107 protein-coding genes and 1 tRNA gene (2 of these 108 only partly in view) are annotated in these 115,343 nt (G+C 54.3%); 71 read left to right on the plus strand and 37 right to left on the minus strand.

Translation table 11 applies throughout. The annotated features are described in order from the left end of the window. The 5 genes from arcC to ygeW form a co-directional block, all read right to left on the minus strand. A protein-coding gene (gene arcC / locus N1249_RS04285) for a carbamate kinase (RefSeq protein WP_259834843.1) crosses the window boundary here: on the minus strand, positions 1–18 show its start. The gene continues 915 nt to the left of window position 1, outside the view; 18 of the gene's 933 nt are visible here — the first part of the coding sequence; it begins with the start codon at positions 16–18; the stop codon falls past the left edge of the window. 12 nt (positions 19–30) lie between these two features. After that, positions 31–1,437 carry a dihydropyrimidinase gene (gene hydA, locus N1249_RS04290; RefSeq protein WP_259834845.1) on the minus strand — a complete coding sequence of 469 codons (1,407 nt, stop codon included), beginning with the start codon at positions 1,435–1,437 and terminating at the stop codon, positions 31–33. Between the two features lie 50 nt (positions 1,438–1,487). Continuing rightward, positions 1,488–2,699: a YgeY family selenium metabolism-linked hydrolase gene (locus N1249_RS04295; protein ID WP_259834848.1), complete on the minus strand. Its 1,212-nt coding sequence runs from the start codon at positions 2,697–2,699 to the stop codon at positions 1,488–1,490. Between the two features lie 62 nt (positions 2,700–2,761). Beyond that, entirely contained in the window at positions 2,762–3,961 is a 1,200-nt protein-coding gene (dpaL, locus tag N1249_RS04300; protein ID WP_259834850.1) for a diaminopropionate ammonia-lyase, read from the minus strand. A gap of 62 nt (positions 3,962–4,023) precedes the next feature. Further along, the gene (ygeW, locus tag N1249_RS04305) at positions 4,024–5,211 is read right to left on the minus strand and encodes a knotted carbamoyltransferase YgeW (RefSeq protein WP_259834852.1); all 1,188 of its coding nucleotides are present in this window, start codon (positions 5,209–5,211) and stop codon (positions 4,024–4,026) included. Positions 5,212–5,703: 492 nt separating this feature from the next. On the opposite strand from ygeW, the gene N1249_RS04310 reads away from it, so the two are divergent. The 8 genes from N1249_RS04310 to N1249_RS04345 all read left to right on the plus strand — a co-directional run bounded on the left by N1249_RS04310 (position 5,704) and on the right by N1249_RS04345 (position 15,755). Continuing rightward, positions 5,704–7,485, plus strand: coding sequence for a sigma 54-interacting transcriptional regulator (locus N1249_RS04310; RefSeq protein ID WP_259834853.1), 1,782 nt, complete (start codon positions 5,704–5,706; stop codon positions 7,483–7,485). Positions 7,486–7,977: 492 nt separating this feature from the next. After that, entirely contained in the window at positions 7,978–8,697 is a 720-nt protein-coding gene (locus N1249_RS04315; protein ID WP_166717170.1) for a FadR/GntR family transcriptional regulator, read from the plus strand. Beyond that, positions 8,694–9,707, plus strand: coding sequence for an ABC transporter ATP-binding protein (locus N1249_RS04320; RefSeq protein WP_259834856.1), 1,014 nt, complete (start codon positions 8,694–8,696; stop codon positions 9,705–9,707). Before N1249_RS04315 ends, N1249_RS04320 begins: the two co-directional genes overlap by 4 nt. Continuing rightward, complete coding sequence (locus tag N1249_RS04325; protein ID WP_217186385.1) at positions 9,704–10,786, plus strand: ABC transporter ATP-binding protein; 1,083 nt, start codon at positions 9,704–9,706, stop codon at positions 10,784–10,786. The genes N1249_RS04320 and N1249_RS04325 overlap by 4 nt, the downstream gene beginning before the upstream one ends. Before the next feature lie 2 nt (positions 10,787–10,788). Next, entirely contained in the window at positions 10,789–12,303 is a 1,515-nt protein-coding gene (locus N1249_RS04330; protein ID WP_259834859.1) for an ABC transporter substrate-binding protein, read from the plus strand. 20 nt (positions 12,304–12,323) lie between these two features. Beyond that, on the plus strand, positions 12,324–13,265 hold the full coding sequence (locus N1249_RS04335; RefSeq protein WP_166717172.1) for an ABC transporter permease: 942 nt from the start codon (positions 12,324–12,326) through the stop codon (positions 13,263–13,265). Positions 13,266–13,268: 3 nt separating this feature from the next. Continuing rightward, entirely contained in the window at positions 13,269–14,144 is an 876-nt protein-coding gene (locus N1249_RS04340; protein WP_259834861.1) for an ABC transporter permease, read from the plus strand. Between the two features lie 9 nt (positions 14,145–14,153). Then, entirely contained in the window at positions 14,154–15,755 is a 1,602-nt protein-coding gene (locus tag N1249_RS04345; protein ID WP_259837988.1) for a gamma-glutamyltransferase family protein, read from the plus strand. An 84-nt stretch (positions 15,756–15,839) separates the two neighbouring features. Here N1249_RS04345 and N1249_RS04350 read toward each other — a convergent pair whose 3' ends face one another. Both N1249_RS04350 and fadE read right to left on the minus strand, forming a co-directional pair. Further along, positions 15,840–16,610 carry an amidohydrolase gene (locus tag N1249_RS04350; protein WP_259834862.1) on the minus strand — a complete coding sequence of 257 codons (771 nt, stop codon included), beginning with the start codon at positions 16,608–16,610 and terminating at the stop codon, positions 15,840–15,842. A 108-nt stretch (positions 16,611–16,718) separates the two neighbouring features. Then, entirely contained in the window at positions 16,719–19,163 is a 2,445-nt protein-coding gene (fadE, locus tag N1249_RS04355) for an acyl-CoA dehydrogenase FadE (RefSeq protein WP_259834863.1), read from the minus strand. Between the two features lie 239 nt (positions 19,164–19,402). Between fadE and lpcA the strand changes: the two genes are divergently transcribed. Then, positions 19,403–19,981, plus strand: a complete 579-nt coding sequence (gene lpcA / locus N1249_RS04360; RefSeq protein ID WP_047347358.1) for a D-sedoheptulose 7-phosphate isomerase — start codon at positions 19,403–19,405, stop codon at positions 19,979–19,981. A gap of 53 nt (positions 19,982–20,034) precedes the next feature. After that, positions 20,035–20,802, plus strand: coding sequence for a class II glutamine amidotransferase (locus tag N1249_RS04365; RefSeq protein WP_259834864.1), 768 nt, complete (start codon positions 20,035–20,037; stop codon positions 20,800–20,802). Here the strand turns inward: N1249_RS04365 and dpaA are convergent. Next, on the minus strand, positions 20,773–21,513 hold the full coding sequence (gene dpaA / locus N1249_RS04370) for a peptidoglycan meso-diaminopimelic acid protein amidase (RefSeq protein WP_259834865.1): 741 nt from the start codon (positions 21,511–21,513) through the stop codon (positions 20,773–20,775). The genes N1249_RS04365 and dpaA overlap by 30 nt on opposite strands. A gap of 300 nt (positions 21,514–21,813) precedes the next feature. Between dpaA and N1249_RS04375 the strand changes: the two genes are divergently transcribed. From N1249_RS04375 to dinB, 8 genes are all read left to right on the plus strand, one after another. After that, on the plus strand, positions 21,814–23,157 hold the full coding sequence (locus N1249_RS04375) for a Na(+)-translocating NADH-quinone reductase subunit A (RefSeq protein ID WP_259834866.1): 1,344 nt from the start codon (positions 21,814–21,816) through the stop codon (positions 23,155–23,157). A 3-nt stretch (positions 23,158–23,160) separates the two neighbouring features. Continuing rightward, a complete protein-coding gene (locus N1249_RS04380; protein ID WP_257272852.1) occupies positions 23,161–24,399 on the plus strand; it encodes an NADH:ubiquinone reductase (Na(+)-transporting) subunit B in 1,239 nt (412 codons plus the stop codon). Continuing rightward, complete coding sequence (locus N1249_RS04385; RefSeq protein ID WP_259834869.1) at positions 24,392–25,186, plus strand: Na(+)-translocating NADH-quinone reductase subunit C; 795 nt, start codon at positions 24,392–24,394, stop codon at positions 25,184–25,186. Before N1249_RS04380 ends, N1249_RS04385 begins: the two co-directional genes overlap by 8 nt. After that, positions 25,179–25,817 carry an NADH:ubiquinone reductase (Na(+)-transporting) subunit D gene (locus tag N1249_RS04390; protein WP_014069019.1) on the plus strand — a complete coding sequence of 213 codons (639 nt, stop codon included), beginning with the start codon at positions 25,179–25,181 and terminating at the stop codon, positions 25,815–25,817. Before N1249_RS04385 ends, N1249_RS04390 begins: the two co-directional genes overlap by 8 nt. Positions 25,818–25,823: 6 nt before the next feature. Then, positions 25,824–26,420 carry an NADH:ubiquinone reductase (Na(+)-transporting) subunit E gene (nqrE, locus tag N1249_RS04395; protein WP_014069020.1) on the plus strand — a complete coding sequence of 199 codons (597 nt, stop codon included), beginning with the start codon at positions 25,824–25,826 and terminating at the stop codon, positions 26,418–26,420. Positions 26,421–26,430: 10 nt separating this feature from the next. Then, positions 26,431–27,654: an NADH:ubiquinone reductase (Na(+)-transporting) subunit F gene (gene nqrF / locus N1249_RS04400; RefSeq protein WP_259834871.1), complete on the plus strand. Its 1,224-nt coding sequence runs from the start codon at positions 26,431–26,433 to the stop codon at positions 27,652–27,654. Positions 27,655–27,656: 2 nt separating this feature from the next. Further along, a complete protein-coding gene (nqrM, locus tag N1249_RS04405) occupies positions 27,657–27,857 on the plus strand; it encodes a (Na+)-NQR maturation NqrM (RefSeq protein WP_259837990.1) in 201 nt (66 codons plus the stop codon). 108 nt (positions 27,858–27,965) lie between these two features. Continuing rightward, a complete protein-coding gene (dinB, locus tag N1249_RS04410; RefSeq protein ID WP_259834873.1) occupies positions 27,966–29,024 on the plus strand; it encodes a DNA polymerase IV in 1,059 nt (352 codons plus the stop codon). A 76-nt stretch (positions 29,025–29,100) separates the two neighbouring features. Here the strand turns inward: dinB and pepD are convergent, their stop codons facing one another. Beyond that, entirely contained in the window at positions 29,101–30,558 is a 1,458-nt protein-coding gene (gene pepD, locus N1249_RS04415) for a cytosol nonspecific dipeptidase (RefSeq protein ID WP_259834875.1), read from the minus strand. Positions 30,559–30,818: 260 nt separating this feature from the next. Here pepD and gpt point away from each other — a divergent pair, with 260 nt between their 5' ends. From gpt to crl, 3 genes are all read left to right on the plus strand, one after another. After that, the gene (gpt, locus tag N1249_RS04420) at positions 30,819–31,277 is read left to right on the plus strand and encodes a xanthine phosphoribosyltransferase (protein WP_010427903.1); all 459 of its coding nucleotides are present in this window, start codon (positions 30,819–30,821) and stop codon (positions 31,275–31,277) included. A 106-nt stretch (positions 31,278–31,383) separates the two neighbouring features. After that, positions 31,384–32,628, plus strand: coding sequence for an esterase FrsA (frsA, locus tag N1249_RS04425; RefSeq protein ID WP_259834877.1), 1,245 nt, complete (start codon positions 31,384–31,386; stop codon positions 32,626–32,628). 57 nt (positions 32,629–32,685) lie between these two features. Continuing rightward, positions 32,686–33,087, plus strand: coding sequence for a sigma factor-binding protein Crl (gene crl / locus N1249_RS04430; protein WP_166717180.1), 402 nt, complete (start codon positions 32,686–32,688; stop codon positions 33,085–33,087). A 116-nt stretch (positions 33,088–33,203) separates the two neighbouring features. On the opposite strand, the gene phoE is transcribed toward crl, so the two are convergent. Further along, positions 33,204–34,256 carry a phosphoporin PhoE gene (phoE, locus tag N1249_RS04435; RefSeq protein ID WP_259834879.1) on the minus strand — a complete coding sequence of 351 codons (1,053 nt, stop codon included), beginning with the start codon at positions 34,254–34,256 and terminating at the stop codon, positions 33,204–33,206. A gap of 303 nt (positions 34,257–34,559) precedes the next feature. On the opposite strand from phoE, the gene proB reads away from it, so the two are divergent. The 3 genes from proB to N1249_RS04450 all read left to right on the plus strand — a co-directional run bounded on the left by proB (position 34,560) and on the right by N1249_RS04450 (position 37,115). Next, positions 34,560–35,663, plus strand: a complete 1,104-nt coding sequence (gene proB, locus N1249_RS04440) for a glutamate 5-kinase (protein WP_259834881.1) — start codon at positions 34,560–34,562, stop codon at positions 35,661–35,663. A gap of 11 nt (positions 35,664–35,674) precedes the next feature. Then, positions 35,675–36,928 (plus strand): glutamate-5-semialdehyde dehydrogenase, encoded by a 1,254-nt coding sequence (proA, locus tag N1249_RS04445; RefSeq protein WP_259834883.1) that lies wholly within the window; start codon positions 35,675–35,677, stop codon positions 36,926–36,928. Between the two features lie 111 nt (positions 36,929–37,039). Next, a tRNA-Thr gene (locus N1249_RS04450) sits at positions 37,040–37,115 on the plus strand. Positions 37,116–37,365: 250 nt separating this feature from the next. Here N1249_RS04450 and N1249_RS04455 read toward each other — a convergent pair. The 3 genes from N1249_RS04455 to N1249_RS04465 are packed head-to-tail and all read right to left on the minus strand — an operon-like array spanning position 37,366 to position 38,354. Continuing rightward, positions 37,366–37,773, minus strand: coding sequence for a hypothetical protein (locus tag N1249_RS04455; protein WP_259834885.1), 408 nt, complete (start codon positions 37,771–37,773; stop codon positions 37,366–37,368). Next, on the minus strand, positions 37,770–38,006 hold the full coding sequence (locus N1249_RS04460; protein WP_259834887.1) for a peptidase S24: 237 nt from the start codon (positions 38,004–38,006) through the stop codon (positions 37,770–37,772). The genes N1249_RS04455 and N1249_RS04460 overlap by 4 nt, the downstream gene beginning before the upstream one ends. A gap of 21 nt (positions 38,007–38,027) precedes the next feature. Next, the gene (locus N1249_RS04465; RefSeq protein ID WP_259834889.1) at positions 38,028–38,354 is read right to left on the minus strand and encodes a helix-turn-helix transcriptional regulator; all 327 of its coding nucleotides are present in this window, start codon (positions 38,352–38,354) and stop codon (positions 38,028–38,030) included. A 213-nt stretch (positions 38,355–38,567) separates the two neighbouring features. On the opposite strand from N1249_RS04465, the gene N1249_RS04470 reads away from it, so the two are divergent. After that, positions 38,568–39,497, plus strand: coding sequence for a hypothetical protein (locus tag N1249_RS04470; RefSeq protein WP_259837992.1), 930 nt, complete (start codon positions 38,568–38,570; stop codon positions 39,495–39,497). Between the two features lie 75 nt (positions 39,498–39,572). Beyond that, positions 39,573–40,589: a UDP-glucose 4-epimerase GalE gene (gene galE / locus N1249_RS04475; RefSeq protein ID WP_259834891.1), complete on the plus strand. Its 1,017-nt coding sequence runs from the start codon at positions 39,573–39,575 to the stop codon at positions 40,587–40,589. Positions 40,590–40,663: 74 nt separating this feature from the next. Here galE and N1249_RS04480 read toward each other — a convergent pair whose 3' ends face one another. From N1249_RS04480 to N1249_RS04500, 5 genes are all read right to left on the minus strand, one after another. Further along, positions 40,664–41,935: a glycosyltransferase family 4 protein gene (locus N1249_RS04480; protein WP_259834893.1), complete on the minus strand. Its 1,272-nt coding sequence runs from the start codon at positions 41,933–41,935 to the stop codon at positions 40,664–40,666. Positions 41,936–42,780: 845 nt separating this feature from the next. Beyond that, on the minus strand, positions 42,781–43,689 hold the full coding sequence (locus tag N1249_RS04485) for a YafY family protein (protein ID WP_259834894.1): 909 nt from the start codon (positions 43,687–43,689) through the stop codon (positions 42,781–42,783). 223 nt (positions 43,690–43,912) lie between these two features. After that, positions 43,913–44,818, minus strand: coding sequence for an alpha/beta hydrolase (locus N1249_RS04490; protein WP_259834896.1), 906 nt, complete (start codon positions 44,816–44,818; stop codon positions 43,913–43,915). A gap of 20 nt (positions 44,819–44,838) precedes the next feature. After that, positions 44,839–46,623: a diguanylate cyclase gene (locus N1249_RS04495; RefSeq protein WP_259834897.1), complete on the minus strand. Its 1,785-nt coding sequence runs from the start codon at positions 46,621–46,623 to the stop codon at positions 44,839–44,841. 120 nt (positions 46,624–46,743) lie between these two features. Continuing rightward, positions 46,744–47,853 (minus strand): AI-2E family transporter, encoded by a 1,110-nt coding sequence (locus N1249_RS04500; protein ID WP_259834898.1) that lies wholly within the window; start codon positions 47,851–47,853, stop codon positions 46,744–46,746. A gap of 178 nt (positions 47,854–48,031) precedes the next feature. Between N1249_RS04500 and N1249_RS04505 the strand changes: the two genes are divergently transcribed. Next, entirely contained in the window at positions 48,032–49,195 is a 1,164-nt protein-coding gene (locus N1249_RS04505; RefSeq protein ID WP_259834899.1) for a multidrug effflux MFS transporter, read from the plus strand. On the opposite strand, the gene N1249_RS04510 is transcribed toward N1249_RS04505, so the two are convergent. Both N1249_RS04510 and N1249_RS04515 read right to left on the minus strand, forming a co-directional pair. Then, positions 49,196–50,377 (minus strand): amidohydrolase, encoded by a 1,182-nt coding sequence (locus N1249_RS04510; RefSeq protein ID WP_259834900.1) that lies wholly within the window; start codon positions 50,375–50,377, stop codon positions 49,196–49,198. An 11-nt stretch (positions 50,378–50,388) separates the two neighbouring features. Beyond that, positions 50,389–51,576: an MFS transporter gene (locus N1249_RS04515; protein WP_259834901.1), complete on the minus strand. Its 1,188-nt coding sequence runs from the start codon at positions 51,574–51,576 to the stop codon at positions 50,389–50,391. A 127-nt stretch (positions 51,577–51,703) separates the two neighbouring features. Here N1249_RS04515 and N1249_RS04520 point away from each other — a divergent pair, with 127 nt between their 5' ends. The 7 genes from N1249_RS04520 to tauD all read left to right on the plus strand — a co-directional run bounded on the left by N1249_RS04520 (position 51,704) and on the right by tauD (position 58,811). Beyond that, positions 51,704–52,612 (plus strand): LysR substrate-binding domain-containing protein, encoded by a 909-nt coding sequence (locus tag N1249_RS04520; RefSeq protein ID WP_259834902.1) that lies wholly within the window; start codon positions 51,704–51,706, stop codon positions 52,610–52,612. Between the two features lie 240 nt (positions 52,613–52,852). Then, positions 52,853–54,253 (plus strand): S-methylmethionine permease, encoded by a 1,401-nt coding sequence (gene mmuP / locus N1249_RS04525; protein WP_259834903.1) that lies wholly within the window; start codon positions 52,853–52,855, stop codon positions 54,251–54,253. Next, positions 54,240–55,172 carry a homocysteine S-methyltransferase gene (gene mmuM, locus N1249_RS04530; protein WP_259834905.1) on the plus strand — a complete coding sequence of 311 codons (933 nt, stop codon included), beginning with the start codon at positions 54,240–54,242 and terminating at the stop codon, positions 55,170–55,172. The genes mmuP and mmuM overlap by 14 nt, the downstream gene beginning before the upstream one ends. Positions 55,173–55,398: 226 nt before the next feature. Then, positions 55,399–56,361 (plus strand): taurine ABC transporter substrate-binding protein, encoded by a 963-nt coding sequence (gene tauA / locus N1249_RS04535; protein WP_259834907.1) that lies wholly within the window; start codon positions 55,399–55,401, stop codon positions 56,359–56,361. 10 nt (positions 56,362–56,371) lie between these two features. Then, the gene (tauB, locus tag N1249_RS04540; RefSeq protein ID WP_259834909.1) at positions 56,372–57,139 is read left to right on the plus strand and encodes a taurine ABC transporter ATP-binding subunit; all 768 of its coding nucleotides are present in this window, start codon (positions 56,372–56,374) and stop codon (positions 57,137–57,139) included. After that, positions 57,136–57,963, plus strand: a complete 828-nt coding sequence (gene tauC, locus N1249_RS04545) for a taurine ABC transporter permease TauC (RefSeq protein ID WP_259834911.1) — start codon at positions 57,136–57,138, stop codon at positions 57,961–57,963. The genes tauB and tauC overlap by 4 nt, the downstream gene beginning before the upstream one ends. Next, positions 57,960–58,811 carry a taurine dioxygenase gene (gene tauD / locus N1249_RS04550; RefSeq protein WP_259834913.1) on the plus strand — a complete coding sequence of 284 codons (852 nt, stop codon included), beginning with the start codon at positions 57,960–57,962 and terminating at the stop codon, positions 58,809–58,811. The genes tauC and tauD overlap by 4 nt, the downstream gene beginning before the upstream one ends. A gap of 79 nt (positions 58,812–58,890) precedes the next feature. Here tauD and N1249_RS04555 read toward each other — a convergent pair whose 3' ends face one another. Next, complete coding sequence (locus N1249_RS04555; protein ID WP_259834914.1) at positions 58,891–60,591, minus strand: lysophospholipid acyltransferase family protein; 1,701 nt, start codon at positions 60,589–60,591, stop codon at positions 58,891–58,893. Positions 60,592–60,718: 127 nt separating this feature from the next. Then, positions 60,719–61,693 (minus strand): porphobilinogen synthase, encoded by a 975-nt coding sequence (gene hemB, locus N1249_RS04560; protein ID WP_259834917.1) that lies wholly within the window; start codon positions 61,691–61,693, stop codon positions 60,719–60,721. A 552-nt stretch (positions 61,694–62,245) separates the two neighbouring features. On the opposite strand from hemB, the gene N1249_RS04565 reads away from it, so the two are divergent. Continuing rightward, positions 62,246–65,020, plus strand: a complete 2,775-nt coding sequence (locus N1249_RS04565; protein WP_259834919.1) for an autotransporter outer membrane beta-barrel domain-containing protein — start codon at positions 62,246–62,248, stop codon at positions 65,018–65,020. 94 nt (positions 65,021–65,114) lie between these two features. Further along, positions 65,115–65,741 carry a helix-turn-helix domain-containing protein gene (locus N1249_RS04570; RefSeq protein WP_259834921.1) on the plus strand — a complete coding sequence of 209 codons (627 nt, stop codon included), beginning with the start codon at positions 65,115–65,117 and terminating at the stop codon, positions 65,739–65,741. Between the two features lie 5 nt (positions 65,742–65,746). On the opposite strand, the gene ampH is transcribed toward N1249_RS04570, so the two are convergent. After that, positions 65,747–66,904: a D-alanyl-D-alanine-carboxypeptidase/endopeptidase AmpH gene (gene ampH / locus N1249_RS04575; RefSeq protein WP_259834923.1), complete on the minus strand. Its 1,158-nt coding sequence runs from the start codon at positions 66,902–66,904 to the stop codon at positions 65,747–65,749. 204 nt (positions 66,905–67,108) lie between these two features. Here ampH and N1249_RS04580 point away from each other — a divergent pair, with 204 nt between their 5' ends. From N1249_RS04580 to N1249_RS04590, 3 genes are all read left to right on the plus strand, one after another. Further along, on the plus strand, positions 67,109–67,642 hold the full coding sequence (locus N1249_RS04580) for an isochorismatase family protein (RefSeq protein WP_259834925.1): 534 nt from the start codon (positions 67,109–67,111) through the stop codon (positions 67,640–67,642). 115 nt (positions 67,643–67,757) lie between these two features. Further along, on the plus strand, positions 67,758–68,978 hold the full coding sequence (sbmA, locus tag N1249_RS04585; RefSeq protein ID WP_166717212.1) for a peptide antibiotic transporter SbmA: 1,221 nt from the start codon (positions 67,758–67,760) through the stop codon (positions 68,976–68,978). Positions 68,979–68,992: 14 nt separating this feature from the next. Next, positions 68,993–70,090 (plus strand): DUF1615 domain-containing protein, encoded by a 1,098-nt coding sequence (locus N1249_RS04590; RefSeq protein WP_259834927.1) that lies wholly within the window; start codon positions 68,993–68,995, stop codon positions 70,088–70,090. On the opposite strand, the gene N1249_RS04595 is transcribed toward N1249_RS04590, so the two are convergent. After that, positions 70,087–70,392: a YaiY family protein gene (locus tag N1249_RS04595; RefSeq protein WP_182059781.1), complete on the minus strand. Its 306-nt coding sequence runs from the start codon at positions 70,390–70,392 to the stop codon at positions 70,087–70,089. The genes N1249_RS04590 and N1249_RS04595 overlap by 4 nt on opposite strands. Positions 70,393–70,641: 249 nt before the next feature. Between N1249_RS04595 and N1249_RS04600 the strand changes: the two genes are divergently transcribed. Beyond that, positions 70,642–70,878, plus strand: coding sequence for a DUF2754 domain-containing protein (locus tag N1249_RS04600; RefSeq protein WP_259834929.1), 237 nt, complete (start codon positions 70,642–70,644; stop codon positions 70,876–70,878). Here N1249_RS04600 and ddlA read toward each other — a convergent pair. Further along, positions 70,875–71,975, minus strand: a complete 1,101-nt coding sequence (ddlA, locus tag N1249_RS04605; protein ID WP_259834931.1) for a D-alanine--D-alanine ligase — start codon at positions 71,973–71,975, stop codon at positions 70,875–70,877. The genes N1249_RS04600 and ddlA overlap by 4 nt on opposite strands. A gap of 266 nt (positions 71,976–72,241) precedes the next feature. Between ddlA and N1249_RS04610 the strand changes: the two genes are divergently transcribed. From N1249_RS04610 to adrA, 5 genes are all read left to right on the plus strand, one after another. Continuing rightward, the gene (locus N1249_RS04610; RefSeq protein ID WP_257272802.1) at positions 72,242–73,456 is read left to right on the plus strand and encodes a multidrug efflux MFS transporter; all 1,215 of its coding nucleotides are present in this window, start codon (positions 72,242–72,244) and stop codon (positions 73,454–73,456) included. A 247-nt stretch (positions 73,457–73,703) separates the two neighbouring features. Next, a complete protein-coding gene (gene iraP, locus N1249_RS04615) occupies positions 73,704–73,964 on the plus strand; it encodes an anti-adapter protein IraP (protein ID WP_259834933.1) in 261 nt (86 codons plus the stop codon). 99 nt (positions 73,965–74,063) lie between these two features. Further along, a complete protein-coding gene (gene phoA / locus N1249_RS04620) occupies positions 74,064–75,479 on the plus strand; it encodes an alkaline phosphatase (protein ID WP_259834935.1) in 1,416 nt (471 codons plus the stop codon). A gap of 91 nt (positions 75,480–75,570) precedes the next feature. Beyond that, positions 75,571–75,891 (plus strand): phosphate starvation-inducible protein PsiF, encoded by a 321-nt coding sequence (gene psiF, locus N1249_RS04625; protein ID WP_217186335.1) that lies wholly within the window; start codon positions 75,571–75,573, stop codon positions 75,889–75,891. A gap of 102 nt (positions 75,892–75,993) precedes the next feature. Next, positions 75,994–77,097: a diguanylate cyclase AdrA gene (gene adrA / locus N1249_RS04630; RefSeq protein ID WP_259834936.1), complete on the plus strand. Its 1,104-nt coding sequence runs from the start codon at positions 75,994–75,996 to the stop codon at positions 77,095–77,097. 16 nt (positions 77,098–77,113) lie between these two features. Here the strand turns inward: adrA and proC are convergent, their stop codons facing one another. Beyond that, the gene (gene proC, locus N1249_RS04635) at positions 77,114–77,923 is read right to left on the minus strand and encodes a pyrroline-5-carboxylate reductase (protein ID WP_259837994.1); all 810 of its coding nucleotides are present in this window, start codon (positions 77,921–77,923) and stop codon (positions 77,114–77,116) included. Between the two features lie 110 nt (positions 77,924–78,033). Here proC and N1249_RS04640 point away from each other — a divergent pair, with 110 nt between their 5' ends. From N1249_RS04640 to ppnP, 5 genes are all read left to right on the plus strand, one after another. Beyond that, positions 78,034–78,492: a YaiI/YqxD family protein gene (locus N1249_RS04640; protein ID WP_014069080.1), complete on the plus strand. Its 459-nt coding sequence runs from the start codon at positions 78,034–78,036 to the stop codon at positions 78,490–78,492. 144 nt (positions 78,493–78,636) lie between these two features. Continuing rightward, positions 78,637–79,161, plus strand: coding sequence for a shikimate kinase AroL (aroL, locus tag N1249_RS04645; RefSeq protein ID WP_259834939.1), 525 nt, complete (start codon positions 78,637–78,639; stop codon positions 79,159–79,161). Positions 79,162–79,207: 46 nt separating this feature from the next. Next, the gene (locus N1249_RS04650) at positions 79,208–79,399 is read left to right on the plus strand and encodes a YaiA family protein (RefSeq protein ID WP_014069082.1); all 192 of its coding nucleotides are present in this window, start codon (positions 79,208–79,210) and stop codon (positions 79,397–79,399) included. Between the two features lie 237 nt (positions 79,400–79,636). Continuing rightward, positions 79,637–80,314, plus strand: a complete 678-nt coding sequence (locus tag N1249_RS04655) for an AroM family protein (RefSeq protein ID WP_259834940.1) — start codon at positions 79,637–79,639, stop codon at positions 80,312–80,314. 71 nt (positions 80,315–80,385) lie between these two features. Further along, complete coding sequence (gene ppnP, locus N1249_RS04660; protein ID WP_006176849.1) at positions 80,386–80,673, plus strand: pyrimidine/purine nucleoside phosphorylase; 288 nt, start codon at positions 80,386–80,388, stop codon at positions 80,671–80,673. Positions 80,674–80,719: 46 nt separating this feature from the next. Here ppnP and rdgC read toward each other — a convergent pair whose 3' ends face one another. After that, the gene (rdgC, locus tag N1249_RS04665) at positions 80,720–81,634 is read right to left on the minus strand and encodes a recombination-associated protein RdgC (protein WP_259834941.1); all 915 of its coding nucleotides are present in this window, start codon (positions 81,632–81,634) and stop codon (positions 80,720–80,722) included. A 123-nt stretch (positions 81,635–81,757) separates the two neighbouring features. On the opposite strand from rdgC, the gene mak reads away from it, so the two are divergent. Further along, a complete protein-coding gene (gene mak, locus N1249_RS04670) occupies positions 81,758–82,663 on the plus strand; it encodes a fructokinase (protein WP_259834942.1) in 906 nt (301 codons plus the stop codon). A gap of 111 nt (positions 82,664–82,774) precedes the next feature. Here mak and sbcC read toward each other — a convergent pair whose 3' ends face one another. Both sbcC and sbcD read right to left on the minus strand, forming a co-directional pair. Next, a complete protein-coding gene (sbcC, locus tag N1249_RS04675; RefSeq protein WP_259834943.1) occupies positions 82,775–85,906 on the minus strand; it encodes an exonuclease subunit SbcC in 3,132 nt (1,043 codons plus the stop codon). Then, entirely contained in the window at positions 85,903–87,108 is a 1,206-nt protein-coding gene (gene sbcD / locus N1249_RS04680) for an exonuclease subunit SbcD (RefSeq protein ID WP_259834944.1), read from the minus strand. The genes sbcC and sbcD overlap by 4 nt, the downstream gene beginning before the upstream one ends. A gap of 187 nt (positions 87,109–87,295) precedes the next feature. Here sbcD and phoB point away from each other — a divergent pair, with 187 nt between their 5' ends. From phoB to proY, 4 genes are all read left to right on the plus strand, one after another. Continuing rightward, positions 87,296–87,985 (plus strand): phosphate response regulator transcription factor PhoB, encoded by a 690-nt coding sequence (phoB, locus tag N1249_RS04685; protein WP_003859122.1) that lies wholly within the window; start codon positions 87,296–87,298, stop codon positions 87,983–87,985. Between the two features lie 21 nt (positions 87,986–88,006). After that, entirely contained in the window at positions 88,007–89,302 is a 1,296-nt protein-coding gene (gene phoR, locus N1249_RS04690) for a phosphate regulon sensor histidine kinase PhoR (protein WP_259834945.1), read from the plus strand. Between the two features lie 409 nt (positions 89,303–89,711). Beyond that, positions 89,712–91,031, plus strand: a complete 1,320-nt coding sequence (brnQ, locus tag N1249_RS04695; protein ID WP_259834946.1) for a branched-chain amino acid transporter carrier protein BrnQ — start codon at positions 89,712–89,714, stop codon at positions 91,029–91,031. 81 nt (positions 91,032–91,112) lie between these two features. Further along, a complete protein-coding gene (proY, locus tag N1249_RS04700; RefSeq protein WP_166717222.1) occupies positions 91,113–92,486 on the plus strand; it encodes a proline-specific permease ProY in 1,374 nt (457 codons plus the stop codon). A gap of 160 nt (positions 92,487–92,646) precedes the next feature. On the opposite strand, the gene N1249_RS04705 is transcribed toward proY, so the two are convergent. After that, on the minus strand, positions 92,647–92,808 hold the full coding sequence (locus tag N1249_RS04705; protein ID WP_259834949.1) for a hypothetical protein: 162 nt from the start codon (positions 92,806–92,808) through the stop codon (positions 92,647–92,649). A gap of 269 nt (positions 92,809–93,077) precedes the next feature. Between N1249_RS04705 and malZ the strand changes: the two genes are divergently transcribed. From malZ to N1249_RS04725, 4 genes are all read left to right on the plus strand, one after another. Further along, on the plus strand, positions 93,078–94,895 hold the full coding sequence (gene malZ, locus N1249_RS04710) for a maltodextrin glucosidase (RefSeq protein ID WP_259834951.1): 1,818 nt from the start codon (positions 93,078–93,080) through the stop codon (positions 94,893–94,895). A gap of 200 nt (positions 94,896–95,095) precedes the next feature. After that, complete coding sequence (locus tag N1249_RS04715; protein WP_014069092.1) at positions 95,096–95,737, plus strand: hydrolase; 642 nt, start codon at positions 95,096–95,098, stop codon at positions 95,735–95,737. A 48-nt stretch (positions 95,738–95,785) separates the two neighbouring features. Next, positions 95,786–96,331, plus strand: a complete 546-nt coding sequence (locus N1249_RS04720) for an antibiotic biosynthesis monooxygenase (RefSeq protein ID WP_014069093.1) — start codon at positions 95,786–95,788, stop codon at positions 96,329–96,331. A gap of 21 nt (positions 96,332–96,352) precedes the next feature. After that, positions 96,353–98,221: an amidohydrolase gene (locus N1249_RS04725; protein WP_259834955.1), complete on the plus strand. Its 1,869-nt coding sequence runs from the start codon at positions 96,353–96,355 to the stop codon at positions 98,219–98,221. Positions 98,222–98,268: 47 nt separating this feature from the next. On the opposite strand, the gene N1249_RS04730 is transcribed toward N1249_RS04725, so the two are convergent. Together N1249_RS04730 and acpH are read right to left on the minus strand one after the other, a co-directional pair. Continuing rightward, positions 98,269–98,871: a peroxiredoxin C gene (locus tag N1249_RS04730; RefSeq protein WP_166717226.1), complete on the minus strand. Its 603-nt coding sequence runs from the start codon at positions 98,869–98,871 to the stop codon at positions 98,269–98,271. 127 nt (positions 98,872–98,998) lie between these two features. Beyond that, entirely contained in the window at positions 98,999–99,580 is a 582-nt protein-coding gene (gene acpH, locus N1249_RS04735; protein ID WP_259834957.1) for an ACP phosphodiesterase, read from the minus strand. A 92-nt stretch (positions 99,581–99,672) separates the two neighbouring features. On the opposite strand from acpH, the gene queA reads away from it, so the two are divergent. The 7 genes from queA (at position 99,673) to N1249_RS04770 (ending at position 106,340) form a co-directional block, all read left to right on the plus strand. Beyond that, a complete protein-coding gene (gene queA / locus N1249_RS04740) occupies positions 99,673–100,743 on the plus strand; it encodes a tRNA preQ1(34) S-adenosylmethionine ribosyltransferase-isomerase QueA (protein ID WP_259834958.1) in 1,071 nt (356 codons plus the stop codon). A gap of 55 nt (positions 100,744–100,798) precedes the next feature. Further along, positions 100,799–101,926, plus strand: a complete 1,128-nt coding sequence (tgt, locus tag N1249_RS04745) for a tRNA guanosine(34) transglycosylase Tgt (RefSeq protein ID WP_014069098.1) — start codon at positions 100,799–100,801, stop codon at positions 101,924–101,926. Between the two features lie 22 nt (positions 101,927–101,948). Continuing rightward, on the plus strand, positions 101,949–102,281 hold the full coding sequence (yajC, locus tag N1249_RS04750; protein ID WP_003021544.1) for a preprotein translocase subunit YajC: 333 nt from the start codon (positions 101,949–101,951) through the stop codon (positions 102,279–102,281). A 27-nt stretch (positions 102,282–102,308) separates the two neighbouring features. Beyond that, the gene (secD, locus tag N1249_RS04755; RefSeq protein ID WP_259834961.1) at positions 102,309–104,156 is read left to right on the plus strand and encodes a protein translocase subunit SecD; all 1,848 of its coding nucleotides are present in this window, start codon (positions 102,309–102,311) and stop codon (positions 104,154–104,156) included. Between the two features lie 10 nt (positions 104,157–104,166). Continuing rightward, positions 104,167–105,138: a protein translocase subunit SecF gene (secF, locus tag N1249_RS04760; RefSeq protein WP_259834962.1), complete on the plus strand. Its 972-nt coding sequence runs from the start codon at positions 104,167–104,169 to the stop codon at positions 105,136–105,138. Between the two features lie 142 nt (positions 105,139–105,280). After that, on the plus strand, positions 105,281–105,646 hold the full coding sequence (locus tag N1249_RS04765; protein WP_259834964.1) for a VOC family protein: 366 nt from the start codon (positions 105,281–105,283) through the stop codon (positions 105,644–105,646). A gap of 13 nt (positions 105,647–105,659) precedes the next feature. Next, positions 105,660–106,340: a YafY family protein gene (locus tag N1249_RS04770; protein WP_259834966.1), complete on the plus strand. Its 681-nt coding sequence runs from the start codon at positions 105,660–105,662 to the stop codon at positions 106,338–106,340. Positions 106,341–106,428: 88 nt separating this feature from the next. Here the strand turns inward: N1249_RS04770 and N1249_RS04775 are convergent, their stop codons facing one another. Both N1249_RS04775 and N1249_RS04780 read right to left on the minus strand, forming a co-directional pair. Continuing rightward, entirely contained in the window at positions 106,429–107,313 is an 885-nt protein-coding gene (locus tag N1249_RS04775) for a nucleoside-specific channel-forming protein Tsx (RefSeq protein ID WP_259834968.1), read from the minus strand. A 268-nt stretch (positions 107,314–107,581) separates the two neighbouring features. Then, positions 107,582–108,121, minus strand: coding sequence for a DUF3251 domain-containing protein (locus tag N1249_RS04780; RefSeq protein ID WP_259834970.1), 540 nt, complete (start codon positions 108,119–108,121; stop codon positions 107,582–107,584). A gap of 152 nt (positions 108,122–108,273) precedes the next feature. Here N1249_RS04780 and nrdR point away from each other — a divergent pair, with 152 nt between their 5' ends. The 5 genes from nrdR to thiL all read left to right on the plus strand — a co-directional run bounded on the left by nrdR (position 108,274) and on the right by thiL (position 111,879). After that, positions 108,274–108,723, plus strand: coding sequence for a transcriptional regulator NrdR (nrdR, locus tag N1249_RS04785; protein ID WP_259834973.1), 450 nt, complete (start codon positions 108,274–108,276; stop codon positions 108,721–108,723). Positions 108,724–108,727: 4 nt separating this feature from the next. Beyond that, positions 108,728–109,831 (plus strand): bifunctional diaminohydroxyphosphoribosylaminopyrimidine deaminase/5-amino-6-(5-phosphoribosylamino)uracil reductase RibD, encoded by a 1,104-nt coding sequence (gene ribD / locus N1249_RS04790; RefSeq protein ID WP_259834974.1) that lies wholly within the window; start codon positions 108,728–108,730, stop codon positions 109,829–109,831. Positions 109,832–109,918: 87 nt separating this feature from the next. Beyond that, a complete protein-coding gene (ribE, locus tag N1249_RS04795) occupies positions 109,919–110,389 on the plus strand; it encodes a 6,7-dimethyl-8-ribityllumazine synthase (RefSeq protein WP_006176874.1) in 471 nt (156 codons plus the stop codon). 21 nt (positions 110,390–110,410) lie between these two features. Next, complete coding sequence (gene nusB / locus N1249_RS04800) at positions 110,411–110,830, plus strand: transcription antitermination factor NusB (RefSeq protein WP_014069107.1); 420 nt, start codon at positions 110,411–110,413, stop codon at positions 110,828–110,830. A gap of 77 nt (positions 110,831–110,907) precedes the next feature. Further along, a complete protein-coding gene (gene thiL / locus N1249_RS04805) occupies positions 110,908–111,879 on the plus strand; it encodes a thiamine-phosphate kinase (protein ID WP_259834975.1) in 972 nt (323 codons plus the stop codon). Between the two features lie 52 nt (positions 111,880–111,931). On the opposite strand, the gene N1249_RS04810 is transcribed toward thiL, so the two are convergent. The 3 genes from N1249_RS04810 to ispA form a co-directional block, all read right to left on the minus strand. Continuing rightward, positions 111,932–112,906, minus strand: a complete 975-nt coding sequence (locus N1249_RS04810) for an aldo/keto reductase (RefSeq protein ID WP_259834976.1) — start codon at positions 112,904–112,906, stop codon at positions 111,932–111,934. Between the two features lie 66 nt (positions 112,907–112,972). Then, positions 112,973–114,835 (minus strand): 1-deoxy-D-xylulose-5-phosphate synthase, encoded by a 1,863-nt coding sequence (gene dxs, locus N1249_RS04815; RefSeq protein WP_259834977.1) that lies wholly within the window; start codon positions 114,833–114,835, stop codon positions 112,973–112,975. Positions 114,836–114,859: 24 nt separating this feature from the next. Beyond that, positions 114,860–115,343, minus strand: the 3' portion of a protein-coding gene (gene ispA / locus N1249_RS04820; protein WP_182059819.1) for a (2E,6E)-farnesyl diphosphate synthase. It continues 416 nt past the right edge of the window; the window shows 484 of its 900 coding nt (coding positions 417–900); its start codon lies beyond the right edge, outside the window; it ends in the stop codon at positions 114,860–114,862.

Genomic DNA, 115,343 nt, shown 5'->3' on the forward strand with positions numbered 1-115,343 from the left:
AACAATTTTTTTATTCATAGCTTCCTCTCATTACGTATCAGATCCGCTGACGGCCAGGTGAGCGGTGGAAAAGGGTTGTCGGCGTAAAAAACGGCCCTGTCCGGCACTGCCGGTGAAGGTGCCGTTATCAAAGATGACTCTGCCGTGGGAGAGCGTCTGGCGAATAGCGCCCTGACAGATGAAACCTTCATAGGGTGAATAATCAGCGTTGTCATGCAACATGGCATGGCGGATGGTGGTGGTGCGATGCGGATCGATGATAACCACGTCGCCATCAGCACCCGGCGCCAGCAGACCCTTCTGCGGCCACAAACCAAACAGCTTCGCTGGATTAGCGCTGGTGAGCGCCACAAAGCGCTCAGGGGTGATGCGGCCGGTCATTACCCCCTGAGAGAACAGCAGCAGGAGGCGGTTTTCCACACCCGGTAGACCGTTCGGACAGCGGCTAAAGTCGCCGCCGGAGATCTGTCTGCGCTGTTGCGAAGAGAAAGCGCAGTGGTCGGTCGCAACGGTGTCAATGTCGCCATCACTGATGCCGCTCCATAGCGCATCGTTGTTGCTGGCGTTGCGTAAAGGGGGACTCAGCAGATAGTTAAGCGCATCTTCGCGCTCATAACAGCGCTCGTCGAGCAGCAGATACTGTGGGCAGGTCTCCACCCATACCGGCTGACGGTGCCTTCTGGCAAGGCGTAAATACTCCAGCCCCAGGGCGTTGGAAAGATGCACGATATAGAGCGGCGCATTTCCCGCCAGCCGGGCGAGGTTAATCATCCTCGCGATAGCTTCCGCCTCGCACTCCAGCGGGCGGCTCAGGGCGTGGTAGCGCGGCGCGGTTTTACCAGCATTGATAAATTCCGCCCGACGCTGGGCGATAGCGGCATCGTTTTCCGGATGGACCGTGGCCAGCGCACCAGCGCGCTGCAAGTGGCGCAGCACCTGTAATATCTCGTCATCGTTCAGTTTGTACTGGTAGGTCAGATAGAGCTTAAAGCTGCTGATGCCGCTATCAACCATCACTGGAATTTCGTCGAGGATGCTGTGGTTGACGTGCTGGATAACACCATGAAAACTGTAATCGATAACGGCTTTATAGGCGGCGTAGCCGCGATAGACCTCGAACTGGTGGCGCAGGTGGCAGCCGACTGGCCCAAAGCCCATATGATCAACAATTGTAGTGGTTCCGCCGCAGGCTGCGGCCCGCGTACCGGTAAAGAAATCATCACAGCTGCGAGCGAGCTCCACATCAATATTGAAATGAGTATGAACGTCGACGCCGCCGGGCATCACGTAGCAACCGTCGGCGTCAATCACTTCGCAGGGATGCTCCGCTTCAATAGAATCGGCAAGGCACTTAACGAGGCCATCTTCAATCAGCAGGTCCTGCTTTTCCTGCCTGTCGGCATTGACGACGAGGCCATTTTTAATCAGTACGCGCATAGAAACCTCAACATACCGCCGCAGATCGCGGCGGCAGACAGGACAAACAATTACTCCGTGGCCAGCCAGCTCAGCGGGATGGCGGCATACATTGCGGCGCAGGTTACCAGATGCGATTTCCAGGTTTTCTCATTCGGGGCATGTGCTTCCGGCTCTTTACCTGGTCCAAAGCCGATTACCGGAATGCCGTGGCGACCCATAATTGAGACGCCGTTAGTGGAAAAGGTCCACTTATCCACTACTGGCGCTTTGCCAAACAGACCTTCATAGGCGTTGCTTAGCGCGCGGACGGTAAAGTGGTTTTCTTCCACTTTCCAGGTAGGGAAATAGCATTCGGTGGGGTAAACCAGCCCGGTCCAGGAGGGACGCTCATAGTTATACATAGTGACGACCGCGCCGGTTTTTTTCACCGCTGGCAGGGCGCGGATCTCATCCAGCGCGCCTTCCCAGGTTTCGCCCCAGGTCAGACGACGGTCAATGGAGACGGCGCAGCTATCCGCCACCGCGCAGCGGCTCGGCGAGGTGAAGAAAATCTCAGAAACGGTCAGCGTACCTTTGCCGAGGAACTCGTCATAGCCGAGCTTTTGCGAAAGCTGTTCCAGTTCAGTGAGGATCGGCGCCATTTTGAAGATTGCATTATCGCCGCGCTCCGGGGCTGATCCATGGCAGCTCACGCCCTGTACTTCCACGCGGATCTCCATACGCCCGCGCTGGCCGCGATAGATCTGGCAGTCGGTGGGCTCGGTGCTGACGACAAATTCAGGACGAATACCGGACTGTTCGATGATGTACTGCCAGCACAAGCCATCACAATCCTCTTCCTGAACGGTGCCGGTTACCAGCAGGGTGTACTCATCTTCCAGACCCAGATCTTTGATGATTTTACCCGCGTAAACCATGGAGGCCATTCCGCCTTCCTGATCAGACGCGCCGCGTCCGCCAATCAGTTCATTGGTCTCCATGCCTTCGTATGGGTCAAAGTTCCAGTTTTTGATATTGCCAATGCCAACGGTGTCAATGTGCGCGTCCATCGCCACCAGCCGCGGGCCGTGGCCGATATAGCCCAGTACATTGCCCATCGGATCGATTTCAACTTTGTCGAAGCCGACTTTTTCCATCTCTTCTTTAATGCGATGAACAACACGTTTCTCATCGCTACTCTCGCTGGGAATTGCGATCATATCGCGCAGGAAACGGGTCATCTCTTTTTCGTACTGTTTTGATTTTTCCAGGATCGCTTTAAACGGAATTTGCTTAGCCATAAATAGGTTCTCCAGTTCTGAATACAGGCTTCCCGCCGGGCGGGCTGAGTATGAAAAGTCGGCTACTGCGCCGCGGGATATTTGCCTTCCCAGACGACTTCGCGATAGTGCTTAACGTCGGTGTCGCCTTCGGTACTAATCACCAGCACCACGGAGCAGCTGTCCAGCTTGAGCTTATGCATCAGCGCTTCGCGCTGAGGATTGAAATGAACGGCCGCCAGCAGGCCCAAACCTACGGCCCCGGACTCGCCGGAAATAATGCGCGCATCGTAGCCAACGGGATTACCCAACACCCTCATGCCGAGAGCAGCGACGGCGTCCTGACAGGAAACAAACTGGGTGGCGCAGTTGCGCAGCACTTCCCAGCCCAGCGGGTTTGGCTCACCGCAGGCGAGGCCTGCCATAATGGTGGCCATATCGCCGCTGACGTTGACAATCTGTCCTTTCACCGCTGAACGGTAGAGGCAGTCAGCCAGCTCCGGCTCGATGATGATGGAGTGAAGATTTTTCGCGCCATAGACATCGGCCAGATAGCCCAGCACGCCGCCTGCCATTGCGCCAACGCCACCTTGCAGGAGTACGTGTGTAGGGCGGGCGATGCCCATCGAGGCGATCTGCTCCACCGCTTCATCGGCGAGAGTGGCATAGCCCTGCATAATCCAGGTCGGAATTTTTGTGTAGCCTTCCCAGGCGGTGTCCTGCACGACCTCCCAGCCGTTTTTCTGGGCGGTCTGCATGGTAAAGCGTACCGTGTCGTCGTAGTTCATATCGGTGACGATACACTCAGCGCCGAGGCGCAGAATAGCCTCAACCCGCTCCTGCGCGGAGCCTTTGGGCATATAGATGACGGCGTTTTGCCCTAACTGGCGGGCCGCCCATGCCACGCCGCGGCCGTGGTTGCCGTCGGTGGTGGTCGCGAACGTCATCTTCTCTTTGATGCTTGATTTCAGCGTTTCGAAGGAGAGATCGTTGATATCCAGACTGTATTTTTCACACAAAAGCCGGGCGATAGCATAAGAGCCGCCGAGCATTTTGAATGCATTGAGGCCAAAGCGCTGGGATTCGTCTTTCACAAGAATTTTTTGCACACCAAACAGCGTGGAAAGCTCATTTAGCGCCACCAGCGGCGTAGGCTTATAGCCGGTAATTTTTTGATGAAAACGACGAGCCTGTTGCGCCTGCTGGCGTGAAAAAAGCGGTGAACGCTCCCCGTTAAAAAAACGGTTTTCGGCAATATCCATTTTCAGTGAGAAAGCAGACATACTCGATCCTTATCCTTTGATGTTCGAAGGTCGTTGGGCTGGCCTGCAGGCCAGCCGGGGGATTATTTGACGCGTTTCTGAGCTTCCTTGAGCAGTTGTTCCAGGACCTGACCCGGGTGAGCATATTTGCGGCAGACGATCATCGCGGCGATGATATAGGGCTTCCAGCTCGCCTCTTTGTAGGTCGGGATGCGGTATTTCTCGAATACTCCCTCAGTGACCTCACCCGCATCACAGGAGACGCCGGTGATATCCGCTGGCAGGCAGTGCATATACAGCGCTTCGCCGTCGCGGGTATGTTTCATCATCTCTTCCGTGCAGTGCCAGTCTTTATGCCCTGCGTTCTGCTCAAGGCACGCTTTCTCCAGTGCTTTCAGTCCTTCGTGATCGTTAGCCCGCAGCAGTTCGGTACGTTTTTCCATCACTTTGTACGGCGCCCAGGATTTCGGATAGACGATATCGGCGTCTTTGAAGGCCTCTTCCATACTGTTTACCTGGCGGAAACTGCCGCCGGAGGCCTCAGCATTGTTTTTTGCCACTTCGATAACGTCAGGGATAAGATCGTAACCTTCCGGGTGGGCGAGAGTGACATCCATACCGAAGCGGGTCATCAGGCCGATAATGCCTTGTGGTACCGAGAGTGGCTTACCGTAGCTTGGCGAGTAGGCCCAGGTCATAGCGATCTTTTTACCTTTCAGATTTTCCAGCGAGCCGAAGTGCTCACGCAGCCAGGCGAGATCGGCCATAGATTGCGTCGGGTGATCGATGTCGCACTGCAAATTGATCAGCGCTGGACGCTGTGGCAGCACGCCCTGTTTGTAGCCGTCGTCCAGCGCTGCGCCGACTTCACGCATGTAAGCGTTGCCAGCCCCGAGGAACATATCATCGCGAATACCGATGGCATCGGCGCAAAAGGAGATCATATTAGCGGTTTCACGAACCGTCTCGCCGTGGGCAATCTGCGATTTCCCCTCATCCAGATCTTGTTGGGCCAGTCCTAACAGATTAAGCGCGGAGGCATAGGAAAAACGGGTGCGAGTTGAATTATCGCGGAACACGGAAATACCCAGTCCGCTGTTAAACACTTTGGTTGCGATATTTTCAGCGCGTAACGTTTTCAGCGCGGCGGCAACATCCAGCACCTGTTTTAGCTCATCCGGAGATTGTTCCCAGGTCAGCAGGAAGTCTTTCTCACTGAGATGAGAGTTAATTTTGTTAATATCCTTAATCAGTTCGTTAACAGTTTTCATGTTTCAATCCTGGTCGTGAATGGCGGCTTTATGATTGCTGTGCGGTCGGATATGCAGAGTTGCCGAATTAGTGACTGCCAGCGCTGAATAACCACTAACAATAAGCGTGCCAAAGTCACGGAGTGAGGCCGTGGATAAGATTGAATAGTTAAGATTATGCCGGGTAAGTCACGGTTTAAACGGCATTTTTGTAGAGGCGGAAAATTGAGATTTCTGGTGCACACATAAATTCTGGATATATGTTCAATGGCTATCGAAGATAATAATTGAATTATCATCTTCACATTGCGCCAATATGATAAAACTCACTGCGCCTTTATCAAAATGATAAAAAAATGTGATAGCTATTGCATATTTTCGATAAGGCAGGGTGGGGAGTGCTATCAATATCAATACTCCCGATGGAAGGGAGTGATATCATAGGGATAACATCAAATAAAGCCATTGCGCCCGACGCTGTTCAGATGAACACTACTTAGAAGGCCGATAGACATGATACCGTCCAAAGCACCCTCCATTTTAATGCAGATTCAACCATCAATTCAAAAGTTTGCAAGTATGCTCGCCAGTGTTCTGCAACTGGAAATTGAAATTGTCGATAACGAATTATACAGGGTTGCAGGAACCGGAGCTTATAGTAAGCAGATTGGCAATAAATTGAATTCAAATTCTCGACTTCTTCGTTACATTATTGAAACACAGGCCGAAAGGGTCGTAACGCATTCCCGTTTTGATCCGCTCTGTAAAGGGTGTAGTAATAAAGATAAATGCGAGGAGAAAGCTTTTCTCGGCATGCCGGTGATGTATCATGAACGCTGCGTTGGTGTTATAAGTCTGATCGCACTCACGCGCGAACAGCAGGTGCGCATTAATGAGAATGTTCAGGAGTTTTTAGATTATGTTCGTCATGTTTCGACGATATTTGTTTCCCGTTTTCTCCAGGAACGGTCAGTCGGCGATAATATCCATAAAGTATTTTTGATCATGATGGAAAGTATGGATCAGGGTGTTCTGGTGGTAGGCAACGATCAAAAAGTGAAATTTGCCAACCACGCCGCACTGAAAATAATGAACGTGGCCCAGAGTAACGTTATTGGTAAATCGATCCATTTCCAGCCTTTAACTTTCGAAGATAATTTCAAGTATGGGCATATGCAGCACGTTATCTCTTTTGACGATCGCAAGGAGTTAATTATCGGCCAGCTGCACGCAGTGCAGGACCAGTGGCTGTTTTTAATGGCGTTTCATCAGTCTCACTCTTCAACCGATTTCAGTTACGGGCAGGAGGGGCCTCAGATTGAGGCCATGGTCGGAGAGTGTCGACCAATGAGACAGCTTAAAAAGCTGATTAGCCGCGTTGCGCCAAGCCCTTCCAGTGTCATGATTGCAGGTGAGAGCGGTACCGGGAAAGAGGTTGTCGCCCGCGCTATCCACAAGCTGAGTGACCGCCAGTCAAAGCCTTTTATTGCTATAAACTGCGCCGCTATTCCTGAGCCGCTGTTAGAGAGTGAACTGTTTGGCTATGTAAAGGGAGCGTTTACTGGCGCATCGGCTAACGGTAAGACCGGGCTGATTCAGGCGGCAAACAGCGGGACGCTTTTTCTGGACGAAATTGGTGATATGCCGCTCACTCTTCAGGCCAAGCTGCTGCGGGCCATCGAGTCACGTGAAATTCAGCCGGTTGGCGCCAGTCATCCGGTACAGGTAGATATCCGCATTATTTCCGCTACCAATCAAAACCTTGAACAGTACATCGCCGAAGGAAAATTTCGTGAAGATCTCTATTATCGTCTGAACGTCATTCCACTGCGTCTGCCTCCGCTCCGCGAGCGTCAGGATGATATCGAGTTGCTGATTCACTATTTCTTGCATCTGCATACCGGGCGGCTCAATCTGGTTTACCCCGGCGTCGCGCAGGATGTGATCGATTTCCTCAAACGCTACCGCTGGCCAGGCAATATCCGCGAACTTAGCAATCTGATGGAATACCTGGTCAACGTTGTGCCGTCGGGAGAAATTATCGATATGTCACTGCTTCCACCTAACCTGGTAAGCAGCAGCGAACAGGTGAGTCTGGCATCTTCGCCTGTGTCTGCAACAGTCGCTGTTTCTCAGGAAGAAAGCGTAACAGCGCTGGAGGAGATGGAGCGGCAGATGATCCGTGATGCGCTCTCTCGCTACAGTAATAAAAAGCAGGCGGCGGACGAGTTAGGAATTGGTATCGCTACGCTGTATCGCAAAATAAAAAAATATTCGTTGTCAGCAGCAGGTTAGGTTGTATCCCGCAAATGTACGTAGTAGCGACGCTGGGCCACCAGGGCGTATCAGGAATGTCAGCAGCGTTGGATCGCGCGTTGTTTGGGTGTTCCCGGTCGCGCACCGCATTGATGAATGCTATGCCTGGGTGTAATCATTTACCAGGCTAATTTTGTTATTTCAGCGTTCTATCTCTTCTTTATCTTCATTGTTAACAAAAAATTAATCTAAATGGTGCAATTAATTAACAGTTGCACGAATTTAGTGCGTTTTTTGCACTAAGATTGTGCGTTTTACCCTCCTCCGTCTCTTCTTATACCAGTCAGAATATGTCGTTTTGTAAAAATAAATCAATAAAAATCATGGTGTTATCTTAAAATCACATAAAGTTAGCGAACCAATTACATATTGGTTTGGTTATTGCTTAATCATTAGCGCGGTAAGCTTCATTCTATATCAATAGCTTATCGTTAATAAAAATAAAGAAATGATGACAGCGAGCGAACCAATATGGAAAAACCGTCACGGTTTCTGGCAAATTCCAGCACCGCACTTGAGCAACTGCGCGGGCTTATCAACCAGCATGAGTCAACACCAGGCATTCCATTGCCCACTGAACGTGAGCTTTCGGAAACACTCGGCGTAGGGCGACGTGAAGTGCGTCGTGCGCTGGACGTGCTGGAAGAAGAGGGGCGGATCTGGCGTAAACAGGGCAAAGGCACGTTTATTGGGCCGGCAGCCCCTGTAGAGCCTCTGGCGCTTCAGGGGCTGGTACAACAGACCAATTTGCTGGAAGTGATGGAAGCTCGTCTGCAACTTGAGCCCGGCCTGGCCCGCCTTGCGGCGCTGCGTGCCACCAGGGAAAACCTCGCGCTGATGCAGCGTATGCTGGAACGCATTAATAAGGTCAGCCCGGATGACCGCGATCTCAATGAACTGTGGGATAGCGCATTCCATCGCGCGATAGCGGAAGCCGCAGGTAACCGCCTGATGCTGGGATTATTCGACGCGATTGATGCGGTCAGGCGTGAACCCGGCTGGCAACATCTGCGCGAATTAGCTCGCACCCCTGAACGCGTTGATAACTACAACGACCATCATCACAAAATCATGTCAGCGATTATCCATCGCCAGCCTAATGAAGCCGCTGCCGCGATGCGCGAACACCTGCTCAGCCTGCAAACAGCCCTGATTCAGGCTATTCACCTTGAGGACGATTTCACGCTATGACAACGATCCCGTTTAAGGAAGCATCTCCTGTTCTGCGGCTGCAAAACCTCAACGTTAAATTTGCGGGGTCACCCGTCAGCGTACTTGATGGCATTTCGCTGACCGTAAAAGCGGGTGAAACGCTGGCGCTGGTGGGGGAATCCGGGTGTGGAAAAAGCATCACCTCGTTAGCACTGATGGGGTTATTACCCGCCAGCGCGCAAATCGTCAGCGGCGAGATGCAGTTTCGCCGCCATAACCTGCGAAAGCTCTCCCCGCGCGAATATGCCGATCTCCGTGGCAGCGAGCTGGCGATGATTTTTCAGGAGCCCATGACCTCGCTGAACCCCGCTTTTACCCTTGGCGACCAGCTGAGCGAAGCGGTCATGCGCCACCAGAATATGACGCGTGCGCAAGCGATGGACGCGGCGCTGAACATTCTGGAAAAGGTTCAGATCCCGGCGGCAGAGATGCGCCTTAAGGCTTATCCGCACCAGCTTTCTGGTGGGATGCGCCAGCGCGTGATGATTGCGATGGCCCTGATTAACCACCCGCGTTTGCTGATTGCCGACGAACCGACCACCGCGCTGGATGTCACCATTCAGGCTCAAATCCTCGCATTGCTCAACACATTAAAAGAAGAAACGGGTACGGCGGTGCTGATGATCACTCACGATTTGGGCGTGGTGGCAGAAGTGGCGCAGCAGGTGGCGGTGATGTACGCCGGACAGGTGGTAGAGCAGGGCAGCGTAGAGGCGATTTTTGCTGACCCGCAACACCCGTACACCATCGGTCTGATGGGATCTATTCCATCGCTTGGGGCGCGTAAAGGCCAGCTTTCCACCATTCCTGGCTCTGTGCCGCTACCCGAATCCATGCCGAAAGGCTGCCGTTTCGCCACCCGTTGTCCGTTTGCGCAGACCCGTTGTCACGATGAAAAACCACAACTTAACACGCTGGGTGCAGGGCATCAGGTGGCCTGTTTCCGCGTACCGCTGGAACAACATATTGCGCTGGGAGAGACAGCATGACGACGCCAATTCTTGAAGCCCGTGACCTCAGCAAGCTGTTCCCTGGCCCTAAAAAACTGTTTACCCCTGCGCGATTTGTCACTGCCGTTGATCGCGTTTCCCTTTCCGTTATGCCGGGGGAAACGCTGGCTATCGTGGGCGAATCCGGCTCAGGGAAATCCACGCTGGGCCGTTTGCTGCTGCGTCTGCTGGCGGCAAGCGAAGGGCGCGTGTTTTATCAGGGCGAGGAGATCACCCACGCGACGGGCGCGCGCCTTAATCAACTCCGGCGCGAACTGCAAATTATCTTCCAGGATCCTTTTGCCTCGCTGAATCCGCGTATGACGGTGGAGCAGATCGTGGGTGAGCCGTTGTGGCTGCACCAGAACATGAAAAAAGCAGACCGCCAGTACCGCGTTGCCGAGTTGCTGAAAACCGTTGGGCTACCGGCAGCCTGGGCCGGGCGTTATCCGCATGAATTTTCCGGCGGCCAGCGTCAGCGCATCGGCATTGCGCGAGCGCTGGCATCAGGGCCAAAGCTGCTGCTGGGGGATGAGCCCGTCTCCGCACTGGATGTCTCCGTGCAGGCGCAGGTGGTGAATCTGCTGGAAAGCCTTAAGCATCAACTGGGGCTGACGATGGTGATTGTCGCTCATGGTCTGGCGGTGATCCGTCATATGAGCGACCGGGTGGCGGTGATGTATCTCGGGCAAATTGTGGAGCTTGCCACCGTCGATGAAATCTTCGACGCGCCGCTGCACCCCTACACCCAGGCGCTGATTGCCTCTGCCCCGCAAATGCAGCCGGGTGCCCAGCGTGATACGCCGCTGTTGCAGGGGGATTTGCCGAATCCGTCTAACCCGCCTTCCGGATGTCGTTTCCATACCCGTTGTCCGTATGTCACCGATGAATGCCGACAGGTTGAGCCGATTAATCAGGTGCTTGAAGGCGGGCGTCAGGTTGCCTGTCATCGCTGGCAGGATATTAATCGCGATCGCAGTGTTATTCAGATAGCACCGCCATCCGCAGCATTTCTGCGCCGCCGCGCGCTGTTTGAACACGCGGCATCTCACTCCTCCCTTCCTTCAAGGAACTCATGATAATGACAATGCGTAATTCTCTTTTGACCGTACTGGGAAGTGTAATGTTGCTTGGCGCGGCGCTGCCCGCCCATTCAGAAAGTGTGCTGCGAATTGGTCTGGGGGCAGACCCGGACATGCTCGACCCGCATCTGGCGCGCACCTACTATGGCCGCTTTGTTTTTGCCTCATTGTGCGACAGGCTGGTGGACGTTGACGAGCACCTGAAAGTGGTACCAGGCCTGGCCAAGGACTGGGCCTGGAGTGACGACGGCAAAACTTTGACCATGAATCTTCGCGAAGGGGTGACCTTCCACGATGGTGAAAAATTCGATGCCGCCGCGGCGAAATATAACCTCGACCGCGCCCTGACCTTAAAAGGCTCCCTGCGTAAAAGCGAGATCTCTTCTGTTGAGTCGATTGACGTTACCGGCCCAATGCAAATCGCCTTGCATCTGAAAAACCCTGATGCCGCGCTGTTAATGCAGCTCACCGACCGTGCCGGCGCGATGATGGCGCCAGAAGCGGCGAAAAAACCGGATTTCGCTGCTCACCCGGTCTGTTCCGGCCCGTACAAATTCGAGAGTCGCGTGTCGCAGGACCGCATCGTGCTGACGCGTTTTGATAACTACTGGAATAAAGACGCTTACCACTTCGACAAGATTATCTATCTGCCGATCCCGGACGCCTCTGTACGCCTGGCCAACCTGCGTGCGGGCGATCTTGACCTGACCGAAGGCATTGCGGCAAGCGATGTTAAAACCGTGGAAGCCGACAGCAAGCTGGCGCTGGCGAAGGTCACCGGTCTGGGTTATCAGGGTATTACCTTCAACATTAATAACGGCAAAGTCCCGGCCAACGATCCGTTCAAGGATGCCCGCGTTCGCGAGGCGTTCTCACAGGCTATCGACCGTGATGCCATCAATCAGGTGGTGTTCGAAGGGCTGTACACGCCAGCCAACCAGGCGTTTTCACCGGTTAGCCCGTACCACGTCAACCTGCCGGTGCCACCGCGCGACGTCGATAAAGCGAAAGCGCTGCTGAAAGCGGCGGGCGTAACAACCCCCCTGACCGTAAACCTGCTGGTGCCAAACAACCCAACCTCTCAGCAGGTAGGGCAGGTGCTTCAGGCGATGGTGGCGGAGGCTGGCTTTAACCTCAATCTGCAAATGACCGAGTTCGCCACGTTGCTCGATCGCCAGCAAAGCGGTGATTATCAGCTGAGCTTCTCCGGCTGGTCTGGTCGCCCCGATCCTGATGGCAGCATCTTTGGCTTCATTAACAGCAAAGGCACCTTAAACGACGGCCGTTACAGCAATGCGCAGGTGGATGAATGGTTAACTCAGGCGCGTCTGAACACCGATCAGGCCGCCCGCCAGCCGCTGTACGACAAAGTGGTGAAGCAACTGCAAACCGACATGCCTATCGCTTACCTCTACTTTGAGCCGCGTATTTTTGGCCTGAACAAAAGCGTGCAGGGCTTTAAACCTTACCCGGACGGCATTGTGCGTCTTGCCGGTCTGACGCTGGCGAAATAAATAAGCCCTGAGGAGAAACCATGCTTGAACTGATTTGCAAACGTCTGCTGCTGGCCATCCCGACTCTGCTCCTGGTGAGCATGATGGTGTTCGGGCTGCAAAAGCTGCTGCCTGGCGACCCGCTGATCGCGATGGCCGGGGAGGAGCGCGATCCGGCGGTGATTGCGCAGCTGCGTGCTGAATTAAACCTCGATGCGCCGATTCCTGTGCAGTACTTCCACTGGCTGACGCGCGCGCTACAGGGCGATCTTGGTGTCTCTTTACGTACTCACGAACCGGTCACGCAGCTGATTGCCAGCAAACTGCCGGTGACGCTGGAGCTGTCGCTGCTGGCGATGATCATTGCGCTGGTATTTGGCATCGGGATGGGGATCCTGGCGGCGGTCAATAAAAACAGCTGGGTGGATCATGGCGCGAACTTTGTGGCGATCTCGGGGATCTCGATCCCGCACTTCTGGCTGGGGATCCTGCTGATTCTGGTGTTTTCGGTCAATCTGCAATGGCTGCCTGCCTCGGGGTTTGTGCCGTTCAGTGAAGATCCGCTCCAGAACCTGCGCACGCTGCTGTTACCGGCATCGGTTCTGGGGACGGGGCTGGCGGCCACGCTGATGCGTCATACCCGTGCGTCGATGATTGCCGTGCTGAAAGCGGATTACATCCGTACTGCCCGGGCAAAAGGGCTGCTGCCAAAAGCGGTGATTTTAAAGCACGCATTTCGCAATGCGCTGGTCCCGGTTATCACCCTCACCACGCTGCTGTTTGGCGAGCTGCTGGGTGGCGCGGTGCTGACCGAACAGGTCTTCACCATTCCGGGCTTCGGCAAGATGATCGTCGATTCGGTCTTTAACCGTGACTATGCCGTGGTGCAGGGCGTGGTGCTGATCGTGGCGATTGGTTTCCTGCTACTGAACCTGCTGGCCGACGTGCTGTATGTCCTTATCAACCCGAAAATGCGAGGTTAAATAATGGCGGAACTGACGACTCAAACCGTTGCGCCTGCGTTACCGCGCGCGCAGAACCGGGTGCTGAAAAAATTCCTCGCCAACAAAAGTGCGGTGATTGGTGCGGTGATTGTGGGCTTCTTCGTTTTGCTGGCGCTGCTCGCGCCCTGGATTGCCCCGTTTGACCCGGTCAAAGCTAACTTTCTGGCGGTGCGTAAAGCGCCTTCGGCCATGTACTGGTTTGGTACTGACGAACTGGGACGCGATATTCTGTCGCGCATTGTCTGGGGGGCGAGAACCTCGCTGATGGCAGGTTGCATGTCGGTGGTGATCGCCGTTGTCATCGGCGTGCCGCTGGGGCTGGTGGCGGGTTACTTCCAGAAAATGTGGGATGGTGTGATCTCGCGCGTTATCGAAGCGCTGCTGGCCTGTCCATTCCTGATCATGGCGATCGCGCTGGGTGCATTTTTAGGGCCAAGCCTGACCAACGCCATGATCGCCATCGGTCTTTCCGCGATGCCGATCTTCGCCCGTCTGACGCGTGGCCAGGTGATCGCCATTCGCAATGAAGAGTACATCGACGGTGCGAGGGCGATTGGCCTGCCGGATCGCTGGATCATTGTGAAATACGTCCTGCCTAACGTGATGTCACCGATTCTGGTGCAGGCCACGCTGGCGATAGCTTCGGCGATTATCGCTGAAGCCAGTCTCTCATTTTTAGGGCTCGGCCAGCAGCCGCCGAACCCGTCCTGGGGCTCGATGCTCAACACCGCGAAGGGGTTCCTTGAGCAGGCTCCGTGGATGTCCGTTTTCCCCGGTATCGCGATTTTCCTTGCGGTACAGGGCTTTAATTTACTCGGTGACGGGCTGCGCGATGCGCTCGATCCGCGCCACGACTAAGGAGTCATGATGACCAAAGCGCTTGATTTTACTTCCGGTTACGATTCACGACGCCCACCGATGATGGGCCACAATGCAGTGGCGACTTCGCAACCGCTGGCAGCGCAGGCGGGGATGCGGATGCTGCAACTTGGCGGTAACGCCGTTGACGCCGCGATTGCCACCGCGATGGCGCTGACGGTGGTTGAGCCCACCGGGAATGGTATTGGCAGTGATGCCTTCGCCATCGTCTGGGACGGGGAAAAGCTTCACGGTCTTAATGCATCTGGTCGTTCACCTGCCAGCTGGCACGCAGATATGTTTGCCGGGAAAACGGCGGTGCCGGAAATTGGCTGGGAGGCCGTGACCGTTCCGGGCGCGGTGTCGGGCTGGGTTGCACTGGCGGAACGTTTTGGCACATTGCCGCTCACTACGCTGGCTCAGCCCGCGATTGAGTATGCGCGTAACGGCTTCCCGGTGTCGCCGCTGATTGGTCATCTGTGGCAGCGTGGCTACAACAAGCTGAAAGATCAGCCGGGCTTTAGTGCCTGTTTCGCCCCTGAGGGACGAGCTCCGCGTATCGGCGAAATCTTCCGTAACCCGGCGCAGGCAGACTCGCTGGAGCTGATTGCCAAAACCAACGGCGAAGCGTTTTATCGCGGCGAGCTGGCGCAGAAAATTGTCGCCTTTGCTAAAGAGCATGGCGCACACCTTACGGCGGAGGATCTGGCAAACCATCGCGTAGACTGGGTTGAGCTGCTGTCGCGCGATTTTGCGGGTGGTTCGGTGCAGGAGCTGCCGCCAAACGGGCAGGGGATCGCCACGCTGATTGCCCTTGGCATTCTGGAGCAGTGCGGTATCGAAAAACATCACCCGGATTCCGTGCAGGCGCTGCATCTGTCGATTGAAGCCATGAAACTGGCGCTCGCCGATCTCGACCGCTACGTGGCGGATGAAGCGCATATGGAGTTCGCCGCGAAAGAGTTGCTGAGCGATGCCTACCTGAAAGCGCGTGCCGCGCTGATTGACCAGGATAAAGCCTCTGACTTCACCTACGGTTCGCCAACCCAAAGCGGGACGGTTTATCTCACCGCAGCGGATTCCAGCGGCATGATGATCTCTTTTATTCAGTCCAACTTTATGGGCTTTGGCTCTGGCGTGGTGGTTCCCGATACCGGGATCAGCCTGCAAAACCGTGGCTGCGGTTTTGTGCTCGACCCAAATCACCCGAACGCGCTGGCAGGCAACAAACGCCCGTTCCACACCATCATTCCGGGCTTTGCGATGGACGGGAACGGCAAGCCGCTGATGTCATTCGGCGTGATGGGCGGGCCAATGCAGGCGCAAGGGCACATGCAAATGGCGCTGCGCATTATGCTGCACGGGCAAAACCCGCAGGCGGCGATCGACGCGCCGCGCTGGCGCGTGGTGCAGGGCAGAGAGGTTATCGTTGAGTCGACGTTTGACCGCAATACCATTGCGGCGCTGCGCGAGCGCGGGCATCAGATTGTTGTGGAAGATCCACTTCAGGATTACAACTTCGGCGGTGCGCAGGTGATTTACCGTATGCCGGAAGGGCACTACGTGGCCGCGACGGAAAGCCGCAAAGACGGGCAGGCGCTGGTAAGTTAATTAACGCCCGGTGGCGCTGCGCTTACCGGGCCTACGCTGTGCTTTTTGTTGGTCGGGTAAGGCGTAGCCGCCACCCGGCTTTTTTCAGCCAATGCTAAATGGATCCGCATCCTGCCACGCAGGAAACTTCTCCCGATACTCCTTCAGCGCCGTCAATGACAGCTCGGCATCAATACGCGTTGCCTGATGCGGCTCGGCGGTGGCAATAATCTCGCCCTGTGGATTAATGACCCGGCTGTCGCCCCGGTAGTGATGCCCGTTGCCGTCAGTCCCTACACGGTTACAGCCCACCACATATGCCTGGTTTTCAATTGCGCGAGCCACCAGTAAAGACTGCCAGTGCAGGGAGCGCGGCGCGGGCCAGTTGGCGACATACAGCGCCAGATCATAATCATTGCGGTTACGCGACCAGACCGGGAAACGCAGGTCGTAGCAAACCAGCGGCAGAATACGCCAGCCGCGCCACTCAAACACCACGCGCTCGTTACCCGCTTCGTAGTGATGATGTTCATCTGCCATGCGGAACAGGTGGCGTTTGTCGTAAAAATGCACCTTGCCTTCCGGTTCGACCAGCAGGAAGCGGTTCACCGGCCCGCGTTCGGTTTGCAGCGCGGCACTGCCCGCAATCAGGGCGTTGGTTTGTTGTGCTTTGGCGTGCATCCAGGCCACCACGTCTTCTTGTGGCATTGACTGTTTTGCCGCTTCCATCGCGAAGCCGGTGGTGAACATCTCCGGCAGGACAATCACATCGCGCCCGGTAATACCTTCCAGTTGACGATCAAAGTGACGCAGGTTGGCAGGGCCATCCATCCACACTAAAGGTTGCTGCAAAATCGAAATCTTCAGACCAGGCACAATTCAGACTCCTCAAACGACCGCTTTTTGACACTGTAGCACGACACTACGAGAAAATGTGGCAATAAAAAACCCCGCACGCGGCGGGGTTTGTCAGTGCGAAACGGGTTATGCCGCTTCAGGTTTACGGTGCTTCTCCGGCAGCTTTACCGGCTGTGTTGCCAGCTCTTCCGGCTCGAAATCATCCACGTTGATACTGCGCAGACGGCTTTCTTCCGCTTTCACCAGGATTGCGGCTTCATCTTTATCGATGATACCGCCCGCAAGCGCCTGTTTTGCCAGCTCATCCAGACGGGTAAACGGCAGGTTTTTGCCCAGCTGTTTACAGATTTTCTGGTGAATCGGGTCGGCGGCCATCACATCCAGCAGCGCCTCTTCCAGCAGACCTACCGGGTTATGCTCGGTTGGCGCCAGATACTGACCACGGCCGATACGGGAGCGGGTTGCGCTCGGTACTTGCAGGATCTTCGCCACTTTATGATCCAGCTTGTCAGATGGTGCCAGGTGATGACGCCCGGTCGGGAAGATCACCACGCGCAGGGCACCAGCCACAAAGCGGTTCGGGAAGTTCGCCAGCAAATCGTCGATAGCCTGCTCAGCCTGATGCATAGCATCCTGTACACCCCAGTGTACCAGCGGCAGATCCGCTTCCTGACGGCCTTCGTCGTCATAACGTTTTAGCACAGCGGAGGCCAGGAACACCTGACTCAGCACATCACCCAGACGGGCAGAGATACGTTCACGACGCTTCAGGCTACCGCCCAGTACCGCCATAGAAACGTCAGACAGCAGGGCCAGGTTGGCACTCAGACGGTTCAGCTGCTGGTAATAGCGCTTAGTCGCATCACCGGTTGGCGTCGAGCTGGTGCGACCGTTGGTCAGACCCAGCCAGAAGCTGCGCATTTTGTTGCTGCCCACATGACCGATATGTTTGAACAGCAGCTTATCGAAGGCATCCACATCGTTATTCTGCGCGGCGGCCATCTCTTCCAGCACGTACGGATGGCAGCGAATCGCCCCCTGGCCGAAGATCATCATGCTGCGGGTCAGGATATTCGCCCCTTCAACGGTGATCGCGATAGGCGCACCCTGATAACCGCGGGCGAGGAAGTTACCTTCGCCGAGCATAATGCCTTTACCGCCCGCGATATCCATTGCATCGATGATTGACTGCTGGGCACGGTGGGTACAGTGATACTTCACAATCGCTGACAGCACCGCCGGTTTTTCGCCCAGCATAATGCCGTAGGTAATTAACGATGCTGCGGCATCCATCACGTAGGCGTTACCCGCGATACGCGCCAGCGGCTCTTCGATACCTTCCATCTTGCCGATAGAGATTTTGAACTGACGGCGGATATGCGCGTAAGCACCAATCCCCATCGCCACAGACTTCAGACCACCGGTTGAGTTCGACGGCAGGGTAATACCGCGACCCACCGACAGACATTCCACCAGCATACGCCAGCCCTGACCGGCCATTTTTGGGCCGCCGATGATGTAATCAATCGGTACAAAGATATCCTGACCGCGGGTCGGGCCGTTCTGGAACGGCACGTTCAGCGGGAAGTGACGACGACCAATTTCAACGCCCGGGGTAGAGGTTGGGATCAGCGCACAGGTAATGCCCAGATCTTCTTCACCACCCAGCAGTTTTTCCGGGTCGGAAAGTTTAAAGGCCAGGCCCAGCACGGTGGCGATAGGTGCCAGCGTGATGTAGCGCTTGTTCCAGGTCAGGCGCATCCCGAGCACCTGCTCACCCTGCCATTCACCCATGCAGACCACACCGGTATCCGGGATAGCGCCCGCATCGGAACCCGCTTCCGGGCTGGTCAGCGCGAAACATGGAATTTCCAGACCCCGTGCCAGACGCGGCAGGTAGTGATCTTTCTGCTCTTCTGTTCCGTAATGTTGCAGCAATTCGCCCGGGCCTAAAGAGTTCGGTACGCCGACGGTGATCGCCAGGATCCCGGAGACACCGGCCAGTTTTTGCAGGACGCGAGCCTGGGCGTAGGCAGAGAATTCCAGGCCGCCGTACTCTTTCTTAATGATCATCGCGAAGAAGCGATGTTCTTTCAGATACGCCCACAGCTCTGGCGGCAGGTCGGCCATTTCGTGAGTGATCGCAAAATCGTTCGCCATGCGGCACGCTTCTTCCACCGGGCCATCGATAAAGGCCTGTTCTTCAGCGGTCAGTCGCGGCTGCGGATAGTTGTGCAGCTTTTTCCAGTCCGGGTTGCCCTTGAACAGGTCGCCTTCCCACCAGGTGGTGCCCGCATCAATCGCCTCTTTCTCAGTACGCGACATCGGCGGCATTACTTTACGAAAGCCCTTGAACACCGGTGCGGAGATCATCGACTTACGCATCGGGGTAAAGTTAAACGGCAACAGGATGATTGCCAGAGGAACCAAAAGCCAGATATTCCAGAGACCTGCGACGCCAAGCGCAGCCGTCCAGGCCAGTAAAATCAGGCTGCTCAGAAATAAACTGACACGGTGATAGAACAGCACACCGAGCAGAACAACAGTTGCGAGAATGCTCAAAATCATCATAAAGAAAAGCTCCCTTGCTTGTAGGAGGTCTGACCACTTGTGATGATATGGTTGTAGTGGATGTTATTTCTTTTAGCAATGTGTTCACAAAATAATTACAACCTGGTTCACATTGTTCATGTTTTAGCAGGCACGAAAAATCAAAACGCCGGACGATTCGCATGGCTTTAGCTTCTCGCTTTTATCGCTATCCGGTACACTCCACTGTGTTATTTCATCAATACTGAAGGATTATCCTCATGTACCAGGATCTTATTCGTAACGAACTGAACGAAGCGGCGGAAACGCTGGCCAACTTTCTGAAAGATGATGCCAATATTCACGCTATTCAGCGCGCGGCGGTCCTGCTGGCCGACAGTTTCAAAGCCGGTGGCAAAGTGCTCTCCTGTGGTAACGGCGGTTCCCACTGTGATGCGATGCACTTTGCAGAAGAGCTGACGGGCCGCTATCGCGAAAACCGTCCGGGCTACCCGGCGATTGCGATTTCCGACGTGAGCCACATCTCCTGTGTAGGCAACGACTTTGGTTACGATTACATCTTCTCCCGCTACGTTGAAGCGGTCGGTCGTGAAGGTGACGTTCTGCTGGGGATCTCCACCTCCGGCAACTCCGGAAACGTGATCAAAGCGATCGCTGCCGCGCGTGAAAAAGGGATGAAAGTCATCACCCTGACCGGCAAAGATGGCGGTAAGATGGACGGTAGCGCGGACGTTGAAATCCGTGTTCCGCACTTCGGGTATGCTGACCGTATTCAGGAAATTCACATCAAAGTGATCCACATCCTGATCCAGCTGATCGAAAAAGAGATGGTTAAGTAAGGCTTCGCTGGGGGGCACCGGTGCCCCCCGCAGTTGTGGAGTGGAGGTGATCTATGTGCGAACTGCTCGGGATGAGCGCCAATGTGCCAACCGATATCTGCTTTAGTTTCACCGGGCTGGTTCAGCGCGGTGGGGGAACCGGGCCGCATAAAGACGGCTGGGGCATTACCTTCTACGAAGGCAAAGGCTGTCGCACGTTCAAGGATCCACAGCCCAGCTTTAATTCACCGATTGCCAAACTGGTGCAGGACTATCCGATAAAGTCTTGCTCTGTTATCGCGCATATTCGCCAGGCGAATCGCGGTGAAGTGGCGCTGGAAAATACCCATCCCTTTACCCGTGAACTGTGGGGCCGCAACTGGACTTACGCGCACAACGGGCAGCTTTCTGGTTATAAATCGCTGGAAACTGGTAACTTCCGCCCGGTCGGGGAAACCGACAGTGAAAAAGCCTTCTGCTGGCTGCTGCACAAGCTGACCGAGCGTTATCCGCGTACCCCAGGCAATATGAGCGCCGTGTTTAAGTACATTGCATCACTGGCAGAAGAGCTGCGTGAGAAGGGCGTCTTCAACATGCTGTTGTCTGACGGGCGCTATGTGATGGCGTTTTGCTCGACGAATTTGTACTGGATCACCCGCCGTGCGCCATTCGGCGTGGCCAAGCTGCTCGATCAGGATGTGGAAATAGACTTTCAGACGGAAACCACACCAAACGATGTGGTCACCGTAATTGCAACGCAGCCGCTGACGGGCAACGAAACCTGGCAAAAGATTATGCCAGGCGAGTGGGTGCTATTTTGCCTCGGGAACCGAGTAGTTTGACGCCAGTTGTGGCTGGACGACTTCGTGGCTCAGAGGTTTACTGACCACATAGCGGCCATCCACAACCGAAACGACAGGCGGCTTATGCGTCTGCTCGAAGTAGTCGTATCCAGGTTTCAGCTGTTTCCAGAAATCTGCATAGTAAGAGTACTTGTGGCGCACCATGTTGGCATCGGTCATGCGGAATGGATAGATGCTGACCTGAACGCTTGACTGACCAAAGACTAACGCGCCCGTGACAAACTGGAAAATCTCATCAATGCCGGTATCGGTCATCGCATAACAGCCGATAGACACGCACGCACCGTGGATCATCAGGTATTTACCTTCATAACCGTGAGCACGGTCATAGGCATTCGGGAAGCCGATATTAATGGCTTTATAGAAGCGGCTGTCAGGTTTTAACTGGCTACGCTGAACGTTGTAAAACCCTTCCGGGCTTTTAAAATCGCCCTGACGCTGTTTTGGCCCCAGACCACCGGAGTAGTTACAAATCTTGTAACTGTCGAGCAGCTGGTATGTCTCACCCATTTTCACAAACAGGTCGAGTGTGCGTTCTTCCTTGAAGATTTGAATATAAACCGGTGATCCCATTAACTGCTGTTTATATTCTTTGCTGATCGGCGTGGTGGAGCTGTTGCTGCTGAGCAGCCCGGCAAATGACACGCACGGAATCAGAAGCATCGCAATGAACAATGCGATTTTACGCATACTACTAGTTCCTTGATAAAACTAAGACCAAATTGCCAGGACGGCAAAAGAAACCCGAAATCAGATTATTCTGGACAGGAGCGCTCACATTAGCACCGCTGTAGTTTTTCGCAAGCGTGAACGAGCGAGTTTACAAAATAGTTTTACCTTATAACCCATCCTGGCCGCGCTGGCGTTAGGAACTTTGCGCAATAGCTCGCATTTTGGCACGCCCGGCGGCAGTTCCGCTGCCCCAGAAAGGGGGAAAAATGGTACACTTCGCCCCCTCTGGATTGTTGTTCATGGATACTTGCTAACCACATGTTTAGAATCAGAAAAGGACTTGATCTCCCGATCGCTGGCGTGCCAGAACAGCACGTTTCGCAAGCCTCTGACATTCGCCATGTCGCCATTTTGGGTGCAGATTACGTCGGAATGCGCCCCTCCATGCTGGTGCAGGAAGGGGAACGGGTCATCAAAGGACAGGCGCTCTTCGAAGATAAAAAAAATCCGGGCGTGATGTTCACTGCACCAGCCAGCGGCACCGTTGTGGCAATCAACCGTGGCGAACGCCGTGTATTGCAGTCGGTTGTTATCCGTATTGGAGGTAACGAACAGCGTGAGTTTGCACGGTTTGACGTCGCCGAACTCGCCACCCTGAAGCGTGAAGTTGTGCAGACGCAACTGCTGGAATCCGGCCTGTGGACGGCATTTCGCACGCGGCCGTTCAGCAAATCCCCGGTGCCCGGCTCTGTTCCGGCCGCCATCTTCGTTACGGCTATCGATACCAACCCGCTTAGTGCAGACCCGCAGCCTCTTATCTTTGCGCAGCGTAAAGCGTTTGATGCCGGGCTTACTCTGCTGATGCGGCTGACGGCCGGGAAAGTCCACGTTTGCCAGGCATCGGGAGGTAAACTTGGCGGCCATCCGCAAGGGCAGGTCACCTTTAACGAATTTGCCGGCCCGCATCCGGCAGGCCTTGCTGGAACGCACATTCATTTTCTTGAACCCGTCAGCCTGACGAAGCAGGTCTGGCACCTTAATTATCAGGATGTGATTGCTATCGGTAAGCTCTTTACTGAGGGTGAGTTGTGTTCTGAACGGGTGATCGCTATCGGTGGGCCACAGGCTGTGAATCCACGCCTGGTGCGCACGCTGCTGGGGGCGGATATTTCTGAACTGATGTTGGGTGAAACAAAAGAGGGTGAAAACCGTCTGATCTCCGGCTCGGTGCTCAGCGGCAGGCAGGCCACCGGCGCGCAGGCATTTTTGGGGCGTTTTCACTTGCAGGTCAGCATTGTGCAGGAAGGGCGCGAGAAAGAACTGTTTGGCTGGGTGCTACCCGGCGCGGATAAATTCTCCGTCACCCGCACCACGCTTGGGCACTTCCTGCGCCACAAGCTCTTTAACTTCTCAACCAGCACCCACGGCGGTGAGCGCGCAATGGTTCCGATTGGCAACTACGAGCGCGTGATGCCGCTCGATATCCTTCCAACCCTGTTGCTACGCGATCTGCTGGCCGGGGACAGCGACAGCGCACAGGCGCTTGGTTGCCTGGAGCTGGATGAAGAAGACCTGGCGCTCTGTACTTACGTTTGCCCGGGGAAATACGAATACGGACCCGTATTGCGCGAGGTGTTAACCCGCATTGAGCAGGAAGGATAACTGATGGGCTTAAAACACCTCTTCGAAAAAATGGAGCCGCACTTCTTACAGGGCGGCAAGCTGGAAAAGTACTACCCGCTGTTTGAAGCTACCGCGACGGTTTTCTACACGCCGGGCCTGGTCACGAAAGGGGCTACGCACGTTCGTGATGCCATTGATCTTAAAAGGATGATGATCCTGGTCTGGCTCGCCGTTTTTCCGGCCATGTTCTGGGGCATGTACAACGTTGGGTTGCAAACCATCCCGGCCCTGCATCATCTGTATGATGCGCCGCAGCTGGCACAGGTTATTCAGTCAGACTGGCATTACCGTCTTGCTCAGATGCTGGGCGTAAGCTTTGCCGCGGATGCTGGCTGGATAAGCATGATGACGCTGGGGGCGGTTTTCTTCCTGCCGATTTACCTCACGGTCTTTATCGTCGGCGGGTTCTGGGAAGTCCTGTTCGCCATTATTCGCAAACATGAAATCAACGAAGGTTTCTTTGTCACCTCTATTCTGTTTGCCCTGATTGTGCCGCCAACCTTACCTCTGTGGCAGGCTGCGCTTGGCATCAGCTTCGGGGTGGTGATTGCAAAAGAGATCTTTGGCGGAACCGGGCGCAACTTCCTGAACCCGGCACTGGCGGGGCGTGCATTCCTGTTTTTTGCCTATCCGGCACAAATCTCTGGCGATCTGGTCTGGACGGCAGCAGATGGCTTTTCCGGAGCGACTCCGCTTTCTCAGTGGGCGGCTCACGGCGGTGAAACGCTGGTGAATAACGCCACGGGGCAACCCGTCACCTGGTTTGATGCCTTTATTGGCAATCTCCCGGGGTCGATTGGTGAAGTCTCTACGCTGATGATTTTGCTCGGCGGGGCCATCATTCTGTTCGGGCGAGTGGCCTCCTGGCGCATTGTCGCGGGTGTGATGCTGGGTATGGTGCTCACCGCCACGCTGTTTAATGTTATCGGCTCTGCCACCAACCCTATGTTCTCTATGCCCTGGTACTGGCATCTGGTTCTGGGAGGCTTTGCTTTTGGCATGATGTTTATGGCAACTGACCCTGTTTCGGCCTCATTCACCGACAAAGGGAAATGGTGCTACGGCGCGCTTATCGGCGTGATGTGTGTATTGATTCGCGTGGTCAACCCGGCGTATCCGGAAGGGATGATGTTGGCCATTTTGTTTGCCAACTTGTTTGCGCCGCTATTCGATTATCTGGTGGTACGCGCCAACATTAAGCGGAGGAAGGCGCGTGGCTGATATCAAAAATAACGACAGCACCGGCAAAACGCTGCTGGTGGTGCTGGTGCTCTGTCTGGTGTGTTCCATTGTGGTGGCGGGCTCTGCCGTGGGGTTAAAACCGCTTCAGCAGGAGCAGCGCGCGCTGGATAAACAGCGCAATATCCTGGCGGTCGCCGGGCTTATGCAGGACGGGATGAGCGCTGATGACGTGGCAAAAATCTTTGCTGAACGCATTTCGTCCCGGCTGGTGGATCTCAAAACAGGTGAGCTGCTGGACAGCGACCCAGCCAAATTTAATCAGGCACAGGCACTGAAAGACCCGCAGATGAGCATAGCGCTGGAGGCATCGCAAGATCCGGCCGGTATTAAGCGACGCAGCAATCTTGCGGAGATCTATCTGGTACGCGACGAGCAAAAACGCGTGCAGGAGATGGTGCTGCCGATTTACGGCAACGGCCTGTGGTCGATGATGTATGCCTTTGTTGCCTTAGAGACGGACGGCCGTACGGTGAAAGGCATTACCTATTATGACCAGGGCGAAACGCCGGGGCTCGGCGGTGAAATCGAGAACCCTAACTGGCGGGCGCAGTTTATCGGTAAAAAGGTGCTCGACGATAACGGATTACCCGCGCTGAAAGTGATGAAAGGCGCGGCGCGTCCAGGTGACGAGTTCGCTGTGGACGGGCTTTCCGGAGCAACACTCACGTCCAACGGCGTACAGCACAGTTTTGACTTCTGGATGGGTGAGCTGGGGTTTGGCCCCTTCCTGAAAAATGTACGTGAAGGAGCGCTGAACAATGGCTGATGCGGGTGAATTGAAAGAAGTGAAAAAGGTACTCATTGGCCCGCTTTTAGCCAATAACCCGATTACGTTGCAGGTGCTTGGCGTCTGTTCAGCACTGGCGGTAACCACCAAACTGGAAACCGCGCTGGTGATGACCGTCGCGGTGACGCTGGTTACTGCATTTTCCAGCATGTTTATCTCCATGATCCGCCACCATATTCCGAACAGCGTGAGGATCATCGTGCAGATGGCGATCATCGCGTCACTGGTGATCGTCGTCGATCAGCTGTTGCGCGCTTTTGCCTATGAAACCTCAAAACAGCTCTCGGTATTTGTTGGCCTGATTATCACCAACTGCATTGTGATGGGGCGCGCGGAAGCCTACGCCATGAAGATGCCGCCGCTGGCGAGCTTTATGGATGGTATCGGCAACGGCCTGGGTTATGGGGTCATCCTCCTGACGGTCGGTTTCCTGCGTGAGTTAATCGGTAGCGGCAAGCTGTTCGGTATCACGGTGCTGGACACGGTGCAAAATGGCGGCTGGTATCTGCCAAACGGGCTGTTCCTGCTGGCCCCAAGCGCATTTTTCATTATCGGTTTGCTGATCTGGCTAATTCGTACGTTGAAGCCAGAACAGCAGGAAAAGGAGTAACCGACAATGGCTCATTACCTGAGTTTGTTTGTGCGTGCGGTGTTTGTTGAAAACATGGCGCTCGCGTTTTTCCTCGGCATGTGTACGTTCCTCGCGGTGTCCAAAAAGGTGTCGACGGCCTTTGGTCTGGGTGTGGCGGTCACTGTGGTACTCGGATTATCTGTACCGATTAATAATCTGGTGTACAACTTTGTCCTGCGTGATGGCGCACTGGTTGAGGGGGTCGATCTGAGCTTCCTTAACTTCATCACCTTTATTGGTGTGATTGCGGCACTGGTACAAATACTCGAGATGATCCTCGATAAATACTTCCCGTCGCTTTATAACGCGCTGGGGATCTTCCTGCCGCTGATCGCGGTGAACTGCGCCATCTTCGGTGGCGTGTCGTTTATGGTCCAGCGTGATTACAACTTCAGTGAATCCATCGTTTACGGCTTTGGTTCCGGTATTGGCTGGATGCTGGCGATTGTCACCATGGCGGGGATCCGCGAAAAAATGAAATATGCCAACGTACCCGCAGGATTGCGTGGCTTAGGGATCACCTTTATCACCACCGGGCTGATGGCGCTGGGCTTTATGTCCTTCTCCGGCGTGCAGCTCTGAGGGCTTCGATATGGAAATTATTCTTGGCGTGGTGATGTTCACGCTTATTGTACTGGTGCTGTCTGGGCTGATTCTGGCTGCGCGCTCTAAGCTGGTGAACGCCGGGGACGTCATTATTGATATTAATGATGAGCCGCAGAACCAGATCCGCACTCCGGCGGGTGACAAGCTGCTTAACACGCTTTCGGGGAACGGGATATTTGTCTCCTCGGCCTGTGGCGGCGGTGGCTCCTGTGGGCAATGCCGTGTGACGGTGAAAGAGGGCGGCGGTGACATCCTGCCAACTGAACTGGCGCATATCACAAAGCGTGAGGCGAAAGAGGGCTGCCGCCTGGCCTGCCAGGTTGCGGTGCGCCAGAACATGAAAATTGAGCTGCCGGAAGAGATTTTCGGCGTCAAAAAATGGGAGTGCGAGGTTATCTCTAACGATAACAAAGCCACTTTCATTAAAGAGCTGAAACTGCGCGTGCCGGATGAGGAAGATGTGCCCTTCCGTGCAGGCGGGTATATCCAGATTGAGTGCCCGGCGCACACCGTTGCTTACGCCGATTTCGACGTGCCGGACGAATACCGCGCCGACTGGGATAAATTCAATCTTTTCCGCTTTGTATCTGAGGTCAACGAGCCGACGTTGCGCGCCTACTCTATGGCGAACTACCCGGAAGAGAAGGGCATCATCATGCTCAACGTGCGTATTGCTACGCCACCACCGTCTGTGCCGGATGCACCGCCGGGCGTGATGTCGTCTTACATCTGGTCACTGAAAGCGGGCGATAAAGTCACTATTTCCGGTCCGTTTGGCGAATTCTTTGCTAAAGAGACGGATGCTGAAATGGTGTTTATCGGCGGTGGCGCTGGGATGGCGCCGATGCGTTCGCACATTTTCGACCAGCTTAAACGGCTCGGCAGTCAGCGAAAAATTAGCTTCTGGTACGGGGCCCGCTCGCTGCGCGAAATGTTCTATGACGACGAGTTTGAACAGCTGGCACGTGAAAACCCTAACTTTACCTTCCACGTGGCGCTGTCTGATCCGCAGCCGGAAGATAACTGGAAAGGCTACACCGGCTTCATCCACAACGTTCTCTATGAGCACTACCTGAAGCAGCACGTTGCACCGGAAGATTGTGAGTTCTACATGTGTGGTCCGCCAATGATGAACGCGGCAGTTATTAAGATGCTCAAAGATCTGGGTGTGGAAGATGAGAACATCATGCTGGATGACTTTGGAGGCTGATGATGTTGACGTTTCTGGCAACTTTTTTGGTGTTTGTGCTGGTGGTGCTTGGCATGTCGCTGGGCTGGATAATTAAGCGCAAAAGCATTCAGGGCAGTTGCGGCGGCATCTCTTCTCTGGGGATGGAAAAAGTCTGCGATTGCCCGGAGCCGTGCGACGCGCGGAAAAAACGGATGGCCCGCGAACAGCAACGCATTATTTAAGTTTTTGTCGGCCGGGTATGGCAAAGCTGCCACCCGGCGTTCTTATATCCACTTCTCAATCCTTACGATTTTACTGTATACTTATCCAGTGATCAGTGAGGGCTTACTATGCGCAAAATAATCCATGTGGATATGGACTGTTTTTTTGCCGCAGTGGAGATGCGTGACAACCCGGCGCTGCGGGATATCCCTATCGCCATTGGCGGGAGCCGCGTCCAGCGCGGAGTGATCAGCACCGCCAATTATCCTGCGCGCAAATTCGGCGTACGCAGCGCTATGCCTACGGCGATGGCGCTGAAACTCTGCCCACATCTCACTCTTCTGCCCGGGCGGTTTGAGGCCTACAAAGAAGCCTCCGTTCATATTCGGGAAATCTTCTCTCGTTACACGTCGCTGATTGAGCCGCTATCGCTGGATGAGGCCTATCTGGATGTCACTGACAGCGTCCACTGCCACGGATCCGCCACGCTGATGGCGCAGGAGATCCGCCAGACTATTGCCCTTGAACTGAACTTAACGGCATCGGCAGGCGTTGCGCCGGTGAAGTTCCTCGCAAAAATCGCCTCAGATTTGAATAAACCAAACGGCCAGTACGTCATCACCCCGGATGACGTTCCGGCCTTTTTAAAAACATTGCCGCTTGGAAAAATACCCGGTGTCGGGAAAGTCTCCGCCGCGAAGCTGGAAAGTATGGGGCTGCGCACCTGCGAAGATGTACAGCGAAGCGATCTCGCCATGCTGCTTAAGCGTTTCGGGAAGTTTGGCCGCGTCCTGTGGGAGCGCAGTCAGGGCATTGACGAGCGAAGCGTGAATAACGAGCGGCTGCGTAAATCCGTTGGCGTGGAACGGACGCTGATTGAAGATATTCATGACTGGGCTGAATGCGAGGCCATTATCACCGGGCAACTTTACCCGGAGCTGGAGCGGCGCCTGGCGAAGGTGAAACCAGACCTGCTGATTGCCCGCCAGGGGATCAAACTCAAGTTTAATGATTTTCAGCAAACCACCCAGGAGCACGTCTGGCCGCGCCTGAATAAAGACGATCTTATTGCAACGGCAAAAAAAGCCTGGGAAGAACGACGGGGTGGAAGAGGGGTTCGGCTGGTGGGATTACACGTCACGCTGCTGGATCCGCAGCTGGAACGACAGCTGGTATTGGGATTATAAAAAAGCCCGGTGCGCTACGCTTACCGGGCCTACGTTTTTCACCCTCTCCCTGTGGGAGAGGGCTGGGGTGAGGGTATTACTTAGCAGGGATCGCTTTCAGCAGTTCAGTCAGCAGGGTCCAGTAGTGGCCCACGCTTTCGATATGAACCTGCTCGTCCGGGGAGTGTGGCCCGGTGATGGTTGGCCCGATAGACACCATATCCATGTCCGGATACGGTTTTTTGAACAGACCACATTCCAGACCTGCGTGGATCACCTGAATGTTCGGGGTGCTGTTGAACAGACGCTGGTAAGTTTCACGCACCAGAGCCATTACCGGTGAGCTTGCATCCGGCTGCCAGCCTGGGTAGCTACCTTTAGCGGATGTTGTCGCGCCAGCCAGTTCGCCCAGAGATTCCAGCATACTGACAACGTACTCTTTACCGCTGTCGATAAGTGAACGGATCAGGCAGATGATTTCTGCGCTGTCATCGCTCATGGTCACGACGCCCACGTTCAGAGAGGTTTCCACAACGCCTTTTGCGACGTCAGAGTTGCGAATAACACCGTTTGGCGTGGCATTCAGCAGCTGAATAAAGCTGTCGCGAGACTGTGCAGTCAGAGCGGCTTTATCTGTCGATACCGATTCCAGAACCACAGTCAGGTTTTTCTCTTTAGCAGACAGCTCGTTTTTCAGGATATCCAGATAAACGCTGGAGAGCTTTTTCAGCTCGTCTGCTTTTGCCGCTGGCACTGCAACGGTAGTAAATGCTTCACGCGGGATTGCGTTACGCAGCGTACCGCCGTTGAAATCAACCAGACGCAGGTCCAGCTCAGCCGCGTGGCCAGCCAGGAAACGCGCCAGCAGTTTGTTGGCGTTACCCAGACCTAAGTGAATATCGCCACCAGAGTGACCCCCTTTCAGGCCTTTCAGCGTCAGTTTGAAGGTCTGGAAACCAGCAGGAATCGCTTCACGGGACAGCGGCAGCGTGGAGATAAAATCAATCCCGCCTGCGCAACCCATGTAGATCTCGCCTTCTTCTTCGGAGTCGGTGTTGATCAGGATATCCGCTTGCAGCCAGTTAGCTTGCAGGCCGAAAGCACCGTCCATACCGGCTTCTTCGGTCATGGTCAGCAGCACTTCCAGTGGACCGTGCTCAACGCTGTCGTCTGCCAGCACAGCCAGGGCAGATGCCATACCAATACCGTTATCCGCGCCAAGCGTAGTACCGCGCGCTTTAACCCAGTCGCCGTCGATGTATGGCTGGATAGGATCTTTAGTGAAGTCGTGAACGGTATCGTTGTTTTTCTGTGGAACCATGTCCAGGTGCGCTTGCAGCACAACCGGTTTACGGTTTTCCATGCCTGCGGTTGCGGCTTTGCGGATCAGAATGTTGCCAACCTGGTCACGTTCGGTGTGCAGACCTTTTTCTTTCGCCCAGCCAATAATATGTTCGGCAAGCTGTTCTTCATGGTAGGACGGGTGTGGAATGGAACAGATTTTGGCAAAAATATCCCACAGCGGCTGTGGAGATAATTGAGACAGTTCAGACACGATAAGTCTCCTTGTCGATGCTCTGCAAACATTGATGCAGGTCACAGGGTTAGCAGGTTAATAGTTACCACAAGTCAGGCTTGCGAGATGCAACTGAGAATACCACTTTCTCTGGTTGCTGGTAGCATAAAGCATGTAAAAACTCGGGCTCAGGGCGCTAAACACTGGTTTTTAGTGCGTCAGATCTCTATAATCTCGCGCAACCTATTTCCCCCTTGAACACTTTTTAAGCCGTATACAAACAGGCTGGGACACTTCACATGAGCGAAAAATACGTCGTCACCTGGGACATGTTGCAGATTCACGCACGCAAACTGGCTGCGCGTCTGATGCCTTCCGAGCAGTGGAAAGGCATTATTGCCGTTAGCCGTGGTGGTCTGGTGCCGGGCGCACTGCTGGCACGTGAGCTGGGTATTCGTCATGTCGATACCGTATGTATCTCCAGCTATGATCACGACAACCAGCGTGAACTGACCGTGCTGAAACGCGCCGAAGGCGACGGTGAAGGCTTCATCGTTATTGACGATCTGGTCGATACCGGCGGTACTGCGGTTGCGATCCGCGAAATGTACCCTAAAGCACACTTCGTCACTATCTTCGCGAAACCTGCTGGCCGTCCGCTGGTGGATGATTACGTGATTGATATCCCTCAGGATACCTGGATTGAGCAACCGTGGGATATGGGTGTGGTCTTCGTTCCACCTATCTCTGGTCGTTAATTCCTGCGCGAAATTATTTTAACGCCCGGTGATGCCGGGCGTTGTTTTTTTTAGCTTGTGGCGAGTTACAATAGTCTCTATACGATGTATTCATGGAGGCAATGCAATGACGCAGGCAAACCTTAGCGAAACGCTATTCAAACCCCGCTTTAAACACCCTGAAACGTCGACGCTGGTGCGCCGGTTTAACCAGGGCGCTATGCCTTCAGTACAGTCTGCATTAGACGGCAAAAATGTACCTCACTGGTATCGAATGATTAATCGCCTGATGTGGATCTGGCGCGGAATCGATCCCCGCGAAATCCTCGACGTGCAGGCGCGTATCGTAATGAGCGACGCCGAACGCACTGACAGCGAACTCTACGACACCGTGGTCGGTTATCGTGGCGGAAACTGGATTTACGAATGGGCTAAACAGGCGATGCTCTGGCAACAGAAGGCCAGCCAGGAAGAGGATGCCACTCTGAGCGGCCAGCACTGGCTCCATGCTGCCAACCTCTACAGCATTGCTGCTTACCCCCATCTGAAAGGCGACGAACTGGCCGAGCAAGCGCAGGCGCTCGCAAACCGTGCTTATGAAGAAGCCGCCCAGCGTTTGCCGGGCCGGATGCGTGAACTGGAGTTCACTATCCCGGGAGGCACCCCTGTGACCGGGTTCCTGCATATGCCTGATGGCGAAGGTCCCTTCCCGGTCGTATTAATGTGCGGTGGTCTGGATTCACTCCAGACTGACTACTACAGCCTTTTTGAGCGCTACTTTGCACCAAAAGGGATCGCGATGTTAACGCTTGATATGCCGTCTATTGGCTTCTCCTCTAAATGGAAACTGACCCAGGATTCGAGCTTGTTGCACCAGCACGCGTTAAAAGCGCTGGAAAATATCCCGTGGGTTGACCACACCAGAGTGGCCGCTTTCGGTTTTCGTTTTGGCGCGAACGTCGCGGTGCGTCTGGCTTATCTTGAATCTTCCCGTCTTAAAGCTGTTGCCTGTCTTGGCCCGGTGGTTCATGCGCTTTTAAGTGAGCCTGCTCGCCAGGGGAGCGTACCGGAAATGTATCTGGACGTACTGGCAAGCCGACTTGGTATGCATGATGCATCTGACGAAGCGCTGCGCGTTGAACTGAATCGTTACTCATTAAAAATGCAGGGCTTGCTGGGACGGCGTTGTCCTACGCCGATGCTGTCCGGTTTCTGGAAAAACGATCCGTTCAGCCCGGAAGAAGAGTCGCGCTTAATCACATCGTCATCTGCGGATGGCAAACTGCTTGAGGTGCCGTTCAGCCCGGTGTATCAGAATTTTGACAAAGCGCTAAAAGAGATTACGCGCTGGATCACGCAGAGATTGTGTTAATAGATTGCTAAATTTTGATGGTTTGGTAAAACAGTGGCTTCACAAAAGGAGATCGCAATGACGTTACCGAGTGGACACCCGAAAAGTAGACTGATTAAGAAGTTCATGGCTCTTGGCCCGTATATTCGAGAAGAGCAGTGTGAAGAGAATCGCTTTTTTTTCGACTGCCTGGCTGTATGCGTCAATGTGAAGCCTGCACCCGAAAAACGTGAGTTCTGGGGCTGGTGGATGGAAATGGAAGCCGAGGAAAAACGTTTCACTTACAGCTATCAGTTTGGTCTGTTTAATAAAGACGGTAACTGGCAAGCAGCGCCGATCAAAGATCAGGAAGTGATCGATCGCCTGGAGTACACCCTGAAAGAGTACCTCGGCAAGGCAAGCGCATTGCTGGCGACGCTGGATCTGAAGCTTGAACCCGCGGATGATTTTTCCAGCGAAGCGGTGAAGCTAACGGCTTGATGATGAAACAGTGCCGGGTGGCGGCTTCGCCTTACCCGGCCTCGTAGGCCCGGTAAGCGCAGCGCCACCGGGCAAATAAAAAACCGGCATTAAGCCGGTTTTTTATTTCTACATTATTAGAACTGGTAAGTCATACCCAGCGCAACGATGTCGTCGCTGCTCAGGCCCAGTTTGTTATTGTCATCCAGTTGGTTGATTTTATAATCAACAAACGCTGACATATTTTTGTTGAAATAATAGGTCGCGCCCAGATCGATATATTTCACGAGATCTTCGTCGCCGATACCTTCGATATCTTTGCCTTTAGACTGTACATAGCCCAGGGACGGACGCAGACCAAAATCAAACTGGTATTGTGCAACCACTTCGAAGTTCTGCGCTTTATTTGCAAAACCACCGGAAATTGGGGTCATGTTGCGGGTTTCGGAGTACATGGTCGCCAGGTAAATATTGTTCGCGTCATATTTCAGACCGGTTGCCCAGGCTTCCGCTTTGTCACCCTGACCACGGGTCAGCAGGTTCTGGTCATTGGTACGGTCAGAGTTAGTGTACGCGCCGCTGATGGCGAAGTCGCTGCCACCGAAGTCATACGTTACAGAAGTACCGAAACCGTCGCCGTTCTGCTTTTTGGCGTCACGGTTTTCGTTTTTACCCTGGTATTGCAGGGTCACATCCAGGCCATCAACCGCGCCGAAGAAGTCGGTGTTACGGTAGGTTGCCAGGCCGCTGGAACGCTTGGTCATGAAGTTATCAGTCTGAGCAGAAGAGTCGCCGCCGAATTCAGGGAACATATCGGTCCAGGCTTCAACGTCGTACAGCGCGCCCAGGTTACGACCGTAGTCGAAGGAGCCGAAGTTTTTCAGTTTCAGACCAGCAAATGCCAGACGGGTTTTCTGTGAAGAATCGCTCTCTGCTTTGTTACCAGAAAACTCAGCTTCCCAACGACCGTAACCGGTCAGTTGATCGTTAATCTGAGTTTCACCTTTGAAGCCGAAACGTACGTAAGTCTGGTCACCATCTTTAGAGGCATCATCACTGATATAGTGCATGGCTTTTACTTTGCCGTACACGTCCAGTTTATTGCCATCTTTATTATAAACTTCGGCTGCGTGTACAGATGCGGAAGCAACAACGCCCATTACCACTAATGCCAGAATACTCTTTTTCATTTTCAATCCTGAGTTTTATAAACGCGCTAAAATTCGCTGAGCAATGAACACCTGTTCTTGCCCCGTGAAAAACAGGAAGGGTTTTAACGTTCTGGAATTAAAGTTTTATGACAATTTGAGAATTAATTTAAAAAACTGTGATTTATTATTTCAGTAATAAAACTGTCAAAATCTACCGCTACGCTTACTGATCCCGCGCAACAAAGTGTTCCACATTGTGCGAAGGCAGTTGGCAACGGGGCTGAGTCCTGCTAAAACGTTCGTTTGACATCATTTTCCCTTATTGTTGAACGGCAGAGAATCATGAGTGACAGCCAGACGCTGGTGGTAAAACTCGGTACCAGTGTTTTAACAGGCGGATCGCGCCGCCTAAATCGCGCCCACATTGTTGAGCTTGTACGTCAGTGCGCTCAGTTACATGCCGCAGGGCATCGAATTGTGATTGTGACTTCCGGTGCAATCGCTGCCGGGCGTGAACACCTGGGCTACCCCGAACTACCCGCGACGATAGCATCCAAGCAGTTGCTGGCCGCCGTGGGACAAAGCCGACTCATTCAACTCTGGGAACAACTGTTTTCTATTTACGGCATTCACGTCGGCCAGATGTTGCTGACGCGTGCAGATATGGAAGACAGAGAACGCTTCCTGAATGCCCGCGATACGCTGCGTGCGCTGCTGGACAACAATATCGTTCCCGTCATTAACGAAAACGACGCCGTTGCCACCGCTGAAATTAAAGTGGGTGATAACGATAACCTCTCTGCGCTGGCGGCGATTCTGGCCGGAGCCGATAAACTCCTGCTTCTGACCGATCAGCAGGGGCTGTTCACCGCCGACCCGCGTTCTAACCCGGAAGCCGAACTGATTACCGATGTTCACGGCATTGACGATGCCCTGCGCGCCATCGCCGGTGACAGCGTTTCAGGCCTCGGAACCGGCGGAATGGGCACCAAGCTGCAGGCCGCCGACGTCGCGTGCCGTGCCGGTATCGACACCATAATTGCTGCGGGCAGCCGTCCTGGGGTGATTGGCGATGTGATGGAAGGTCTCTCCGTAGGGACGCGCTTCCACGCGCAGGAATCGCCACTGGAAAACCGCAAACGCTGGATTTTTGGTGCGCCTCCGGCTGGTGAAATCACCGTGGATGAAGGGGCGACCTCCGCAATTCTGGAAAGAGGGAGTTCATTACTTCCAAAAGGAATTAAAAGCGTGACAGGTAACTTCTCCCGTGGTGAAGTGATTCGTATCCGCAACCTTGCAGGTCGCGACATCGCTCACGGTGTCAGTCGCTATAACAGCGATGCGCTGCGCCGTATTGCCGGGCACCATTCCCAGCAAATCGATGCGATCCTGGGCTATGAATATGGCCCGGTTGCCGTGCATCGCGATGACATGATTATTCGTTAAGGAGCCTGAACATGCTGGAACAAATGGGCGCAGCTGCGAAAGCCGCCTCGTACAAACTGGCGCTCCTTTCCAGCCGCGAGAAAAACCGCGTGCTGGAAAAAATCGCTGATTATCTGGAATCGCAGTCAGCTGACATTCTGCGTGCCAACGAACAGGATTTAGCTGAAGCCCGTGAAAACGGCCTGAGCGAAGCTATGCTCGACCGCCTGGCGCTGACGCCAGAACGCCTGAAAGGCATCGCCGACGATGTACGTCAGGTGTGCAACCTGGCAGACCCGGTAGGGCAGGTGATTGATGGCGGGCTGCTCGACAGCGGTTTACGCCTTGAGCGTCGCCGCGTGCCGCTCGGCGTTATCGGTGTTATCTATGAAGCGCGTCCGAACGTGACCGTGGATGTGGCTTCTCTGTGCCTGAAAACCGGCAATGCGGCCATCCTGCGCGGCGGAAAAGAGACCTGGCGCACCAATGCCGCAACGGTAAAAGTCATCCAGCAGGCACTGCAAGAGTGCGGTTTACCCGCAGGCGCTGTTCAGGCCATTGAAAGCCCGGATCGCGCGCTGGTGAATGAAATGCTGCGTATGGACAAATACATCGACATGCTGATCCCTCGCGGTGGTGCGGGCCTGCACAAACTGTGCCGTGAGCAGTCGACGATCCCGGTTATCACCGGCGGTATCGGTGTGTGTCATATCGTTGTAGACGACAGCGCCGAAATTGAACCGGCGCTGAAAATCATCGTGAATGCGAAAACGCAGCGTCCAAGCACCTGCAACACGGTCGAAACGCTGCTGGTTCATCAGGGGATTGCGGATACGTTCCTGCCTGCACTGAGCAAGCAGATGGCGGAAAGTGGTGTAACGCTGCACGCCGAAGCTAACGCTCAGGCGTTGCTGCAAGAGGGCCCTGCGACGGTGGTTCCGGTAAAAGCAGAGCAGTATGACGATGAGTTCCTGTCGCTGGATCTGAACGTGAAAGTGGTGGCCGATCTTGATGACGCCATTGCGCACATCCGTGAACACGGTACGCAGCACTCTGACGCGATCCTGACCCGCACGCTGCGCAATGCCGACCGTTTTGTGAATGAAGTGGATTCATCCGCGGTATACGTGAATGCCTCAACCCGTTTCACCGACGGCGGCCAGTTCGGACTGGGTGCAGAAGTTGCCGTCAGTACCCAGAAGCTGCACGCACGCGGCCCAATGGGGCTCGAAGCGCTGACCACCTACAAGTGGATCGGTTTCGGTGATGATACGATTCGTGCGTAAATAAGCATGGGTGGTGCAAAAATAGCCGTTTGATTCGCAAGGCCATTGACGCACCACCCTGTTAGATCTACTCTTTTGCCCCGTGGTTACGCTCGTAACCGGCCTCTCAGGGCCGATATAGCTCAGTTGGTAGAGCAGCGCATTCGTAATGCGAAGGTCGTAGGTTCGACTCCTATTATCGGCACCATTCAAATCAAGTGATTACCTAACATCCAGGTAAATCACATTCTCCCCTTGTGCCGTATTTGTGACATTCCGACCAATAATCGCGTCAACATTTTCTAATGTGCACTGTATGAAATTCGGCCTGAAAGATGTATATATTTGAACCATTTCGATAGGCTCCTGGTCAATCAGTTACGTTTGGCTACCAGCGTCCTGCCGATGGCTTAGGATCGCAAGAAAAATAGTCAAATGATGGAACTGACTGGAAGGGGTTACTTATCGCATTTTCCAGCTATATCGCCAATGAAAGACTTTGTTGATGTTATCTGCTGAAAAGCAGGAATATTCATAACTTTTGTATACATTACTTTTTTATCTGTTGTGACAGACCATGTCTCAACAGTGATGCCGCCACCTGCCTGATAGCTACCTACAATGGTGTTGCTTGAGAGTGGGACATACCTCATATCCGAGAGAGGTTCGCCTGAGAGAGTTGTTACTGATGCCTTATCGTCATTAATGATCATCTTGAAAGCAGCCCCCGTTATCTGGTCATCAATAAATTCATATTCGTCCTGGCTAAATGAAGCTTTACCTTTAAGGCCTGAAATGATCCAGCAGTCGGCATAGGACATTAGAGGCAAAGACAAAAGTGTGAATGCAATTAAAGAGCGTCTCATATGAACTTCTCCCTGGCTTCAACTACAACACCAATAATCTTGCAATTACCATTGATTGGAATCATTGGCCACAAAGGAATAAGGTCCTTTAAATACCTCTGACCACCATCAATTACCCATTTTGTGAAAGACGCCTCGTTCGCATCAATCAGTTTTGTAACCACTAAGCTTCCATTAATTGTTCCTCTCCCTGTGCCTACCTCAGGAATGTCTGGCCCGACAGGAGATGCCATAGAATCCCCTTCAATCAGGAGTCAGAAACCATCTCCATGAAAATGGATATCACTGTGATACCATTCTTCAATTTCTTTGAGATAGTACGGCTCACAAGCTTCCGAGTATACGCCAGTGCTGACCAGGTTTATCGATGGATACTTCCCTTCAAGACTGTTTGGGGCAATGTACGTTATGTTCGAATCCGGGAAAATTTTCAATAACCAATCGACATTAACAACCAGATCTGAAGCAAGTTTTGGTAAAAATTCAAGGTGCTTGGTCTTTCCGTTCATAAGCGATTCTATTGATCGCTGAGAAGCCCCAACCTTCTTCGCTAAATCTACACTCGCTACTTTATTCAACATACAGTCACCCCGTAATGCCCCCTTTTAGTGCATCCCTTCGTCCATACCTGCCTGTACCAACCCTCATGAGCAACCACGCGCTGGCGCTGTCACGTCCCGACATCTATTTTTACCATTGGACAAAAAATGAACTGACGGCTATGTTTTAAAATGGCTGTCAATGTTGGCGTACAAGAACCACCTATAGCGAAACGGATAAAGGTGCAGGCGCGAATGCAAGCTAAAGCTAAACGATTGATTAAATCCCTTTTTTTCCATGAAACCTGGGATATTTTGATTGCTAAAAATAACCGTTCACATGCATTTCCTGCTAACACACTGGACATTCTGAGTCATGCCCGGACTAAACAGCTTAAAAAGAAATATACGTTTCAGGCCGATCCTTTCATTTTTGAACAAAACGATAAAGTTTACGTTTTTTATGAAGCAATGAACTTTCGGGATTCGCAGGGAACATTACGCTGCAGGATACTGAATGCCGAACTGGATGAGCTTGAGGATGTAAAACTCGAAGGTTTCGATAACATAAAGTGCCATTTATCATTTCCTTTTTTATATCAAAATGATGATAAGCTTTTTATGATCCCGGAATCATCAGAAAGAAATGAGGTTATTTTATTCGAGTCCACGGATTTTCCTGTGCACTGGCGCCAGGTCAAGGTTTTAGTCTCTGATATCGCCTTAACGGATAACATTCTTTTTGAATTGAATGGGGTTTTGTATCTGGCATCCACCACGATGGCTGATGAACTGGTTATCCATACAGCTAATGATATTATGGGGCCATGGCAGAAAATTACCCCAGAGCTACATGTTGCTAATCCGTATCATCGCGGGGCAGGCGCACCTTGCAGGGTAAATGGTAAAACGTACTTCTTTACTCAGGAGTGCACGCCGGAAAGCTACGGTAAGTCAGTTTATATAAAAGAGTTAATCACGCTTAACGCTCACAGTTTTGTTGAGAATCTTATTGAACAGATAAATTCTGGCATCAACCAGAGCGATGGCGTGCATACGTTGAACTTCACGGATAACTTTATTGTATATGATAGTAAAATCAATAAATTCAGTCTTTTTTCAGCGCTGAAAAAAGTTAACTATAAATTGAAGGTTAAATCCAGAAAAAACGCGCTTGCAGGGTAGTGTTAATAAAATCTGTTAATGACAGTAGCATTGGTAAATCAATAGTTGTTTACACCAAATATATTTGGAGACTGTATGGCAATTCTTGTTACTGGTGGAGCTGGCTACATTGGTTCACATACCGTTTTGACACTCCTGGAGAGAGGGGATGATGTTGTTGTCATCGATAACCTTTCGAATTCCTCACAAAAATCGCTGGACCGTGTCGCAGAGCTGACCGGGAAAAAGCCTGTGGTTTACATTGATAACATACTGAATAAAGAGATACTGAAAACTATTTTCTCCAGCCATAACATTACCGATGTTATTCATTTTGCTGGATTAAAATCGGTTTCTGAGTCAATCAAAGAACCACTTGCCTATTATGAAAATAATGTCACGGGAACCCAGATCTTACTCAATGAGATGTTAGCGTTTGGGGTGAAGCACTTTATTTTCAGCTCTTCCGCTACGGTGTACGGTAACCCGGAAAAAATTCCGTTAAGTGAACAATCCCGGACAGGTGGCTGCACCAACCCGTACGGCACATCAAAATTGATGGTTGAAAAGATTCTGGCGGATTTTTCACGCGCACAGCCTCAGTTCCGCATTACCTGTTTGCGTTATTTTAACCCTGTTGGGGCACATCCCTCAGGCAGAATTGGCGAAGATCCTGGTGGCATCCCTAACAATCTGGTCCCTTATATTTCCCAGGTGGCAATTGGGAAGCTGGGGAGCGTGTCGGTGTACGGCAATGACTATCCAACCCCCGACGGTACAGGTGTGCGTGATTACATTCATGTGATGGATCTGGCAACCGGTCATTTAGCGGCGCTGGATTCCGTGGATAAAGGCGACGCATATAAGATCATTAATCTCGGTACCGGTATCGGTTATTCCGTTATTAATCTTATTGAAGCCTTTGAAAAAGCGTCACAAAAGAAGATCAGCTATAAGATTGTCGGAAGAAGGCCGGGAGATATTGCTGAGTGTTGGTCTGACCCGTCTCTGGCACGTAAAGAGCTGGGTTGGGTGGCGACCCACAATCTTGATGAGATGATGCGTGATACGTGGAACTGGCAAAAAAATAATCCTGATGGCTATAAAGTGTAATGCTTAGCAGCAAGGAGTCTGGTTTCCAGGTTCCTTGCTGCTACTCTCTGCCGCAACGCCCGCTACAGGTCTGCTCATACCAGTGGTCTTTCAGAGTTGTTCGCGAGTACCAGGCTGCCAGGTCTAAAATCTGGCTGAGGACTGCTCAGAAGTTCTGTATACAACGTCATTAATGAATCCATGTGTTTGTTCAGGGAGTACACTTCACTCAAACGCCTGCGCCCCTGCAAGCCCATATTCCGCGCTTTCTCCTGACAATCGGCCAGCGTATCCATCGCATTCGCCAGATCTTGCGCATTGCCGGGTTCAAATAAGATCCCTTCAATTCCGTCACGAATTTGTTCCGGGATCCCGCCAATCCGCGATCCAATCACCGGCTTACCCAAAGACATCGCTTCTAACACCGCCATTGAGCAGTTCTCATTGCATTCCGAAGGCAGGATCACCGCCCGGGCTCGCTGAATAAGCGAATTGAGCACATCACCTTGTTGGACATACCCTAAAAACTCAGCCTCCGGGTACCGAGCAACCAGCTCGTCATACAACGGGCCATTGCCCACTATTTTCAGCGGGGTCTTATTCTTCATTTTCTGATGCGCAGCCAGCAATGTTGCCACGCCTTTTTCATGGCTCAGGCGGCCAAAGTACAGCATATAGCCGTCATCGCTCACGTCCTCAACGGGATGGCTATCATCAACGCCATTCACGATCACATCGATACGTGAATCAGGCAGAGTACGCAGTAACACGCCGCGTAAGAAGGCGCTGGGTGAAACAATCACATCCAGAGCCTGGTAATTTTGTGCGATATATTGCCAGGTCGCCTCTAACGAGAGCAGCAAACTCTTTGAGGCCGAACCGCCCTGGCATTTATGCTTAAAAGCATTGAAAACCGATCCGGTGATACAGGCATCACAGACCTTACCCTCGCGCAGCATGGAGTAGGCGGGGCACACAATCTTATAGTCGTGCGCGGTCAGCACCGTCTTGCAGCCAAAATTGCGTGCGACTTTGATAAGCGATGGTGTCATCTGGTGGTAGATGTTATGGAAGTGGACGATATCCGGGCGCTCTTTTTCCAGTAGCGCCTGCATCTTTTTACAGGCCCGGCTATTGTGAATAAAATTCACCGCCGTTTTGAGCCCCCCAATAAGATTACTCTCCTGATGGTAATCGACATTGCTGATGAAATACTCCGCATAATCAGAAGGGATGTTTTTTTCATGCTGCATGGAGAAATCAATCACCTGGACACCCGCCTGTTTCAGCATGGTGCGCTCCTGAAAATAAACGGTTTCCGCACCGCCTTTGATAAAAAAGAACTTATTCACTAATAAAATTTTCATTGCGCTTGCCTTGATTGTTCGTAAACAATTTTATTGTTTTGTGGACTTAGCGGATCGTGTACAGGATATATTACCCTTTTAACACGTCGCCCCAGAAAGTACAGCTAAGTCATACGCTTTGTAAGCCATGCAACAACGACCGATTCTGAATTGTTTCAACCACATAAATACAAGTAATGGCAAAATGCGATAGCGAAAATCTCAACGGTAAAGCGATATTATCAATGGATATTCCGATACGTGTTTCACGGAAAATTCATTCGATTTCTATATATTCAATGAACAGGGATAGAACATTGATGTTGTCATCAGTATCCGACTGTTCAAACAGTCATGCCTTCAGAATAAATAAGAAACAACATACCAATAACGGCAGGCTTAAACAACAGTATACACAAAGAAGTGGAGTCAGGATTCAGAATTTAGGGCGTCTTCATTAACATGATAACCACGATTAATTGCTGGTTGTCATGTTTGAAAAGACATAACTGGTTGAATAATTACACTTTTTAAAAGCTATGCATGATATATTTTTACTCCTGATGCGAACGTAATTTTTTGTAATTATTCGGTATGAAAAAACATATCAACCCTGGTCGGGGAGATATTTATAATGAAAATGTATTAGTGTCTGACCTGTTTATTATACTCTTCCCCCCTTTAATTAAGCCCGTCGGATTAAAAGCCTCTCGGTATAATAAATATTTACGGTTGGAAATAAGACTTTCAGGTGGTTGACAAATTTATGGCTGTGAAATATGGCTGTATCACTTCAACGTTTTCCCGGGAAATGGCCCGGGAAAGGTTTTCTAACGCTTCTTTTCTTCTGTCCCGCGTAACATGATTTATTTCTGCTCTGTGTGGTCTAAACGTGTCCCGTTGCCCGCCGCTTCCATTTCTGCCATCTGCTGAGTGAGCTTCTGGATAAAATGGTGTTGCAGGCTAACCGGAGAAATAATGGTGAGATTCGGGAACCAGTATCGAAGTAACGGAAATAGCTGGTTTTCATGCGCCATCTCGATCTGCACAATCACATCGCCGTTCGGCTCTTGTCGTATAATTTTTTGCGCGGGTAGTACGCAGCGGCGCTGGAAGTAATAACTGACTTCTGCCGCAATTTTGATGTGCACCTTCTGCTTATCCAGAGAAAACCACACGTCATCTTCTTCGGCGAAATATTTCGCGATGTGCGGCTCCGGGGTGAAATGTTCCGTTTGCAGTTTCAGCCAGCGGATTTTACTGAGCTGATATCCCTTCACATTGCCGTTCTCGACCGCACCGAGATACCACACGCCTTTGATATTAATCAACTGATAAGGGGCAACGGTGCGCAGCGTATTTTTATAGTGGAATTCGCAGATGCTGTTCTGGCGAATGGCTTTATCAAACAGACTGAAGTTATTTTCCAGCGCGCGTTTAGCGTCAGGATCGCCGGGCAGAGTACGGATGCTGAGCGATGATAAATCAGGCTTGAGAATGAGCTTATTGGCAGGAATTAACTCCTCCATGCCCAGCAGGCTGATTAGGTTCTGCAACTCTTTAAGAGTCTGGGGTCTGGCATACGCGGGGGACAGCCTGTAAATACCGTTACCATCATGAATGATTCGGTCGCCCAGGCGGTTAAGATCACGATACAGCGTACGCTCGCTGATATTAAATTCATCCAGAAGTTTCTGGCGTGAGACATAACCGTACTGATATAGCGCCGAAATAATGACGGTTATCCGTTGAACCATGACCTCATGTCCGCTCATGCGTGCTCCCCTGACAGTTTTTCCTTAAGGCTACTCTTGCTTTCTGACAGGTCATGTCAGAAAGCACCTGGCGGAGTAAATTACCGCCTGGAGAATCAGGTATCGGCAACAAGGGCGTATTTCTTAAGGAAAATATCGAGGGTGGTCAATATGTTGCTTTTAATACCCCTGATAATAGGAAGCTCAATAATGCGGTGAGGACGCGAGATAAAAGAGCGGTTTTTTACGCAGGTGCTGTATTCAGCCAGCGCGCATACTCACCCGGCCATGCAACCGTTTCTGTTCCCGGTCGCCCCATACCAAAGCCATGTCCGCCCGTCGGGTAGCGATGCAACTCGGTCGGGACATGGTTTGCCACACAGGCGTCATACATGATCAGAGCGTTGTGCGGATCGGAAAGCGGGTCGTCTCTCGCCTGCACGATAAAACAGGGGGGCGTATCGGGTGAGACAAAGTTCTGTACCGACCACGCGGCTTCTTCTGTGGCGCTGGCGTGTGGCCCAACCAGAATTTTGTGCGTTGAAGTATGGGTGTACGGTTTTTCGAGCGTGATAATCGGGTAGATCAGCGCGGCGCGATCGGGCCTGGCCGTTTGCTCATCAATCTCGTCCCGGGCGGGATAAGTACGAAAGTCTGGCCGCGTAGCCGCCATGCCCATCAGATGCCCGCCCGCAGAGAACCCGAGCACGCTGACCTGTTTCTCCCGCTGGTGGATAATCCGCAGCGCCCGCTGGGCATCCTGCAAGGCTACCCGATCCCCGTCGTGCCAGCCCTCTGCGGGCAGGCGATAGGTAAGGATATACGCCGTATAGCCGCGCGCGACCAGCCAGTGCGCGGCGGGCAGGGCTTCTTTACCGGTCTGGATTTGTTTATAGCCGCCGCCTGCGGCAATCAGCACGCCATGCCCGTTGCGCGCGCGCGGTGTCAGTACGCTAAGATCCGGTTCCGAAATGTGTCGTATTGCGCCAGAAGGCGATGCAATCCGCGGCCCTGTTGGCCCGCCGCCGCCCGGCGGTGTGCCGTTCCAGAGAGGGATCTGCATAAACTGTTCCGGTGCAAACGCGGCAAACGCCCTGTGGGGGAGGGCAACGGCGGCCGCTAACCCCATCAGAAAGTGGCGACGGTTCATGCCGGTTCTCCTGAAAACACTCAGCCCGTCTCCAGCATCCCAAAACTGACAATTCGGGCGCGGCCAAGCTCTTTCGCGCGGTACAGTGCCACGTCTGCCGCGCGCAGCAGGCTGTCGCTTTGGGCATGTTGCGGATAACTGGCGATACCGATAGAGACATCCACCGGGCCAATTTCAGAAAGCCCGTAACGCAGGGACAGCTCATGCACGGAATTGAAAATGTCCGTTGCGCAGGCTTGCGCCGCGTCTTCATTCGCCCCGGACAGGATCGCCAGAAACTCTTCCCCGCCATAGCGGAAGGCTAGCCCACCGTCATGCACGGCACGCTGAACAATCGATGCCACACTTTTTATCACCTGATCTCCCGCCTCGTGGCCAAAGCGATCGTTAATGCTCTTGAAGTGGTCGATATCAATCATCAGACAACTCATCGGCTCGTGGTTGCGCATTGCATGTGCCATCTGCGTGCGCAGCGTGTCTTCCAGATGATGGCGGTTTCGTAAGCCTGTGAGTGGGTCGAACAACGCTTTTTCAAGCAGCGCATCGCGCAGTCGCTGGTTTGCCAGCGCCAGCCCAAGCGCCTCGGCCATCAGCTCCAGATACGCCCGGGAAGGGGCGGTTTCCGGGGTAATGTTCTGGAAAGAGAGCAAGCCAATGGCCTCGCCCTGGGCGATAAGCGGTACGCACAGCGTGTTATTCAGGCTGGACTCCGGCAAGTGATAACAAGCGATATCCGGCTCACCATTCACCGGCGGGTGGCTCTGACCACGGCGCACGGCCCAGCATTCGTCCGGGTGGAACGGCGTATTTTTGCCCTCTGGCGACAGCCATTCGGCCACGCAGCGCATCTGCCACGGATCGCGGTCGAGAATGTATAAGCGCCCGGCGATGCCCGGCGCAATATTCGGGGCGAACAGCTCCGCGACGTTAATCACATCGGCGAAATTCTCACAGCCTTGCAGCCGCTGCGTCATGCGCGCCAGCAGTTCACGGATGGCCCAGTCGGCATCGCGCTCTTTTTCCAGCCGCTGGCGGGCCAGGCCGTTTTCCCGGAATATGTGAATGGCCTGCGCCATATCGCCAATCTCATCAATCTGGTTAAAGTTGGGCGTTTCAACGGCGTAATCTTGCGATGCCAGGCGATGCACCACATCGCTCAGACGCACAACCGGGCGCAGCACACGGCGCTTTAAGATGAACCCGAGCACAAACAAAAACAGCAGGGCGGTGGCGCCCACCATGATTTCAGACAGCGTGCGCAGGTTTTTGGAGGTTTTGGTGGCATCCGCCACCGCGGTACGGGCGCGTTTGTCCAGCAGCAAGCGGAAATGGTCAATCTGGTTCTGAACGCGATCCAGCTCCTGCTCATACGGCCCGCCGTACAGCAGCGCGACGGCCTGCGGGGCTTCATCGCGCGCCACGCTGGCTATCGCTGATTGCTGCTCGTCCTGTAGTTCATCAATTATTTTTAACCCTTCATGCAATAACGCCAGTTCCTCGCCTGTCGCCCCGTTGTCTTTCAGCCGGGACAGACGGGTCTCGATGGACTGTAACGACCCCTCTTTCTGGCGATATTCACTGAGTATTTGCGGCTCTTTTTTGACGACATACAGCCGGGCTAAGTCGGATAACGCCCAGGCATCGGTTTCAACATCTTCAGTGAGTTGATCAAAAACCTGCCGTTGCAGGACGGCCTGACGCTCGACAGTGTCTGCGTTTGAAGCCATCAGCATGACGATGCCAGAGGCGATAGTCAGGCATACCGTTGCACCGTATGCCCAGTTAGTGATCGTGGCAATTCTCACCGGTTAGATCCTTTTACGACTTAAGTGGGATAGCATCTTTGAAATTATAGAAAACGGCTGATTTCTCGCGAAAAAAAAGACGGCGCGAAGCCGTCTGGTGTGATCGTTATCGTCAATACACTATAAATCTGGAGGGCTTTTCCCTTCTTCGATAAAGTCAGGGTCCAGCTCCTCGGCGTTACCCTCATGGTCGCGGCCGGAGAAGAGATTCCAGCAGGCCAGAAACAGGGCGGCAATCAGTGGGCCAATGACAAAACCGTTGATGCCGTAAAGCTCCATTCCGCCAAGTGTTGAGATAAGGATCAGATAGTCCGGCATTTTGGTGTCTTTACCGACCAGCAGCGGGCGCAGAATGTTATCCACCAGCCCGACGATAAATACGAAGAAACCGACAATAAACAGCCCTTGCCACAGCTGGTGGGTGGCAAACAGGAAGATAGCGGCGGGCACCCAGACAATGGCCGACCCCACGGCAGGCACAAGGGAAAGGAATGCCATCAGTGCGCCCCACAAAACGCTGCCATCAATATCCACAATCGCAAACGCAATGCCGCCAAGCAGCCCCTGAACCACCGCCACAACCGCTGTGCCTTTCACCGTGGCGCGCGACACGCCCACGAATTTAGCGAACAGATGTTGTTTGGCAAAATCAGAAAGCGGCAGGGAATCCAGGATCTGCCGGACCAGGTACGGCCCGTCTTTGAGCAGGAAAAACAGCAGATACAACATAATGCCGAAGCTGATAGCAAAGCCGAATGTGCCTTTGCCGATCAGGAATGCGCTCCCTGCCAGATATTGCCCGCCCTGTAAGGCCACATCAGAGAGTTTTTTCTGAATTTGCGCTGCGTTATCCAGATTATGATCGGCGAGGAAGCCGCTGGCCCAGCCCGGCAGGTGCGCAAACAGGCTGGCAACCACTTCCGGGAACTGCGTGTTGTTTTGCTGAAGCTTGGTGTACACGACGTTCAGCTCGATAGCGAGTGACGAGAGGATCACCATCAGTGGAATAAAGACGATCAGACAAATCAGGCCAATGGTCAAAAGCGACGCCAGCCCGTTACGATCGCCCAGCGCGGCGCGCAGCTTGTTTTTTACCGGGTTAAAGATGATGGTCAGGATCGCGGCCCAGAGGATCGCAGAGAAGTAAGGCGACAGCACATCAAAGAAGGCCCAGGTGACGAGGGCGAGAATGAAAAGAAAGAAACCTTTGGTCAGTCCGTTAAATCGCATCAGTTGATCCTGTAACTAAGAAACAGTGTCGACTATAGAACCGTTTACGGGATTTACCAATAATTGTGCGGTAGGAGAATTATGAATACCACTCATAACCACATCCCATTTACCCCTGATTATTCAACACTCCATTGCGATTATTATTATCACCCAACGCAATAATACCCGGAATGCTATGACCTCCCCCAAAACCACTGGTTTACCCTTTGTGCTGATCCTGAGCGCCTTAATGGCGTTCACCTCACTTTCTACTGATATCTACCTGCCCGCCATGCCAGTGATGACGGCCGATCTTCACGGCAATGCCGAACTGACCATCACCGGTTTTTTAATCGGTTTTGCTATCGCTCAGTTAATCTGGGGCCCAGTCAGCGATCACCTCGGTCGCCGCATTCCGCTGTTTATCGGCATGGCGCTGTTCGTGATTGGTTCGGCGGGTTGCGCGCTGGCGACCGACATTACCCATATCGTTTTCTGGCGGGTGTTTCAGGCGTTAGGCGCCTGCACCGGGCCGATGCTGGCGCGAGCGATGATCCGCGACCTGTTCAGCCGTACCCGCGCGGCACAAATGCTGTCGACGCTGGTGATTGTGATGGCCATCGCCCCGATTGCCGGGCCGCTGATTGGCGGGCAGATGATCAAATTCACCTCCTGGCACAGCATCTTCTGGCTGTTGGTGGTGATTGGCATCCTGATGTTTGCTTCGCTGTGGTGGCTGCCAGAAACGCTGGCGGAAGAGAAACGCGTTAAGGCCTCGGTAAAAGGGGCGTTCAAAAACTATGCCGCGCTGCTGCGTAACCGCAAATTTATGCAGTTCACCCTCAGCCTGACCAGCTACTACGTGGCGGCCTACGCGTTTATTACCGGTTCGCCGTTCGTTTATATTCGCTACTTCGGCGTCGCCCCGCAATATTACGGCTGGCTGTTCGCCGTTAATATCGTGGGTGTGATGGGCATGAGTTTTGTGAACCGCAGGCTGGTTAATCGCTATTCGCTTGAGATACTGCTCAAATATGCCTCAGGCGTCGCGGCGCTTGCCGCCGTGGCGATGGCTGCCAGCGTCTGGTTCCATGTGGGCGGCATTGCCCTGATTGTGGTGCTGATTTTTATCTTCTTCTCGATGAACGGCATTATTGCCGCCAGCTCCACCGCTGCCGCGCTGGATGCGGTGCCAGGCAATGCAGGGTCGGCTTCTGCGCTGATTGGCTCCCTGCAATACGGCAGCGGCATTGTTTCGTCCTTGCTGCTGGCGACACTGAGCGATGGCACGCCGTGGACAATGGCGTGGATCATCGCGTTGTTTGCCACTCTCGCCATGCTGCTGGCGCAGAAAAAATAGTCAGATATCCTCAAACAGCGAGCTGACCAGCGCAATATGCGCTTTCACGCCCACTGCCAGCGCCGCCTCATCAATGCGGAAATGCGGGTTGTGGACGTTCCACACCGCGCCTTTCTCCTGGTTGCCGCAGCCGATAAACAGGAACGAGCCGGGGATTTTCTCCTGATAAGAGGAGAAATCCTCGCTGCCAAACAGGGCGCGGTCGGCAAGTTGCAGGGTATCGTCGCCAAAGTGTTCGGCAATTGCCGCTCTGGCGATGGCATTGGTGTCGGCGTGATTGTTGCCAACGGCGTAGCCTTGCTGCCAGCGGATCTCAGCGCGTGCGCCGTGGGCGCTCACTACGCCTTCAACAATGCGCTGCATCAGCTGTGGTACCTGCTCGCGCACCTGCTGGTTATGGGTACGCACGGTGCCTGCCAGACGGGCGCTGTCCGGGATAACGTTATAGCTGTCACCCGCCTGGAAGGTGGCAATGGTAAGCACCGGGGCGTTGATGGGGTCGAGATTACGCGCCACCACGTTTTGCAGAGCAGTAACCACTTCAGCACCAATAACCACCGGGTCGATACAAAACTGCGGCATCGAGCCGTGGCCGCCCTGACCATAAATAGTGATATCGAAGTTGTCGCTGGAGGCGACATACACCCCTTCTTTCAGCGTGATTTTGCCGGTCGGACTGGTCGGGAAAACGTGCAGGCCAAAGATCTTCTCCACATCATCGACCACGCCTTTTTCGACCAGCTCACGCGCGCCGCCCGGTGGCACTTCTTCGGCTGGCTGGAAGATAAACTTGATGCTGCCGTGCAGCTGGCTGCGCAGATGGCAAAGAACCTTCGCCGCGCCCATCAGCATTGCGGTGTGCGCATCGTGGCCGCAGGCGTGCATCACGCCAGCTCTGGTTGAACTGAAGGTTTCGCCGCTCTCTTCCTGTAACGGCAGGGCGTCGATGTCCGCACGCAGCGCCCACATTGGGCCGGGTTTGTCACCGTGCAGTACTGCAATCACGCTGTTCTCTACCGGGCGGCTCAGCTCCAGCTCCGGCAGGGTTGCCAGCTCGCGGGCGATATAATCCGCTGTCGGTTTCTCCTGGAAAGAGAGGTCCGGGTTGGCATGAATATGTCTGCGCCAGCGGATCACATCTTCATTGACGTCGCGGATAAGGTTTTCAATCGTACTTTTCATCACAGTCTCCTTCAGTCAGTCACGGGTTGCGAAGTGGCAGTTTTTTTGATTAACGGCGTGATAGCCACGCCGGCGCACACCATCGCCAGTGACAGGAAAATAAATGCGCTTTCATAGCTGTGGCTTTGCCCGACCAGATAGCCAATCACCACCGGGGAAACGAAACCGCCCAGCGTGCCGCCGGTATTGATAAGGCCAATCGCCGAGCCCATGGTGCTTTCCGGCAGGCGCTTCATCGGCAGGGTGAAGGCGGTCACGAAGGTCGCCATCAGGAAGATCTCCCCCACAAACAGCAGGGCGCTGGCGGATAGCGCGGTCGAGGTATGGAAAATCCCGAGAATGGCGGCGGCGCTGATCAGCGCGCAGACCAAAATCACCTGCGGCTCGCGGTTGTGGAAATACTTGCCTACCAGCCAGCCGGTACAGAGCGAAGAGAGCCAAATCCCCGCGCCGCCTGCGGCCACAATGTAGCCTGACACTTCCAGCGGCATCCCCATGCTTTGCACGAAGAATTTTGGCAGCCAGGCCATCAGGCCATAGCTTGGAATGTTGACGCAAAACACCGAGATAAACAGCAGCAGTACCGTGGGGTTACGCCACAGGACGCCGCTGCGCTCCTGCGATTGCGGCCGTGGCGCAGGCTTGTGATACGGCACGCGCAGGGCGATCAGCAATGCGATGGCGCAGGCAACGATCCCTAATGAAACAAAGGAGAGATGCCAGCCCAGGTGTTCCAGCGCCGAGACGGCCACAATCGGCCCGACGGTCATCGCCAGCCCTGCGGAAGAGAGCAGCACCGACTGGGCAAAGGTGCGTTTTTCCAGCGTGAAGTTGCTGACTACCGCTTTGGCGCACGAGCAGGGGTAACCGGAATGCCCCACGCCTGAGAGAAAGCGGAACACCAGCAGCAGACCAAAACTCATCCCCAGCGCGCCGAAGCACAGGGCGAAGATCCCCAGGGCGCACAGGGACATGATCAGCATGGGTTTGTAGCCGATACGGTCGTTCAGCCAGCCTGCGGGCACCTGAAACAACGAATAGGCGAGAAAGAAGATCCCGGTAATGTAGCCAAGCTGCGCGGTGCTCAGCCCGAACTCTTTTTCGATGGGCAGCAGGGCAAAGCCCATCACGGTTTTATCGATATACACCACGACATAGCCGATAAAGAGTAAAAAAATCATCTGTGACTGGCTTTTCATTATGTTTTCCGCCTGGCGTCAGAGTGCGATGAGAGAGGTTGTGTGCCCTCTGAATCTAGGGGTTTACCGAAAAGGCGGGAAGATATAATTTTTCTATAGGTGATGCTTTTTTGTTATAGGGTGGGTGATGAAATATTTGCCAAAAATTGGCCATCTTCAGGCTTTTCGTCAGGTCGCGCGTAGCGGCAGTATTCGTTCGGCATCGCGTGAGCTGGGCGTTTCGCAGCCCGGTTTAAGCCGTACCTTGCGTGAGCTTGAGCAAACTTTAGGCACACAACTTTTATTACGCAGTAAAGAGGGCATTGCCCTGACGGAAGCGGGGATCGCCTTTTCGCAGCGGGCGGAGTGGGTGCTTGAAGAGCTAAAACGCGCCGCCGAAGAGGTGGAGCAGATTAATCACTATACCCACGGGCGGCTAACGGTGGGGTTTTCATCGCTGATTGCCCTGACCGTGTTTCCCGGTGTGGCCGATGCCTTTAAACAGACGCTGCCGCAGGTGCTGCTGACGGTCAAAGAGGGGCAGCTCTCTTCGCTGCTGCCAGGCGTGCGTAACGGCGAAATCGATATCGCCATTGGGTCTGTTGATCCCATGGTGCCGCCGGAAGGGGTGATGATCGAGCCGCTGTTCACCTCGCCGTTTTGTATTATTGCCCGCAAAGGACACCCGCTGGCAAACGCCGACAATCTTCTGGCGCTGCGCCAGGCCAAATGGCTGCTGCCCGAGTCCTCTATGGGGTATTACCAGCAACTGCAAAATGAGCTGAGCCATTTTTACCGCCAGGTGGAGGTCACTCCGCTGCGCACGGACTCCGTGATCACCGGGCTGAATATGGTGCTCAACGCCGATTATCTGACGGTGGTCGCCAGGGCGATGTGTCAGCCGTTGCAGCTTGACGACAGGCTGGTGGCGCTGCCGATAACCCAGTTGCCCTCGGCCCAGTATTGCGCGGTGTGGTCGCAAAAATCGGCGATGACCACCAATGCCCGCCAGTTTTTGATTCGCCTGCGCGAGGCCTGCCGGCGGTTTAGCTGGTAGCCAGCAGATCCCACTTTCGACTGACCGAGGATTTCAGTCTCTCGCGCCATGCTCTAAGTATCTGCTTACGGAGGTGCTTATGGCCTGGCGACCCATTCTCTATGTGATCCTGACAACTCATCCCCGTCTTAGCGCGCGGCGTGCCCGTCTGCGCCTGGTCCACGGCTAGCTTTTTGTTAACAATCGCGGTATAACACACCTTCTTTGGATGTTTAGATGTCCATACGTATAGAAGGTAATATGCAAACACAACAAGAAAATGGGCAGCTTAAGCGCACCATGAAAACACGCCACCTGATTATGCTCTCGCTGGGTGGCGTGATTGGCACAGGGTTATTTTTCAATACCGGATACATTATTTCGACAACCGGGGCCGCGGGCACGCTGCTGGCGTATCTGATTGGCGCGCTGGTGGTCTGGCTGGTGATGCAGTGTCTGGGCGAGCTTTCCGTCGCGATGCCAGAAACCGGCGCGTTTCACGTTTACGCTGCCCGCTATCTTGGCCCGGCCACCGGTTACACCGTGGCGTGGCTTTACTGGCTCACCTGGACGGTGGCGCTCGGTTCGAGCTTTACCGCCGCCGGATTCTGTATGCAGTACTGGTTCCCGCAGGTGCCCGTCTGGGCGTGGTGTGTGGTGTTCTGTGCGGTGATTTTTGGTCTGAACGTTATCTCCACGCGCTTCTTTGCCGAAGGGGAATTCTGGTTCTCGCTGATCAAAGTGATCACCATCATCGCCTTTATTATTCTTGGCGGCGCGGCGATCTTTGGTTTTATCCCGATGCAGGACGGTTCACCGGCGCCGGGCTTAACGAATATCACGTCTGAAGGCTGGTTCCCGCACGGCGGCCTGCCGATCCTGATGACCATGGTGGCGGTGAACTTTGCCTTCTCCGGCACCGAGCTTATCGGCATTGCGGCCGGGGAGACGGAAAACCCGCATAAGGTGATCCCGGTGGCTATCCGCACCACCATCGCGCGTCTGATTATCTTCTTTATCGGCACCGTGTTTGTGCTGGCGGCGCTTATCCCGATGCAGCAGGCGGGTGTAGAAAAGAGCCCGTTCGTGCTGGTGTTTGAAAAGGTCGGCATCCCTTATGCCGCAGACATTTTTAACTTTGTGATCCTGACGGCGATCCTCTCTGCGGCCAACTCCGGGCTGTATGCCTCGGGCCGGATGCTGTGGTCGCTCTCGAACGAGAAAACGCTGCCGCGCTGCTTTGCCCGCGTCAATAAAAATGGCGTACCGCTGACGGCGCTCTCCGTTTCTATGCTGGGCGGCGTGCTGGCGCTGTTCTCAAGCGTAGTGGCACCAGACACGGTGTTTGTGGCGCTGTCGGCGATTTCCGGCTTCGCGGTGGTGGCGGTGTGGATAAGCATCTGCGCATCGCACTTTGTTTTCCGCCGTCGCCATGTGCAGTCTGGCCAGCCGCTGTCTGCGTTGCAGTATCGCGCGCCGTGGTATCCGCTGGTGCCGGTGCTCGGGTTTGTGTTGTGCGTGGTAGCCTGCGTTGGCCTGGCGTTTGACCCCAGCCAGAGAATCGCTCTTTACTGCGGGATACCCTTCGTCGCGCTGTGTTATGGTGCGTATTACCTGACCCGAAATCTGACAACGCAGGAGCCTGAACATGTCGCAGAATAATCCGCTGAGCGCCATCCTTGAAACACAACCCTTTGTTATTCTGGATGGGGCGATGGCAACGGAGCTGGAAGCGCGCGGTTGTAACCTTGCCGATAGTCTGTGGTCGGCCAAAGTGCTGGTAGAAAACCCGGAACTTATCCGTGAAGTGCACCTCGACTATTTCCGCGCCGGGGCGCAGGTGGCGATTACCGCCAGTTACCAGGCAACACCCGCAGGTTTTGCGGCACGCGGCCTGGATGATGCGCAATCCCGCACGCTGATTGGCAAAAGCGTGGAGCTGGCGCGCAAAGCGCGCGAAGCCTACCTGGCTGAAAACCCACACGCGGGCACGCTGCTGGTGGCGGGTTCTGTAGGGCCATACGGCGCGTATCTGGCGGATGGTTCAGAATACCGTGGTGACTATGTGCGTAGCGCAGAAGAGTTTACCGCGTTCCACCGTCCACGCGTGGAAGCGCTGCTGGATGCCGGGGCCGATTTGCTGGCCTGTGAAACGCTGCCCTCTTTTGCCGAGAGTAAAGCCCTTGCCGCGTTGCTGAGTGAGTATCCGCGCGCCCGCGCGTGGTTCTCGTTTACCCTGCGCGACAGCGAGCATTTAAGCGATGGCACACCGCTGAGTGAAGTGATTGCAGAGCTGGCGCACTACCCGCAGATTGTGGCGCTGGGTATTAACTGTATCGCGCTGGAGAACACTACGGCGGCGCTGCATTATCTGCAAAGCCTGACTTCACTGCCGCTGGTGGTTTATCCCAATTCCGGTGAGCACTATGATGCAGTGACGAAAACCTGGCACCACCACGGTGAAGCCTATGAAACGCTGGCGGGTTATTTACCGCAGTGGCTGGCGGCAGGCGCAAAATTAATTGGTGGATGTTGTCGCACCACGCCGAAAGATATTGCTGAGCTAACGTCTCAGCGCTGAGGCCTTCGCCGGGTGGTGGCTACACCTTACCCAGCCTACATATTTTACTCACCGTAGGCCGGGTAAGGCGTAGCCGCCACCCGGCAAAAAAACACCGCACAAAATTCACTTTCCTTTCCCGATTTTTATCTAAAAACGAATCGCTATTAACGATTCTTTTTTATTCCTTTATCAAAAATCGGCTGCCGGAAATACTGCCTCCATAACGACAAGGGGAGCAGACAGTATGGCAATTTCATCGCGTATTACTTTACTCGGCGCACTGGCGCTGTGGGCATTTCAGGCGCAGGCGGTGGATGTCACCGTCGCGTATCAAACCTCTGCGGAGCCGGCAAAAGTCGCGCAGGCAGATAACACCTTCGCCAAAGAGAGCGGTGCGAAAGTGGACTGGCGCAAATTCGACAGCGGGGCGGCCATTGTGCGTGCGCTGGCTTCTGGTGACGTGCAGATTGGTAACCTCGGCTCAAGCCCGCTGGCGGTCGCGGCCAGCCAGCAGGTGCCGATTGAAGTCTTCCTGCTGGCGTCTCAGTTGGGTAACTCTGAAGCGCTGGTGGTGAAGAAAAACATCACTAAACCAGAAGATCTGATTGGCAAGCGCATTGCCGTTCCGTTTATTTCCACCACTCACTACAGCCTGCTCGCCGCCCTGAAACACTGGGGGATTAAGCCGGGACAGGTGCAAATCATTAACCTGCAACCCCCGGCGATTATTGCGGCCTGGCAGCGTGGCGATATTGACGGCGCATACGTCTGGGCACCGGCCGTGAACGAGCTCGAAAAAGAGGGCACCGTGCTGACCGACTCCGAAAAAGTGGGGCAGTGGGGCGCACCGACACTCGACGTGTGGGTCGTGCGTAAAGACTTCGCGGAAAAACATCCTGATGTGGTGAAAGCCTTCGCGAAAAGCGCCATCGATGCGCAGCAACCCTATATCAGCAACCCCGATGAGTGGCTCAAACAACCCGCTAACCTGGAAAAACTCTCGCGTCTGAGCGGCGTGCCGGAAGCCGATGTGCCGGGGCTGGTGAAAGGGAATACCTACCTCACACCCGCGCAGCAGGTTCAACAGCTGACGGGGCCAGTGAACAAAGCGATTCTGGACACCGCCACATTCCTCAAAGAGCAGGGCAAAGTGCCTGCGGTGGCGGCCGACTATAGCCAGTACGTGACCGACCGCTTCGTGAAATAAGGAGGCAGCCATGCTGAATATTACAAACCTGCACGCCAGCTATGGCGGAAAACCGGCCCTGGAGGATATCAACCTGACGCTGGACAGCGGTGAGCTGCTGGTAGTACTGGGGCCATCCGGCTGCGGTAAAACCACGTTGCTGAACCTGATTGCCGGGTTTGTCCCTTATCAGCATGGCGCTATTCAACTGGAAGGGAAACGGGTAGACGGCCCCGGCGCTGAGCGTGGTGTGGTCTTTCAGAATGAAGGGCTTCTGCCGTGGCGTAATGTGCAGGAAAACGTCGCGTTTGGCCTGCAACTGGCGGGGGTAGGGCGCGAACAGCGGCTGGATATCGCACGGCAGATGCTAAAAAAAGTCGGGCTGGAAGGGGCGGAAAAACGCTTTATCTGGCAGCTTTCGGGCGGCCAGCGTCAGCGGGTCGGGATTGCCCGGGCGCTGGCGGCCAATCCGCAACTGTTATTGCTGGATGAGCCGTTTGGCGCGCTGGATGCCTTTACCCGCGAGCAGATGCAAACCCTGCTGCTGCGCCTGTGGCACGAAACCGGTAAGCAGGTGCTGCTTATCACCCATGACATCGAAGAAGCGGTGTTTATGGCGACCGAGCTGGTGTTGTTATCGCCGGGGCCGGGGCGCGTGCTGGAGCGCCTGCCGCTCGATTTCGCCCGTCGCTACGTGGCGGGAGAACCGGTGCGCAGCATTAAGTCCGACCCGCTGTTTATCGAACAACGTGAATACGTGCTGAGCCGCGTATTTGAACAACGGGAGGCGTTCTCATGAGCATTGTCTTCAGTGAAAAAACACGTCGTCCTCGCCTGAGTTTACGCTGGCCGTTTTCGCGTCAGGTCACGCTGAGCGTCAGTACGCTGCTGGTGTTACTGGCGGTGTGGTGGGCGGTTGCCGCCCAGCAGTGGATTAGCCCGCTGTTCCTGCCGCTGCCGGGACAAGTGCTGGCCAAACTTATCACCATTGCCGGGCCGCAGGGGTTTATGGATGCCACGCTGTGGCAGCATCTGGCGGCGAGCCTGGCCCGTATTCTGGTGGCGCTGCTGGCGGCGGTGATTATCGGGATACCGGTGGGGATCGCGATGGGGCTGAGCCCCACGGTGCGCGGCATTCTCGACCCGTTGATTGAGCTTTATCGTCCGGTGCCGCCGCTGGCGTATCTGCCGCTGATGGTTATCTGGTTTGGCATTGGCGAAACCTCCAAGATCTTGCTGATTTATCTGGCGATTTTCGCGCCTGTGGCGATGTCCGCGCTGGCGGGGGTAAAGAGTGCCCAGCAGGTGCGCATTCGCGCCGCACAGTCTCTTGGTGCCAGTCGTACGCAGGTGCTGTTGTTTGTGATTTTACCCGGCGCACTGCCGGAGATTTTAACCGGGCTGCGGATCGGGCTTGGGGTGGGCTGGTCAACGCTGGTGGCGGCAGAGCTGATTGCCGCAACCCGCGGTCTGGGGTTTATGGTGCAGTCGGCGGGCGAGTTCCTGGCGACTGACGTGGTACTGGCAGGGATTGCGGTGATCGCCGTGATTGCCTTTGGATTAGAACTGGGGCTGCGTGCGCTACAGCGCCGCCTGACACCCTGGCATGGAGAAATACAATGAGTGAACGTCTGATCATTACCCCGCTGGGGCCGTACATTGGCGCGCAGGTGTCGGGCCTGGATGTGACCCGCCCGCTGAGCGATAACCAGTTTGAGCAGCTGTACCACGCAGTGCTGCGTCATCAGGTGGTGTTCCTGCGCGAGCAGGCGATCACGCCGCACCAGCAGCGTGCGCTGGCACTGCGCTTCGGCGATCTGCATATCCATCCGGTCTATCCTCACGCCGAAGGTGTGGAGGAAATTATTGTTCTGGATACCCACAACGATAACCCACCGGATAACGACAACTGGCATACGGATGTGACCTTTATTGAGACCCCGCCTGCCGGGGCGATCCTTGCGGCGAAGCTGTTGCCGGAGACGGGTGGCGATACGCTATGGACAAGCGGAATAGCGGCGTTTGAGGCGCTGTCGGCACCGTTTCGGACGCTGCTGAGTGGGCTGCGGGCAGAGCATGACTTTAAGAAATCGTTCCAGGAGTACAAATACCGTAAAAGCGAAGAGGAGCATCAGCGCTGGCAGGAGGCTGTCGCTAAGCATCCGCCGCTGCTGCACCCGGTGGTGCGCACGCATCCGGTGACGGGCAAACAGGCGTTGTTCGTGAATGAAGGCTTTACCACGCGGATTGTGGATGTGTCAGAGAAAGAGAGCGAAGCGCTGTTAGGTTTCCTGTTCGCCCATATCACCAAACCTGAGTTCCAGGTGCGCTGGCGCTGGCAGGAAAATGACCTCGCCATCTGGGATAACCGCGTCACACAGCATTACGCCAATGCGGATTACCTGCCGCAGCGTCGGATCATGCAGCGTGCGACAATTTTGGGGGATAAACCGTTTTATCGTGCGCCTTGATTGCCGGGTGGCGGCGTTGCCTTACCGGGCCTACGTATCATTGTAGGCCCGGTAAGCGCAGCGCCACCGGGCAACGGAGCTAAAGGTGCGCCTCAATATACCGCTGATAGCGATTCGCTTTGAGATACGTTAAGTCCACCAGCACCAGTCCGTCGATGCAGTTGTTGAATGCCGGATCGCTGCCAAAATCGATAAACTGCACCCCGCCTGGCTCGCACAGCTCAGAATACTGTTTGTAGAGTGGTGGAATGCCGCAACCCAGATTTCCGAGCAGGGATTTCAGCTTCGTCAGGTCATCCACGTAATCGACGCCACCAAACTGGGCCAGCACGTCCGGTAGTGAAGCCGGATAAGGCTGACGCGAAGCGGCTAACGGATGGCTTGCCGGGAACCACAGGCGGTAAAATGCCACCAGCAGATCCCGCGCGGCAGGCGGTAAGCCACCGGAAATAGAAACCGGGCCAAACAGATAGCGATAGTGCGGATAACGCGCCAGATAGGCACCAATCCCTGACCACAGATAATCCAGCCCACGGCGTCCCCAGTAGCGCGGCTGAATAAAGCTGCGCCCCAGTTCAATGCCGTGCTCCAGCACATCCTGCATTTTGTCGTCGTAGTGGAACAGGCTATAGCTGTACAGCCCGTCCACGCCGCGCCTGTCGACCTGCATTGCCGTTGGCATAAAGCGATATGCGCCGACAATTTCCAGATCCTCGTCATCCCACAGGATCAGGTGCAAGTAATCGTCGTCGTAGCTGTCGGTGTCACGGCGTTTGCCGCTGCCTTCACCCACGGCACGAAACGCAATTTCGCGCAGACGCCCCAGTTCACGCAGAAGCGGGGCATCTTCCTGTGCGTTGCGCTGCCACAGATAGATCGTTTTACCGTCGCTGGTTTTCCCCAGACACTCGGCCTGCGCCAGCTCGCGTTTTAGCGTAGCCCGGTCTTCCGGGCGCGCAATGGCGCACTGGGTTTTGAATACGCCAGGCAGTCCCTTGCCAAGACGCATCACGTGCTGACGGCACTGTTCGGCCATCTCACGTGGTGAAAGTGTGGTGCTAAACCAGTTATCCCAGCCAATCTGCTGGCCAATTTTAATCGGCAGCTGGCTGTGGCGACGCCGGAACATCTGCTGCATTAACAGCAGCATGGAGAGCGTCGGCGAAACCAGTGTGCTGGCATAAAACAGCAGGCTGTTATGCGCCTGAATATGCACCGGCAGCAGCGGCGCGCGCAGTTTGCTGGCCAGCTTGATAAAGCCAGAGTGCCATTTTTTATCGCGGATACCTTTGCGCGTCGGGCGCGAGACTTCTCCCGCCGGGAAGAAAATCAGCACCCCGGCGTTTTGCAGATGTTGTTCCATCTGCATCAGCGATGCTTTCGCCGTCTTGCCACCCATGTTGTCCACCGGAATAAACAGCGAGCTGAGTGGCTCCAGGTGCGTCAACATCCGGTTGGTTACCACTTTCACATCGCGGCGTACGCGGGAAACGGCATACATCAGCGCCAGTCCGTCAAGGGTGCCGGTAGGGTGGTTAGCGATAATGACCAGGGGGCCATGTTCGGGGATTTGTTCGAGATCGCGGGCGGAAACGGTGCAGAGAATGTCGAGATGCTCCAGGACTTGCTCCACCATATCCAGCCCTTTCAGGTGGCGGTGGGTTGCTGCAAACTGCTGGAATTCTTCTTCGTAGAACAGTCTTTTTAACAGACTTTTTTGCCAGGGGGCGGGCCTCGCCTGAGGCCAAAGGTCATCAAGAACGCTGTCGAGACTAAACATGGTAACTCCTCCTGCCGTCTTGCCCAGACAGTAGAAGGGGGAGATGTCGTTTGTATTGCAGTTTGGTGAAGATTAGCGCAGAGAGTAGGCCGGGTAAGGCGAAGCCGCCACCCGGCGCTAAAGCGGATTAACGCAGAATTTTCTTCTCGGCCAGATCCAGCGCGAAATAGCTGAAGATCAGATCCGCGCCCGCGCGTTTGATCGCGCCCAGGCTTTCGAGGATCACTTTCTCTTCGTCAATCGCACCCGCCTGCGCGGCGAATTTGATCATCGCGTACTCACCGCTCACCTGGTAGGCACCCAGCGGCAGTTCGGTACGTTCGCGGATATCGCGCAGGATATCCAGATACGCACCAGCCGGTTTCACCATCAGGCAATCTGCACCCTGGGCTTCATCGAGCAGGGATTCACGGATCGCTTCGCGGCGGTTCAGCGGGTTCATCTGGTAGGTTTTACGATCGCCTTTCAGCGCCGTGCCGGCAGCTTCACGGAACGGACCGTAGAAAGAGGACGCGAATTTAGTGGAGTAGGACATGATAGCCGTGTCGGTGAAACCGGCGGCATCCAGCGCCTGACGGATTGCCTGGACCTGGCCATCCATCGCCGCAGAAGGGGCGATGAAATCCGCACCGGCAGCAGCAGCAACCACGGCCTGTTTGCCCAGGTTCAGCAGGGTGGCGTCGTTATCCACACCGTGATCGCACAGCACACCGCAATGGCCGTGAGAGGTGTATTCGCAGAAACAGGTGTCGGACATAACGATCATTTCCGGCACGGTCTCTTTGCAGATGCGAGACATGCGTGCGACCAGGCCGTCTTCTTTCCACGCATCGCTGCCGGTGGCGTCGGTATGGTGGGAAATGCCGAAGGTCATGACCGAGCGGATACCGGCATTCGCAATGCGTTCGATCTCGCGTGCCAGATACTTTTCCGGGATGCGCATGACGCCCGGCATAGCATCGATGGCTTTGTAATCATCGAGCTCTTCTTCAACAAAAATCGGCAACACCAGATCGTTTAAGGTCAGTGTTGTCTCTTCAAACATAGCGCGCAGTGCCGGTGACTTGCGCAGGCGACGGGGACGAGCAATTAAATCGGTCATGATATGCCTGACGTTGAGGAACAATGAGGCACAGTGTACCCGAAATGTAGCCTGTCTGTTTTACTAAAGTGGTCGTTTAGGCAATGACAAGCAGAAGCTGTTATTTACGCTTTGAACAACCAGGTAAATCAACGCGAAATAATACATATTATGAATAGTGGATACTCTTACTTTTAATCGATATTAATTATTCATTGCAGGCTGAGCGGGCTTTGTATGAATAAGTTTTCTCTTCTTTGTTTTTCTTTTATTTAGGATGTGTTCTCAATGGTATTTACCTGGCTTTTAGATTGCCATCTAAATATAACTGCAGATGATCATTTAATAATCAGATCTCCCTTTTCGCTTTTGCTGTTGTGTTTTAATATATTGTTTTTATTGTGTTTTTAATTTAGATAATTAATCATTCATGTGTATTGTCTGTATTCGGACTTAATGGAAAGACTCATTGAACCTTTTTCCTTTGAGACGGCATAATCTTTTTCGCAATATATCGTTGCAATGGTTATTTGACGGACAAACTTGCTTACGTCCCTGAGGAGGGATGACTCAATGCAAACATGGAAAAAGAAACTGGTTGTATCTCAAATTGCATTAGCCTGTACACTGGCTATCGCTTCTCAGGCAAATGCTAAAGATATTTCGGGTACAACCTATAATACTTTTGGTTACGACAGTACGGCCACGACACCCTGGTATTATGGCTATGCCGGCTGGGACTATTCAGACACGTCGAGCGATAGCGATATCTACCCGGTCATCAACAACTCGACTGTGAATGGTGTTATCTCAACCTATTATCTTGATGACGGTGTGGATGGCCGCGCGAATTCCCTGTCTATCACCAACAGCACAATCAATGGCATGATCACCTCATCGTGCATGACAACGGAATGTGCAGATGGGGTAGATACTGACGGAACAACCCACGCGCAGTACGATCGTTTTAGCCTGACGGTCGATAACTCGACCATTAACGACATTTATGAGCATTACGCTTATAACGTGACGGATGGCGATACGACCACCACGCAGTATCTGGACACCTATGGTCTGGGTAACGCCATTACGCTGGATGTGGAATCCGATATTGTTATTCAGAATAACTCACGTATTGCGGGGATTACCCTGACTCAGGGGTATCAGGAGCTGGATAATACGCCGTATGATGATGTTGAGGGTGTTGCGAACAGCAGTAACGTCTTTACCAATACCCTGGTCGTAAAAGACTCCGTGCTGACCTCTGGCGCATACAGCGATCTGGGCACCTCTGGCTTCTACGGTCAAACGGCGAAGCCGAGTGATTACGGTGAAGCTAACGCGACCTCCGCTGATGATGCCGCCCTGATTGTCATGGCCAGCGCATCAGATAATGCGATGCAAACCACCGCTACGTTCGATAACTCCACTATCACGGGCGACATTCTTTTCTCCAGCACCTTCGATAACAACTTCTATGTGAACGGCGATCCGGCCACCGATACCACGGATGATGGGGTATACAACCCTACCACCAACGGTTGGGACGGCACTGACAAGCTGGATGTGACGCTGAATAATGGCAGCAAATGGGTGGGCGCTGCTCAGTCCAGCGTTGAGGCCATTGGTGAATCGCAGATGTACGGTCTGGGTTACAGCGGCGTGGACTGGACAGCCCTGACGGCAAACAGCATCTGGCCAACCTCAACCTTCGACAGCACTGGCCACGTGGCGGGCGAGGCGGTGTATCAGAGCGGTCTGTTTAACGTGACCCTGAACGGCGGCTCTGAATGGGACACCCGTAAGACGTCTAACATCGATACCCTGACCGTGAACAGCGGCTCTCAGGTGAATGTCGAAGATTCGGGTCTGCTGGCAGATACCATTACCCTGACCAGCGCGTCTTCCCTGAATATCGGGGACAGCGGTGGTGTTGCGACCGACAGCCTCTACCTGGATAGCGGTAGCCTTGCAACGCTGACGGAAGAAACCGCCGGACTGTACGCCAATACCATCACCGTGGATAACGGTGCTGAGCTGGCGCTTGGTCTGGGACAGGTTGACACCCACAACATGGTATTGACCGACGGCGGGGTGCTGAATGTCGCCAGCCGTGACTACGTGTTGAATGCCGATCTGAACAACGCCCGTTATATTACTAACGATCGCCATGCCACGGACTATGACTACGGTGTGGTTGCGCTTAATGCCGACGGTCACCTGGCCGTGAACGGTGAAGTTGCTGGCAACTACAAGGTGCGTATTGATAACGCCACCGGCGCAGGCTCTGTTGCTGATTATAAAAATAACGAGCTTATCCGCGTTTATGACAATAACGCCAACACCAAAGCCAGCTTTACTGCGGCAAACAAAGCGGATTTAGGTGCGTACACCTATCAAGCGCTGCAACAAGGCGATACCGTCGTTCTGCACCAGCAGGAGCTGACCGACTACGCGAACATGGCGCTGAGCATCCCGTCTGCAAATGCCAACATCTGGAACCTCCAGCAGGATACGCTGAGCACACGAATCACCAACAGCCGTCATGGTCTGACGGATAACGGTGGTGCCTGGGTAAGCTTCTTTGGCGGCAATTTTGATGGTGACAACGGGATCATCAACTACGACCAGGACGCCAGCGGCATTATGGTCGGTGTGGATACGCACATTGACGGCAATGATGCGAAATGGTTGATTGGTGGTGCTGCGGGCTTCGCAAAAGGCGATCTGAGCGATCGCAGCGGTCAGGTTGATCAGGACAGCCAGACGGCAATGGTTTACTCCTCAGCGAAGTTTGCCAGCGATGTCTTTATTGATGCTTCCCTGAGCTACTCACGCTTCAATAACGATCTCTCCGCCACCATGAGCAACGGTCAGTATGTGGATGGGAACACCACCACCGATGCCTGGGGCTTTGGCATGAAACTGGGTTACGACTGGAAAGTTAACGAGTCTGGCTATCTGACGCCGTATGCGGCGGTGTCCGGGCTGTTTCAGTCTGGCGACAACTACCAGCTGAGCAACGACATGAAGGTTGGCGATCAATCCTACGACAGCCTGCGTTACGAAGTGGGTGTTGATACCGGTTATACCTTCAGCTACGGATCCGATCAGGCGCTGACGCCGTACTTCAAACTGGCATACGTATATGACGACGCTGACAACAGCGCCGATGTGAACGGTGACAGCATTGATAATGGTGTGAAAGGCTCTGCGGTACGCGTAGGTCTGGGCACACAGTTCAGCTTCACCAAAAACTTCAGTGCTTATTCAGATGCAACCTATCTGGGCGGCGGCGACGTCGAGCAGAACTGGGGCGCCAATGTAGGCGTGAAGTACAGCTGGTAATACGTTTTGTCCGGGGAGGTTCGCCTCCCCGTACTTTAAATAACAAAAATAACAGCAATAAAGCGCCATCAGGCAAGGACGACTTGAGGTTGGCATGGACCATTACGCGAAACCACTTCCCGAATTTACCCGGCTTGAAAAATGCCTGGCCCCTTACAGCACGCCTTTTCATCTTTCCGGGGAACAAACCCTCTTCGGCGACTGTTACGACGATGACCACTACACCCTGTTTCTGCAAAGCGGCACATTAACCATTCACCGCCAGCAGGACGATCTGCTGGTCGAGATTATTACCGCGCCGTTTATCCTGGGACTGAATGCCGGCATGGCAGGCTGCGGGTCGCAATATACGCTGATTGCACAAACGCCGTGCTCTGGCTTCTATCTTCCGGCTGACGCCACCCGCAGCTATATTCAGCAAGCGCATCTGTGGCGTGATGCCTTCTGCTGGCTTTCGTGGAACCACAAAATGATGGAATCCCGTGACGGGCAACTGGTGGGGAATAACTCCTACAGCCAGATCCGCTCGACGCTGCTGGTTATGGCTGAGTGGGATGAAACGCTGCGCTCGCGGGTCGGCGTGATGAACTACATTCAGCGGCGCACGCGCATCTCGCGTTCAGTCGTCGCGGAGGTGCTGGCCGCGTTACGGCAGGGGAATTACATCAATATGAGCCGGGGCAAACTGGTCAGTATTAACCGTTTGCCCGCGGAATATTAGTCACTTTACGAAGCCGGAACGACCTTCTCTTTATTGGCGCTCAGCTCGGCAACTAAGTTATTGATACCGTCACTCATATTGACGAAACGAGTATTCGGCGAGCGGGTCACAACCACAAACGCGCCCACGTTTGCCTGCGGGATCATCGCCATATAGGTGATAAAGCCGCCACCGCCACCGGTTTTCTGAATGATCCCCGGGCGACCATTTTTCGGTGCCATGTAGACCCAGCCCATACCCAGTGCATCGGCTTTGCCCGGCACATCCATGCCAATTACGCGGTGCAGCTGATTACGCTGGTAAATCAGCGTTTGCATCCGGTCGGCCTGGTTGCTGCGTGCGTAGAAATCGGAAGAGAGGAATTGTTGCATCCAGCGCATCATGTCGCCCGGCGTAGAGTAAACGCCGCCACTCCCGATAGCTGCCAGGGTGTTATTACACGGACTCGCCCCTTTTTCCGCCACCATCAGGCGCCTGCACTGATCGGGTGAAGGGGTGAAGGTGGTGTCTTTCATGCCCAGCGGGCGCGTAATTTGTTCTTCAAACAGCTGCGGATATGGCTTGCCGGATGCCGTTGATAACGCATCGGCGAGCAGATCAAACGCCAGGTTGGAATAGGATGCCTGCGAGCCCGGTTCGGCTTTCAGCGTCGCCGTGTTCAGGTAGCTCCAGCGTTGTTCCCGCGTTGGCCAGACGAAGACCGCACGGTGTGCCGCGCCGCCGGGTTGTTCACGTGGCAGGGCACTGGTGTGAGTCGCCAGATTCACCAGCGTAATCGGAGCACCCTGCCAGGTGGGAACATGTGCGCCTGGCGGGGCATATTTACTGAGTGGATCGTTGAGTTTAACCACGCCCTGATCGAGCAGTTTCACCAGCATTTCGCTGGTCATTAACTTGGTTAATGAGGCGATACGGATAACCGAATCCAGCTGCGGGTGGATATTATTTCCTGGACGCGTTTCCCCAAAGCTACGAAACACACGCTGGTTACCGTCGATAACCACCAGCGCCATACCGGTTGCACCGCTGCCGTAATAGATAAGGTTAGCGTAGCGGTCGGCAATATCTGAGGCAAAAGCAGGGGCTGTCAGCGGCTGGGCTGCCTGGGCGGTAGACAGGCTCACCGCACACAGCGCGGCGAAAGATAACAGACAACGTTTCAACGAAATGCATCCATGAAGTGAATGAAGAAATTAATGCGTATTTATACTACTAATCGGTGCGGTGCAATGGGTCGAATTGCATAACGATAGCGAGAAAAACGTAACCGCGGGTAAATAAGAACAATTTCCTGGAGCGCAGTCTCCCATTTTGTGACATCGGGCTTATTATAGTCGTTTATCTCACTCAATCTTTCGGAGAGGGCTATGTCTGAGAAGCGTGTGGTTATGGTTGTCGATATGCAGCAAGGCGTGTTCGAAACGCCGCGTCATCAGCGCGAACAGTGTGTTTCCCGCATCAATCAGCTCACGAAGGCTGCCGACACGGTCATTTTTATTCAACATACTGAGGCCGGCGGGCTGGAAGAGGGGAGTGAAGGGTTTGCGTTGCTGCCTGAAGTAGAACAACCCGCGGGGGCATTCTATGTCACCAAAACCGCCTGTGATTCATTCTATAACACCGGGCTGGAAGCGCTGCTGCGCGAGCAGGATATTCATGCGTTTGTCATTTGCGGCTGTGCCACCGATTACTGTGTCGATGCCACCATTAAAAATGGCGTGAGCCGCGGCTACCACATTACCGTCGCGGAAGATGCCCATACCACCGCAAATCGCCCGGCGGCACAGGCGCAAGTCCTGATTAACCACCATAACGATGTCTGGCGTAACTTTATTGCCCCCCTGAACCCGCCGAAGGTGAAATTCACCGAAACAATTCTCGAAAACTGGAAAGCGAACTAATAATAATCCATCGGGTCTGACCTTTTGCCCGGGCCAGCACGCTGGCCCGTAGCAGCGTTTTCGTTTGGTGATGTGTTGAGCACAGCAACAGCCATAACAACAAGAAGGAAGCATTATGTTTAAGTCTTTTTTCCCAAAGCCGGGGCCTTTTTTCCTGTCGGCATTTATTTGGGCACTGATCGCTGTCATTTTCTGGCAGGCGGGTGGCGGCGCGTGGTTAACGCGCATCGTGGGCGCAACGGGCGAGGTGCCGATTAGCGCGGCTCGCTTCTGGTCGCTGAGCTATCTGCTGTTTTACGCCTACTACGCCGTGTGCGTTGGCCTGTTTGCGCTGTTCTGGTTTGTCTACTCTCCGCATCGCTGGCAAAACTGGTCGATTCTGGGGACCTCGCTCATCATCTTCGTCACCTGGTTCCTGGTGGAAGTGGGCGTGGCGGTTAACGCCTGGTACGCGCCATTCTACGATCTGATCCAGACCGCGCTGAGTGCGCCGCATAAGGTGACGATTAACCAGTTCTACCATGAGGTCGGGATCTTCCTCGGCATTGCGCTGATTGCGGTTGTGATTGGGGTAATGAACAACTTCTTTGTCAGCCACTACGTTTTCCGCTGGCGTACCGCGATGAACGAACACTATATGGCGCACTGGCAACATCTGCGTCATATCGAAGGTGCTGCACAGCGTGTGCAGGAAGACACCATGCGTTTTGCCTCCACGCTTGAAGATATGGGGGTGAGCTTTATCAACGCCATTATGACGCTGATTGCCTTCCTGCCGGTGCTGGTCACCCTTTCGGCGCATGTTCCCGACCTGCCGATTGTCGGGCATCTGCCGTACGGCCTGGTGATCGCTGCGATTGTCTGGTCGCTGATGGGAACAGGTTTGCTGGCGGTGGTCGGGATCAAGCTGCCCGGGCTTGAGTTTAAAAACCAGCGCGTGGAAGCGGCCTACCGTAAAGAGCTGGTTTATGGTGAAGATGACGTGAACCGTGCCTCGCCGCCGACCGTACGCGAGCTGTTTGGCGCGGTGCGCCGCAACTATTTCCGCCTCTATTTCCATTACATGTATTTCAACATTGCCCGTATTCTCTATTTGCAGGTCGATAACGTTTTCGGTTTGTTCCTGCTGTTCCCGTCTATTGTTGCGGGTACGATTACGCTCGGTCTGATGACGCAAATCACCAACGTCTTTGGTCAGGTTCGTGGTTCGTTCCAGTATCTGATCAGCTCCTGGACCACGCTGGTTGAGCTGATGTCTATCTACAAGCGTTTACGCAGCTTCGAGCGTGAGCTTGACGATCGTGATCTTCAGGAAGTGACCAATACATTTAGCTAATACAGGGAGTTGCTATGCCATTTGCCGTACCACGCGCATTACCGTTGTCCTTGCTGGCCGCCTTCGTTCTGGCGGGTTGCGCCGAAAAAGGAGCAGCCCCGCTTAAAGAGGGTGAAAAACCACTGGATGTGGCAAGCGTTGTGCGGCAAAAAATGCCCGCCAGCGTGAAGGATCGCAATGCGTGGGCGGATGCCTTAGCAAAGACGTTTGACAGCCAGAAGATTGCCCCCACCGAGGAGAATATCTGCTCGGTGCTGGCCGTCGCTCAGCAGGAGTCAATGTACCAGTCCGACCCGGCGGTGCCTGGGCTTAATAAGATTGCCTGGAAAGAGATCGACCGCCGTGCTGAGTCAATGCATATCCCGGTATTCCTGGTGCATACCGCCCTCAAAATCACCTCGCCAAATGGCAAAAGCTACAGCGAACGGCTGGACACGGTGAAAACCGAGAAACAGCTGAGCGCTATTTTTGATGATTTCATCAGCATGGTGCCGATGGGGCAGAAGCTGTTTGGTTCGCTTAACCCGGTCCATACCGGCGGGCCGATGCAGGTCAGTATCGCGTTTGCAGAAAAGCACACCGACGGCTATCCGTGGAAAATCGACGGCACGGTGCGCCAGGAAGTGTTCTCCCTGCGGGGTGGGCTCTGGTTTGGCACTTATCATCTGCTGAACTATCCGGCCAACTACAGCGAGCCGCTGTACCGCTTTGCTGACTTTAACGCTGGCTGGTACGCCAGCCGTAATGCCGCATTCCAGAGCGCCGTGAGCCGCGCCAGTGGAGTGAAACTGGCGCTGGATGGCGATCTCATTGCCTATGGCAGTAGCGAAGCGGGCACCACTGAGCTGGCTGTGCGTAAATTGTCCGCGAAACTGGGGATGAGCAACAGCGAGATCCGCCGTCAGCTGGAGAAAGGGGATAGTCTGGCGTTTGAGAAAACGGATCTGTATCAGCAGGTATTTAAGCTTGCAGAGCAGAAGAGCGGCAAGGCGCTACCGAAAGCCATTCTGCCGGGGATCCAGCTTGAGAGCCCGAAGATCACGCGTAATCTTACAACAGCCTGGTTTGCAAAACGCGTGGATGAACGCCGGGCTCGCTGTATGGCGCTTTAACGATGGTGGCGACGCCAGCGCAGCACAAGGGCCACGACGCCCAGGATCATGCAGCCTGCGAGGAAGGGAATTAACCCGAAGACCGTGCCGACGCCGAAGCCTATTTCTACCTGAGGGCGGCCCGTATCCTGAACCTGCATCAGGTGTTCATAGACGCCTGGTGCATGGACCAGCATGTTAAGAAGCTGTGAGCCTGCCCAGAAGCAGAAAAGCACAAACAGGGCATAGGCGATATTGCCCGCCGTAGAGGTTTTTGGTTGTTTGCCGCCAAAAATCGGTTTCGACAATGTAAAATCAGCCATAAAGACCTCCCGTAATATCACTCTGCTCAGAAACGCGTCGTACAGGTGGAGTTTGACAGGTCATAGCATTTGTCAATATCAGAATCGTGGTAATTTGCCCTAAGGAATTCTCCTGGATTGTCGATTTCTGCATCGCATCACAGTTTTATGACTTAAGTGAAATTGCGACGCGTTTAAGAATTCCCGCATCCCGCCACAGACCTGGCCGCGAAACTGTGAGAGTATGTCTTTTTTTCTGCCGGAGTCCCCATGAAACTCACTTCCAAACTACGCCGTGACTGGCATTATTACGCCTTTGCTATCGGCCTTATTTTTATTCTCAACGGGGTTGTGGGGCTGCTGGGATTTGACGCGAAGGGCTGGCAAACCTATGCCGTTGGCATGGTGACGTGGGTGATCAGTTTCTGGCTGGCGGGACTAATTATCCGCCGTCGCCCTGAAGAGGCGACAGCGGATACAACGGATACGGCAAATAAAGTCGATTAGTCGTTTACGGAGCTTTTGAGGGCGCTGTCGGCAGCGTGACGCTCCAGCGCCAGCTCGATCAGGCGGGTGATCAACTCTGGGTAGCTGATACCGCTCGCCTGCCACAGTTTTGGATACATGCTGATGTTGGTAAAGCCCGGCAGCGTGTTGATCTCGTTAATCACCACGTCGTTTTCTGACGTCAGGAACACGTCGACGCGCGCCATGCCGGCACAGCCCAGTGCCTGATATGCTTCAACGGCGATCGCGCGGATCTTGTCGTTGATGGCCGGATCGATAGCTGCTGGCACCACTACCTGCGCGCCTTTGTCATCAATGTACTTGGTGTCGTAAGAGTAAAAATCACTGTTTAACACCACTTCGCCACAGGTGCTCGCCTGCGGGAAATCGTTACCCAGTACCGCACATTCAATTTCACGGCCTTTGATGCCCTGCTCAACCACCACTTTATGATCAAACCCGAAAGCCAGGCGAACGGCTGCATTGAACTGTGCTTCGCTGTTCACTTTGCTGACCCCAACAGAGGAACCCTGATTGGCAGGCTTAACGAACAGCGGCAGGCCCAGCTGGGCGCTGATACTGGCGAAGCTGTGTGTGTCGCGGTTGGCGCGGGTAAGGGTGATAAACGGCGCAATGTTCAGCCCGGCATCGCGCAGCAGGCGTTTCGTGACGTCTTTGTCCATGCAGGCGGCGGAGCCCAGCACATCTGAGCCGACAAACGGCAGGTTTGCCATACGCAGCATCCCCTGCAAGGAACCATCTTCACCCAGGGTGCCGTGAACAATCGGGAAAATAACGTCGATTTGCGCCAGTGTCTGCGCATTGCCGGCATCGATAAACTGCCCCTGAACTTTGCCCGGTACAGTGGCAACGCTGATTTCAGATGGATTAAGCGCGATATGTGCCGGATCGTCAGCATTTAACAGATATTGGCCGGCATCATTAATATGCCACTGCCCCTGTTTATCAATGCCCAGCAGTACGACCTCGAAGCGGTTTTTATCAATCGCATCGACAATATTTTTTGCCGATTGTAATGACACCTCGTGTTCTGCTGATTTTCCCCCAAAGACAATACCCACCCGCTGCTTAGCCATTTCACTCTCTTCCAGTCTGACGAAAAGCCTATAACATACCACGATGCCCTGCGGGTTTCCCGGCCTTCTGCCATAATGTTTGGGTGTGGTTTTTAAAGCATAAATCACCGCCTGTTAACGGATAATTTGTGACATATTTCACAAATATGATGACTGGGAAGATAAAACACCAAAGTCATCCATGTCCGCATCTCTGGCGCTACGTGAATGTACGTAACTTGCTAATCTGTAGGCGAATTCGCCTAAAAATGAAGATTGCGTCTGTTATGGAATCCTGGAAAGTTAACCTTATATCTGTCTGGTTCGGCTGTTTTTTTACCGGACTTGCCATTAGCCAGATTTTACCGTTCTTACCCCTGTACGTTTCGCAACTGGGTGTCTCCTCCCATGAAGCGCTTTCGATGTGGTCGGGTCTGGTGTTCAGCGTCACGTTTCTGGTTTCTGCCATTGTCTCGCCCATGTGGGGCAGCCTGGCAGACCGAAAAGGGCGCAAGCTGATGCTGCTGCGCGCATCGCTTGGGATGGCGGTGGCAATACTGCTCCAGGCTTTTGCCACAAACGTCTGGCAGCTGTTTGTGCTGCGCGCCTTAATGGGGCTGACATCCGGGTATATTCCCAATGCTATGGCGCTGGTGGCATCCCAGGTGCCACGTGAGCGTAGCGGTTGGGCGCTGAGCACCCTTTCGACTGCCCAGATAAGTGGCGTGATTGGCGGCCCGCTGATGGGCGGCTTCCTGGCCGATAACGTGGGATTGCGGGCGGTGTTCTTTATTACGGCAGCGCTGCTGGTGATAAGCTTCCTGGTCACCCTGTTTTTGATCAAAGAGGGCGGGCGACCGGTTGTGAGCAAGTCAGAACGCCTGAGCGGGAAAGCCGTGTTTGCCACGTTACCCTATCCAGGCTTGATGATAAGCCTCTTCGTCACCACGATGGTGATTCAGCTTTGTAACGGCTCGGTCGGCCCGATCCTCGCGCTGTTTATCAAATCAATGGAGCCAGACAGCAACAACATTGCGTTTCTCAGCGGGATGATTGCCGCGGTGCCGGGCGTTTCGGCGCTGATTTCCGCACCGCGTCTGGGGAAACTGGGTGACCGGATTGGCACGGCGCGCATATTAATGGGCACGCTGATTTTTGCCGTTGTGCTGTTTTTTGCCATGTCATTTGTCACGTCGCCACTCCAGCTCGGGGTGTTACGCTTCCTGCTGGGCTTTGCCGATGGCGCCATGTTGCCTGCGGTACAAACGCTGCTGGTGAAATATTCCAGCGATCAGGTTACGGGACGTATCTTTGGATATAACCAGTCGTTTATGTATTTGGGGAATGTCGCCGGCCCGCTGATGGGGGCATCTGTTTCGGCAATGGCGGGGTTCCGTTGGGTATTTGCCGCCACGGCCGTAGTTATCCTGGTGAATATCATCCAGCTGGCTTTTGCGCTTCGTCGTCGTCAGCAAATAGCGCAGGCAAAATCGTCGCGCTAATACGCCGCGATATACATTATATATTCTTATGGCTGTCGCATTTTTATATAACAAAATGCGACCTGCCTTTGCGTGATATTCCCGCTTCGTCTTGATGGGTTTTAATAATAGAAAAACGTTTCGCTGATAAGTTATGTCATGTATTTTGGCTATAAATTCAATTTTGCATAAGATAATACTCAACACCGCTTTGCATTATTGGTTCGGAATGTTAAGTTCAGAAAAAATGACATAAGGAAATAGCACAATGAAAAATCTCATTGCGGAGTTGCTGGTCAAGCTTGCACAAAAGGAAGAGGAGTCCAAAGAACTGGTCGCGCAGGTTGAAGCGCTGGAAATTGTGGTCACTGCGCTGCTAAGACAGATGGCGCAAAACGATCAGCAGGCCCTGATTAGCAGCGTTGAAGTGGCGCTGGAGAATGCCCGGCCTGACTCACTGGTCCCGGTACAGGATGCGCAATTGCTTCAGCAATACGTAAAGAAGCTATTAAGGCATCCACGCAGTTAAACCGTCATCAAACCTGACGGCGTGTCATAGAAATGTCATGCAGGATGCCTATAGTCGCTCTGTTTTATTTTTTATGTATTTGTACATGGAGAAAATAAATTGAAACAGAGCGCACTTTTCATTGCATTAATACCCCTGTTATTTACCCCTGTTATTTATGCTGAAACCACGAGTACCAGCGTACTGGATAATCGCGCCGCTCAGGGCGATATCACCCAGCCTGGTGGCGCTCGTCGTCTGTCAGAAGACCAGACCGCAGCCATTCGTGCTTCACTGAATGAGAAGCCGGCCAAAAATATTATTCTGCTGATTGGCGACGGTATGGGTGATTCTGAAATTACCGCTGCGCGAAATTATGCTGAAGGTGCGGGTGGCTTCTTCAAGGGTATTGATGCCTTACCTTTGACCGGGCAATACACCCATTACGCACTGAATAAAAAAACTGGTAAACCAGATTACGTGACGGACTCTGCTGCCTCGGCGACGGCATGGTCAACCGGCGTGAAAACCTATAACGGTGCGCTGGGTGTGGATATCCACGAAAAAGATCATCAAACCATTCTGGAAATGGCAAAAGCGGCGGGGCTGGCAACTGGTAACGTCTCGACGGCTGAACTCCAGGATGCTACCCCGGCAGCGCTGGTGTCACATGTGACCTCGCGTAAATGCTACGGCCCGTCTGTGACCAGCGAGAAATGCCCGACCAACGCGCTGGAAAAAGGCGGAAAAGGTTCGATTACTGAACAGCTGCTGAACGCCCGTGCGGATGTGACGCTGGGTGGCGGGGCAAAAACCTTCGCTGAAACGGCAACCGCGGGCGACTGGCAGGGCAAAACGCTGCGTGAGCAGGCGCAAGCGCGTGGCTACCAGCTGGTAAGCGATGCGGCCTCTCTGGCGGCTATCACTCAGGCAAATCAGGATAAACCGCTGCTGGGTCTGTTCTCGGATGGCAACATGCCGGTGCGCTGGGAAGGCCCGAAAGCCTCTTACCACGGCAACATCGACAAACCTGCGGTGACCTGTACGCCAAATCCTAAACGCGACGACAGCATCCCGACGCTTGCGGCCATGACGGATAAAGCCATTTCTCTGCTGAGCAAAAGTGAAAAAGGCTTCTTCTTGCAGGTAGAAGGCGCATCAATCGATAAGCAAGATCATGCGGCGAATCCGTGCGGTCAGATTGGTGAAACGGTAGATCTGGACGAAGCGGTACAGAAGGCGCTGGAATTCGCGAAGAAAGACGGTAATACCCTGGTGGTAGTGACGGCTGATCATGCGCACTCCAGCCAGATTATTCCGCCAGAAACCAAAGCACCCGGCCTGACTCAGGCGCTGAATACCAAAGACGGCGCGGTGATGGTGATGAGCTATGGCAACTCTGAAGAAGAGTCGATGGAACATACCGGTACGCAGCTGCGTATTGCCGCGTACGGTCCACATGCGGCAAACGTGGTAGGGCTGACGGATCAAACCGATCTGTTCTACACCATGAAAGCGGCACTTGGTCTGAAATAACAGACACACCCGGCAGAAATCGCCTCTGCCGGGTGGTTTTTTCCCCACCACGAACCAGACTTACTGTGAATGTTCACAAAAGGATGGTGCAATGAAAATAACATTTCTGGTTACCCTGCTCTCTGGCGTGTTCCTGATGGCTTCGGCGAACGCGGCAGAAAAAACCTTAACCCCTCAACAGCAGCGCATGACGACCTGTAACCAACAGGCGACAGCGCAGACTCTCAAAGGTGATGCGCGTAAGACGTATATGAGTGATTGCCTCAAAAATGGTGCATCAAAGCCACAGGAAAAAAGTCTGACGCCACAGCAGCAGAAAATGCGCGAGTGCAACGTCCAGGCGACCGAGCAATCGCTTAAGGGCGACGATCGCAATAAATTCATGAGCGGCTGTCTGAAGAAAAAAGCCTAGTTCTAACGGGTGAGTTGCCGTGTCGGCTCACCCGAAAATTCATACTTTCCCCGGAATACCCCTCTCTATAATTTGGGAAAATGTTTCAGAATATTCCCAAAAATGATGAATGACGAAAATTTTTACAATGGCGATAGCATTCGGGAAGAGTGGCATCACAACCTTTCTCAGGATGCCCCCCACCGTTCCGGCATCCAGTTTGCCCGGCGGGTAAGACTGGCGCGCATGGTTGGGCTGGGGGCGATGTTTTTCCCTATCTCGGGCGTTCTGGTTACCCATTCTCATTCCGGTGGCTGGTGGCTACTGCTGGTTGGCTGGGCCTTTGTCTGGCCGCATCTGGCCTGGCAACTGGCCTGCCGTGCCTCCGACCCGTTTAACCGTGAAATATATAACCTCAAGGTCGATGCCATCATCGCAGGGGTATGGATTGGCCTGATGGGGGTGAACGCACTGCCCACGGCGGCGCTGGTGATGATGATAGGCATGAATATGATGGGCTCTGGCGGCTGTCGTCTGTTCCTTGCGGGTGTAGCAATGACTGTGTTGACGGCGCTGGCCACACTGGAGGTCACCGGTCTTGTGATCACCTTTTCCCCTCAGCCGCTGGAGTGGTGGCTGACGCTCCCCATTTTGGTGCTTTACCCCATGCTTTTTGCCTGGGTCAGCCATCGCACGGCAATCCGACTCGCCGAACATAAGAGGCGACTGGAGCTGATGAGCACCCGTGATGGTATGACCGGCGTGTTTAACCGCCGCTACTGGGAAACGCTGCTGCGTAACGAATTTGAACATTGCCGTCGAAGCCAGCGCACCGCGACAATCTTGCTCATCGATATCGATCACTTTAAGAGCGTTAATGACACCTGGGGGCATGATGTGGGGGATGAGGCGATTATCGCTATCACACGTCAGCTGCAACTGACGCTGCGTGCAGGTGATTACATCGGCCGTTTTGGCGGCGACGAGTTCGCGGTGATCATGTCGGGTACGACGTCTGAGAGCGCCATTGCGGCCATGTCCCGGGTGCATGAGCGTCTGACCAAATTGTCATTACGCGGTGCGCCTGCCGCGCGGCTGCGAATCAGCGTCGGGGTCGCGCCATGGGGGCCGCAGTTTGGGCACTATCGTGAATGGCTGAAAGCGGCGGATGTCGCCCTGTATAAAGCGAAAAATGCCGGACGCGGACGCACCGAAGTGGCGGCCTGACGCCCGGCAAGCGGTATCAGGACTTACTGAGTTTCTCTGATTTTTCCATGCATTTTGCCATCGCTTCGATGACGGCAGCACGGAACCCGCGCTCTTCGAGAACACGCACAGCTTCAATTGTTGTGCCGCCAGGCGAGCACACCATATCTTTCAGCTCACCCGGATGTTTCCCTGTTTCGAGTACCATTTTGGCTGAGCCCATCACGGCCTGAGCGGCAAATTTGTAAGCCTGCGCGCGCGGCATCCCGCCCAGCACGGCTGCATCTGCCATCGCTTCGATAAACATAAAGACGTACGCAGGGGCAGAACCACTTACGCCCACAACCGGGTGGATCATCGCTTCGGCAATCACTTCTGCTTCACCGAAGCAGCGGAAAATATTCAGCACATCAGCGATATCTTCCGTGGTGACTAGGGCGTTCGGTGTGACGGATGTCATACCGGCGTTAACCAGCGATGGGGTGTTTGGCATGGCACGGACAATTTTACGGTCGTGACCCAGGGCACGGGCCAGCTGGTCCAGAGTGACGCCCGCGGCAATCGACACCACCAGGGTATCTTTATTCAGGCTGGAGGTGATCTCGCTCAGGACTTTGATCATGATGTTCGGCTTAACGGCACCAAAGACGATATCAGCCACCTGGGCGACTTCCTGCGCGCTTTGAGCGGCATTGATGCCGTACTCATCCCGCAGGGCGGCGACTTTATCCGGTGATGGGGTATAGACCCAGATCTGCCCTGGCAACACCTGACCGCTGGCGATCAGACCGCCAAGGATCGCTTTGCCCATGTTGCCGCAGCCGATAAAACCGATTTTCTTCTCCATCATGCCTCTCCGTTCTTATGCGTTGTTGTTTATGATCGATAGCGTTGCGTTATAGCTTAACAACGAAAAGCAGGGGACAATAGTCGGCAATGTCATTATGAGGAGACAATATGGCGATTTGGGTTGATGCGGACGCCTGTCCGAACGTGATCAAAGAGATCTTATTCCGTGCCGCCGATCGCGTGCAGATGTCGTTAACGCTGGTGGCAAACCAGAATATTCGCGTGCCGCCGTCCCGGTTCATTCGCGCCATGCGCGTGCCTGCCGGGTTTGATGTGGCAGATAATGAGATTGTGCGTTTATGCAGCCCGGGCGACCTGGTGATCACCGCGGATATCCCGCTGGCCGCTGAAGTGCTGGAGAAAGGCGCGGCGGCGCTCAACCCGCGTGGTGAACGCTACTCGCCGGCAACCATTCGGGAAAAGCTGACGATGCGCGATTTTATGGATACCCTGCGCGCCAGTGGCGTGCAGACCGGCGGGCCGGACAGTTTGTCCCAGCGCGACCGTCAGCAGTTTGCCGCGGAGCTGGATAAATGGCTGCTGGAAGTGAAGCGCCGCACCGCGTAATGATAACCATTGTCAATTTGTGGTACAGTGTGGCATCCACAGGGTTGTCATCACGTACCGCTTTGCAGTAAAGTTAACGCAACATCCGCTGCAATCATTTCTTTACAGTCTTCAGCCATCCGGCATCAAGGGGAACACCTTTTTATGACCCAACCCATCTTTTTAGTTGGCCCCCGTGGCTGTGGGAAATCCACCGTTGGTCTTGAGCTGTCGCGCGTGTGCCACAGTCAGTTTGTCGACACCGACCACTGGTTACAGACTCATGCCGGAAAAAGCATCGCGGAGATTGTCGAGCAGGAAGGCTGGGCCAGCTTCCGCGCGCGCGAAACCGCGACCCTTGAAGCCGTAACGGCGCCGTCGACGGTGATTGCAACGGGAGGCGGCATTATCCTGGCGGAAGGTAATCGTCAGTTTATGCGCGAAAAAGGGATCGTGATTTATCTTTGCGCGCCGGTTTCTACTCTGGTCGGGCGTCTTGAGGCGTTCCCGGAAGAGGGGCAGCGTCCTACCCTGACCGGCAAACCGATTAGCGAAGAAGTGAGCGAAGTGCTGGCGGAACGCGATGCGTTATACCGCGAGGCGGCGCATCATGTCGTCGATGCCTCTTTATCCCCTGAACAGGTTGTTAATTCTGTTGTGACAGCGCTTCGTCTGGCGTGCGCCAGTTAGCGGGCGACTATACTTATAGTTCACTCCCCTGACTTACGGATGAACTATGCCAAACCGACCTCCTTATCCTCGTCTCGCACGCGTTGTTACCGTTGAAAAAGGTCATCCGGGGCATACCGTGACCTGGTTTCAACTGCGTGCCGATTACCCCAATGCAGATTCGTTAATCAGTGAACACGAGACGGAGCAAGAAGCGCTGGATGCAAAGCAGCGCTACGAAGATCCTGAAAAATCCTGAATAAATTCTCAAACCGCACATTACCGTGCCCGAATCACACTTTTCACTCATCGGAAATGTTAAGCAGAGGTTAAAGTTAAGTTATTACAGACGGATTCAGAACGGCCAGTAGATCTTTACATTTCAGCGTAAGGATCTGCTGCTACGCTTGGTGCTGTTTTGTTGAAAAAACGAACTGTGCAGCGAAGTGAGTCTGTACCTGTGTGGCAGCTGTGGTAGTAATGGAAGGCGAACAAAATGAAGGCGACGTTGGCGATCCTCACCATTGGTGTGGTGCCTGTAAGCGAAGTATTACCGCTCTTAACTGAGCATGTCTCTGAACAACAAATCACCCATCTTAGCCTGTTGGGTAAGATGAGTCGGGAAGAGGTCATGGAAGACTACGCTGTTGAAGAGGGAGAGGATCTCCTGCCGACGTTATTAAGTGACGGTAAACTGGCGAATGTGTCACGTCAGAAAATCGAGCGCTCGCTTCAGGGGGTCATTGAAGTGCTCGATAATCAGGGTTATGACGTTATTTTACTGATGAGTACGGCCCCGATTAAGGGGCTTGTCGCGCGTAACGCGATATTGCTGGAACCCATGCGGATTATTCCGCCGCTGGTGGCCTCGATTGTTGACGGTCATCAGGTGGGGGTCATTGTCCCCATTGAGGAGCTGCTGGTAAACCAGGAGGCGAAATGGAGCGAGCTTGAGCAAACGCCTTTGTATGCTCTGGCAAACCCCATCACGGATAGCGAGGCAAAACTGATCGCATCCGGGCAAGCGTTACTTGATAAAGGGGCGGATGTGCTGATCCTGGATTGTCTCGGTTTTCATCAGCATCACCGGGATCTTCTGCAAAAAGCCCTTGATGTACCGGTGCTGTTATCCAACGTTCTGATGGCGCGTCTGGCATCAGAGCTGCTGGCGTAATGATTTTGCGTGACAGGCTATGAGCATGGCCCCTATAGTGGATTTTTATCGATAAATATAAGGGCCAGTTCATGCTTCAAAGTAACGAATACTTTTCCGGTAAAGTGAAATCCATTGGTTTTACCAGCAGCAGCACTGGCCGCGCCAGTGTTGGCGTAATGGCTGAAGGGGAATATACCTTTGGCACGGCAGAAGCCGAAGAGATGACAGTGGTCAGCGGCGCGCTGAATGTATTACTGCCAGGTGAAACCGAGTGGAAAGTGTTTGCCGCAGGACAAGTATTCAACGTCCCTGGCCACAGCGAGTTCCATTTACAGGTTGCTGAGCCTACGTCTTATCTGTGTCGCTACCTGAAATGATTTTTAACCCTCTCCCCTTTGGGGAGAGGGTTAGGGTGAGGGGAGATTACCTCTGCGCTTCTCCGCCGAGGCCTTCCACCAGACTCTGAATCAACGCTGCCAGCTCACCGGTCATCAGGATAAAGTCGGCGTCAAAGCGCTGAGCGTAATCTTCCCGGTCGATATCTTCGTTCTGATCGCGCAGTTCGTCGCAGAATTTCAGACGCTTCACGGAGCCGTCATCGCACATGACAAACTGAATGCGCTGCTGCCAGTCGAGCGCCAGCCTGGTCACCAGTTTGCCCGCTTCGATGTGAACCGCGATTTCATCGCAGACCAGATCCTGTTTTTTCGCGCGGATCACGCCGCCATCTTCAAGGATCGCTTTTAATTCTGCTTCATCAAGCAGCTGGAACCCCTGAGGCGCCGCGCCGCTGCGCACCCATTCGGTCAGCGTCAGCTCGATAGGGTTTTCCATCGCCAGAGGAACCACCGGCAGAGAGCCCAGGCTCTTACGCAGCAGAGCCAGCGTATCTTCCGCTTTTTTGGCGCTGGCGCAGTCAACCATGATCAGCCCGTTTACGGTGTCGATCCACATCATCGTCTGGCTAAAACGGCTAAAAGCGCGTGGCAGCAGAGAGTGCAGCACTTCGTCTTTCAGTGAATCTTTTTCGGTTTTTTTCAGCTTGCGGCCCTGTTCGGCTTCCAGCTTGAAGATCTTCGCTTCAAGCGCCTGCTTCACCACCGGTGAGGGCAGGATCTTCTCTTCTTTACGCGCGCAGACAATGATTTGACCCGTGCTGCTGGCGTGGGTCAGCGCATCACTTTGTGAACCCATCGGAGGAACCCAACCGGTTTTTGCCATATCCTGGCTACCGCAAGGGGTGAAGGTGTAAGCGGCTAACTGTTTTTCCATCTCTTCAGCACGCAGCGAAACGTCGCGGCTAAGACGGTAAACCATCAAATTTTTGAACCACAGCATGATAATTTCCACGGCCTTGTCGTTAAATCAGCGGGCATGATAACGAATTGTCGCAGTGCTTGCATTGCTAATCGGGTAACCGGCTTCTACTCTGTTGATAATCAAAATAATGAGGAGTGTCTAGTGCGTATTGGGATTGATTTGGGCGGCACCAAAACCGAAGTCATCGCGCTGAGCGAGAAGGGGGAGCAATTGTTTCGCCACCGTCTGCCTACGCCACGTGATGACTATCACCAGACCATCGAGACGATTGCGCATCTGGTCGACATGGCAGAGCAGGCGACAGGGCAAACCGGTACCGTGGGAATGGGCATTCCGGGCTCAATTTCGCCGTACACCGGCGTGGTGAAAAACGCTAACTCCACCTGGCTCAACGGCCAGCCTTTTGATAAAGATTTGAGTGCGCGCCTTAACCGCGAAGTGCGTCTGGCGAATGATGCCAACTGCCTGGCGGTTTCGGAGGCCATCGACGGGGCGGCCGCAGGTGCGCAAACGGTGTTTGCGGTGATCATCGGAACAGGGTGTGGCGCAGGTGTGGCTTTTAATGGCCGTTCCCACATTGGCGGCAACGGCACGGCGGGCGAATGGGGGCACAACCCTCTGCCCTGGATGGACGAAGACGAGCTGAAATATCGCGCTGAGGTGCCGTGCTACTGTGGCAAACAAGGGTGTATTGAGACATTTATCTCCGGCACCGGCTTTGCCACCGATTACCATCGTCTCAGTGGGCAGCCGCTGAAGGGCAACGACATCATGCGCCTGGTTGAGGGGCACGATCCTGTGGCGGAACTGGCCCTGAGCCGCTACGAAATGCGACTGGCGAAGTCACTGGCGCATGTTGTGAATATTCTCGACCCGGATGTGATTGTCCTGGGCGGGGGGATGAGCAATGTTGATCGTCTGTACGCCACGGTGCCTGGCCTGGTGAAACAGTGGGTGTTCGGCGGCGAGTGTGAAACGCCGATCCGCAAAGCGGTGCACGGGGATTCCAGCGGCGTGCGCGGTGCCGCGTGGTTGTGGCCGGAATAAAAGCCACTGTAGGCCCGGTAAGCGAAGCGCCACCGGCCGAATTCAGGCAGACGCAATAAAAAAGCCGGGTGGCGACTCCGCCTAACCCGGCCTACAGGATGGAGTGGGCGATTACGGCACGGCAAATTCCTTATCCAGTTTGCTGTACCCCAGTCCGTTTATCTTTTTCACCTTAATCTGCACCGGAATTCGCTCTTTCATCGCCTCAACGTGACTTATCACACCGATGGTTTTTCCGGTCGCGTTCAGCGCATCGAGCGCATCGAGCGCCGTATCCAGCGTTTCACTATCCAGCGTGCCAAACCCTTCATCCAGAAACAGAGAGTCAATGCGCGTTTTATGGCTGACCAGGTCAGAAAGCGCCAGCGCCAGCGCAAGGCTGACCAGGAAACTCTCGCCACCTGAAAGAGTACGGGTGTCACGCACCGCGTCAGCCTGCCAGGTATCAACCACTTCCAGCTCCAGCGCGTCGCTCGCTTTACGCTGGAGCAAATAGCGGCCGTGCAGGCGGTTAAGCTGCTGGTTGGCAAGCCAGACCAGATTATCCAGCGTCAGCCCCTGGGCGAATTTACGGAACTTGTCGCCGGTGCTGGAGCCAACCAGCGCGTTGAGATACCCCCAGTCTTCGGCAAGACGTGCGGCCTCATCGATTTGCTGCATCAATACCTGCTGATGCAGACGGTTATCGCTGTCCTGCTTAAGCTGCTGGCGGATCTCACCCTGGTGAGTGGTATTCTCGCGCAGCCTTTGCGCCAGCTGTTGCAGTTGCGCCTGCAGGCCAGGGACATCGCAGTCAGCCCCTTCCGGGCGCAGTTGCAGGTGTCCTTGCAGCTGCTGATTCGCTTGCCCAAAGAGTGCTGTTGCCTGCTGATTCTGGTTTTCCAGCGTCTGTTTCAGCTGCTCAAGGCGAAGAAGCGTGTCGTTATCCAGAAGTGCGGCCAGGAATGTCTCCTGATCGGCAAAGGTGCTTGCTGCCAGTGCGGCCGCAAACTGAGCCTGCGACTGCTGCATACGTTCACTTTCCAGCCCTTCCTGCTGCTGGAGAGTCGTAAGCTGGCTTTGCAGCGAGACGCATTCATTGTGAATGTCGCGCCAGTTATCCGGGATAATGGCTTCGGCCTCTGCGGTATCCGTCTCCGGCAGCGTATCGAGCAGTGGCGTCAGGGCGTTAATACGCTCCTGTATGGCGCTGTGTCGGGTATGATTTTCCTGCCAGTGCGATAATTCGTTTTCGCGCTCGGTCAGCCAGCCTGCTTCAGCACCCTCTTCAGGTGCAGTCAGCGACAGCGCGCTCAGCATATTTTCCAGCGTCTGGCGGGTTGCGGCCCACTGTTGCTGGTACTGCCGCTGCTGCTCTTCCTGCTCGTTGAGCTGGTTTTGCAGCGTCAGGCGCTGGCTCAGCTGATAAAGCTGGCGCTCGTAGTGTTCCTGCTCGTTCATCCATGGGGCGATATCATCCTGAATATTCAGATGAATATTCAGCGTGCCGCACACGTCTTGCCACTCGTTAGTAAGTGATTGCTCTTCCTGAGATAAGGTTTGCGCCTCAGCTGATTCGCGCTGGATCTGTTGAGTCAGGGCGTTAACCTGCCCCAGAACCAGCAAACCTTCCTCTTTCAGCGCCGCAACCTCTTTTGCCAGCTCGTCGCGGCGACGCTGGCTGGCACTGAGCTCCAGCGCCTGATATTCCGTCACCGCCGGGTGCGTTGTTGAACCGCACAGCGGGCAAGGATGCCCGGCCTGCAACTGGGCGCGTTCGGCTTCCAGACTTTTGATTTTCTCTTCTTGCCTGCAAAGCTGTTCGACATCCAGATAGTGCTGGTTTTTTTCTTTGTATTGCTGCCTGCGCAGCGCAAGGGTGTCGTTGAGTTTCGCCTGCTCAGCCTTGGCTTTTTGCACGCTTTCGCCATATTGCGCCAGACGTTTTTGCAGTGGCTGATAGCGCGCGTGGAGCGTCGTCAGGCGCTGGCGCGCAGTGCGCGACTGGGCTTGCTGCTCCATCGCTACCGCAACCTCTTCCGCCGTCAGCGTCAGGCTGCTTACCGGTAAACCGGCCAGTTTTTGACGCAGCTCCGCAAGGCGGGCGTTGAGGGCAACAAGCTGATTTTTATCGCGGCTCAGCTGGGTGAAATGGGCGCGCCATCCGGCAATCTCCTGGCCCCACTGACGAAAACGTTCATGTCCGGCAAGCCACTGGGCCAGCGTTGTCAGGTCGGTTTGCAGTTGTTCGCGATTACGCAGCGCGCCATTGCGCACTCGCGCGCGCTGTGCATTTCTTGCCTGTAAGCGAGTATTTACTTCAACAATTTGCTGCTGTGTTTGCGCAAGGCGGGTGGTCTGCTCGCGCTGGCTCTCCCAGAGCGGACGCAGCGCGGCGGCAGGCTGCGCCTGCTGAAGTTTTGCCAGCTCTGGCCCGGCATCAGCCAGTGCCTGCTGCGCCTGCTGCTGCAACGCCGTGGCGTGTTGTTGTTCGCGCAGCAACTCGTCGTGACGCGTAAGCCACTGAAAGGTTTGCTGTTGAATCTGCTGTTGCGCCAGCAGGGTTTGCTCTTCGTCAGTAAGTACCTGCAAACTTTGCTGCAACTGCTGTTGCTGCTCTTCACTCAACAGCACCACGCCAGCAGCCTGGGCCTCGCACATCTCCAGGGCGCTGCGGGCCGCTTTGTGTTGTTCATATACCCGCGCTGAAATCTGGCCGTAGATCTCGGTGCCGGTGAGTTCTTCCAGCAGCTCGGCGCGATCGCCGGGTTTCGCATTAAGAAAGGCAGCAAATTGCCCCTGAGAAAGCAGCATCGAGCGGGTAAAACGATCGTAATCCAGACCCGTCAGGGCAGCGGTTTGTTCAAGTTTGTCCGTCACTTTATCGGCAAGGATTTTACCGTCTTCACAGCGCGCCAGCTCCACGCGCGGGGCCTGTAAGTTGCCATCTGGCTGGTTACGCGCCCGGTTCTGGCTCCAGAAAGCCCGGTAAGCCGTGCCTTTTACTTCAAACTCTACTTCCGCCAGACACTCGGCCGTATCGCGCGTCATCAGGTCATTTTGCGCCTGAGAGACTTTTTGCAGGCGCGGCGTTTCGTGGTACAGCGCAAGGCAAATGGCATCCAGCAGCGTGGTTTTACCCGCTCCGGTAGCGCCGGTAATGGCAAATAAACCGTTGCTGGCAAAAGGCTCAGCGGTAAAGTCGATTTTCCACTCACCCTTGAGTGAGTTGAGGTTTTTCAGACGCAGGCTCAGGATTTTCATGCGTTCTCTTCCTCGTCATTCAGTGCGTGCAGCGTATGGGTGAACAGCTCGTTCAGCCGGGCGCGTTTTGCATCATCCATCTCTTCCTGGGCCAGTCGGCGTTCAAATACCTCCTCGACCTTCAGCTCGCTGAGCGTTTCGCGCTGAGCGCTCAACAGGATTTTCTCGCGCTGTTCGCGGCTACGGCGCACCAGCAGCACCTCGACGGGCAAATCTTCCGTTAAGGCCTGAATTTTACGCTGCATATCATGCAGATATTCATCGGTGGTGATTTCGATATCCAGCCAGACCAGCGGTTCTTGCGCCGCGCCGCGCCACTGTTCAAGCTGGACGGTGATGGCCGCCAGGTCACCTTTGAGTACCGCAAGCGGCTGGGTGACCGGGACGTCCAGCATATCGACGGCGCTGAGTTTGCCAGCGGTAAACGTCACCAGATGTACGGATTTGGCTTTGCCTGTTTCGTCAAAACTCAGGGAAATGGGGGAGCCGCAATAGCGAATATGTTCGCTGCCGCCAATCATCTGCGCGCGGTGAATATGCCCCAGCGCGATGTAATCCGCAGGCGGGAAGTTTTGCGCCGGGAAAGCATCAAGCGTGCCGATATAAATGTCACGTACCGCGTCACTTTTACTGGCTCCAACGGTGGTCAGATGCCCGGTAGCAATCACGGGAATCGCCTGTTCACCGCGAAGGGCGCAAGCTTCTTCATACTGTTGGTGGTAGTAGTCGGTGATGCTCTGCAACAGGTGCTGCTGCTTCTCACCGCCGGAAAGCCCGGACTGGCTCTGAACGATATCTCGCGGACGTAAAAAAGGCACCGGACACAGCACCGCGCCCGGCGTCCCGTCGCGCTTTTTCAGGATCTGCGGGGCGTGCCCGGCGCTGGCAACGACCGTCGTATTGAGGAACGCGAGGATGTCGCGGGATTCATTCAGCGTTGCCACGGAGTCGTGGTTACCCGCAACAATCACCAGATGACAGCCGGTTTGCTGTAAGTTAACGACAAAACGGTTATACAGTTCACGCGCATAGCTTGGCGGTTGCCCGGTATCAAAAATATCACCGGCAACGATGATGGCATCAACCTGATGCGCCTGGGCAGTTTCCAGCAGCCAGTTCAGGAAGGCTTCATGTTCAGCGGCGCGGCTTTTGCTGTAAAAATTTTGACCCAGATGCCAGTCCGAGGTGTGAAGTATGCGCATAACGGTTCCGTGGCAAAAAAATGAGGATAGGATTATAAACTTTCAGAGAACGGAAAATAACCGCTGTAATAAAACAACAGTTTGCCATTTATAGTGGGAATGTTTTTCATAAATCTGTCATAAATCTGACGCATAATGACGCCGCATTACAAACTTGTAACTTAAATAAGATAAGACAGGGCAAAGTATGGCGAGACGTATTCTGGTCGTAGAAGATGAAGCTCCGATCCGTGAAATGGTGTGCTTCGTGCTCGAACAAAATGGCTTTCAGCCGGTAGAAGCTGAAGATTATGACAGCGCGGTGAATCAACTTAACGAACCCTGGCCTGATTTGATTTTGCTTGACTGGATGCTGCCTGGCGGCTCGGGATTGCAGTTCATCAAACACATTAAACGTGAAGCGATGACCCGCGATATTCCGGTTGTCATGCTCACGGCGCGCGGTGAAGAAGAAGATCGCGTGCGCGGTCTGGAAACGGGCGCTGACGATTACATCACTAAACCGTTCTCACCTAAAGAACTGGTTGCCCGTATTAAAGCGGTGATGCGCCGTATTTCGCCGATGGCGGTGGAAGAGGTGATTGAGATGCAGGGCTTAAGTCTTGATCCAACGTCACACCGCGTCATGACCGGCGAAAACCCACTCGATATGGGGCCAACCGAATTCAAGCTGTTGCACTTCTTTATGACCCACCCAGAGCGCGTCTACAGCCGCGAGCAGTTGCTGAATAACGTCTGGGGGACTAACGTCTATGTCGAAGACCGGACGGTTGATGTCCATATTCGCCGCTTGCGTAAAGCGCTGGAGCTGAGCGGCCACGATCGTATGGTGCAGACGGTCCGCGGCACGGGTTATCGTTTTTCGACCCGTTTCTGAACAATGACAGGAGTGTGACGCGTGCTGGAACGTCTGTCATGGAAAAGGCTCGTTTTTGAACTCATTCTTTGTTGTATCCCGGCCCTCATTCTGGGGGCATTTGTGGGACATTTGCCGTGGTTTTTACTGGCAGCGGTCACCGGGTTGCTGATCTGGCATTTCTGGAACTTACTGCGCCTTTCCTGGTGGCTGTGGGTTGACCGCAGTATGACGCCTCCGCCGGGAAGCGGAAGCTGGGAGCCGCTGCTTTACGGCCTGCACCAGATGCAGATGCGTAATAAAAAGCGCCGTCGTGAGCTGGGTAGCCTGATCAAACGTTTTCGCAGTGGCGCGGAGTCGCTGCCGGATGCGGTCATTCTGACCACTGAAGAAGGGACTATCTTCTGGTGTAACGGCCTGGCACAACAGCTGCTTGGCCTGCGCTGGCCGGATGATAATGGCCAGAATATCCTTAACCTTCTGCGTTACCCTGAATTCACGCTGTATCTGAAAAAACGCGACTTTACCCGCCCGCATAATCTGAAACTGAACAATGGTCGTCACCTTGAGATCCGCGTGATGCCCTACAGCGACCAGCAGTGGCTAATGGTGGCGCGCGACGTTACGCAGATGCACCAGCTGGAAGGGGCGCGACGTAATTTCTTTGCCAACGTCAGCCACGAGCTACGCACGCCGTTAACGGTGCTCCAGGGCTATCTGGAGATGATGCAGGAGCAAACGCTGGAAGGCGCGCCACGCGAGAAAGCGCTGCATACCATGCGTGAGCAAACGCACCGGATGGAAGGGCTGGTGAAACAGCTTCTGACCTTATCGAAAATAGAGGCCGCTCCGACGCTTGCGTTGAATGACACTATCGACGTGCCGATGATGCTGCGCGTCGTCGAGCGTGAAGCGCAGACCTTAAGCCATAAAAAACATCAACTGACCTTTGAGGTTGATAATGGCCTGAAAGTGCTGGGCAGTGAGGATGAGCTGCGTAGCGCCATTTCTAACCTGGTCTATAACGCGGTGAATCATACGCCGGAAGGGACGCATATTGTGGTGCGCTGGCAATATACCCCGACAGGTGCCGAGTTTAGCGTTGAGGACAACGGACCGGGCATTTCACCGGAACACCTGCCTCGCCTGACCGAGCGTTTCTATCGAGTGGATAAAGCACGCTCGCGACAGACCGGAGGAAGTGGTCTGGGGCTGGCGATTGTGAAACATGCGGTCAATCACCATGAAAGTCGTCTCGATATTCAAAGTACGCTGGGGAAGGGAACCCGTTTCAGTTTCGTTATCCCGGAACGATTAATTGCCAAAAAAATCGCCTGACAACAGGCGTGTCAGTTTTCCTTTCCACGGGCCAGCCATTGCTGGCCCGTTTGCTTTGCGGTCAAGTGAAACCTGAATGAATTTTATACGTCTGATGTTTTTTTGTTCGCATGATTAGCCATGGGTTTTTCTTATAAATAGCGTATTGTGCTGGCCTGTTTTTTCATGCTGGCATATTGTTCTGGTTTTACGATCCCACCTTGCCTTTAAACGTTATAAGCGTTTAAATTGCCCCCCAGATACTGTCATACCGACTGTATTTGCGTGGTAAATCGAAAAACTATTCTTCTCCACGCCAGGACGGGAGAATATCCCGCTGAAATTGAGCAAATTTTCCGCTGTATTGTCCCGTCAGGGATGGCGAAAATCTCAACGTTTTCAACACCACATCCACAGGCAGTAAGGTTTTATGACCCATCACTTAAAATCGCGTGACATCATCGCGCTGGGCTTTATGACATTTGCGCTGTTCGTTGGCGCAGGCAACATCATTTTCCCTCCAATGGTCGGCTTACAGGCGGGTGAACACGTCTGGACTGCTGCGTTTGGTTTCCTGATTACTGCCGTGGGCCTACCGGTACTGACCATCGTTGCGCTGGCGAAAGTCGGCGGCGGCGTTGATAGCCTCAGCACACCGATTGGCAAAGTGGCGGGCGTTCTGCTGGCGACGGTCTGCTATCTGGCTGTTGGCCCACTGTTTGCCACCCCGCGTACGGCAACGGTTTCCTTTGAAGTGGGGATTGCCCCGCTGACCGGCGACGGTGCGATGCCGCTGTTTATCTACAGCCTGGTGTACTTCGCGATTGTGATCCTGGTTTCTCTCTATCCGGGCAAGCTGCTGGATACCGTGGGGAACTTCCTGGCACCAATGAAAATTGTGGCGCTGATCGTGCTGGCCGTTGCGGCTGTCATCTGGCCGGCTGGCCCTATCAGCGATGCCATGGACGCCTATAAAAATGCGGCGTTCTCCAACGGCTTTGTGAACGGTTATCTGACCATGGATACGCTGGGCGCGATGGTGTTTGGTATCGTTATCGTGAACGCGGCGCGTTCCCGTGGCGTGAACGAAGCGCGTCTGCTGACCCGCTACACCATCTGGGCTGGCCTGATGGCCGGTGTGGGCCTGACGCTGCTGTATCTGGCGCTGTTCCGCCTGGGTTCAGATAGCGCCATGCTGGTTGATCAGAACGCGAACGGTGCGGCTATCCTCCATGCTTACGTGCAGCACACCTTCGGTGGTGCGGGCAGCATGTTGCTGGCGGTGCTGATTTTCCTGGCTTGTCTGGTGACGGCCGTTGGCCTGACCTGTGCGTGCGCTGAGTTCTTTGCTCAGTATCTGCCGCTCTCTTACCGCACGCTGGTGTTTATTCTGGGCATCTTCTCAATGGCGGTATCGAATCTGGGTCTGAGCCACCTGATTCAGGTTTCCATTCCAGTGCTGACGGCCATTTATCCGCCGTGTATTGTGCTGGTGGTGTTGAGCTTTACCCGCCCATGGTGGAATAATTCATCGCGAATTATTGCGCCAGCCATGTTTATCAGCCTGCTTTTTGGTATCCTTGACGGAATCAAAGCATCAGCATTCAGTGAAATGCTGCCAGCCTGGACACAGCGTCTGCCGCTGTCCGAACAAGGTCTGGCATGGCTGATGCCTACCGTTGTAGCGCTGGTTCTGGCCATTATCTGGGACCGTGCAGCAGGGCGTCAGGTTACATCGAACGCGCATTAATCAACGGCAACAAACTGTTTAACCACGGGGCTTAAGGCCCCGTGGTTTTTTGTTTTTTTCGTGTTGAATGGCAAGATTTAAATGGAAAGCACTAACAAACTCAAACGTGGACTGAGCACCCGCCACATCCGCTTTATGGCGCTGGGTTCAGCAATCGGTACTGGTCTTTTTTATGGCTCGGCAGATGCCATCAAAATGGCCGGTCCAAGCGTTCTGTTGGCCTACATCATTGGTGGTGTGGCGGCGTATATCATCATGCGTGCGCTGGGCGAAATGTCCGTGCATAACCCTTCTGCAAGCTCCTTCTCTCGCTACGCGCAAGATAATTTAGGACCGCTGGCAGGCTACATCACCGGCTGGACCTACTGTTTTGAGATCCTGATTGTGGCGATTGCTGATGTCACCGCCTTCGGCATCTACATGGGGGTCTGGTTCCCGGCCGTACCGCACTGGATTTGGGTGCTGAGCGTAGTGTTGATCATCTGCGCCATCAACCTGATGAGCGTGAAGGTGTTTGGTGAGCTGGAGTTCTGGTTCTCCTTCTTTAAAGTCGCCACCATTATCATCATGATTGCGGCCGGTTTCGGCATCATTATCTGGGGTATTGGCAACGGCGGTCAGCCAACCGGTATTCATAACCTGTGGAGCAATGGCGGCTTCTTTAGCAACGGCTGGCTCGGCATGGTGATGTCTTTGCAAATGGTGATGTTTGCCTACGGTGGGATTGAGATTATCGGCATCACCGCCGGTGAAGCGAAAGACCCGGAGAAATCCATTCCGCGTGCCATCAACTCCGTGCCGATGCGTATTCTGGTGTTCTACGTGGGTACGCTGTTTGTCATTATGTCTATCTACCCGTGGAACCAGGTGGGCACCGATGGTAGCCCGTTTGTTCTGACCTTCCAGCACCTGGGGATCACGTTTGCGGCCAGTATTCTGAACTTCGTGGTGCTGACGGCTTCGCTTTCTGCCATTAACAGCGATGTGTTTGGCGTGGGGCGTATGCTGCACGGGATGGCTGAGCAGGGTAGCGCGCCAAAAGTCTTTGCGAAAACCTCTCGTCGCGGTATTCCGTGGGTGACGGTGATGGTGATGACCATTGCGCTGCTATTTGCGGTGTACCTCAACTACATCATGCCTGAGAACGTCTTCCTGGTGATTGCATCGCTGGCGACCTTCGCGACAGTGTGGGTGTGGATTATGATCCTGCTTTCGCAGATTGCTTTCCGTCGCCGTCTGCCGCCGGAAGAGGTGAAAGCGCTGAAATTCAAAGTGCCGGGTGGCGTGGTGACGACCATTGTTGGGCTGGTTTTCCTGGTCTTTATTATCGGGCTGATTGGCTATCACCCGGATACCCGTATTTCCCTGTACGTGGGCTTTGCGTGGATTGTGCTGTTGCTGGCAGGCTGGATGTTTAAATGCCGCCGCGACCGCCAGCTGGCGCAAGCGCAGTAATCCTTTTTGACCCTCTCCCAAAAGGCTGAGGGTTCCCCACAAAAAATACGGGCACGTACGGCCGCCTCTCCTTTTGGGGGAGAGGGTTGGGGTGAGGGGGAACATACGGCTCAGGTGGTCATTCCGTTCACTTTACGTTCCTTGCTACTCTGTCGCATCATTACACGTGAACGTGCCAGGGTAGCTCACCGCCGCTACCCTGGCGACCCGGGCTCCCGGCAAGAAAATCGCCGCTTCGCGGTGCCTTCGGCTTATTCCTTTCGGCTTTCGGGTCGGGCGCGATGCAGCGTCCATGCAAGTCGCGCCCTCTCGGCGCATCCATGCGCCTCGCCCCGGCCTACAGGAAATGCCTCAGCGATTTTCAGCCGGACCATGGAATCGCTGTAAGCCTTGTATTTCAATGGTGTAATGTCTTCGCTGAGTAAAGATAAAATGACTGGGGAACCCTCAGCCCAAAAGGAGAGGGTGAAGGCATCTGGCTGCACTGATGCCTCCTCCCCCGTCCTCCTCCCCCAATAAACTGCATCATGATGAGCTAACCTTAACTACCCTGTGGCAAGGTGACGTCAATTTCATCAAAGGGGATTCGTGATGTTGAACGCCTGGCACCTTCCGGTTGCCCCATTTGTTAAGCAAAACAAAGACAACCTTGTGATTACGCTCTGGCTGGCAGGGGAAAATCAGCCCGACCGCGTGATGCTACGCGCTGAAGTGGATAACGAAGAAACCGCGTTGACCATGCACAAGCAACGCAGCCAGCCGCAGCCTGGCGTGACGGCATGGCGCGCGAACATCGACCTCAGCAGCGGGCAGCCGCGACGTCGCTACAGCTTTAAGCTGTTGTGGAATAACCGTCAGCTGTGGTTTACCCCGCAAGGCTTTAGTCGTTTTCCACCTGCGCGGCTGGAACAATTTGCCGTTGATTACCCGGACCAGGGTCCGCAGTGGGTCAACGATCAGGTCTTTTATCAAATCTTCCCTGACCGCTTTGCCCGCAGCCAGGCGCGCACGCCGCAGCAGGATAAGGTCTATTACCACCACGCCGCAGGTCACGACATCATCTTTAAAGCGTGGGATGAACCGCTGACGGCGCAGGCAGGTGGATCAACGTTTTACGGTGGCGATCTGGACGGGATCAGCGAAAAACTGCCGTATCTGAAAAAACTGGGCGTTACGGCGCTGTACCTGAACCCGGTCTTTAAAGCGCCAAGCGTGCATAAATACGATACCGAAGATTATCGCCACGTTGATGAGCAGTTTGGCGGTGATGCCGCTCTGTTGCGTCTGCGGGAGAATACGCAAAAAGAAGGAATGCGCCTGATTCTGGACGGCGTGTTCAACCACAGCGGGGACTCCCACGCCTGGTTTGATCGTCACAATCAGTCTATGGGCGGCGCGTGTCATAACCCAGATTCACCCCAGCGCGACTGGTATAGCTTTAATGATGAAGGCCGGGCGCTGGACTGGTTAGGCTATGCCAGCCTGCCTAAGCTCGATTTCCAGTCACCAACGCTTGTGAATGAGATCTATGGCGGCGATGACAGCATTGTGCGCCACTGGCTAAAGGCGCCGTGGAACATGGATGGCTGGCGTCTGGACGTGGTGCATATGCTTGGTGAAGCGGGTGGGGCGCGTAACAATATTCAGCACGTTGCCGGGATCACCCGTTCGGCAAAAATCGCCCAGCCGGAGGCGTTTGTCTTTGGCGAGCATTTCGGTGATGCACGTCAGTGGCTTCAGGCCGATGCTGAAGACGCGGCGATGAACTATCGCGGCTTTACGTTCCCGCTGTGGGGATTCCTGGCCAATACCGATATCTCTTACGATCCACAGCATATCGACGCCGAAACCTGCATGGCGTGGATGGACAACTACCGCGCCAGCCTGTCGCACCAGCAGCAGCTTCGGATGTTCAATCAGCTGGATAGCCACGATACCGCGCGTTTCAAGTCGCTGCTGGGCAAAGATGTGGCTCGCCTGCCGCTGGCCGTCACCTGGCTCTTCACCTGGCCGGGGATCCCGTGTATTTACTACGGCGATGAAGTGGGGCTGAATGGCAATAACGATCCGTTCTGCCGCAAGACTTTCCCGTGGGATCCAGCAAAACAGGATGCATCCCTGTTCAGCCTGTATCAGCGTATGGCGAAACTGCGTAAACAGAACCTGGCTTTGCGCTACGGCGGTTGTCAGGTGGTTTACGCCCACGATAACGTGGTGGTGTTTGCCCGTGTCTATAACCAGCAGCGTGTGCTGGTGGCCATTAACCGGGGTGAAGCCTGTGAAGTGGTGCTGGATGATTCGCCGCTGCTCAGGGTGAAGGCATGGCAGCTGAAAGAGGGCAAAGGCGACCTGCACGAGGGCATTTTGTCTCTGCCTGCGATTTCGGCCTGCGTCTGGTTCGGTAATTAACCCCTCCTCTGCAACCGGTATTACGCCGGTTGCAGAATATTCCCCTAAGTCGTTCGGTTAAATTAAACAGAGCGGACAAATTTCTTTAATATCGTCTAAATCAATTCTCGCTATACTCAATTTGCTTTATCAGACAGGGCCCTTTCTCATTTAGCACACAAAAACGTTGGCTTTTAACACATTGATTAAAAGGTACTTTTATGTCTATTCGTGAACTGATTGACCCGTCCAATTCCGCTCTGATTTTTATCGATCACCAGCCGCAGATGTCCTTTGGCGTGGCAAATATTGACCGTCAGTTATTGAAAAATAATACGGTCGCACTGGCGAAAGCAGGCAAAATTTTTGATGTACCGGTTATCTATACGTCTGTAGAAACAAAAAGCTTCAGCGGTTATATCTGGCCTGAGTTACTGGCCGTCCATCCTGATGTAAAACCTATTGAACGTACCTCGATGAACTCCTGGGAAGATGACGCGTTTGTTGCGGCAGTTAAAGCTACAGGCCGCAAAAAACTCATCATTTCTGCCCTGTGGACAGAAGTTTGCCTGACCTTCCCGGCGCTGATGGCGCTGGATGAAGGCTTCGAAGTGTATGTGGTCACAGATACCTCCGGCGGGACTTCTGTTGATGCGCACGAACGCGCTATCGACCGTATGGTGCAGGCTGGTGCAGTGCCTGTGACCTGGCAGCAGGTGTTGCTTGAGTACCAGCGCGACTGGTCACGCAAAGGCACTTATGACGCGGTAATGGATCTGGTACGTGAGCACAGCGGGGCTTACGGCATGGGCGTTGATTACGCCTATACCCTCGTTCACGGTGCGCCAGAGCGCAAAGCGTAATCCTTTCAGGGCGGGGTTCTCCCGCCCATCAATGACCAGGAATCTTTTATGGCGCAAACATCACATGTGACGCTGGTGATCACCCATACGTTACTCCCGGGGCAAGCCGGGCGATACGAACAGTGGCTTGGCAAGATCATGCCCATCGCTGCTGAATTCCCCGGACATCTGGGGGCGAACGTCATCCGCCCGTCCGAAGGACAGAGCCTGTGGACGGTGATTATCCGTTTCGACACCATTGAGCACCTCTATGCCTGGACGCAGTCCGATACCCGTAACGTGCTGGTGAAAGAGATTGAGCCGCTGCTGGCGGAAGGCGATAAAACAGAAGTGCGCACCGAGGCGGCGTTCTGGTTCACTCCGCCAGAGACAAACGTGCGTAAACCAAAGCAGTGGAAACAGTTTCTTATCACCCTGCTGGTTATCTTCCCCAGTACCAATGTGGTGCCGCTGGTGACGGGCGCGCTGCTTCCTGGCCTGAAAGGCTCATTACTGCTGCATTTGATTAACGATGCCTGTGTGGTCGCGCTGGTGGTCTGGCTGTGGATGCCCATCGTGACCCGTCTGTTTGCCGGATGGCTGAAAAAAGCCTGATCCGGTTCAAAGGAGTACGTTATGTCTCAAACTGCCACACTGATCTTAACCAAAGGTAAGATCCACACCCTCGATCGCGAAAACCCGCTGACGGAAGCGGTGGCGATCGCTAACGGGAAGATCCTCGCGACCGGAAATCACGATCGCATCATGAGTTACGCAACGCAGGGTACGCAAGTTGTTGATTTGCAGGGGAGTACGGTGATCCCCGGTCTTAATGACTCCCACCTGCACCTGATTCGCGGCGGGCTGAACTACAACCTCGAATTACGCTGGGAAGGTGTCCCTTCGCTGGCAGACGCGCTACGGATGCTGAAAGATCAGGCCGACCGTACGCCATCGCCCCAGTGGGTGCGTGTGGTGGGCGGCTGGAGTGAATTCCAGTTTGCCGAGCGCCGGATGCCCACCATTGAAGAGCTTAACGAGGCCGCTCCGGATACCCCGGTGTTTGTGCTGCATCTCTACGATCGCGCGCTGCTCAACCGCGCCGCGCTCAAAGCTGTTGGTTATACCAAAGAGACGCCAAACCCGCCGGGCGGCGAAATCGTGCGTGATAACAACGGTAACCCGACCGGGCTGCTGATCGCCAAACCGAATGCGATGATCCTCTACGCAACCCTGGCAAAAGGGCCAAAGCTGCCGCTTGAACTGCAGGTGAACTCTACGCGCCAGTTTATGCGCGAGCTGAACCGCCTAGGGCTGACCAGCGCTATCGACGCTGGCGGCGGTTTCCAGAACTACCCGGAAGATTACGAGATAATCGAGCAACTGCACGCCAAAGAGCAGATGACGGTGCGTATTGCTTATAACCTCTTTACCCAGCGTCCAAAACAAGAGCTGGAAGACTTCGAGCGCTGGACCGATATGCTCAAGCCAGGGCAGGGGACGGATTTCTACCGTGCTAACGGCGCAGGCGAGATGCTGGTCTTCTCGGCGGCGGATTTTGAAGACTTCCTCCAGCCGCGCCCGGATCTGCCGCAGGGGATGGAAGACGAACTGGAGCGCGTGGTGCGTCACCTGGTGGAAAACCGCTGGCCGTTCCGTCTGCACGCTACCTATGACGAATCCATCAGCCGGATGCTGGATGTGTTTGAGAAGGTGAACCGCGATATCCCGTTCAACGGGCTGCACTGGTTCTTCGACCACGCTGAAACCATTACCGAGCGTAATATCGAACGCGTGAAAGCACTGGGCGGCGGGATTGCGGTACAGCACCGTATGGCCTTCCAGGGGGAATACTTTGTTGATCGTTACGGTAAAGAGGCGGTGAAACATACGCCGCCGGTGGCGAAGATGCTGGAGCTGGACGTACCGGTAGGATTAGGGACGGACGCGACCCGCGTGGCGAGCTACAACCCGTGGACGGCGCTGTACTGGCTGGTATCCGGGCGTACCGTAGGCGGGCTGGCGATGTATGACGACAGCAATCGCCTGCCGCGCGATGTCGCGCTGGAGCTGTGGACCGCGGGCAGCGCGTGGTTCTCCAGCGAGCAGGGTAAGAAAGGCCGTCTGGTGGAAGGTCAGCTTGCCGATCTGGTGGTGCTCTCGAAAGACTACTTCAGCGTATCGGAAGAAGAGATTAAAGGCATCGAGTCGGTGCTGACGGTGGTGGATGGCAAGGTGGTGTACGCCGCCGGGCACTTTAGCCCGCTGTCACCTCCGCCAATTCCGGTCGTGCCGGAATGGTCGCCTGTGGTTAAGGTGCCAGGACATTACCGCTCAGCTCCGCCTGCGGCCAGCAAGGTGGGTGCAGTGGTGCAGATGCACCAGTGTATCGGGAGCTGCGGTGTGCATGGGCACGCGCACGGCATTGCCCGCCAGTCGGATATTCCGGTGTCGGACGATCAGGCGTTTTGGGGCGTGCTGGGCTGTTCCTGCTTCGCGTTCTGAATAAAAAAAGGCCCGCATAAGCGGGCCTTTTTCGTAAACCGTGCCAATTACAGGCTGGATACGTTCTCGGTCAGGTACTTAGCAACACCTTCTGGAGATGCAGCCATACCTTCTTTCCCTTTTTCCCACTGAGCCGGGCACACTTCACCGTGCTCTTCGTGGAATTGCAGCGCGTCAACCATACGCAGCATTTCGTCGATGTTACGACCCAGTGGCAGATCGTTCACAACCTGGTGACGAACGATGCCGTTCGCGTCGATCAGGAAGGAGCCACGCAGTGCAACGCCAGCGTCCGGGTGTTCGATACCGTAAGCCTGCTGGATTTCGCGTTTGATGTCCGCAACCATTGCGTATTTCACCGCACCGATGCCGCCGTTGTCGACAGGGGTGTTACGCCATGCGTTGTGTACAAATTCAGAGTCGAAGGAGACGCCAACAACTTCTACGCCACGCTTCTGGAATTCTTCGTAACGTTTGTCGAACGCGATCAGCTCAGACGGGCAAACGAAAGTGAAGTCCATTGGCCAGAAGAACAGAACGGTCGCTTTACCGTTGGTGTGCTGTTTGAAGTTGAAGTTTTCAACGATTTCACCGTTGCCCAGAACTGCTGCAGCTGTAAAATCCGGAGCCGGACGAGTTACCAGAACCATATGATTCTCCTGTAGATACTAAGGTTATTTGGAACGCAACGCGGGCCAGTATAGAGAGTGTTCGGGAATAAGACAAAGAGGTGGTGACAATCGTTCCGCCAGCTTTTACCTATCAATGTGAATTCTGTTACAGCTGTTTGTTTTTCGCCTGCGCCATCATGCGCGGGTAAAACTGCCAGAAACGCGTTTCCAGCGCGTCGTAATGTTCATCCAGGTCATACCAGGAGTCGCGCAGCGCATCCAGACGCGGGCGGCGGCTCGCCATCCCGTTCAGTACATTCTGGATGAAATCCATCTCGCCGTAGCGCTCCAGCCAGCGTTCCGACCACAGGTAGTTATTCAGATTCACAAATCGCGGCGGTGAGTCCGGTAAAATAATCGACACCTGCTGATGGGCATAGCGCACAAATTCGGGCAGCGGCATTTCCGGCGACAGCTGTTCCCAGTGGCGCGACAGAAAGTGGTCCCACATCACATCAAGCGTGATCGGCGCAACGCGGCGCGTCTCAGGGCGAAACCACGCTTTGGCTTCCGTCACTTCCGGCAGGTTATCGGTCAGCACGTCGATGCGGCGGTGCATAAAAATTCCGTCGACAACCTCTGGGGAATACTCTTCTGCGGGGTTGCCGCGTACAAAATCAGCCAGCAAATTGCCGGAAAGGGAGCTGTCAGCGAGGTGTGCGAGATGCAGGTGAGCGAGAAAATTCATGCGTTTTATTTGTCCGGGGGCGGCTAGTTGTTGCAGCAAAAGGGTGTGAGCACTAGACTATGCCGCCTGTTTTTAAGTCACGAGTATACGTCATGCGCGTCGCCGATTTCTCCTTTGAACTACCTGAATCCCTGATTGCTCACTATCCCATGCCTGAGCGAAGCAGCTGTCGCTTACTGTCACTGGATGGGCCAACGGGCGAGCTGACGCACGGTACTTTCACCGATTTGCTCGACAAGCTCAACCCTGGCGATCTGCTGGTTTTTAACAATACCCGCGTGATCCCGGCACGTCTGTTTGGCCGTAAAGCCAGCGGCGGCAAGATTGAAGTGCTGGTCGAACGTATGCTCGATGATAAACGTATTCTGGCACATATTCGCGCGTCTAAGGCGCCGAAGCCGGGCGCGGAGCTGCTGCTGGGCGATGACGAGAGCATCAAAGCGACCATGACCGCGCGCCACGATGCGCTGTTTGAAGTGGCGTTTGACGACGAGCGCACGGTGCTCGATATCCTGAACGCCATCGGCCACATGCCGCTGCCGCCGTACATAGAGCGTCCGGACGAAGAGGCCGACCGCGAGCTGTATCAGACCGTTTACAGCCAGAAGCCGGGTGCGGTAGCTGCACCAACCGCTGGCCTGCACTTTGATGAGCCGCTGCTGGAGAAACTGCGCGCGAAGGGCGTAGAGATGGCGTTCGTGACGCTGCACGTCGGTGCAGGCACCTTCCAGCCGGTGCGCGTGGACAGCATTGAAGACCACATCATGCACTCTGAATACGCCGAAGTACCGCAAGAGGTTGTGGATGCGGTGCTGGCGGCGAAAGGCCGCGGTAGCCGCGTGATTGCTGTGGGCACAACTTCCGTGCGTTCGCTTGAGAGCGCCGCGCAGGCCGCCAAAACCGATCTTATCGAGCCGTTCTTTGGCGATACGCAGATCTTTATCTACCCGGGCTATCAGTACAAAGTCATTGATGCGCTGGTGACCAACTTCCATCTGCCTGAATCGACGCTGATTATGCTGGTTTCCGCGTTTGCCGGTTATCAGCATACGATGAACGCCTACAAGTCTGCGGTAGAACAAAAATATCGCTTTTTTAGCTACGGGGACGCGATGTTTATCACGTACAATCCGCTGGCTTTGAATGAGCGTGTCGGGGAATAAGTCCGCGGCACCAGAATAATGTGTTGGACTGTTTTTCTGGCACAGAGGAATAAAAATGAAATTTGAACTCGATACCACCGATGGCCGCGCGCGTCGCGGTCGCCTGGTGTTTGATCGCGGCGTGGTGGAAACCCCCGCGTTTATGCCTGTGGGCACCTACGGCACCGTAAAAGGGATGACGCCGGAAGAAGTTGAAGCCACTGGCGCACAGATTATCCTCGGCAATACCTTCCACCTGTGGCTGCGTCCTGGTCAGGAGATCATGAAGCTGCATGGAGACCTGCATGACTTCATGCAGTGGAAAGGGCCAATCCTCACCGATTCCGGCGGTTTCCAGGTCTTCAGCCTGGGCGATATCCGCAAGATCACCGAGAAAGGCGTTCACTTCCGTAACCCGATCAACGGCGATCCGATTTTCCTCGATCCTGAAAAATCGATGGAGATTCAGTACGATCTCGGTTCCGATATCGTGATGATCTTCGACGAATGTACGCCGTACCCGGCGGACTGGGATTACGCGAAACGTTCTATGGAGATGTCTCTGCGTTGGGCGCAGCGTAGCCGCGACCGTTTTGACTCTCTTGAGAACAAAAATGCGCTGTTCGGCATTATCCAGGGCAGTGTTTACGAAGATTTACGCGATATCTCTGTTAAAGGTCTGGTAGAGATAGGTTTTGATGGCTACGCTGTCGGCGGTTTGGCTGTGGGTGAGCCAAAGGAAGACATGCATCGCATTCTTGAACATGTCTGCCCGCAAATCCCGGCAGATAAACCACGTTACCTGATGGGTGTGGGTAAACCAGAAGATCTGGTTGAAGGTGTGCGCCGCGGCATTGATATGTTCGACTGCGTCATGCCAACCCGTAACGCGCGTAACGGTCATCTGTTTGTTACCGATGGCGTGGTGAAAATCCGTAACGCGAAGCATAAGAGTGACACCAGCCCGCTCGATTCTGAGTGCGATTGCTATACCTGTCGCAATTATTCCCGCGCGTATTTGCATCATCTCGATCGTTGCAACGAGATTTTGGGCGCGCGTCTCAATACCATTCATAATCTTCGTTATTATCAGCGCTTAATGGCTGGTTTACGTAAGGCTATCGAAGAGGGTAAATTAGAGAGCTTCGTGACCGATTTCTACCAACGTCAGGGTCGGGATGTTCCACCTTTGAACGTTGATTAATTTTAATAATGAGGGAATTTGAATGAGCTTTTTTATTTCTGATGCGGTAGCAGCAACAGGTGCTCCAGCGCAGGGCAGCCCGATGTCTCTGATTCTGATGCTGGTTGTGTTCGGTCTGATCTTCTATTTCATGATCCTGCGTCCACAGCAGAAGCGCACCAAAGAGCACAAAAACCTGATGAACTCCATTGCGAAAGGCGATGAAGTACTGACCAATGGTGGCCTGGTGGGTCGCGTAACCAAAGTAGCGGAAAGCGGCTACATTGCTATCGCACTGAACGACACCACTGAAGTGGTTATCAAACGTGACTTCGTAGCTGCCGTTCTGCCGAAAGGCACCATGAAGGCGCTGTAATCCCAACTTTTCCCAAAGGGAACTGCCGTGTTAAACCGTTATCCTTTGTGGAAGTACATCATGCTGGTCGTCGTGATTCTCGTCGGCCTGCTGTACGCGCTTCCCAACCTGTATGGTGAGGATCCGGCCGTTCAAATCACTGGCGCGCGCGGTGTCGCCGCCAGTGAGCAAACGCTGATCCAGGTCCAGAAAACGTTACAAGAAGAAAAAATTACCGCTAAGTCTGTGGCACTGGAAGAGGGCGCTATTCTTGCTCGCTTCGACACCACCGACACGCAGCTCCGCGCTCGTGAAGCGCTGATGGGCGTGCTGGGTGATAAGTATGTCGTGGCGCTGAACCTTGCTCCTGCAACACCGCGTTGGCTGGCTGCGTTAAACGCAGAGCCAATGAAACTCGGTCTTGACCTGCGTGGTGGTGTTCACTTCCTGATGGAAGTGGATATGGACACCGCACTGGGCAAATTGCAGGAACAGAATATCGACAGCCTGCGCAGCGATCTGCGTGACAAAGGCATCGCGTACACCACTGTGCGTAAAGAAGATAACTACGGCATGAGCATCACGTTCCGCGACAGCGCGGCACGCGACCAGGCTGTAACTTACCTGTCTCAACGTCACCGTGATCTGGTTATCACCTCTCAGGGCAGCAACCAGCTGCGTGCAGTGATGACGGATGCACGTCTGAGCGAAGCGCGTGAATACGCGGTTCAGCAGAACATTAACATTCTGCGTAACCGTGTAAACCAACTGGGTGTGGCTGAACCACTGGTACAGCGTCAGGGTGCTGACCGTATTGTGGTTGAACTGCCAGGTATCCAGGACACTGCGCGTGCGAAAGAGATTCTGGGTGCGACTGCAACGCTTGAGTTCCGTCTGGTTAACTCTAACGTCGATCAGTCTGCTGCTGCCGCGGGCCGTATTCCGGGCGACTCCGAAGTGAAACAGACCCGTGAAGGTCAGCCGGTTGTGCTGTACAAACGCGTGATCCTGACCGGTGACCATATCACCGACTCCACTTCAAGCCAGGATGAATACAACCAGCCGCAGGTTAACATCTCGCTGGATAGCGCGGGTGGTAACATCATGTCTAACTTCACCAAGGACAACATCGGCAAACCGATGGCGACCCTGTTCGTGGAGTACAAAGACAGCGGTAAGAAAGATGCCAACGGCCGTGCAGTGCTGGTGAAAGAGGAAGAGGTGATTAACATCGCCAATATCCAGTCTCGTCTGGGTAATAGCTTCCGTATCACCGGTATCAGCAACCCGAACGAAGCGCGTCAGCTCTCTCTGCTGCTGCGTGCCGGTGCGCTGATTGCGCCAATCCAGATTGTTGAAGAACGTACCATTGGCCCAACCCTGGGTATGCAGAACATCAAACAGGGTCTGGAAGCGTGTCTGGCGGGTCTGGTTGTTTCAATCCTGTTCATGATCTTCTTCTACAAGAAGTTTGGTCTGATTGCGACGTCCGCGCTGCTGGCTAACCTGGTGCTGATCATCGGCATCATGTCCCTGCTGCCGGGGGCGACGCTGACCATGCCGGGTATTGCAGGTATCGTTCTGACCCTTGCGGTAGCGGTCGACGCCAACGTACTGATAAACGAACGTATCAAAGAAGAACTGAGCAACGGTCGTTCTGTGCAGCAGGCGATTGAAGAAGGCTATAAAGGCGCTTTCAGCTCCATCTTCGATGCGAACGTAACAACACTGATTAAGGTTCTTATCCTGTATGCAGTGGGTACTGGCGCGATCAAAGGCTTTGCGATTACTACCGGTATCGGTGTTGCAACGTCGATGTTTACCGCTATTGTCGGCACCCGTGCCATCGTGAACCTGCTGTACGGCGGCAAGCGCGTCAAAAAGCTGTCTATCTGAGGAGTGCGTTGTGGCACAGGAATATACTGTTGAACAATTAAACCACGGCCGTAAAGTCTGGGACTTTATGCGCTGGGACTACTGGGCCTTCGGCATTTCAGGTTTTCTGCTGATTCTGTCCATCGTCATTATGGGTGTGAAAGGCTTTAACTGGGGTCTCGATTTTACCGGCGGTACGGTAATTGAAATTTCCCTGGAAAAACCGATTGATATGGACCAGATGCGCGAATCGCTGCAGAAAGCGGGCTTTGAAGAGCCGCTGCTGCAAAACTTCGGCAGCAGCCGCGATATCATGGTGCGTATGCCGCCGGTACACGATGCCAACGGCAGCCAGGAGCTGGGCAGCAAGGTCGTTAGCGTGATTAACGAAACGACCAGCCAGAGCGCAACGGTTAAGCGTATTGAGTTCGTCGGCCCGAGTGTGGGTGCTGACCTGGCACAAACCGGTGCGATGGCGCTGATGGTGGCGCTGACTTCCATCCTGGTCTACGTTGGTTTCCGCTTCGAGTGGCGCCTGGCGGCAGGTGTGGTTATCGCTCTGGCGCACGACGTGGTGATCACCATGGGCGTACTGTCTCTGTTCCACATTGAAATTGACCTGACTATCGTGGCATCCCTGATGTCCGTTATCGGTTACTCACTGAACGACAGTATCGTGGTATCTGACCGTATTCGTGAAAACTTCCGTAAGATCCGTCGCGGTACGCCGTACGAAATCTTTAACGTGTCGTTGACCCAGACGCTGCACCGTACCTTGATCACATCCGGTACAACCTTGATGGTTATCCTGATGCTGTATCTCTTCGGTGGTCCGGTGCTGGAAGGCTTCTCGCTGACCATGCTTATCGGTGTGACTATCGGTACTGCTTCGTCTATTTACGTTGCATCCGCTCTGGCACTGAAACTTGGCATGAAGCGCGAGCACCTGCTCCAGCAGAAAGTCGAAAAAGAAGGGGCGGATCAGCCGTCAATTCTGCCGTAAGACATGGTCTTATGCGTGATAAAAATCCCGGTCTGATGGCCGGGATTTTTTTTACCTGCTGCTGACAAACCCTCCTGACAGTATGCTGTCAGGAGGGCTGTCATACACTCCTTCTGAACCCAAACAACAGGCTGGAGGAAGTATGAAAAGTGTCATTAACTGGTTTGAAATTCCCGTCGCGGATATGGATCGCGCCATCAAATTCTACGAGCCGGTCATGCAGGTCGCGCTGCGTCGTGAAAAAATGGACTGCGCGGAGCTGGCTGTTTTCCCGCATGACGACCCGGCGACCGGTGGCGCGCTGGCTAAATTTGATGGCATTACACCCTCACAGCAGGGCGCTATTATTTATCTGCATACTGACAATCTGGCGGCTACGCTAGACCGCATTGCTTCTGCAGGCGGTGAGTGCGTGTTCGGTCCGCTGGAATTACCAAATGATATTGGCACTATTGCCCTGTTTACCGACAGCGAAGGTAACCGCGTCGGCCTCCATCAACCCGTCTGAGAGCTAAAATAACATGACCCGACGCGCTGACCGTTTATTTCAGATTGTGCAGATCCTGCGGGGCAGGCGTCTGACGACGGCAGCGCATCTGGCAGAGCGGCTCGGGGTTTCTGAGAGAACCGTTTATCGCGATATCCGCGACCTTTCCCTTTCTGGTGTGCCGGTGGAAGGTGAGGCGGGGTGTGGTTATCGCCTGATGTCCGGTTTTGATTTACCGCCGCTGATGCTGACAAACAAAGAGTCTGAAGCGCTGATGGTGGCCATCCGTCTGCTGAAAACCTGGGGCGGGAAATCACTGTCGCGCGAGCTGGAATCGGCCCAGGAAAAGGTGCTGGCGATCCTGCCGGAAGAGAGTCGTCGTAAGGCAGAGCAGACACGTATCTACGCGCCGGATATTGCCCTGCAAAACCACTCCCGCAATCACTTCGATGTGATTCATCAGGCGATATCTGCCCAGCGCGTTCTGGCACTGCATTATCGTGATGAAGCCGGGCAGCTCTCAAAGCGTGAGGTTCAGCCGCTGGGGCTGTTCTTCTGGGGTGAGCGCTGGCTGTTGGCGGCCTGGTGTGAACGGCGTGATGACTATCGCTGCTTCCGGCTCGACAGGTGTCTTAACATTGTGCAGACAGAACGGCGGTTTAGCGAGAGCGCGGACAGGTCTTTGGCTGATTTTTTGCGTAAGGTGAGGCAGTAAAAAGCCGGGTGGCGGCTACGCCTTACCCGGCCTACATTCGGATCGTAGGCCCGGTAAGCGCAGCGCCACCGGGCGAAATCCGCAGTGATTAGAAGTTGTAACCTACCACCAGGTAACCACCCCAACCGGTAGAACGAACGCTGAAGTCACCGTCGCCGAAGTTCAGGCTGGCGTCATCGTTCCACTGACCACCGTTGTGCCAGTAACGCGCAACAACAGAGTAGTGCCAGTGATCGTAGTTCAGCGCCAGGATGTGGCTGGAAGCGATGGAGTTGTTGGTACGCGCTTTCTTACCGTTCAGGTCACGGAAGTCGTTGTCGCCCAGGTCTGAACCCCAGTCAAAGTTGGTGAAGCCGATGTAGCTCAGGTTGCCGCCCCACAGCTGGGTGATTGGCACAAAGTATTTCACTTTGAAACGGTAACCATCCCATTCGTTCTCGTTCGCGGCACCGTAGTTCTGCCACTGGTATTTCGCGTAGACGTTCATGGACAGGCTCATCGGCAGGCCAGTGTCGATGTCGGTACCCAGACCCATATACCAGGTGCTCTGACGACCGGACTTGTTGCGACCCATGTCGTAGATGTAGTTGTTTGCGAAGTACCATTCTTTGAATGGACCAAACGCCAGGCTGGTGCCGGTCAGCTTATCGATGGAGAAACGCGGTTCGATCTCCATGAACAGCGGAGAACCGTGGTTCCAGATACCTTTTGCATCGGTGTTACCACCGAAGAAGACCGGTGCATCCATATAGCCGTAGAAATCAAACCAGTCTTTCTTGGCAAATGCTTCGTATTCCAGGTAGGTATCGTTGCGGATCTGTGGTCCGAAACGGGTGTGGTAGCTGCCGACCACGTTAACGCTCTGGTGCCACCAGTCGGAGAGATATTGTGGTTTGTCGTTTTCCGCTGCGTTAACAGTGAAAGAGGAGGAAAGTGCCAGCACTGCACCGGCTGCGAGTAATGTTTTTTTCATAATCATGCCACTGATTGAAATTCCCTTCCGGGAGTGAAAAATGCGCGATTTGCGTTTCAAAATATTTCGTGTTTCTGCGGAGCCTATTATAGGAATCCTTGCTCACAAAAATATGTGTTGTTTCACATATCTCTCACATGCGTAATCGATTGCGTTCACGTTTGCGTACTTTAAACGGCCGGGATTGTAACGGCAAACATTTATGTTGCCAATCCATACGAAATGTAAATGTTAGCGGAGTGACATTGCACTCCGCTAAAAAGGAGGGTTATTGCGCGGCGGGCTGGATATCGTGAATGCGGATAAAACCTAACTGGTCTGGGGTAAGACCACTCAGCTGGAGTGGAATATCAACATCGCTCGGCGCCAGTGTGCTGGCGGGGGCCGTAAAAAGTTGGTTCTTCACGTTCACTTCCTGGTAGCTTTCCGTGGTGCCCTGAATCTGGCCCCACTCTACGGTGCCGCTGAACGCGGGAAGCGGATCGTCGGATTCACCCTGAATGCGTAATGTTGCGCGAGTACCATCGGCATTCGCTGCAACATTCACCAGAGACATCTTTAACGTGCCAATCTGGCTGTTCAGGCGGGCAGGTGTGTTGGCTCCCGGCAGCAGATAAACGCCGCTGCTGGACTTCGCATTCAGCGCATTTTGCTGGGTGATTTTCACGGTTTCTTTGTTCAGCTTGTCCATGGCCGCATTGAGCGTGTTCACGCTTTGTTTCATCTCGCGAACTTCAGTTTGCTGTGCACAGGCACTGAGTGTGAAGAGACTTCCCACCAGGAAAATTCTTATGTAACGTCTTGTCATTGCGTTAATTTCCTTGAAATAACGGATTACCGTAATGGTAGCCAGCATCTTACCGTAAGGTATAGATCCTTTGTCTCAAAAAGCTCTTCCTTTGTTGTCAGCCCAGATCAGGGTAAAATAGAGGAAAGTTAACCGGATAGTCAGGACACCGTATGCATTGCCCATTCTGCTCCGCCGTGGATACCAAAGTAATCGACTCTCGTCTTGTGGGCGAAGGCTCGTCTGTACGCCGTCGTCGCCAATGTCTGGTGTGTAACGAACGTTTCACCACTTTCGAAGTGGCTGAACTGGTGATGCCGCGCGTAGTGAAAAGCAACGACGTGCGCGAACCATTCAACGAAGAAAAACTGCGCAGCGGGATGCTAAAAGCACTGGAAAAACGGCCAGTCAGCGCAGATGACGTTGAAACGGCGTTAAATCACATTAAATCCTGTCTTCGTGGTTTAGGGGAGCGCGAGGTGCCGAGTAAAATGATCGGCAACCTGGTGATGGAGCAGCTTAAAAAACTCGATAAAGTCGCGTATATCCGCTTCGCCTCTGTGTACCGCAGTTTCGAAGATATCAAAGAGTTCGGCGAAGAGATCGCCCGCCTACAGGATTAAGCTCATGCAGGATGAGATTTACATGGCGCGAGCGCTGAAACTGGCGCAGCGCGGGCGTTTTACCACCCATCCCAACCCGAATGTCGGCTGTGTCATCGTTAAAGATGGCGAGATTGTCGGTGAGGGTTTCCATTATCGTGCCGGTGAGCCTCATGCTGAAGTTCATGCCCTGCGTATGGCCGGTGAAAAGGCGCGTGGCGCGACAGCGTATGTAACTCTTGAGCCTTGCAGCCATCACGGACGTACCCCTCCGTGCTGCGAAGCGCTGATTGCCGCGGGTGTCTCGCGAGTCGTCGCGGCGATGCAGGATCCCAACCCGCAGGTGGCCGGACGCGGTCTTTACCGGCTGCAACAAGAGGGTATCGACGTCAGCCATGGCCTGATGATGCACGATGCCGAAGCCATTAATAAGGGTTTCCTTAAGCGTATGCGTACGGGGTTCCCGTATATTCAGCTGAAGCTGGGCGCCTCGCTGGACGGTCGTACGGCGATGGCAAACGGTGAAAGCCAGTGGATCACCTCGCCGCAAGCAAGGCGCGATGTGCAACGTCTGCGCGCGCAAAGCCATGCTATCCTCACCAGCAGTGAAACCGTTCTGGCCGACGACCCGGCGATGACCGTACGCTGGGATGAACTGAATGCCGATACTCAGGCGCTGTATCCGCAGGAAAATCTGCGCCAGCCGCTGCGTATTGTGATTGATAGCCAGAATCGCGTGACGCCTGAGCACCGTATCGTCCAGCAGCCAGGCGAAACCTGGTTTGCCCGGACCAAAGCAGACGCTCGTCACTGGCCGGAAGGCGTGCGTAGCATTATGGTGCCGGAGCACAACGGGCATCTCGATTTAGTGGTGCTGATGATGTTGCTTGGCAAACAACAGGTGAACAGCATCTGGGTGGAAGCGGGCCCAACGCTTGCCGGTGCGCTGCTCCAGGCTGGGCTTGTGGATGAACTGATTGTCTATGTTGCACCTAAACTGTTAGGAAATGCTGCGCGCGGGTTGTTTGTGCTGCCAGGCCTTGAAAAACTGGCCGATGCCCCACAACTCAAATTCAGCGAGATTCGTCCGGTTGGCCCGGATGTCTGCCTCCATTTAACGACAGCGTAATTGCCCCTGAAATAGGGAAGCAGTGCGCAAAGTATTATGATAAAATCCGCCCCCCTGCGGGGCCAAATGAACCCGTAAAGGAAGAGTATGAACATTATTGAAGCTGCTGTAGCTACCCCGGACGCTCGCGTCGCCATCACCATTGCGCGTTTCAACAACTTCATCAACGACAGCCTGCTGGAAGGTGCGATTGACGCCCTGAAACGTATCGGCCAGGTTAAAGATGACAACATTACCGTTGTTTGGGTTCCAGGTGCTTATGAACTGCCACTGGCAGCTGGCGCGCTGGCAAAAACCGGTAAATACGACGCGGTGATTGCACTGGGTACTGTTATTCGTGGCGGCACTGCGCACTTCGAATACGTTGCGGGCGGTGCAAGCAATGGTCTGGCACACGTAGCGCAGGATGCTGAAATTCCTGTCGCGTTTGGCGTGCTGACCACCGAAAGTATTGAACAAGCCATCGAACGCGCTGGCACCAAAGCCGGTAACAAAGGTGCAGAAGCTGCACTGACCGCGCTTGAAATGATCAATGTATTGAAAGCCATCAAGGCCTGATTTTTTTGTAAGGGGAATTCCGTGAAACCTGCTGCTCGTCGCCGCGCCCGTGAATGTGCCGTCCAGGCACTTTACTCCTGGCAGTTGTCCCAGAACGACATCGCTGATGTTGAATACCAGTTCCTGTCAGAGCAAGACGTGAAAGACGTTGATGTTCTGTACTTCCGTGAACTGCTGTCGGGAGTGGCGACTAATAGCGCGTATCTCGATGGTCTGATGAAGCCATACCTGTCTCGTCTGCTCGACGAGCTGGGTCAGGTTGAAAAAGCAGTGTTGCGTATTGCGCTGTTTGAGCTGTCTAAACGTGATGATGTGCCGTACAAAGTAGCCATCAACGAAGCCATCGAACTGGCGAAAACCTTCGGTGCTGAAGACAGCCACAAGTTTGTAAACGGCGTGCTGGATAAAGCCGCACCTGCGATCCGTCCCCACAAAAAGTGATCCGCAAACCGGAGTTTCGCATTGCCTTGCCGGCAGTGCGGCTCCGGTTTTTTCTTTTATCTGCTGAGGCATAACGCATGGCATGTGGAGAATTTTCCCTGATTGCCCGTTATTTCGACCGTGTCAGAACCTCTCGTCTTGATGTTGAAACCGGCATTGGCGATGACTGTGCACTTCTCAATATTCCCGAAAAACAGACGCTGGCAATCAGCACCGACACCTTAGTGTGCGGACGTCATTTCTTACCTGATATCGATCCTGCCGACCTGGCCTATAAAGCACTGGCGGTGAACGTGAGCGATCTGGCGGCAATGGGCGCCGATCCTGCGTGGCTAACGCTGGCTTTAACCCTGCCGCATGTTGAGGAAGCCTGGCTCGAAACGTTCAGCGATGCGCTGTTTGAGCAACTCAATTATTACGATATGCAGCTGATTGGCGGTGATACCACTGCGGGTCCGCTGTCGATGACGCTGGCTATCCACGGCTATGTGCCTGTTGGACGCGCGCTGAAGCGCTCGGGGGCAAAACCAGGTGACTGGATCTACGTAACCGGTACGCCGGGTGATAGCGCCGCAGGACTGGCTATTCTCCAGGATCGTTTAACGGTTGACGATGCCGATGACGCAGCCTATCTGGTGAAACGCCATCTGCGCCCAACGCCGCGAATTCTTCACGGCCAGGCCCTGCGCGAGCGCGCGAGCTCGGCTATCGATCTCTCTGACGGGCTGATATCCGATCTGGGTCATATCCTGAAGGCCAGCGGTACCGGCGCGCGCGTTGACCTGGATCTGTTCCCGCTTTCAGCGCAAATCCGTCGCCATGTCGAACCTGAACAGGCCCTGCGTTGGGCGTTGTCCGGCGGCGAAGATTATGAGTTGTGCTTTACCGTCCCGGAACTGAATCGTGGTACGCTGGATGTGGCGCTGGGTCACCTGGGCGCGCCGTTTACCTGTATCGGGCAGATCCTTCCGGAAAGTGAAGGGATGCAGTTTGTCCGCGAAGGCGCTCCGGTCACGCTCGACTGGAAAGGATACGATCACTTCGCGTAAGTTTGTGCGCTCTGTACTGCCGGGTAAGGCGAAGCCGCCACCCGGCAAGTATTTACTTAAACCCCACCACCGGATGCGGCTCATACGGTGTTTCCAGCTCGGCAATCTGCTCCGGCGTCAGGGTTAAATCTACGGCACTGAGCAACTCATCCAGCTGCTCTTCCCGCGATGTACCGATAATCGGTGCTGCAACCCCACGCTTGCTGAGCAACCACGCCAGCGCGACCTGCGCCCGTGTCGCCCCGCTATCGTCGGCTATTCCCGCCAGACGTTCGGCAATCAGGGCATCACTGGCTTCTGTAGCGTCATACAACGTTTTACCAAATGCATCCGACACCGAACGGGCGGTGGTTTCGCCCCACGGGCGGGTTAAACGCCCGCGAGCCAGCGGGCTCCACGGAATAACCGCTATACCCTCCTGATAACAGAGCGGCAGCATCTCGCGCTCTTCTTCGCGATAAATCAGATTGTAGTGATCCTGCATGGTGACAAAGCGCGCCCAGCCGTGCTGTGCCTGGAGGTTTAATGCGGTAGCAAACTGGGCTGCGTGCATGGAAGAGGCACCGATGTAACGTGCTTTACCGGCTTTGACCACATCATTAAGCGCTTCCAGCGTCTCTTCGACAGGCGTGTTGTAATCCCAGCGGTGGATTTGCAGCAGATCAACATAATCCATATTCAGGCGTCTGAGGCTGTCGTCAATGGAGCGCAGGATCTGCCCGCGTGATAGCCCTTCCGGTAAATCGCCTGTCTTGTGGAAGACCTTGGTCGCCACCACCACGTCATCGCGGCGGGCAAAGTCACGCAAGGCGCGCCCGACAATCTCTTCACTGCTGCCGTCTGAGTAACTGTTGGCGGTATCAAAGAAGTTAATGCCGCCGTCGATGGCGTGTTTGATGATAAGACGGCTGCTCTCTTCCGGCAGTGTCCAGGCATGATTTCCCCGGTCAGGCTCGCCAAATGTCATGCAGCCGAGACATAGTCGGGAAACCTTAAGGTCTGTTTTTCCTAATGTATTGTATTGCATGGTTCCACTCCTGCTGATTGCGTAAAGCGTTACCTTTAAGCATAGCAGGAGCGGAAAGGGGAGGGCTTAGGCCAGCCAGGCGCGGATTTTGGCTTCAATACCTGCGGCATCAAGGCCGATGGCTGCACGGGCTTCGTCTTGCGTCCCCTGCGGGATAAAGTGATCCGGCAGACCCAGATTCAGAACGGGCACGGCTTTACGGTGTGCCATCAGCACCTCGTTCACGCCGCTGCCAGCCCCGCCCATGATTGCGTTCTCTTCGAGCGTCACCAGCACGTCATGGCCTTCAGCCATGCTCAGGATCAGGGATTCATCAAGCGGCTTCACAAAGCGCATATCCACCAGGGTGGCATTCAGCGTTTCGGCAACCTTAGCAGCTTCCGGCATCAGCGTACCGAAGTTCAGAATCGCCACTTTTTCACCGCGACGTTTCACCAGACCTTTGCCAATCGTCAGTTTTTCCAGCGGTTGCAGTTCTACGCCTACGGCGTTGCCGCGCGGGTAGCGAACGGCACTTGGACCATCCTGGTAGTGGTAGCCGGTAAACAGCATCTGGCGACATTCGTTTTCATCGCTTGGGGTCATGATGACCATGTCCGGGATGCAGCGCAGGAAGGAGAGGTCAAATGCCCCCTGATGCGTCTGCCCGTCAGCACCCACGATCCCCGCACGGTCGATAGCGAACAGCACCGGCAGTTTCTGGATGGCGACGTCATGGATCACCTGGTCATAGGCGCGTTGCAGGAAGGTGGAGTAAATCGCGACAACCGGTTGGTAGCCGCCGATCGCCAGCCCTGCCGCGAACGTCACCGCGTGTTGTTCCGCAATGGCGACATCGAAATACTGGTCAGGGTATTTTTTCGAAAACTCCACCATGCCAGAGCCTTCGCGCATGGCCGGGGTGATGGCCATCAGCTTGTTATCTTTGGCCGCCGTTTCGCACAGCCAGTCGCCGAAGATTTTTGAATAGCTCGGCATCCCGCCGCTGCTTTTTGGCAGGCAGCCGCTGGTTGGGTCAAATTTCGGCACCGCGTGGAAGGTAATCGGGTCTTTTTCCGCTGGTTCGTAACCACGCCCTTTTTTGGTCATGATATGCAGGAACTGCGGACCTTTCAGGTCGCGCATGTTCTTGAGCGTGGACACCAGCCCCAGAACGTCGTGGCCGTCGACCGGGCCGATATAGTTAAAGCCCAGCTCTTCAAACAGCGTGCCAGGCACAACCATACCTTTGATATGTTCTTCGGTACGCTTGAGCAGCTCTTTGATTGGCGGAACGCCAGAGAAGACTTTTTTGCCACCTTCGCGAAGCGTGGAGTACAGCTTGCCGGAGAGCAAATGCGCCAGGTGGTTATTCAGCGCGCCAACGTTCTCCGAGATTGACATCTCGTTGTCGTTAAGGATAACCAGCATGTCCGGCTTGATATCACCCGCATGGTTCATGGCTTCAAATGCCATACCGGCGGTGATCGCCCCGTCGCCAATCACGCAGACGGTGCGGCGCTGCTTGTTCTCTTTTTCGGCTGCGACAGCAATACCGATACCCGCAGAAATGGAGGTAGAAGAGTGGCCGACGCTTAATACGTCGAATTCGCTCTCACCGCGCCACGGGAACGGATGCAGACCGCCTTTCTGGCGAATAGTGCCAATCTTATCGCGACGGCCGGTCAGAATTTTGTGCGGATATGCCTGGTGACCCACGTCCCAGATTAACTGATCAAACGGCGTGTTATAGACGTAATGAAGCGCCACGGTCAGTTCAACCGTGCCAAGCCCGGAGGCGAAATGGCCGCTGGAGCGGCTAACGCTGTCGAGCAGGTAGCGACGCAGTTCGTCGCACAATTTCGGCAGGCTCTCTTTCGGCAACAGGCGCAACTCCTGGGTGGAGTCAACTAACGCCAGTGTCGGGTATTTGGCAATATCAAAACTCATCAAAGGCTCATCGAGATATATAGTTTATTTATCACGCTGGATTATATAGTCCGCTAGCGCTTCCAGTGCCGAGGTATCCAGTGATTGCGCAGCCAGTTGATTCAGTGACTGGCGGGCATCATCAATCAGGTCCCGGGCTTTACGTTGGGCTTGCTCAAGGCCCAGAAGGGCGGGATAGGTGCTTTTGCCAAGCTGCTGATCGGCACCCTGACGTTTACCCAATGTTGCAGTATCGCCCACCACATCCAGAATGTCATCCTGAACCTGGAACGCCAGACCGATACTTTCTGCGTATCTGTCCAGAATCGGCAGGGCTTTGCGTCCCTGTTCACCCGCACTCAGCGCGCCCAGACGAACGGCTGCACGAATTAAAGCACCCGTTTTGTGACGGTGAATACGCTCAAGCTGTTCCAGATTAACCTGACGTCCTTCGGCCTCAAGATCCAGCGCTTGTCCGCCGCACATCCCTGCAACGCCACTGGCCATGGCCAGTTCGGAAACCATTGCC

The sequence above is a fragment of the Enterobacter sp. CP102 genome (genome assembly GCF_025152625.1).
GTDB lineage: Bacteria > Pseudomonadota > Gammaproteobacteria > Enterobacterales > Enterobacteriaceae > Enterobacter > Enterobacter soli.

Coding starts and splice junctions, on each gene's coding strand:
- N1249_RS04810 (WP_259834976.1), bottom strand. CDS start 112,906: ATGCAATACAATACATTAGGAAAAACAGACCTTAAGGTTTCCCGACTA.
- N1249_RS04500 (WP_259834898.1), bottom strand. CDS start 47,853: ATGCGATTTAACGGACTGACCAAAGGTTTCTTTCTTTTCATTCTCGCC.
- phoB (WP_003859122.1), top strand. CDS start 87,296: ATGGCGAGACGTATTCTGGTCGTAGAAGATGAAGCTCCGATCCGTGAA.
- tgt (WP_014069098.1), top strand. CDS start 100,799: ATGAAATTTGAACTCGATACCACCGATGGCCGCGCGCGTCGCGGTCGC.
- tauD (WP_259834913.1), top strand. CDS start 57,960: ATGAGTGAACGTCTGATCATTACCCCGCTGGGGCCGTACATTGGCGCG.
- frsA (WP_259834877.1), top strand. CDS start 31,384: ATGACGCAGGCAAACCTTAGCGAAACGCTATTCAAACCCCGCTTTAAA.
- N1249_RS04655 (WP_259834940.1), top strand. CDS start 79,637: ATGAAGGCGACGTTGGCGATCCTCACCATTGGTGTGGTGCCTGTAAGC.
- mmuM (WP_259834905.1), top strand. CDS start 54,240: ATGTCGCAGAATAATCCGCTGAGCGCCATCCTTGAAACACAACCCTTT.
- mmuP (WP_259834903.1), top strand. CDS start 52,853: ATGCAAACACAACAAGAAAATGGGCAGCTTAAGCGCACCATGAAAACA.
- thiL (WP_259834975.1), top strand. CDS start 110,908: ATGGCATGTGGAGAATTTTCCCTGATTGCCCGTTATTTCGACCGTGTC.
- rdgC (WP_259834941.1), bottom strand. CDS start 81,634: ATGCTGTGGTTCAAAAATTTGATGGTTTACCGTCTTAGCCGCGACGTT.
- N1249_RS04310 (WP_259834853.1), top strand. CDS start 5,704: ATGATACCGTCCAAAGCACCCTCCATTTTAATGCAGATTCAACCATCA.
- iraP (WP_259834933.1), top strand. CDS start 73,704: ATGAAAAATCTCATTGCGGAGTTGCTGGTCAAGCTTGCACAAAAGGAA.
- proB (WP_259834881.1), top strand. CDS start 34,560: ATGAGTGACAGCCAGACGCTGGTGGTAAAACTCGGTACCAGTGTTTTA.
- proY (WP_166717222.1), top strand. CDS start 91,113: ATGGAAAGCACTAACAAACTCAAACGTGGACTGAGCACCCGCCACATC.
- sbcD (WP_259834944.1), bottom strand. CDS start 87,108: ATGCGCATACTTCACACCTCGGACTGGCATCTGGGTCAAAATTTTTAC.
- N1249_RS04325 (WP_217186385.1), top strand. CDS start 9,704: ATGACGACGCCAATTCTTGAAGCCCGTGACCTCAGCAAGCTGTTCCCT.
- ygeW (WP_259834852.1), bottom strand. CDS start 5,211: ATGAAAACTGTTAACGAACTGATTAAGGATATTAACAAAATTAACTCT.
- N1249_RS04725 (WP_259834955.1), top strand. CDS start 96,353: ATGTCTCAAACTGCCACACTGATCTTAACCAAAGGTAAGATCCACACC.
- N1249_RS04480 (WP_259834893.1), bottom strand. CDS start 41,935: ATGAAAATTTTATTAGTGAATAAGTTCTTTTTTATCAAAGGCGGTGCG.
- lpcA (WP_047347358.1), top strand. CDS start 19,403: ATGTACCAGGATCTTATTCGTAACGAACTGAACGAAGCGGCGGAAACG.
- phoE (WP_259834879.1), bottom strand. CDS start 34,256: ATGAAAAAGAGTATTCTGGCATTAGTGGTAATGGGCGTTGTTGCTTCC.
- ribD (WP_259834974.1), top strand. CDS start 108,728: ATGCAGGATGAGATTTACATGGCGCGAGCGCTGAAACTGGCGCAGCGC.
- N1249_RS04490 (WP_259834896.1), bottom strand. CDS start 44,818: ATGAACCGTCGCCACTTTCTGATGGGGTTAGCGGCCGCCGTTGCCCTC.
- acpH (WP_259834957.1), bottom strand. CDS start 99,580: ATGAATTTTCTCGCTCACCTGCATCTCGCACACCTCGCTGACAGCTCC.
- N1249_RS04455 (WP_259834885.1), bottom strand. CDS start 37,773: ATGAGACGCTCTTTAATTGCATTCACACTTTTGTCTTTGCCTCTAATG.
- N1249_RS04610 (WP_257272802.1), top strand. CDS start 72,242: ATGGAATCCTGGAAAGTTAACCTTATATCTGTCTGGTTCGGCTGTTTT.
- N1249_RS04510 (WP_259834900.1), bottom strand. CDS start 50,377: ATGAAAAGTACGATTGAAAACCTTATCCGCGACGTCAATGAAGATGTG.
- brnQ (WP_259834946.1), top strand. CDS start 89,712: ATGACCCATCACTTAAAATCGCGTGACATCATCGCGCTGGGCTTTATG.
- N1249_RS04715 (WP_014069092.1), top strand. CDS start 95,096: ATGTCTATTCGTGAACTGATTGACCCGTCCAATTCCGCTCTGATTTTT.
- fadE (WP_259834863.1), bottom strand. CDS start 19,163: ATGATGATTTTGAGCATTCTCGCAACTGTTGTTCTGCTCGGTGTGCTG.
- galE (WP_259834891.1), top strand. CDS start 39,573: ATGGCAATTCTTGTTACTGGTGGAGCTGGCTACATTGGTTCACATACC.
- N1249_RS04520 (WP_259834902.1), top strand. CDS start 51,704: ATGAAATATTTGCCAAAAATTGGCCATCTTCAGGCTTTTCGTCAGGTC.
- N1249_RS04335 (WP_166717172.1), top strand. CDS start 12,324: ATGCTTGAACTGATTTGCAAACGTCTGCTGCTGGCCATCCCGACTCTG.
- N1249_RS04320 (WP_259834856.1), top strand. CDS start 8,694: ATGACAACGATCCCGTTTAAGGAAGCATCTCCTGTTCTGCGGCTGCAA.
- N1249_RS04730 (WP_166717226.1), bottom strand. CDS start 98,871: ATGGTTCTGGTAACTCGTCCGGCTCCGGATTTTACAGCTGCAGCAGTT.
- N1249_RS04505 (WP_259834899.1), top strand. CDS start 48,032: ATGACCTCCCCCAAAACCACTGGTTTACCCTTTGTGCTGATCCTGAGC.
- N1249_RS04565 (WP_259834919.1), top strand. CDS start 62,246: ATGCAAACATGGAAAAAGAAACTGGTTGTATCTCAAATTGCATTAGCC.
- adrA (WP_259834936.1), top strand. CDS start 75,994: ATGATGAATGACGAAAATTTTTACAATGGCGATAGCATTCGGGAAGAG.
- N1249_RS04640 (WP_014069080.1), top strand. CDS start 78,034: ATGGCGATTTGGGTTGATGCGGACGCCTGTCCGAACGTGATCAAAGAG.
- N1249_RS04485 (WP_259834894.1), bottom strand. CDS start 43,689: ATGAGCGGACATGAGGTCATGGTTCAACGGATAACCGTCATTATTTCG.
- ribE (WP_006176874.1), top strand. CDS start 109,919: ATGAACATTATTGAAGCTGCTGTAGCTACCCCGGACGCTCGCGTCGCC.
- N1249_RS04650 (WP_014069082.1), top strand. CDS start 79,208: ATGCCAAACCGACCTCCTTATCCTCGTCTCGCACGCGTTGTTACCGTT.
- N1249_RS04340 (WP_259834861.1), top strand. CDS start 13,269: ATGGCGGAACTGACGACTCAAACCGTTGCGCCTGCGTTACCGCGCGCG.
- hydA (WP_259834845.1), bottom strand. CDS start 1,437: ATGCGCGTACTGATTAAAAATGGCCTCGTCGTCAATGCCGACAGGCAG.
- N1249_RS04295 (WP_259834848.1), bottom strand. CDS start 2,699: ATGGCTAAGCAAATTCCGTTTAAAGCGATCCTGGAAAAATCAAAACAG.
- ppnP (WP_006176849.1), top strand. CDS start 80,386: ATGCTTCAAAGTAACGAATACTTTTCCGGTAAAGTGAAATCCATTGGT.
- N1249_RS04330 (WP_259834859.1), top strand. CDS start 10,789: ATGACAATGCGTAATTCTCTTTTGACCGTACTGGGAAGTGTAATGTTG.
- N1249_RS04515 (WP_259834901.1), bottom strand. CDS start 51,576: ATGAAAAGCCAGTCACAGATGATTTTTTTACTCTTTATCGGCTATGTC.
- N1249_RS04580 (WP_259834925.1), top strand. CDS start 67,109: ATGTCTGAGAAGCGTGTGGTTATGGTTGTCGATATGCAGCAAGGCGTG.
- N1249_RS04555 (WP_259834914.1), bottom strand. CDS start 60,591: ATGTTTAGTCTCGACAGCGTTCTTGATGACCTTTGGCCTCAGGCGAGG.
- N1249_RS04705 (WP_259834949.1), bottom strand. CDS start 92,808: ATGGATGCGCCGAGAGGGCGCGACTTGCATGGACGCTGCATCGCGCCC.
- psiF (WP_217186335.1), top strand. CDS start 75,571: ATGAAAATAACATTTCTGGTTACCCTGCTCTCTGGCGTGTTCCTGATG.
- yajC (WP_003021544.1), top strand. CDS start 101,949: ATGAGCTTTTTTATTTCTGATGCGGTAGCAGCAACAGGTGCTCCAGCG.
- dpaA (WP_259834865.1), bottom strand. CDS start 21,513: ATGCGTAAAATCGCATTGTTCATTGCGATGCTTCTGATTCCGTGCGTG.
- queA (WP_259834958.1), top strand. CDS start 99,673: ATGCGCGTCGCCGATTTCTCCTTTGAACTACCTGAATCCCTGATTGCT.
- N1249_RS04390 (WP_014069019.1), top strand. CDS start 25,179: ATGGCTGATGCGGGTGAATTGAAAGAAGTGAAAAAGGTACTCATTGGC.
- N1249_RS04365 (WP_259834864.1), top strand. CDS start 20,035: ATGTGCGAACTGCTCGGGATGAGCGCCAATGTGCCAACCGATATCTGC.
- tauC (WP_259834911.1), top strand. CDS start 57,136: ATGAGCATTGTCTTCAGTGAAAAAACACGTCGTCCTCGCCTGAGTTTA.
- N1249_RS04345 (WP_259837988.1), top strand. CDS start 14,154: ATGACCAAAGCGCTTGATTTTACTTCCGGTTACGATTCACGACGCCCA.
- proA (WP_259834883.1), top strand. CDS start 35,675: ATGCTGGAACAAATGGGCGCAGCTGCGAAAGCCGCCTCGTACAAACTG.
- crl (WP_166717180.1), top strand. CDS start 32,686: ATGACGTTACCGAGTGGACACCCGAAAAGTAGACTGATTAAGAAGTTC.
- N1249_RS04720 (WP_014069093.1), top strand. CDS start 95,786: ATGGCGCAAACATCACATGTGACGCTGGTGATCACCCATACGTTACTC.
- nqrF (WP_259834871.1), top strand. CDS start 26,431: ATGGAAATTATTCTTGGCGTGGTGATGTTCACGCTTATTGTACTGGTG.
- nrdR (WP_259834973.1), top strand. CDS start 108,274: ATGCATTGCCCATTCTGCTCCGCCGTGGATACCAAAGTAATCGACTCT.
- dxs (WP_259834977.1), bottom strand. CDS start 114,835: ATGAGTTTTGATATTGCCAAATACCCGACACTGGCGTTAGTTGACTCC.
- tauB (WP_259834909.1), top strand. CDS start 56,372: ATGCTGAATATTACAAACCTGCACGCCAGCTATGGCGGAAAACCGGCC.
- N1249_RS04770 (WP_259834966.1), top strand. CDS start 105,660: ATGACCCGACGCGCTGACCGTTTATTTCAGATTGTGCAGATCCTGCGG.
- N1249_RS04380 (WP_257272852.1), top strand. CDS start 23,161: ATGGGCTTAAAACACCTCTTCGAAAAAATGGAGCCGCACTTCTTACAG.
- N1249_RS04595 (WP_182059781.1), bottom strand. CDS start 70,392: ATGGCTGATTTTACATTGTCGAAACCGATTTTTGGCGGCAAACAACCA.
- N1249_RS04780 (WP_259834970.1), bottom strand. CDS start 108,121: ATGACAAGACGTTACATAAGAATTTTCCTGGTGGGAAGTCTCTTCACA.
- N1249_RS04590 (WP_259834927.1), top strand. CDS start 68,993: ATGCCATTTGCCGTACCACGCGCATTACCGTTGTCCTTGCTGGCCGCC.
- nqrE (WP_014069020.1), top strand. CDS start 25,824: ATGGCTCATTACCTGAGTTTGTTTGTGCGTGCGGTGTTTGTTGAAAAC.
- N1249_RS04600 (WP_259834929.1), top strand. CDS start 70,642: ATGAAACTCACTTCCAAACTACGCCGTGACTGGCATTATTACGCCTTT.
- ddlA (WP_259834931.1), bottom strand. CDS start 71,975: ATGGCTAAGCAGCGGGTGGGTATTGTCTTTGGGGGAAAATCAGCAGAA.
- dinB (WP_259834873.1), top strand. CDS start 27,966: ATGCGCAAAATAATCCATGTGGATATGGACTGTTTTTTTGCCGCAGTG.
- hemB (WP_259834917.1), bottom strand. CDS start 61,693: ATGACCGATTTAATTGCTCGTCCCCGTCGCCTGCGCAAGTCACCGGCA.
- N1249_RS04470 (WP_259837992.1), top strand. CDS start 38,568: ATGCAAGCTAAAGCTAAACGATTGATTAAATCCCTTTTTTTCCATGAA.
- N1249_RS04775 (WP_259834968.1), bottom strand. CDS start 107,313: ATGAAAAAAACATTACTCGCAGCCGGTGCAGTGCTGGCACTTTCCTCC.
- N1249_RS04315 (WP_166717170.1), top strand. CDS start 7,978: ATGGAAAAACCGTCACGGTTTCTGGCAAATTCCAGCACCGCACTTGAG.
- proC (WP_259837994.1), bottom strand. CDS start 77,923: ATGGAGAAGAAAATCGGTTTTATCGGCTGCGGCAACATGGGCAAAGCG.
- aroL (WP_259834939.1), top strand. CDS start 78,637: ATGACCCAACCCATCTTTTTAGTTGGCCCCCGTGGCTGTGGGAAATCC.
- nqrM (WP_259837990.1), top strand. CDS start 27,657: ATGTTGACGTTTCTGGCAACTTTTTTGGTGTTTGTGCTGGTGGTGCTT.
- N1249_RS04460 (WP_259834887.1), bottom strand. CDS start 38,006: ATGGCATCTCCTGTCGGGCCAGACATTCCTGAGGTAGGCACAGGGAGA.
- gpt (WP_010427903.1), top strand. CDS start 30,819: ATGAGCGAAAAATACGTCGTCACCTGGGACATGTTGCAGATTCACGCA.
- sbmA (WP_166717212.1), top strand. CDS start 67,758: ATGTTTAAGTCTTTTTTCCCAAAGCCGGGGCCTTTTTTCCTGTCGGCA.
- N1249_RS04765 (WP_259834964.1), top strand. CDS start 105,281: ATGAAAAGTGTCATTAACTGGTTTGAAATTCCCGTCGCGGATATGGAT.
- tauA (WP_259834907.1), top strand. CDS start 55,399: ATGGCAATTTCATCGCGTATTACTTTACTCGGCGCACTGGCGCTGTGG.
- dpaL (WP_259834850.1), bottom strand. CDS start 3,961: ATGTCTGCTTTCTCACTGAAAATGGATATTGCCGAAAACCGTTTTTTT.
- N1249_RS04465 (WP_259834889.1), bottom strand. CDS start 38,354: ATGTTGAATAAAGTAGCGAGTGTAGATTTAGCGAAGAAGGTTGGGGCT.
- N1249_RS04375 (WP_259834866.1), top strand. CDS start 21,814: ATGTTTAGAATCAGAAAAGGACTTGATCTCCCGATCGCTGGCGTGCCA.
- N1249_RS04570 (WP_259834921.1), top strand. CDS start 65,115: ATGGACCATTACGCGAAACCACTTCCCGAATTTACCCGGCTTGAAAAA.
- sbcC (WP_259834943.1), bottom strand. CDS start 85,906: ATGAAAATCCTGAGCCTGCGTCTGAAAAACCTCAACTCACTCAAGGGT.
- malZ (WP_259834951.1), top strand. CDS start 93,078: ATGTTGAACGCCTGGCACCTTCCGGTTGCCCCATTTGTTAAGCAAAAC.